Annotated in this window: 104 protein-coding genes and 2 pseudogenes (2 of these 106 cut by a window edge); 57 read left to right on the forward strand and 49 right to left on the reverse strand. The window is 33.5% G+C overall.

The features are described 5' to 3' along the window. Positions 1-649: the 3' portion of a glycoside hydrolase family 95 protein gene (locus IRZ78_RS14820; RefSeq protein WP_194617279.1), read on the forward strand. Its footprint begins 1,760 nt before the window's first position; the window shows 649 of its 2,409 coding nt (coding positions 1,761-2,409); its start codon lies beyond the left edge, outside the window; it ends in the stop codon at positions 647-649. Between the two features lie 555 nt (positions 650-1,204). On the opposite strand, the gene IRZ78_RS14825 is transcribed toward IRZ78_RS14820, so the two are convergent. Then, complete coding sequence (locus tag IRZ78_RS14825) at positions 1,205-1,756, reverse strand: CvpA family protein (protein WP_194617388.1); 552 nt, start codon at positions 1,754-1,756, stop codon at positions 1,205-1,207. Between the two features lie 424 nt (positions 1,757-2,180). Between IRZ78_RS14825 and IRZ78_RS14830 the strand changes: the two genes are divergently transcribed. The 4 genes from IRZ78_RS14830 (at position 2,181) to IRZ78_RS14845 (ending at position 4,778) form a co-directional block, all read left to right on the forward strand. Next, the gene (locus IRZ78_RS14830) at positions 2,181-2,537 is read left to right on the forward strand and encodes a hypothetical protein (RefSeq protein WP_078006785.1); all 357 of its coding nucleotides are present in this window, start codon (positions 2,181-2,183) and stop codon (positions 2,535-2,537) included. 162 nt (positions 2,538-2,699) lie between these two features. After that, complete coding sequence (locus IRZ78_RS14835; RefSeq protein ID WP_194617280.1) at positions 2,700-3,149, forward strand: hypothetical protein; 450 nt, start codon at positions 2,700-2,702, stop codon at positions 3,147-3,149. Between the two features lie 86 nt (positions 3,150-3,235). After that, positions 3,236-4,255: a phenylalanine--tRNA ligase subunit alpha gene (gene pheS / locus IRZ78_RS14840; RefSeq protein ID WP_194617281.1), complete on the forward strand. Its 1,020-nt coding sequence runs from the start codon at positions 3,236-3,238 to the stop codon at positions 4,253-4,255. 115 nt (positions 4,256-4,370) lie between these two features. After that, the gene (locus IRZ78_RS14845; RefSeq protein ID WP_194617282.1) at positions 4,371-4,778 is read left to right on the forward strand and encodes a hypothetical protein; all 408 of its coding nucleotides are present in this window, start codon (positions 4,371-4,373) and stop codon (positions 4,776-4,778) included. A gap of 145 nt (positions 4,779-4,923) precedes the next feature. On the opposite strand, the gene IRZ78_RS14850 is transcribed toward IRZ78_RS14845, so the two are convergent. The 5 genes from IRZ78_RS14850 to IRZ78_RS14870 form a co-directional block, all read right to left on the reverse strand. Further along, entirely contained in the window at positions 4,924-6,063 is a 1,140-nt protein-coding gene (locus IRZ78_RS14850; RefSeq protein ID WP_194617283.1) for a cytochrome c peroxidase, read from the reverse strand. A gap of 2 nt (positions 6,064-6,065) precedes the next feature. Beyond that, a complete protein-coding gene (locus IRZ78_RS14855) occupies positions 6,066-7,667 on the reverse strand; it encodes a DUF6850 family outer membrane beta-barrel protein (protein ID WP_194617284.1) in 1,602 nt (533 codons plus the stop codon). An 11-nt stretch (positions 7,668-7,678) separates the two neighbouring features. Next, the gene (locus tag IRZ78_RS14860) at positions 7,679-8,989 is read right to left on the reverse strand and encodes a DUF4876 domain-containing protein (RefSeq protein WP_194617285.1); all 1,311 of its coding nucleotides are present in this window, start codon (positions 8,987-8,989) and stop codon (positions 7,679-7,681) included. 16 nt (positions 8,990-9,005) lie between these two features. Then, on the reverse strand, positions 9,006-11,678 hold the full coding sequence (locus IRZ78_RS14865; protein WP_194617286.1) for a TonB-dependent receptor: 2,673 nt from the start codon (positions 11,676-11,678) through the stop codon (positions 9,006-9,008). 406 nt (positions 11,679-12,084) lie between these two features. Further along, positions 12,085-13,080, reverse strand: a complete 996-nt coding sequence (locus tag IRZ78_RS14870) for an NAD(P)H-dependent glycerol-3-phosphate dehydrogenase (RefSeq protein ID WP_194617287.1) — start codon at positions 13,078-13,080, stop codon at positions 12,085-12,087. 172 nt (positions 13,081-13,252) lie between these two features. Between IRZ78_RS14870 and IRZ78_RS14875 the strand changes: the two genes are divergently transcribed. Further along, positions 13,253-15,739: a hypothetical protein gene (locus tag IRZ78_RS14875; protein ID WP_194617288.1), complete on the forward strand. Its 2,487-nt coding sequence runs from the start codon at positions 13,253-13,255 to the stop codon at positions 15,737-15,739. A gap of 256 nt (positions 15,740-15,995) precedes the next feature. On the opposite strand, the gene IRZ78_RS14880 is transcribed toward IRZ78_RS14875, so the two are convergent. Both IRZ78_RS14880 and IRZ78_RS14885 read right to left on the reverse strand, forming a co-directional pair. Next, a complete protein-coding gene (locus tag IRZ78_RS14880; protein WP_194617289.1) occupies positions 15,996-17,153 on the reverse strand; it encodes an iron-containing alcohol dehydrogenase in 1,158 nt (385 codons plus the stop codon). Positions 17,154-17,243: 90 nt separating this feature from the next. Continuing rightward, positions 17,244-18,005, reverse strand: a complete 762-nt coding sequence (locus tag IRZ78_RS14885) for a type 1 glutamine amidotransferase domain-containing protein (RefSeq protein ID WP_194617290.1) — start codon at positions 18,003-18,005, stop codon at positions 17,244-17,246. Positions 18,006-18,090: 85 nt separating this feature from the next. Here IRZ78_RS14885 and IRZ78_RS14890 point away from each other — a divergent pair, with 85 nt between their 5' ends. From IRZ78_RS14890 to IRZ78_RS14955, 14 genes and pseudogenes are all read left to right on the forward strand, one after another. Further along, a complete protein-coding gene (locus IRZ78_RS14890) occupies positions 18,091-18,996 on the forward strand; it encodes a LysR family transcriptional regulator (protein ID WP_194617291.1) in 906 nt (301 codons plus the stop codon). Between the two features lie 188 nt (positions 18,997-19,184). Then, entirely contained in the window at positions 19,185-19,877 is a 693-nt protein-coding gene (locus tag IRZ78_RS14895; RefSeq protein ID WP_194617292.1) for an NUDIX domain-containing protein, read from the forward strand. Positions 19,878-19,952: 75 nt separating this feature from the next. Further along, the gene (prs, locus tag IRZ78_RS14900) at positions 19,953-20,780 is read left to right on the forward strand and encodes a ribose-phosphate diphosphokinase (RefSeq protein WP_194617293.1); all 828 of its coding nucleotides are present in this window, start codon (positions 19,953-19,955) and stop codon (positions 20,778-20,780) included. Beyond that, positions 20,777-21,595 carry a TIGR02452 family protein gene (locus IRZ78_RS14905; RefSeq protein WP_194617294.1) on the forward strand — a complete coding sequence of 273 codons (819 nt, stop codon included), beginning with the start codon at positions 20,777-20,779 and terminating at the stop codon, positions 21,593-21,595. Before prs ends, IRZ78_RS14905 begins: the two co-directional genes overlap by 4 nt. Before the next feature lie 167 nt (positions 21,596-21,762). Beyond that, positions 21,763-22,098, forward strand: a complete 336-nt coding sequence (locus IRZ78_RS14910; protein ID WP_194617295.1) for a hypothetical protein — start codon at positions 21,763-21,765, stop codon at positions 22,096-22,098. Between the two features lie 2 nt (positions 22,099-22,100). Next, a complete protein-coding gene (locus IRZ78_RS14915; protein WP_194617296.1) occupies positions 22,101-22,976 on the forward strand; it encodes a hypothetical protein in 876 nt (291 codons plus the stop codon). A gap of 168 nt (positions 22,977-23,144) precedes the next feature. Then, positions 23,145-24,227 (forward strand): adenylosuccinate synthetase, encoded by a 1,083-nt coding sequence (locus IRZ78_RS14920; RefSeq protein WP_194617297.1) that lies wholly within the window; start codon positions 23,145-23,147, stop codon positions 24,225-24,227. Positions 24,228-24,235: 8 nt separating this feature from the next. Next, positions 24,236-24,763, forward strand: coding sequence for an NADAR family protein (locus IRZ78_RS14925; protein WP_194617298.1), 528 nt, complete (start codon positions 24,236-24,238; stop codon positions 24,761-24,763). 7 nt (positions 24,764-24,770) lie between these two features. Then, entirely contained in the window at positions 24,771-26,228 is a 1,458-nt protein-coding gene (locus IRZ78_RS26425) for an O-acetyl-ADP-ribose deacetylase (protein ID WP_194617299.1), read from the forward strand. A gap of 214 nt (positions 26,229-26,442) precedes the next feature. After that, positions 26,443-27,021: pseudogene (locus IRZ78_RS14935) on the forward strand (DUF4291 domain-containing protein). Further along, positions 27,018-27,566 (forward strand): RNA 2'-phosphotransferase, encoded by a 549-nt coding sequence (locus IRZ78_RS14940; protein ID WP_194617300.1) that lies wholly within the window; start codon positions 27,018-27,020, stop codon positions 27,564-27,566. Before IRZ78_RS14935 ends, IRZ78_RS14940 begins: the two are co-directional and overlap by 4 nt. A gap of 52 nt (positions 27,567-27,618) precedes the next feature. After that, a complete protein-coding gene (locus IRZ78_RS14945; protein ID WP_194617301.1) occupies positions 27,619-28,179 on the forward strand; it encodes a 2OG-Fe(II) oxygenase in 561 nt (186 codons plus the stop codon). 3 nt (positions 28,180-28,182) lie between these two features. Further along, positions 28,183-28,914, forward strand: a complete 732-nt coding sequence (locus IRZ78_RS14950; RefSeq protein ID WP_194617302.1) for a metallophosphoesterase family protein — start codon at positions 28,183-28,185, stop codon at positions 28,912-28,914. Positions 28,915-28,938: 24 nt separating this feature from the next. Continuing rightward, positions 28,939-30,408 (forward strand): nicotinate phosphoribosyltransferase, encoded by a 1,470-nt coding sequence (locus IRZ78_RS14955; protein ID WP_194617303.1) that lies wholly within the window; start codon positions 28,939-28,941, stop codon positions 30,406-30,408. Between the two features lie 241 nt (positions 30,409-30,649). Here IRZ78_RS14955 and IRZ78_RS14960 read toward each other — a convergent pair whose 3' ends face one another. From IRZ78_RS14960 to IRZ78_RS14990, 7 genes are all read right to left on the reverse strand, one after another. Next, positions 30,650-31,354: a hypothetical protein gene (locus IRZ78_RS14960; RefSeq protein WP_194617304.1), complete on the reverse strand. Its 705-nt coding sequence runs from the start codon at positions 31,352-31,354 to the stop codon at positions 30,650-30,652. Then, positions 31,355-31,960: a nicotinate (nicotinamide) nucleotide adenylyltransferase gene (gene nadD / locus IRZ78_RS14965; protein WP_065448738.1), complete on the reverse strand. Its 606-nt coding sequence runs from the start codon at positions 31,958-31,960 to the stop codon at positions 31,355-31,357. It abuts the gene before it with no gap. A gap of 68 nt (positions 31,961-32,028) precedes the next feature. After that, a complete protein-coding gene (locus IRZ78_RS14970) occupies positions 32,029-32,451 on the reverse strand; it encodes a DoxX family protein (RefSeq protein ID WP_194617305.1) in 423 nt (140 codons plus the stop codon). A 75-nt stretch (positions 32,452-32,526) separates the two neighbouring features. Beyond that, positions 32,527-33,102: a guanylate kinase gene (gmk, locus tag IRZ78_RS14975; RefSeq protein ID WP_055094037.1), complete on the reverse strand. Its 576-nt coding sequence runs from the start codon at positions 33,100-33,102 to the stop codon at positions 32,527-32,529. A 26-nt stretch (positions 33,103-33,128) separates the two neighbouring features. After that, entirely contained in the window at positions 33,129-33,728 is a 600-nt protein-coding gene (locus IRZ78_RS14980; protein ID WP_194617306.1) for a hypothetical protein, read from the reverse strand. Positions 33,729-33,734: 6 nt separating this feature from the next. After that, positions 33,735-34,595 (reverse strand): YicC/YloC family endoribonuclease, encoded by an 861-nt coding sequence (locus tag IRZ78_RS14985; RefSeq protein ID WP_194617307.1) that lies wholly within the window; start codon positions 34,593-34,595, stop codon positions 33,735-33,737. A gap of 396 nt (positions 34,596-34,991) precedes the next feature. Further along, positions 34,992-35,345: an ArsC/Spx/MgsR family protein gene (locus IRZ78_RS14990; protein WP_194617308.1), complete on the reverse strand. Its 354-nt coding sequence runs from the start codon at positions 35,343-35,345 to the stop codon at positions 34,992-34,994. Between the two features lie 78 nt (positions 35,346-35,423). On the opposite strand from IRZ78_RS14990, the gene IRZ78_RS14995 reads away from it, so the two are divergent. Beyond that, complete coding sequence (locus IRZ78_RS14995; RefSeq protein ID WP_194617309.1) at positions 35,424-35,879, forward strand: DinB family protein; 456 nt, start codon at positions 35,424-35,426, stop codon at positions 35,877-35,879. A gap of 100 nt (positions 35,880-35,979) precedes the next feature. On the opposite strand, the gene IRZ78_RS15000 is transcribed toward IRZ78_RS14995, so the two are convergent. From IRZ78_RS15000 to uvrC, 13 genes are all read right to left on the reverse strand, one after another. Beyond that, a complete protein-coding gene (locus IRZ78_RS15000; RefSeq protein WP_194617310.1) occupies positions 35,980-36,477 on the reverse strand; it encodes a septal ring lytic transglycosylase RlpA family protein in 498 nt (165 codons plus the stop codon). Positions 36,478-36,565: 88 nt separating this feature from the next. Further along, entirely contained in the window at positions 36,566-36,988 is a 423-nt protein-coding gene (locus tag IRZ78_RS15005) for a hypothetical protein (RefSeq protein WP_194617311.1), read from the reverse strand. Positions 36,989-37,093: 105 nt separating this feature from the next. Then, positions 37,094-39,910 (reverse strand): TonB-dependent receptor, encoded by a 2,817-nt coding sequence (locus IRZ78_RS15010; protein ID WP_194617312.1) that lies wholly within the window; start codon positions 39,908-39,910, stop codon positions 37,094-37,096. Positions 39,911-40,228: 318 nt separating this feature from the next. Further along, a complete protein-coding gene (pgi, locus tag IRZ78_RS15015) occupies positions 40,229-41,872 on the reverse strand; it encodes a glucose-6-phosphate isomerase (protein ID WP_194617313.1) in 1,644 nt (547 codons plus the stop codon). 113 nt (positions 41,873-41,985) lie between these two features. Then, positions 41,986-42,321 carry a hypothetical protein gene (locus IRZ78_RS15020; protein ID WP_194617314.1) on the reverse strand — a complete coding sequence of 112 codons (336 nt, stop codon included), beginning with the start codon at positions 42,319-42,321 and terminating at the stop codon, positions 41,986-41,988. 40 nt (positions 42,322-42,361) lie between these two features. Next, the gene (locus IRZ78_RS15025; RefSeq protein WP_194617315.1) at positions 42,362-42,982 is read right to left on the reverse strand and encodes a hypothetical protein; all 621 of its coding nucleotides are present in this window, start codon (positions 42,980-42,982) and stop codon (positions 42,362-42,364) included. A 37-nt stretch (positions 42,983-43,019) separates the two neighbouring features. After that, positions 43,020-44,240 (reverse strand): peptidoglycan DD-metalloendopeptidase family protein, encoded by a 1,221-nt coding sequence (locus IRZ78_RS15030; RefSeq protein ID WP_194617316.1) that lies wholly within the window; start codon positions 44,238-44,240, stop codon positions 43,020-43,022. 21 nt (positions 44,241-44,261) lie between these two features. Next, entirely contained in the window at positions 44,262-45,203 is a 942-nt protein-coding gene (locus IRZ78_RS15035; RefSeq protein ID WP_194617317.1) for a tryptophan 2,3-dioxygenase family protein, read from the reverse strand. Then, positions 45,203-45,973, reverse strand: a complete 771-nt coding sequence (locus tag IRZ78_RS15040; protein ID WP_194617318.1) for a DUF3108 domain-containing protein — start codon at positions 45,971-45,973, stop codon at positions 45,203-45,205. Before IRZ78_RS15040 ends, IRZ78_RS15035 begins: the two co-directional genes overlap by 1 nt. Positions 45,974-46,272: 299 nt before the next feature. Then, positions 46,273-47,433 carry a 4-hydroxyphenylpyruvate dioxygenase gene (gene hppD, locus IRZ78_RS15045; protein WP_194617319.1) on the reverse strand — a complete coding sequence of 387 codons (1,161 nt, stop codon included), beginning with the start codon at positions 47,431-47,433 and terminating at the stop codon, positions 46,273-46,275. A 227-nt stretch (positions 47,434-47,660) separates the two neighbouring features. After that, a complete protein-coding gene (locus IRZ78_RS15050; RefSeq protein WP_194617320.1) occupies positions 47,661-48,818 on the reverse strand; it encodes a homogentisate 1,2-dioxygenase in 1,158 nt (385 codons plus the stop codon). 307 nt (positions 48,819-49,125) lie between these two features. Further along, a complete protein-coding gene (locus tag IRZ78_RS15055) occupies positions 49,126-51,495 on the reverse strand; it encodes a patatin-like phospholipase family protein (RefSeq protein WP_194617321.1) in 2,370 nt (789 codons plus the stop codon). 9 nt (positions 51,496-51,504) lie between these two features. After that, a complete protein-coding gene (uvrC, locus tag IRZ78_RS15060) occupies positions 51,505-53,298 on the reverse strand; it encodes an excinuclease ABC subunit UvrC (protein ID WP_194617322.1) in 1,794 nt (597 codons plus the stop codon). Positions 53,299-53,433: 135 nt separating this feature from the next. Here uvrC and IRZ78_RS15065 point away from each other — a divergent pair, with 135 nt between their 5' ends. Together IRZ78_RS15065 and IRZ78_RS15070 are read left to right on the forward strand one after the other, a co-directional pair. Next, positions 53,434-54,426 (forward strand): succinylglutamate desuccinylase/aspartoacylase family protein, encoded by a 993-nt coding sequence (locus IRZ78_RS15065; protein ID WP_194617323.1) that lies wholly within the window; start codon positions 53,434-53,436, stop codon positions 54,424-54,426. Further along, positions 54,413-54,982 carry a 5-formyltetrahydrofolate cyclo-ligase gene (locus tag IRZ78_RS15070; RefSeq protein WP_194617324.1) on the forward strand — a complete coding sequence of 190 codons (570 nt, stop codon included), beginning with the start codon at positions 54,413-54,415 and terminating at the stop codon, positions 54,980-54,982. Before IRZ78_RS15065 ends, IRZ78_RS15070 begins: the two co-directional genes overlap by 14 nt. Positions 54,983-55,266: 284 nt before the next feature. Here IRZ78_RS15070 and IRZ78_RS15075 read toward each other — a convergent pair whose 3' ends face one another. From IRZ78_RS15075 to IRZ78_RS15110, 8 genes are all read right to left on the reverse strand, one after another. After that, on the reverse strand, positions 55,267-56,013 hold the full coding sequence (locus tag IRZ78_RS15075; protein ID WP_194617325.1) for a tetratricopeptide repeat protein: 747 nt from the start codon (positions 56,011-56,013) through the stop codon (positions 55,267-55,269). A 96-nt stretch (positions 56,014-56,109) separates the two neighbouring features. Then, positions 56,110-57,873, reverse strand: a complete 1,764-nt coding sequence (locus IRZ78_RS15080; protein WP_194617326.1) for a BatD family protein — start codon at positions 57,871-57,873, stop codon at positions 56,110-56,112. A gap of 100 nt (positions 57,874-57,973) precedes the next feature. Further along, positions 57,974-58,750: a tetratricopeptide repeat protein gene (locus IRZ78_RS15085; protein WP_194617327.1), complete on the reverse strand. Its 777-nt coding sequence runs from the start codon at positions 58,748-58,750 to the stop codon at positions 57,974-57,976. Positions 58,751-58,795: 45 nt separating this feature from the next. After that, positions 58,796-59,830 (reverse strand): VWA domain-containing protein, encoded by a 1,035-nt coding sequence (locus IRZ78_RS15090; protein ID WP_194617328.1) that lies wholly within the window; start codon positions 59,828-59,830, stop codon positions 58,796-58,798. Between the two features lie 79 nt (positions 59,831-59,909). After that, positions 59,910-60,911: a VWA domain-containing protein gene (locus IRZ78_RS15095; RefSeq protein WP_194617329.1), complete on the reverse strand. Its 1,002-nt coding sequence runs from the start codon at positions 60,909-60,911 to the stop codon at positions 59,910-59,912. Next, on the reverse strand, positions 60,911-62,545 hold the full coding sequence (locus IRZ78_RS15100) for a hypothetical protein (RefSeq protein WP_194617330.1): 1,635 nt from the start codon (positions 62,543-62,545) through the stop codon (positions 60,911-60,913). The genes IRZ78_RS15095 and IRZ78_RS15100 overlap by 1 nt, the downstream gene beginning before the upstream one ends. 160 nt (positions 62,546-62,705) lie before the next feature. Further along, complete coding sequence (locus IRZ78_RS15105) at positions 62,706-63,569, reverse strand: DUF58 domain-containing protein (RefSeq protein ID WP_194617331.1); 864 nt, start codon at positions 63,567-63,569, stop codon at positions 62,706-62,708. 80 nt (positions 63,570-63,649) lie between these two features. Then, positions 63,650-64,654 carry a MoxR family ATPase gene (locus IRZ78_RS15110; protein WP_056248441.1) on the reverse strand — a complete coding sequence of 335 codons (1,005 nt, stop codon included), beginning with the start codon at positions 64,652-64,654 and terminating at the stop codon, positions 63,650-63,652. Between the two features lie 223 nt (positions 64,655-64,877). Here IRZ78_RS15110 and IRZ78_RS15115 point away from each other — a divergent pair, with 223 nt between their 5' ends. From IRZ78_RS15115 to IRZ78_RS15135, 5 genes are all read left to right on the forward strand, one after another. Next, positions 64,878-65,750 (forward strand): aldo/keto reductase, encoded by an 873-nt coding sequence (locus IRZ78_RS15115; RefSeq protein ID WP_194617332.1) that lies wholly within the window; start codon positions 64,878-64,880, stop codon positions 65,748-65,750. Between the two features lie 15 nt (positions 65,751-65,765). Further along, positions 65,766-66,272 (forward strand): GNAT family protein, encoded by a 507-nt coding sequence (locus IRZ78_RS15120; protein WP_194617333.1) that lies wholly within the window; start codon positions 65,766-65,768, stop codon positions 66,270-66,272. 233 nt (positions 66,273-66,505) lie between these two features. Then, positions 66,506-67,258: an SDR family NAD(P)-dependent oxidoreductase gene (locus IRZ78_RS15125; protein WP_194617334.1), complete on the forward strand. Its 753-nt coding sequence runs from the start codon at positions 66,506-66,508 to the stop codon at positions 67,256-67,258. A 65-nt stretch (positions 67,259-67,323) separates the two neighbouring features. After that, positions 67,324-67,686 (forward strand): four helix bundle protein, encoded by a 363-nt coding sequence (locus IRZ78_RS15130; protein WP_194617335.1) that lies wholly within the window; start codon positions 67,324-67,326, stop codon positions 67,684-67,686. A gap of 46 nt (positions 67,687-67,732) precedes the next feature. Then, positions 67,733-68,884: an ATP-binding protein gene (locus IRZ78_RS15135; protein WP_194617336.1), complete on the forward strand. Its 1,152-nt coding sequence runs from the start codon at positions 67,733-67,735 to the stop codon at positions 68,882-68,884. A 169-nt stretch (positions 68,885-69,053) separates the two neighbouring features. Here the strand turns inward: IRZ78_RS15135 and IRZ78_RS15140 are convergent, their stop codons facing one another. Further along, a complete protein-coding gene (locus tag IRZ78_RS15140) occupies positions 69,054-69,797 on the reverse strand; it encodes a DUF3298 and DUF4163 domain-containing protein (protein WP_194617337.1) in 744 nt (247 codons plus the stop codon). Positions 69,798-69,902: 105 nt separating this feature from the next. Here IRZ78_RS15140 and IRZ78_RS15145 point away from each other — a divergent pair, with 105 nt between their 5' ends. After that, positions 69,903-71,045: a cystathionine gamma-synthase gene (locus tag IRZ78_RS15145; RefSeq protein WP_194617338.1), complete on the forward strand. Its 1,143-nt coding sequence runs from the start codon at positions 69,903-69,905 to the stop codon at positions 71,043-71,045. A gap of 83 nt (positions 71,046-71,128) precedes the next feature. Here IRZ78_RS15145 and IRZ78_RS15150 read toward each other — a convergent pair whose 3' ends face one another. Beyond that, positions 71,129-71,923 (reverse strand): glutamate dehydrogenase, encoded by a 795-nt coding sequence (locus IRZ78_RS15150; RefSeq protein WP_194617339.1) that lies wholly within the window; start codon positions 71,921-71,923, stop codon positions 71,129-71,131. Between the two features lie 327 nt (positions 71,924-72,250). On the opposite strand from IRZ78_RS15150, the gene gdhA reads away from it, so the two are divergent. The 7 genes from gdhA (at position 72,251) to IRZ78_RS15185 (ending at position 84,938) form a co-directional block, all read left to right on the forward strand. Then, on the forward strand, positions 72,251-73,594 hold the full coding sequence (gdhA, locus tag IRZ78_RS15155; RefSeq protein WP_194617340.1) for an NADP-specific glutamate dehydrogenase: 1,344 nt from the start codon (positions 72,251-72,253) through the stop codon (positions 73,592-73,594). 249 nt (positions 73,595-73,843) lie between these two features. Continuing rightward, the gene (locus tag IRZ78_RS15160; protein WP_194617341.1) at positions 73,844-76,126 is read left to right on the forward strand and encodes a two-component regulator propeller domain-containing protein; all 2,283 of its coding nucleotides are present in this window, start codon (positions 73,844-73,846) and stop codon (positions 76,124-76,126) included. 108 nt (positions 76,127-76,234) lie between these two features. Beyond that, the gene (gene recO, locus IRZ78_RS15165) at positions 76,235-76,948 is read left to right on the forward strand and encodes a DNA repair protein RecO (RefSeq protein WP_194617342.1); all 714 of its coding nucleotides are present in this window, start codon (positions 76,235-76,237) and stop codon (positions 76,946-76,948) included. Between the two features lie 130 nt (positions 76,949-77,078). After that, complete coding sequence (locus IRZ78_RS15170) at positions 77,079-78,968, forward strand: PQQ-binding-like beta-propeller repeat protein (protein WP_194617343.1); 1,890 nt, start codon at positions 77,079-77,081, stop codon at positions 78,966-78,968. Positions 78,969-79,025: 57 nt separating this feature from the next. Next, on the forward strand, positions 79,026-80,945 hold the full coding sequence (locus tag IRZ78_RS15175; RefSeq protein WP_194617344.1) for a hypothetical protein: 1,920 nt from the start codon (positions 79,026-79,028) through the stop codon (positions 80,943-80,945). Positions 80,946-81,148: 203 nt separating this feature from the next. Continuing rightward, on the forward strand, positions 81,149-84,550 hold the full coding sequence (ileS, locus tag IRZ78_RS15180; RefSeq protein ID WP_194617345.1) for an isoleucine--tRNA ligase: 3,402 nt from the start codon (positions 81,149-81,151) through the stop codon (positions 84,548-84,550). A 7-nt stretch (positions 84,551-84,557) separates the two neighbouring features. Next, positions 84,558-84,938 (forward strand): TraR/DksA C4-type zinc finger protein, encoded by a 381-nt coding sequence (locus IRZ78_RS15185; protein ID WP_007807070.1) that lies wholly within the window; start codon positions 84,558-84,560, stop codon positions 84,936-84,938. Positions 84,939-85,184: 246 nt separating this feature from the next. Here IRZ78_RS15185 and IRZ78_RS15190 read toward each other — a convergent pair whose 3' ends face one another. Then, positions 85,185-85,565 carry a hypothetical protein gene (locus tag IRZ78_RS15190; RefSeq protein ID WP_194617346.1) on the reverse strand — a complete coding sequence of 127 codons (381 nt, stop codon included), beginning with the start codon at positions 85,563-85,565 and terminating at the stop codon, positions 85,185-85,187. Positions 85,566-85,599: 34 nt separating this feature from the next. Further along, positions 85,600-85,956, reverse strand: a complete 357-nt coding sequence (locus tag IRZ78_RS15195) for a roadblock/LC7 domain-containing protein (protein WP_194617347.1) — start codon at positions 85,954-85,956, stop codon at positions 85,600-85,602. Between the two features lie 178 nt (positions 85,957-86,134). On the opposite strand from IRZ78_RS15195, the gene IRZ78_RS15200 reads away from it, so the two are divergent. From IRZ78_RS15200 to IRZ78_RS15230, 7 genes are all read left to right on the forward strand, one after another. Further along, the gene (locus IRZ78_RS15200) at positions 86,135-86,359 is read left to right on the forward strand and encodes a hypothetical protein (protein ID WP_194617348.1); all 225 of its coding nucleotides are present in this window, start codon (positions 86,135-86,137) and stop codon (positions 86,357-86,359) included. A 124-nt stretch (positions 86,360-86,483) separates the two neighbouring features. Further along, positions 86,484-87,083, forward strand: a complete 600-nt coding sequence (locus IRZ78_RS15205) for a lipoprotein signal peptidase (protein WP_194617349.1) — start codon at positions 86,484-86,486, stop codon at positions 87,081-87,083. 162 nt (positions 87,084-87,245) lie between these two features. Next, a complete protein-coding gene (locus tag IRZ78_RS15210) occupies positions 87,246-90,404 on the forward strand; it encodes a UvrD-helicase domain-containing protein (RefSeq protein WP_194617350.1) in 3,159 nt (1,052 codons plus the stop codon). An 81-nt stretch (positions 90,405-90,485) separates the two neighbouring features. Continuing rightward, positions 90,486-91,679 (forward strand): glycine C-acetyltransferase, encoded by a 1,194-nt coding sequence (gene kbl, locus IRZ78_RS15215; protein WP_121317617.1) that lies wholly within the window; start codon positions 90,486-90,488, stop codon positions 91,677-91,679. Positions 91,680-91,792: 113 nt separating this feature from the next. Further along, positions 91,793-93,256, forward strand: a complete 1,464-nt coding sequence (locus IRZ78_RS15220; protein WP_194617351.1) for an OmpA family protein — start codon at positions 91,793-91,795, stop codon at positions 93,254-93,256. A 63-nt stretch (positions 93,257-93,319) separates the two neighbouring features. Then, positions 93,320-96,085: a PD-(D/E)XK nuclease family protein gene (locus IRZ78_RS15225; RefSeq protein ID WP_194617352.1), complete on the forward strand. Its 2,766-nt coding sequence runs from the start codon at positions 93,320-93,322 to the stop codon at positions 96,083-96,085. A gap of 293 nt (positions 96,086-96,378) precedes the next feature. After that, positions 96,379-97,053, forward strand: a complete 675-nt coding sequence (locus tag IRZ78_RS15230) for an ATP-binding cassette domain-containing protein (protein WP_194617353.1) — start codon at positions 96,379-96,381, stop codon at positions 97,051-97,053. A gap of 7 nt (positions 97,054-97,060) precedes the next feature. Here IRZ78_RS15230 and IRZ78_RS15235 read toward each other — a convergent pair whose 3' ends face one another. Further along, positions 97,061-97,210, reverse strand: coding sequence for a hypothetical protein (locus IRZ78_RS15235; RefSeq protein WP_194617354.1), 150 nt, complete (start codon positions 97,208-97,210; stop codon positions 97,061-97,063). A gap of 282 nt (positions 97,211-97,492) precedes the next feature. Between IRZ78_RS15235 and IRZ78_RS15240 the strand changes: the two genes are divergently transcribed. Together IRZ78_RS15240 and IRZ78_RS15245 are read left to right on the forward strand one after the other, a co-directional pair. Then, positions 97,493-97,813, forward strand: coding sequence for a roadblock/LC7 domain-containing protein (locus IRZ78_RS15240; protein ID WP_194617355.1), 321 nt, complete (start codon positions 97,493-97,495; stop codon positions 97,811-97,813). A gap of 18 nt (positions 97,814-97,831) precedes the next feature. Beyond that, positions 97,832-98,206 (forward strand): hypothetical protein, encoded by a 375-nt coding sequence (locus IRZ78_RS15245; RefSeq protein ID WP_194617356.1) that lies wholly within the window; start codon positions 97,832-97,834, stop codon positions 98,204-98,206. 76 nt (positions 98,207-98,282) lie between these two features. Here the strand turns inward: IRZ78_RS15245 and IRZ78_RS15250 are convergent, their stop codons facing one another. Further along, on the reverse strand, positions 98,283-99,059 hold the full coding sequence (locus tag IRZ78_RS15250; RefSeq protein WP_194617357.1) for an alpha/beta hydrolase: 777 nt from the start codon (positions 99,057-99,059) through the stop codon (positions 98,283-98,285). A gap of 393 nt (positions 99,060-99,452) precedes the next feature. On the opposite strand from IRZ78_RS15250, the gene IRZ78_RS15255 reads away from it, so the two are divergent. Together IRZ78_RS15255 and IRZ78_RS15260 are read left to right on the forward strand one after the other, a co-directional pair. After that, on the forward strand, positions 99,453-99,809 hold the full coding sequence (locus IRZ78_RS15255) for a hypothetical protein (RefSeq protein ID WP_194617358.1): 357 nt from the start codon (positions 99,453-99,455) through the stop codon (positions 99,807-99,809). Between the two features lie 88 nt (positions 99,810-99,897). Then, complete coding sequence (locus tag IRZ78_RS15260) at positions 99,898-100,416, forward strand: ferritin (RefSeq protein WP_194617359.1); 519 nt, start codon at positions 99,898-99,900, stop codon at positions 100,414-100,416. A gap of 66 nt (positions 100,417-100,482) precedes the next feature. Here IRZ78_RS15260 and IRZ78_RS15265 read toward each other — a convergent pair whose 3' ends face one another. The 4 genes and pseudogenes from IRZ78_RS15265 to IRZ78_RS15280 all read right to left on the reverse strand — a co-directional run bounded on the left by IRZ78_RS15265 (position 100,483) and on the right by IRZ78_RS15280 (position 103,831). Further along, positions 100,483-101,775, reverse strand: a complete 1,293-nt coding sequence (locus IRZ78_RS15265) for an aminopeptidase P family protein (RefSeq protein ID WP_194617360.1) — start codon at positions 101,773-101,775, stop codon at positions 100,483-100,485. Positions 101,776-101,871: 96 nt separating this feature from the next. Continuing rightward, entirely contained in the window at positions 101,872-102,273 is a 402-nt protein-coding gene (locus IRZ78_RS15270; RefSeq protein WP_194617361.1) for a hypothetical protein, read from the reverse strand. 6 nt (positions 102,274-102,279) lie between these two features. Continuing rightward, positions 102,280-103,170 (reverse strand): hypothetical protein, encoded by an 891-nt coding sequence (locus IRZ78_RS15275; protein WP_194617362.1) that lies wholly within the window; start codon positions 103,168-103,170, stop codon positions 102,280-102,282. A 253-nt stretch (positions 103,171-103,423) separates the two neighbouring features. Next, positions 103,424-103,831 (reverse strand): annotated as a pseudogene (locus IRZ78_RS15280) (helix-turn-helix transcriptional regulator). Positions 103,832-104,052: 221 nt separating this feature from the next. Between IRZ78_RS15280 and IRZ78_RS15285 the strand changes: the two are divergent. The 4 genes from IRZ78_RS15285 to IRZ78_RS15300 all read left to right on the forward strand — a co-directional run bounded on the left by IRZ78_RS15285 (position 104,053) and on the right by IRZ78_RS15300 (position 107,153). After that, entirely contained in the window at positions 104,053-104,502 is a 450-nt protein-coding gene (locus tag IRZ78_RS15285; RefSeq protein WP_194617363.1) for a GNAT family N-acetyltransferase, read from the forward strand. A gap of 123 nt (positions 104,503-104,625) precedes the next feature. Next, the gene (locus IRZ78_RS15290; RefSeq protein ID WP_194617364.1) at positions 104,626-105,981 is read left to right on the forward strand and encodes a polymer-forming cytoskeletal protein; all 1,356 of its coding nucleotides are present in this window, start codon (positions 104,626-104,628) and stop codon (positions 105,979-105,981) included. A gap of 19 nt (positions 105,982-106,000) precedes the next feature. Then, positions 106,001-106,687: a hypothetical protein gene (locus tag IRZ78_RS15295; protein ID WP_194617365.1), complete on the forward strand. Its 687-nt coding sequence runs from the start codon at positions 106,001-106,003 to the stop codon at positions 106,685-106,687. Positions 106,688-106,715: 28 nt separating this feature from the next. After that, positions 106,716-107,153, forward strand: a complete 438-nt coding sequence (locus IRZ78_RS15300; protein WP_194617366.1) for a GNAT family N-acetyltransferase — start codon at positions 106,716-106,718, stop codon at positions 107,151-107,153. Positions 107,154-107,235: 82 nt separating this feature from the next. Here IRZ78_RS15300 and IRZ78_RS15305 read toward each other — a convergent pair whose 3' ends face one another. Then, entirely contained in the window at positions 107,236-107,406 is a 171-nt protein-coding gene (locus IRZ78_RS15305) for a bacteriocin (RefSeq protein ID WP_194617367.1), read from the reverse strand. A 317-nt stretch (positions 107,407-107,723) separates the two neighbouring features. On the opposite strand from IRZ78_RS15305, the gene IRZ78_RS15310 reads away from it, so the two are divergent. The 3 genes from IRZ78_RS15310 to IRZ78_RS15320 all read left to right on the forward strand — a co-directional run bounded on the left by IRZ78_RS15310 (position 107,724) and on the right by IRZ78_RS15320 (position 109,825). Next, positions 107,724-108,464: a LytTR family DNA-binding domain-containing protein gene (locus IRZ78_RS15310; protein WP_194617368.1), complete on the forward strand. Its 741-nt coding sequence runs from the start codon at positions 107,724-107,726 to the stop codon at positions 108,462-108,464. A 103-nt stretch (positions 108,465-108,567) separates the two neighbouring features. After that, positions 108,568-109,149 carry a hypothetical protein gene (locus IRZ78_RS15315; protein WP_194617369.1) on the forward strand — a complete coding sequence of 194 codons (582 nt, stop codon included), beginning with the start codon at positions 108,568-108,570 and terminating at the stop codon, positions 109,147-109,149. Positions 109,150-109,639: 490 nt separating this feature from the next. Continuing rightward, complete coding sequence (locus IRZ78_RS15320) at positions 109,640-109,825, forward strand: hypothetical protein (protein WP_194617370.1); 186 nt, start codon at positions 109,640-109,642, stop codon at positions 109,823-109,825. A gap of 179 nt (positions 109,826-110,004) precedes the next feature. Here IRZ78_RS15320 and IRZ78_RS15325 read toward each other — a convergent pair whose 3' ends face one another. Continuing rightward, positions 110,005-111,366, reverse strand: coding sequence for a hydroxymethylglutaryl-CoA synthase (locus tag IRZ78_RS15325; RefSeq protein ID WP_194617371.1), 1,362 nt, complete (start codon positions 111,364-111,366; stop codon positions 110,005-110,007). A 356-nt stretch (positions 111,367-111,722) separates the two neighbouring features. Here IRZ78_RS15325 and IRZ78_RS15330 point away from each other — a divergent pair, with 356 nt between their 5' ends. The 3 genes from IRZ78_RS15330 to IRZ78_RS15340 are packed head-to-tail and all read left to right on the forward strand — an operon-like array spanning position 111,723 to position 115,192. Then, positions 111,723-112,388, forward strand: coding sequence for a succinate dehydrogenase cytochrome b subunit (locus IRZ78_RS15330; protein ID WP_056248540.1), 666 nt, complete (start codon positions 111,723-111,725; stop codon positions 112,386-112,388). Between the two features lie 11 nt (positions 112,389-112,399). Further along, positions 112,400-114,400 (forward strand): fumarate reductase/succinate dehydrogenase flavoprotein subunit, encoded by a 2,001-nt coding sequence (locus IRZ78_RS15335; protein ID WP_194617372.1) that lies wholly within the window; start codon positions 112,400-112,402, stop codon positions 114,398-114,400. Positions 114,401-114,445: 45 nt separating this feature from the next. Continuing rightward, positions 114,446-115,192, forward strand: a complete 747-nt coding sequence (locus IRZ78_RS15340; RefSeq protein ID WP_083692564.1) for a succinate dehydrogenase/fumarate reductase iron-sulfur subunit — start codon at positions 114,446-114,448, stop codon at positions 115,190-115,192. Positions 115,193-115,255: 63 nt separating this feature from the next. Here the strand turns inward: IRZ78_RS15340 and IRZ78_RS15345 are convergent, their stop codons facing one another. After that, a protein-coding gene (locus tag IRZ78_RS15345) for a family 20 glycosylhydrolase (RefSeq protein WP_194617373.1) crosses the window boundary here: on the reverse strand, positions 115,256-115,343 show its end. Its footprint extends 2,216 nt past the window's final position; only the last 88 of its 2,304 coding nucleotides appear in the window; its start codon lies beyond the right edge, outside the window; its stop codon occupies positions 115,256-115,258.

Genomic DNA, 115,343 nt, shown 5'->3' on the forward strand with positions numbered 1-115,343 from the left:
ATACCAAATTGGTAAAAAAGGAAACTTGCAGGAATGGTATTTTGATTGGGAAGATAAAGATCCTAAACACCGCCATCAATCGCAATTGTTCGGACTTTTCCCTGGCGATCATATTACGCCCGAGAAAACGCCTGATCTGGCAGCAGCTTCAAAAAAGACTCTGGAAATAAAAGGCGACGAAACCACAGGTTGGTCAAAAGGCTGGAGAATCAATCTTTGGGCAAGACTTTGGGACGGAAATCGTGCGTATAAAATGTTCCGCGAATTATTGCGTTACGTAGATCCTGACGGAAAGAAAACCGACAAACCAAGAAGAGGAGGAGGTACATACCCGAATTTATTCGATGCACATCCACCATTTCAAATCGACGGAAACTTTGGAGGAGCCGCAGCTGTTGCCGAAATGCTGGTTCAGTCAAACGAAAATGAAATCAGGTTATTACCCGCCTTACCAGACGCTTGGGAAACCGGATCAGTAAAAGGAATTTGTGCCCGTGGCGGATTTGAAATCGAAATGAATTGGGAAAATAAAATCCTAAAGAAAGTTACGATTTCTTCAAAAATTGGAGGAAAAACAACTTTGATATCTGGTGATAAAAAACAAAATATCACTTTGAAAAAAGGAGAAAAACTAGAAGTGAACTGGTAAAATAGTTCTAAACGCAATCTTTGTCAAACCCGACAAGTTTTTAAAACCTGTCGGGTTTATTGTTTTTAAGCTCCATCGGAGCGAAGTATTTTATAATTATATTTCACCTCGATGGGTTCTATGGTGATGTGGTTATAAATTTCTATAAATATTTCGTCCCTCTGGGCAATGTCATTAAGTTAAGAGATTTTTGAATTCAGATTAACTATTTCTGTATCAATAACTCTATCAGAATTCGCAATCTTGTCATCTCGACGAAGGAGAGAGCACACAAGAAACTCGACAAAGATTGGCGAATATCTGAACGGAAATACTAGTGTGATCTCTCCTTCGTCGAGATGACAAACTTTGTGGTTAGTTCTCTCTCTCTCTCTCTCTCTCTCTCTCTCTCTCTCTCTCTCTCTCTCTCTCTCTCTCTCTCTATTACTCATTCCTTAACTTAATAGCATTGCCCTCTGGGACTTAAATTTCTTTTGAAAACTAATGTCATCCTGAGCGAAGTCGAAGGCTTGTTTTGTATAAAGGGCTTTGACTTCACTCAGCCTGACAATTCGATTATTCTTTTTCAGTAGCTTCAGTAGACTTCTCTTCAGAATTTTTAGCATGTTCTTCTTTAAAAGTATCATACCATTTTTCGATAGAAGGATAAACGAAAGCCGCTACTTTTTTTACCGGATTATAAAAATAATATTTATCAAGAGTTTCTTTTTTGGCAAACGTTTCATTGAAGTTTATTTTTTCAAAAAGGGCAATAAAAATACTCATAATCAGGATCGTTTTCAAAATTCTGAAAAAACCTCCACCCAATTTATTCGCCCATCCAAGGAAAGCAAAATCAGCAATTCCGGTAAGGATTTTTGCCAGGAAGTAAACACCAATAACCACGAGAATAAACGTCAGGATAAAAGCCGTAACCTGTATCGTGTTCGGATTCCATGAAACGTGTTTCATGATCAGTTCCTTCATAAACGAAGAGAATTTAATCGCAATATAAATTCCCAACAACAAAGAAATAAAAGAAGCCACTTCTACAAAAAGCCCGTTCTTGATTCCTTTATATAAACTAAAAGCCAAAAGAGCGCCAACAATAATATCAAAAAAACTCATGTTTTCTGTTTTCATTTAATTAAGGCGCAAATATAAAAGAATTATCTGCTTCTTTAAGGTTCAGAGGCTCAAAGATGCAAAGGTTCAAAGGCTTTAGCTTTGATGATTGCTATTGTTTGAAAGTGGCTATGTAAGAAAAACTAGTTTTTTTAGTACAGACTTTTTTTATAAAATTTAAATCTATGTTTCTATGTGTTTAATAAGCAGCGCACGACAAAAAAAAATCCGCGTTAATCCGCTTAACCCTTTAAATCCGTGGCCCATTTATTAATAATGTATGAGAAATCTTTAATTTTAGGACTTTGGATTTGAACTTCCTATCTTTGCGATAATAATTTTAGAGTTCAGATTGTAGATTTTAGATTTAAAAAATCTTTAATCATAATTCAATCTAAAATCTAATATCTAAAATCCACAAATAAAAATGTCCAGAGATACACAACTAAAAGAGCGATGGGAAAAGCTCGTCGATATACTATCTAATCAGTTTTCGCAAGGCGAAGACTTAGATTTAGATGCCATAATTTACCTCATTGGAGTTCAGGAACTCGGAAAAGTACACCGCGAATTCAAAAAAGACGAAAAATTAAACCTAATGCACATCGCCATTTGCCGATTATTAGAACCTTACGGGTTTTATGAATTCGATTTTTTTGATGCAGAAGGATGGCCACATTACAAAGTAAAAGAAGAATTACCGGCACTAAAAGCAGGAGAGCAATCGGTTTTGATGAAAGAAGCCATTGTGAATTATTTTTTAGAAAGAGAACTTATTGAATAGTTTTTTAGTTTTCAGTTTACAGTCGCAGTTTTCAGTGCCAAACTGCGACTGCGACTGAAAACTGCGACTGAAAACCAGAAAGAAATGTGTAGATATGCAATGGTTTCTTATAAACCACATTATGCTTGTTTTAATTGCCGAAAGACATTTAAAAGAAGATTGATGAATGACATACAAAGAGGCGAAAAATCAGTTCAGGAAGCAAAGTGTCCGGAATGTGGCGAATTAATGGCGAGTATGGGACTTGATTTTGAATCGCCAAAAAAAGACGATCTCAAAAAATGGGAACATATCAAAAGCCTATATTCAGTTGGTATTGCATTTCATTCCTGTGGTTGCAGCGGGCCGGGTTATATTCCTAATTCTAAAGAAAAGCTAATCGAATATTTTGAAGATTTAAAACAAAAATACTTTAAAAATATGGAGTTTTGGCGTTCCAGAACAGAACCAACGAACAATACCGAGCGGAATAAAGAATGGAATAAAAACTGGGCTCAATTGAGTAATATAGCATCAAAACACCGAAAAGAAATTATTACCAACCAGGAAGGAATGAGTTTTTGGCTTGAAAAAGTGAAACAAATAGAACATAAAATTAGTCTCATAAAATAGATTCTCGAATTTGAAAAGGAAACTTTGAATTTTAGACCTCATACTTAGAACAAAATCCTTAAATTTGCACCTTCAAAGTAAGATCGATGATAGACAAGATAAAACAACATATAGAGGAAGCGAAAGCCTTTAATGATAAAAATAAAGAATCCTTAGAGCAATTCCGTATTAAATATTTAGGTAGTAAAGGGTTGTTGAAAGAACTTTTTTCAGAGTTCAAAAATATTCCAAACGATCAGAAAAAAGATTTCGGACAAGTTATCAATACTTTAAAAGCTGTAGCTGAAGAAAAAGTTCGCGTTATTCAGGAAGAACTAGAAAGCAAACAGGAAGTAAAAGGAATGTTTGGCGATTTAACTCGTGCTGCAGAACCGGTAATTATTGGTTCTCGTCACCCTATTTCGATCGTTAAAAATCAAATTATAGATATTTTTGCCAACATTGGTTTCAACGTTTCCGAAGGTCCGGAAATCGAAGACGACTGGCATAACTTTACCGCTTTGAACTTACCGGAATACCATCCGGCGCGTGATATGCAGGATACATTTTTCATTCAGACAAATCCTGATGTGTTGTTGCGTACGCATACATCATCTGTTCAGGTGCGTTATATGGAAAATCACAAACCGCCAATTCGTACTATTTCTCCGGGACGTGTTTTCCGTAACGAAGCAATTTCGTCACGTTCGCACTGTATCTTCCATCAGGTAGAAGGATTGTATATTGACAAAGACGTTTCTTTTGCCGATTTGAAACAGACTTTACTTTATTTCACTAAAGAAATGTTCGGAAAATCGAAGATTCGTTTACGTCCGTCATACTTTCCGTTTACAGAACCAAGTGCCGAAATTGATATCTATTGGGGTTTAAAAACCGAAACGGATTACCGTATCACAAAAGGAACAGGTTGGTTAGAAATTGGAGGTTGCGGAATGGTAGATCCAAACGTTCTTAAAAATTGCGACATCAATCCGGACGAATTCAACGGTTTTGCTTTCGGAATGGGAGTAGAGCGTATTGCAATGTTGTTGTACCAAATTGGTGATATTCGTATGTTCTACGAAAACGATGTTCGTTTCTTAGAGCAATTCAAAGCCAATATTTAATTTTAGAAATTAGATTGTAGATTTTAGATTAATTTTTGAAAGATATAATTCTCATTAATACAATAAACCTTTGTTGAAGTTTAGACTTTGACAAAGGTTTTAAAATTTAATAAAAATGAAAGCAGATATAACAATCCCAGAAGTAGAAAACGTATTCATTGCCGCTGTTCAGGAATGGAGCGATGATTTTATGGAAAAAGTGTGGTACGCTTATCTAGTAAACGACAGTGACTTTAATCTTGATAGCGTAATGGTAGTTTCAAAAGCATTTGGAACTATCGATGGCGAAATGAAAAAAACATCTGTTCTTCGTCACGCTTTTGTAGAAGTTCCTGCAGTTTCGGTAGTAAAAATCGAAATGGTCGAAAAGAGCTTGTTGGTTTTAAACAACGAATTCATGGTGACTTTCTTCATTGACAATAAACTGTACGACAAGAAATTCATTTTCAAATCAAACATAATCAATGAGAACGATACAGAAGAAGTGCCGATTTTGTTTGTTGAAGGGGTGATAGTGAAGTAGAGAGAATAGAATAAAGAGAATAGACTTTAGAAAAATAGATAAATGAAAAGAGTCAAGACAAAATTTAATTAGTCTTGACTCTTTTTTTATTCTCAAAGTATAGAAATCTATTCTCTATATTCTTTACTCTATCTTCTCAAAAAAACTATTGCGGTAACTCAGGTGGTCTCATTTTATAAGCACCCGTAGACAAACTACCTATAAAAGCTTCCAAGGCATTTAATTCTGATTGATTCAGTTTTAATTTTTGAATCAGTCTGGAAGTTGTAGGGAATAATGTATCGTTTGCTTGGCTTTCCTTTCTTTTAGGTTGAGGCATTCCCGCATTATACATGTTTAGAACGCCGCGTAAATTAGGGAATAAACCATTGTGCATATAAGGGGCATTTTGAGCAACTCCTCTTAAAGATTGCGTTTTAAATTCGCCAACATTTTCTTTTTTTCCAGTCACATTATATCTTCCTAAATCCTCATATTCTCTTCCGTAATACGTTAGACCAATATTATGGAATTTATTATCAGAGAAATTGGCCGTATTATGACAATTTATGCAACGTGCTTTGGTACGGAATAAATGCAAACCTTCGACTTCTTTATTGCTCAGTTGAGTTGAATCACCCGCCACAAATTTGTCGAATCTGCTTTTTGGACTTATTAAGGTTCTTTCGAAAGTAGCAATGGCTTTTAGAATTTCGGTCTGAGTGAGTTTTTCTTTTCCAAAAGCCTTTTGAAAATAAGGTTTGTAGCCTTTTATCTTATTCAGTCTCTTTGTCGCTAAATCGATATGAAAATTCATCTCTTTGGTATCTTTTATAGGAAAGCTTGCCTGGTCTTCGAGCGTTGCTGCTCTGCCATCCCAGAAGAAAACTTTCGCATAAGCGATATTCATCAAACTCGGAGAATTTCTAATGCCTTGCAATCTTCCTTCTCCGTAAGAAACCCTTCTGGCATCGCCCCAATTCAGTTCAGGATCATGGCAATTGGCACAGGAAATTTGTCCCGATTTTGATAATCTCGGATCAAAAAAAAGGACTTTACCTAATGCTGCTTTTTCTTCGGTATATTTATTGTCTTCAGGGAATTCAGGTTGGCCCAGAGTTCCTATATCTTCAAAACCCTGCGCGTAAACAAGCGAATCAACTTCAGGTTTTGGCCATTTTTGATAATCACCACTGCTGTATAATCTCTTTAATTGAGCAATAGAAAGCGTTGTGTTAATCTTAGCATAAGAAACGATAATAAGTGATAGTACCATTACCCCAATGGCAATAAACTTTGTTTTCATTTTTAATAATTTAATTGTACACCACATTGAATCCAATAAGTAGTATTGGTATTAATAATAGTGGCATAATCATTTTGTTTTTTTAGTGCTATTTTTTCTTTAAGATTGGTAAAGAAAACTACAGTTTTGTTGTTTTTTACAGGATAGCTGTATTCTAATCGTATTGCCGGCGCAAAATAATTGGTTGTACTCACGACATAGTCATGAATGATAACCTCGTTGAAAAAAGTGCTATTAGTACCACCTGAAGTATCGTAATAATCAAGTTTAGATGATGGTAATGGAAAATACATATTAAAACTTACTGTTGTATTTAGTTTGCTTTTATCAAATGAAAAATCATGGCTTGCGAATATGCCTGTATTTAGCGAGTTAATTTCGAGATTAGTGGTTGCCATGACATCATGATATTCGTTTTGTTGGTAAAGCACATCAAATCCAAGTAAATAATCTATATGTGAACCTGTTTTTTTTGAAAGTGTAGTTAACCAGCTAATTGCATTTAATTTATTCTTATAGTTGTAGCCATTATTTTTTACATCAAAATTTTTACCATTGCTCATGTCATATTTTAAAGTTGATTTTAACTCTTTTTTACCCCACTGATGCAATGCAAATAATTCGGCGTGATTAGTTGTAGTTTCAATTTTTAGTCTTTGGTTATCTTCATTGTCAAAAACATCGGAATAAAAATTATTATTTAATTTTTGGTTGTAATATAAAGCCGTGAAACGAGTGTTCTTATTGCTAAAGTTATAACCGAAACCAATTTTGTTTTGATTCTCCTTGTAAAGAAATCGTGTACTATTGTAATAATTGGATTTGAAATAATTGATAATCCTGCCATAACCTGTATTGAATCTTAAATAAGTTTCAGGTTTTACTTCAACATTAGAATGATCATCTTTATATAGATATGAAAAATCTTTGTCTGAGCGCGTATAATTGGCCAAAGCAAAAATTTTATGATTTTCTTTTAGGTCGTACCCCACTTGTATTTCACCACCAATTTTTCTCGAAATAATTTGCGGTCTCGGATCTAAATTTCGACTGTATTTTGCTACTTCATAACCTAACTTTGAAGCAAAAGATATTTTACGCGTGAGCTGTTTAGAAAGACCTCCGTTGACTACATATTGCTGGTTGGTCCAGTTTGCTTTTCTCGGAACAAAAAAATAATGAGGCATAATAACTTCCTGTTCTTCTGAACGATCATCAGATAGTACCCATCCTAAATCCTTTTCATCTATTTTTTTTAGAGATAAATTTCCAAATAATTTCCATTTCGAAGTTGTTGTATAATAACCTTGAGCTAAAAACTGATAGGTGTTTATTTCATTTGCAATTTGTTTTCGGGCAAATTCATTTTTTTGATATTCGTATGAGACTTCAGTAAACGTAAAATCTTTAATATACTGTTTGGTGTAATTAACAGGATATTTAAAAATTTGATTTTTAATCTGCGAATCAATAATATGATTGGTTACAATTATACTGTCTTGTGCTTGTAAAGAAGAGATGGGAAAAATAGAAAAAAGAAGTAACGCCCAGTATTTCTGGGCATTACTCATGGTATTGTAAATTTTGATATTTTCGATTTTCATTAATGAAAATTTTAATTGAATCCTCTAGGGTTTGCGGTTATTTCAACAAAGTCATTAGTTGAATTATTAGTATCCTGTAATATGATTCTTCCTGCAATCGTAGTTTTTGTCCTTCTTATTACTGATTTTGAAGAATAGTTTCCAGAAGGCAAATAAGTATTTCCTCCATCAATTTGTGCTGGTAACTTTTTAGGTATTAATCCTGATCCTAAATCTTTTGTAGTATCAACACCATCGATAAGAACCGAGTTAGGAATTTGAAGAAATAAATTTTTGTCTCCTTTAGGATTTTTATATTTTTTCAGCGCTGCAAATTCTGCATCGGTCATTTTAAAAATAGCGTAAGCCTGTCTTCCATTAGTATCTAATATCATATCATTATTACTGTTTCCCCAGTAGGCAATCTCTACATCCGGAACAACTGGATGTTGAATGTCATATTGATATAAGTCGCCTGAAAAAGTACCTAAGAATGATTCAAAATCTGCGTTGCTTAAATCTACAGTCAATTCAGGATTTAAAATACTTACGGCTTTTCCGTTATTGTCAATGTAGTTAGATTTATGGTTAATTGCATTTTGAGCAATAACAATACTTTTACCCGGTTGTACAGGATATTGAGTACCATTTCCAGGAATTTTTATAATATTAATTCCATAAACATAATCAGTATTTGCACTATTACCTTCCGTCATTCCTTCTGCTTTGCTCCAGTCAAACTGCCCATTAGCCAAAGAATAAGCTGCTACTATTGTTGTTGTAGATCCTGTAAGTTGAGCCATGTACAAACCATCTGCATATTGAACGGTATTAGAGTTATTATAAATTTCTATAAATTGATCTCTAAAAGTAGCTCCCTTTTTTGTGTCAGATCCACCGTAGTAAATTTGTTTAAGTACAAAGTCACCTACTTTTGAGGTTTTCATTATTAAAGTTACAGGAGTAGTTTCTGTGTTTACTGTTATATTACTTTGAGAAGCATTAAAATTAATTTCAGTCTCCGATGGCGTATAACCAAAGGTTTCTGTGAATTCTGCCGACTGCATTACTTTTGTCGCTGAAACAGAATAGTTACCTGGTAAAATTTGGTTGAATTGTGCTGTTCCGTTGTCGTCTGATTGTACAGTATATTTGTTTCCTGTTTCGCTATTTACAATAGTTACATCAGATTTTTTTGTTGTAATGTTATTGAATGTTTCATCGTATTTAATAGAAACACTAAAATTTACTGGTTTTAAAGCTTCATTTTCATCGTTATTGCTGCAGGATTGTATTAGTAATCCTAAAAGAAATGTTATAGTAATAAGAAGAGTTTTTTTCATGGTATATATATTTAGTTTAAAATTCATAGTTTAGGCTTGTTCCAAATGAAATAGTGGCAATTTTTGATAAAATTTTATTGTCATAAGCATCATAATAATAGGGTTTAAGATTTAAAAAGTTAGTTGCATATAATGAAGCACTGAAACCATTTAAAAAATCTTTGGAAACTCTTAAATGAAGGTTATGAAGTATGTTTGGTATCTTAGATTGAGTTTCATTTCTTACTTTAATTAAATGCCCATATTTTTGAATATTAGTCCTGTCTTCAACAGGAATTTCGTGATAAACAAGTTCTGAGTCTAAATATCCATTAGGAAAATTACTAGTTTGGGTTTTAGTATTCTGTAATAAAACATGTTCCGTTCTCATCGAAATCAATAATCCAACAGCAGGTATATGATAATTAAAATTAAAGCTAGTTGTGAAGCTATCCATTATGCCATCTTGTGGATTGTAAACTCCGTATCTTTCAGCAGAAGTAATACTTGAAGAAGATTCGTATTCTTTAACATCTGAAAAATCTTTTGTATGCGTGTATGAAGCATTCATGCTTACATCCAAATTAAGAGATTTAATTTTTTTGAAATTTATGGTAGTTTCTACACCAGTATCTTCTGAACTACGGTCATTTGTTAGATTGTTATTCATGTAGTAAAATTTTTCAGTGCCAACAATGTTGTAGTTTGGAATTTCTGTACCGGTTACAATGATTTCGGCTTTTGGAATTACTCTATATACAGGGACTTTTTGACCAGAAAAACCATTATAAAGCTTATTATAATATCCGGTTAAATTAATAGAGGCAAAAGGTAATTTTATATCTAATCCAGCTTCTGTTCGATATGCCTTACTTGGCTTTAGGTTTAAATTGTCGCCGGGAGTTATGATAGTTTGAATCCAGGCTTTTTGATAAACACCCGGATAAGTATAAATACCACTTCCAATTAATTTATCTATATAACGATCTCCGGTGTATAGTTGGTTTAAAGACGGAGCTTTTGATGAAAGGCCTAATCCTGCACGTAATCTAAATGTTTCATTAAGTGTATACGATGAATTTATACGGGGCTGTAATGAAATGTTTCCCATTTGATTATCAAATCGTACTCCTAAATCAAGATTTAATATTCGTTCGTCTTTAAATTTTTTAAATATTCTGTCTTCGAAATAAGTAGAAATTTGATATTCTGTTTTTGAGTTAGTAAAGCTATAGTCTCTAAAACCAATTGTACTGTTTCCTTCTCTCGAAAGAGTATAAAAATTTAACATTTCCTGGGTAGCATTTTTTCGTCCTTCACCTCTGTTTACGCTTGTTCTGTGCGAAACTCCAAGAACCAGACTGTGAATCCAATTCGATTTATTTGTTAGTGTTTTTGTAGTTTCAAGAGTGAAAAATGTTGAAATAGGAATACCTTCTACTGTACTTATACTAGTATATTGTGATGGAACAATAATTGCCTCATGTATTCCTTCTTCTTGAGTATCAGTTGCTGCCGAAGGTGAAGTATTCATCCATTTATCTCTTCTGGAAAATTGTCGGTCATAGCTAAGACTTGCATTTACATTAATTCCGTCAACCCATAAGTTTTTGGGTTTCCACATTAAATTATTTGAAATAGAAAAACCTTTTTTCTCGTTTTTTATGACTTGAGCGCTGATATCATCCGGATCACTTTTAGAGTTATCAAGATTCATTCGAAATGAAGTATTTACCGTGTTTTTTATAGTAGCATCATTATTCTTATATTGCCAGGATATGTTTCCGTTTATTCTTTCATAATTCAAAATATTGTCTCTCGGATCAGCTTTAGAATCGAGATAATTAATTCCAAAATTCATCGAATTATTTAAATTGAATTTTACTCCTTTTGTCAAATTAAGTTCGGATGTAGCATCTCTGATGGACGCAGAAACCCGGTAAGGACTATTTCCTACCTTTGTTGTTATTAAAACAAGACCCGAAGTTAAATCACCATACTTTGCAGAAGGAATTCCCTGGATAACTTTTATTTCTTCAATATTATTAGTAGATATTTCTCTTAAATCAACTCCTCTATTTGTATTCGTAAAAGTGTTTCCTTTTATACCAAAATCATCTGCAAGACCTGAATTTGGATTTAAGGCCTGCATATTCTCGTTGTTAGAAATAGGAATGTCATTCATTACAAATGAAGTTCCAAAAGCCTTATTTGCGTTAGAAGCTGACAATTTTGAGGCAGTACGAAAAACTATATTCTTGAATTCATTTAAATTAAAATCTGTTGTAGTCTGCCCCGGAAGCTGCTTCAAAACATCATCTAACGAAAAAGCCTGCACATTGTTAATAGCATTAGTCCCCAATGTTAATTCAGAATATTGGCGTTGCTTATTAGCAGTAACCACAACTTCTTTAAGACGAAGTGTATTGTCTTCTAAAGAAACTGTAATAAAATTTTCGGTGTTTTTTAAACTAATATTAGACTCCATTTTTCCAAGTAGAGAAAAGTTCAGTGCTATATCTTCAAAATAAGGAATCGTAATCGTAAACTTTCCCTCTTTGTCAGAAATACTCCAGCTATCAGACTTTGTATCCCGAATAAACACTCCAGATAAAGAAGTTGAGGATTCTTTATCTATGACTTTACCCGTAATAACTCTTTGAGAGAAAACAGAACCTGAGAGAAAAAGGAAAAATAAAATAAAACGCATTGTTTTTAATTAGAATCAATAAAAATAATGCACAAATCTATCAATAATTCTTTGTGAAGCAATGAAAAATAAGGGGATTGTAAAATAGTGAAGACTTCAATTTGTCAGAATAAGATATTCAGTATGATTCTAAAATTTTAGTTTATAGTGTTGATAGACAGTTGGATGATGTTTTGGTGGTTTTGTAAGTACAACGGGTTAACTTTTTTTTTGGTAAGATGTAGGTTTGATGTATTCTGAAGCAGAATATTTCTTGTTAATTCATTTGATTTTTTCGCTTCAGCTCAAGATTTTCTAAAGATTGGACATAAAAAAAGAGTCAGGAAATATAAATTTCCTGACTCTTTTTTATTTTTATCATAATAAGATATAAGCTTTAAAACCGCAATTGATACTGCGACTAAACTTAATCCAAAGATTCTGTTAGTTTTTTAAACACTGTTTTAGCATCTTTTCCTTCATATAAAATGGCATAAACCGCATCGATAATTGGTGTTTTTGCTCCGTAGCCCTGATTTAGTTTATAAGCACTTTTTGTAGCATAATAACCTTCGGCAACCATACTCATCTCCATCATGGCACTTTTTACGGTATAGCCTTTTCCAATCATGTTTCCGAACATTCTGTTTCTCGAAAATACAGAATATCCCGTAACCAATAAATCGCCTAAATAAGCCGAATCGTTGATGTTACGTTTCATTTTATGTACTTTTTTGATGAATTTTTTCATCTCACGAATTCCGTTACTCATCATAACCGATTGAAAGTTATCTCCGTAACCCAAACCATGCGCAATTCCGGCTGCGATTGCATAAATATTTTTAAGCATTGCAGCATATTCGGTACCAATAATATCATCAGAAATTTTGGCTTTGATGTAATTTCCGGACAATGTTTTAGCAACAACTTTTGCCTTATCAGGATCGCCACAAGCAATAGTTAAGTACGAAAGCCTTTCTAATGCTACTTCTTCAGCATGGCAAGGACCTGTAATAACCCCAATGTTGTAATATGGAATGTCGTATTGAATATGAAAGTGTTCTCCAACAATTAAACTCGTCTCAGGAACAATTCCTTTAATGGCCGAAAAGATAATTTTATCAGATAAAGAAACTGTTAAATGCTTTAATTCAGCATCTAAGAAAGCAGACGGAATAGCAAAAATTACATAATCTGCATATTCGACCGCTTCGTTTATATTGTTGGTTAATTTAAGTTTTGCGGTATCAAATTCAACCGAACTTAAATAATTTGGATTGTGTTTGTATTTCTGAATGTGCTCGATCGCAGCATCATTGCGCATATACCAGGCAATTTCTGAAAGATTCACGCATAACATTTTTGCAATTGCCGTAGCCCAGCTTCCTCCTCCAATTACTGCAAATTTTAGATTTTCGCTCATTTTTTTAATAATTTAAAACAAAAGTACTTAATAATGCAGTAATATCACAAAATCTGATTTAAGAAATTTAAAAACGGTTTGTGAGAGGAGTTGAATTTTACGCAGTATTTTTTATCTTTAAAAAACTAAATGAATTCAAAAAACCTTACATTCGGTGAAATTTCTCTCAAATATGACGACTAAAATTTTCAATATTATTTTGATTTTGACAACCAGTTTCTCTTTCTCACAAAATTCAGATCGGATTTATTATGATAAAGACTGGAAAGAAACTACCAAAGAAAGTGCTTCTTTTTACAGAATCATGCCATCAAAAAAAGTTGGTAATCTGTTTTTAATGCAGGATTTCTATAGTAATAATACACCGCAGTTTCAAGGTTATGCTTTGCAAAGCGACGAGAATAGTTATGTGGGAGATATCGTTTGGTATGATGAAAATGGTTTTGATACGGCGGTTTATCAATATTATAATAATACAGCAGTTCCTGTTTTGACTTATTATTATCCTAATGGAAAAAAACGAAAAACCATTGAATATAAAAACGGAAGGAAAAACGGATTTTCGATTGTTTATCATCAGGACGGAACTATTTTAATGAAAGGAAAATATCTTAATGGTAAACCGGTCGAAGGAGATTTTGAAGAAGTTAGAAATTGGGATGATTACCGAAACAACAAGTCAGAGGAAGAAGCTTATAAGGAGCGGACCGAAGTTATGGTCGAGACGGCACCGGTAATGGTTGAAGATTATCAGTCTGGAACTACAAAAAAGGTGATAAAGAAAATAGTCAGGAAAAAAATATTCTGGATCAATTCAAAACAATTGGCCCAGGAAATATGGTATGATATTGAATATGACCGAATGCATCCTTTTAAACAGATAAATTATGATGCGACGGGAAAAATACTCCAAACCCTCAATCAAAATGATTTTGAAGAATATGGCAGTGATATTTCAAACGGTACTGTTTATGAATACTACATTCAGAACAAATTTGCTGTTAGCACTAAATCGAAAATTGGTTATAAGCAGGGACAAAAATTTGGCGAACAAATTAAGTATTATCCAAATGGTAAAATTCACGAACTGACTAAATATTTAGATGGTGAAAGAGTAGGCGATGAGATCGTTTATAATAAAGATGAAACCATAATGAAAAAGCGATTATATAAAAATGGTGAACCCTTTGAGGGGAATTTTGAAGAAAATTTTGTCGGAAGATTACTAATTAATCAAAATTATGTGAAAGGTTTAAAAGAAGGAGAAGCAATTGTAAGAACTGAGATTGACAGTATTGTTGCTAAAGGGATTTACAAAAATGGTAAACCTTATAACGGAACATTTATCGTAAAAAACGGAGAAGATCTTCATGAATTAATTCATCTTACTGACTTTAAGAAAAACGGATTGCAAAAAGTTTTTAATTACGATATTAATAATGCTGTCAAAACCTACAATTGCTTAAATGATATTGTCGATGGTGAGACTATTTTTTATGAAGATGGAAAAGTTACCGGAAAACTCGAATATAAAAACGGTTTGCCGTATGAGGGAAAATTAGTAGAAGGCGAAAAAGCCATCATCTATAAAAAAGGAGCAATTGCCGAGGAAATCTTTTATAGAAATAAATATGGAAGGACCGATGAAAATAATATTCTAAGAGCGAAGTATTATACAAACGGAAAACTCTCCAAAATAGACAATCATTCTTTTACGATTGCAGGAAATGTCGAGGATTCTTACGAAGGAATTTATAAAGATGAAAAGCCTTATTCAGGATATTTTGCAACAGATTTTAACGAATTTAATCACGTAGATTATTATGAAAATGGAAAAATAAAATATCAATATTCGAATAATTATTTAGAAAACCTTGAAAAATATCAATACCCAAATTATGATGTAAAATCGACTTATAAAGACGGGAAAATAATAGACGGAGTAGAATATGTAAAGCTGGACCGCCAGTTTATTTCGAAATATTGGAAAAACGGAGTTTTACAAAGTTTTGATTTTGATGTTTTTGCCATGCATTATTTTAATCGTTATCATTTTGAGTTAAAAAATAATGCTATCGAGCTTGAAGAATTTAATAAAAAAGTAAAAGGAAAAATCGTCTTAGAAAAATCAGGCAATAAAAATATCGGAAAATTTAGTATTGATGGCAAGTTGCTTGCTGTAAGTTCTTTATTAGATGTTAATGATGCCGCGCCAGTTGAAACAGGAAGTATTTTGTATTTTGAAAACAACAATAATATTGAGGCAAGGCTTTTTACTATAACAGAAGGAAATGATGATAAAAGACGGGATTCAGAAATGTTTAATACCGTATTTACTTTATACATAGACCATAATAAAACGATCGAAGAAAATTTTAATTTAATAGCTCAAAGAATTTCTTCAGAAAAAGATGTTGAATTATTATTTGGAAATGAACTGAAAGGAAATATGATTGGAGGACTAAGGCTCAATCAGGCAAAAAAACCGGAAATAGGAACTCTGATATTAAAAAACAAAAATAATTCGTATGATTTAAAACTGTTTTTGGATAAAAAGGTTTTAGCAGAAAAAAAGAATATTGATTTTAAAAATCTAAGTAATGAGATTAAAACCCTGAATGATGTTTTAGATAAGAAATTAAATGAAGACTCTAAATAAGCTGTTTTCTGTGACTTTAAATGAGATTAGAAAAAAATAAAAAATTATTTTTAATTATACACAATAAAAATAAAACTGCTACGTTGTAACTACTTGTAAATTAGAATTTAATGAGTTTAGCAAAAATTGAGTTAGTTAGTTTTGTTTTAGTATTGTAAAAAGGCGTTCCTGAAAAATTCAAGGACGCCTTTTTTTTAGTTTTAAGTTTACGGTCACAGTTTTCAGTTTAAACTGAGACTCAATACTGCGACTGCGACTAATAGCTCATCTCAACAATCGACTTCACTTTATCTAAAGTAATCAATTGTTTTTCTCCTAAACCTTTCCAGCCTCTTTTGTCAAAACGATTTACAATAAAATCGGCTGTTTTGCCGTAATCTTCAATGTATTGAGACAGTTTAGTATCCATTCCCATCGTATGGAAAAATTCAACAGTTTTATTGATCGCTTCTTTAGCAACTACATCATCAGAACCTGTTAAGTTGAAAATTCTTCTTCCGTATTGCGCTAATTTTTCTTTTTTGGTATCAAACATCACCTCGTATAAACTTGGGCCTATAATCGCTAAAGTTCTCGCGTGATCAATTCCATACAAAGCTGTTAATTCATGACCAATCATATGCGTTGCCCAGTCTGATGGAACACCTTTTTGAATCAATCCGTTTAGTGCCATTGTACAGCTCCACATAAAGTTCGAAGCCAAAGCATAATTAGTTGGATTTTCGACCACTTTTGGACCAACTTCTATTAATGTTTGAAGAATACCCTCAGCAATTCGGTCTTGCAAATAGCCTTCGTGCGGATACGTCAGATATTGTTCCATTACGTGCGTATAAGCATCGACAACACCATTTTGTAATTGTCTTTTTGGTAAAGAAGCAATAACTGTTGGGTCGCAAATAGAAAATTGAGGAAACATCGCGCTTCCGCCAAAAGCCAGTTTTTCCTGAGTTTCTGTAATCGTAACTACAGCTCCTGAATTCATCTCACTTCCTGTTGCAGGTAAAGTCAAAACAGTTCCAAAAGGCATTGCATTTTCTTTTATCAGCAAACGTTTTTGCAAAATATCAATCGGATTTCCGTCAAAGTTCACAGCAGCCGAAATAAATTTTACACCATCAATAACAGATCCGCCACCAACAGCCAGGATAAAAGTAATTTTCTCCTTTTTGATCACTTCAACGGCTTTCATTAAAGTTTCAAAATGAGGATTCGGCTCAATTCCGCCAAATTCAACAATATCAAAACCTTTCAAATTTTTGATTACCTGTTCGTGAATTCCGTTATTAAAAATACTTCCGCCACCATAAGCCAATAAGATTTTAGCATCTTTTGGAACTAAAGTCGAAAGTTTTTCTACTTGTCCTTTTCCGAAGATTAAATTCGTCGGATTGTATAATTCAAAGTTTAGCATGATTTTTTTTAAGTTTCTGAGATGCTGAGCTACTAAGTGGCTAAGTTTTTAATCTTAGTGACTTAGCCACTTAGTAGCTTAGCATCTTATTTATTTTAATTTTTCCAATAATTTACCAGCTACCAATTTAGATGATGCCGGATTTTGTCCTGTAATCAAAAGTCCGTCTTCTACAACATAAGGAGCCCAGTTTGGTCCTTTTGAGAATTTAGCCCCATTTTGAGTCAATGCATCTTCTAATAAAAACGGAACAACTTTGGTCAAACCAACTGCTTCTTCCTCTTCATTAGTAAAACCGGTTACTTTTTTACCTTTTACTAAAAATTCACCATTTACTTTTACGTTTTTCAAAACTGCAGGAGCGTGGCAAACAAAAGCTACTGGTTTTTTATGCGTATAAAAAGATTCGATTAAAGCAATTGAGTTTTTATCTTCGACTAAATCCCAAAGAGGTCCGTGACCACCAGGATAGAAAACGGCATCGTAATCTTTTTGATTAATAGTCGAAAGTTTATGCGTGTGTTTTAGTTTTTCCTGTAATGTTTTATCAGCATCAAAACGTTTTGTGTCTTCGGTTGCAGATGCCGGATCAGCACTTTTTGGATCAATTGGTGGCTGACCTCCAAGCGGAGTTGCAATCGTAATTTCTACTCCCTGATCTAATAATTCATAATAAGGTGCAGCAAGTTCTTCTGACCAAAATCCTGTTTTTTCTCCTGTATTGCCCAGTTTATCGTTACTGGTCACAACAAATAATACTTTTTTCATACTTTTTTTATTTGTTTTTTGAGCTATAGCTGTTGAGCTAAAAGCTGTTAAGGTTATAATCGCGAGTAATGCTATTTTTTTCATAAGTTTAATTTTTTGTCAAATTTACTGCTTAAGTGATATTTGTAAAAATAAAATAAACTATGTTTGTTATAAATAAATTTATGTCATGGTAAATCTCGAATGGTACAGAACATTTAAAGCGGTTTATAAAAACGGAAATTTTTCTATCGCTGCAAAAGAGTTGTTTATGAGCCAGCCTGCAGTGAGCCAGCAAATCTCTATGCTGGAAGCTCATGTTGGAAACAAATTGTTTAACCGAAAGTCAAAGGGCGTAGAACCAACGGAATACGCTAAGTTACTGAATAATTTGATCATTGATGCGCTCGATCGTCTTGAAAATGTAGAGAATACTTTTAGGGCAAAGGCAGAGGACGCAAACAGATTAATTTCGGTGGGTATTTCGAAAGATCTTTTTAATTGTATTGGGAATCTGTTGATCTCTAAATTTGATTTGATCGATTTTACCTTTGCAGACAACGATGCACTTTTTGCGCTTGTCGATGCCAAAAAACTTGATTTCGCCATCACCACAAAAGGTTTTGATACGTTTGACACCATTTATGAAATCGTCGGAAAAATTAAACTGATTATGGTGGCGCCGATAGGTTTGGATGCTACGGAATTTCGTCAGAAATTAAAAGCAGACAATTTTACTGAATTAGAACTATGGCTCAACGAACAAAAATGGTACAGTCACGATGCCAGAATTCCGCATATAAAATTGTTCTGGCTGCATGCTTTTAATAAAAAACGACCATCTATGGTGCCTAATTATATTATTCCGTCAGAATCTGAAATGCTTAGAATGTTGTCAGATAATGAAGGAGTAGCCATCACCTGGAATTGTAATGCGAGAAAATATATTAAAGAGAATAAATTGCAATTATTATGGAATAGTTTTCATGTACCGGAAGAATACGTTTATTTATTAACTGCTAAAAATAACAATCTGAATTCTTTCTTTGATATTATTTCTAAAGAATTAAAGTTGTTTTTTGGTAATAGATTATAATTTTTTAGCCACAAAATCTTTTTTTGGGCCACGAATTCCATGAATTAGCACTAATTCTTTGTGGTTAAAAAGTTAGCCACAGATTAAAAGATTCTCACAGATTCGAAATCATTTTAATCTTTTAATCTGTGGCAAAATATTAATTCGATAAAATTAGTGCAATTCGTCGTAAACTCTTTTTTTAAGTTATGGAAAATTTACAAAATATTAGAATCGCCGTTGATGCCATTGTTTTTGGATATAAAAACAACGGTTTATATGTTCTTTTAATCGAACAAAAATTTGGCTCTGCCGATAAATATTGGGCTTTACCAGGCGGATTAGTAAAAAATGATGAATCGCTGAGCGATGCGGTGATACGCGAATTGCACGAAGAAACAAATGTGCAGCTTACTTTTATGGAGCAGTTGTACACTTTTGGAGATGATATTTGCAGGGATTCCAGAAACCGTGTTATATCTGTTGCTTATTATGCTTTGGTAGACGCTTCGAATCTGGAAATCAAAGCCGATACGGATGCTGAAAAAGTACAATGGTTTAAAATAGATGAAATCCCGTCTTTGGCATTTGATCATAATTTAATTCTTGAAACAGCCATTAAAAGATTAAAAGCAAAACTAACCTATGAGCCAATTGGTTTCGATTTACTTCCGGAGGAATTTTTGTTTTCCGACCTTGAAAACCTTTATTGTACCATTTTAGAAAAAGAAATTGACCGACGAAACTTTAGAAAAAAAATCCTTAGTTATGGCTTTTTAGATCAAACAGAACATTTTTCTCCTATAAAAAGCGGTCGTCCAGCAAAACTTTTTAAGTTTAATAATTTGAAATACAATGAATTAATTAAAAAAGGTTTTCACTTCGAAATAAAGTTTGCGTAATTTTTACACAAAATAAATTGTTTATTTAAAATTTAACTCTACATTTGCGTATAATTAACGCAAACTATAAAAGCTATGATACTTAACCTAGACCCAAAATTCACTCCGATACTTAATCAGGAAGAAATCAAATTTCAAAGTTTTACATTTTCTGGAGGAGAACCTCACATTAAAATCAATCCTGATTTTGATCATAATGAAAAAGTAACCATCACACACCGTTTAAATTCATTCAACGATTTAGGATTGTTGTGTATCACGGTAGATGCGCTACGCAGAATGGATGTTAAAGTAATCGACTTGTTTATTCCGTATTTCCCGGCTGCAAGACAGGATCGTGTGATGATCAAAGGAGAATCTCTATCTGTAAAAGTATATGCGGATATCATCAACGGACTTCAATTGAATAAAGTTTTTGTTTTTGATGCGCATTCTGAAGTTACTCCGGCATTGGTTAACAACTGCGAAGTGATTCCGAATCATACTTTTATTCAACAAGTTCTAAAAGTTACAGGCGAAAACGTAAAACTAATTTCTCCGGATGGTGGTGCTTTGAAAAAAATCTATAAAGTTTCTGAATTTTTAGGCGGAGTCGATGTAGTAGAATGCAGCAAAAGTCGTGATGTAAAAACCGGAAAATTATCTGGATTTAAAGTATACGAAGACGATCTAAACGGCATAGATTGTTTAATTGTGGATGACATTTGCGATGGCGGCGGAACTTTTGTTGGCTTAGCCGAAGAATTAAAAAAGAAAAATGCCGGAAAATTATACTTAGCCGTAAGCCACGGAATCTTCAATAAAGGATTTGAAGTTTTAGATTGTTTTGACAAGATATTCACCACCAATTCTTTTAAAGATTTCGAAAATGAAAAGGTTGAGGTTGTAAAATTAGAATTATGAGTAAAAATTATAGGGTAGAAATAGCCAATAAAACTTTAGAAATCATAAAGAATGGTTTTTATGATTATAAAGGAAAAAAGATTGACATAGAAAAAGAACTTAAAGAGTCCGTAGAAAATACGTTTACAATTGCGCCAAACGATTGGGACACAATTTTGAAAAACCCAATTGAAAATAAATTTGAAACAGAAATTGTTATAAAAAACTGTTCTACAATTAAGGCAATCGTTCAGGAGAAAAACGGCAAAATTTGCGTTCTGAATTTCGCTTCTGCAAAAAATCCGGGCGGTGGGTTTTTAGGAGGTGCATCCGCTCAGGAAGAAAGTTTAGCGAGATCTTCAAATCTTTATGAAACGCAAATCAAAGACAAAGCGATGTATGATTTTAACAAAAAGCAGTCTTCGTTTTTATATTCAGATTATATGATATATAGTCCTGATGTCTTGTTTTGGAACGATGATAATGGAGAATATTTTCAGCAACCATTAGTTGCAGACGTGATTACAGCAGCAGCACCAAACAAAGGCGCGATGCTGCAACATAACAGGAAAGAAGAAATTGCCGAAATAGAAGATATCTTAAAAAAAAGAATGGATAAAGTGTTGGCAATTGCTTTAAAGCAAAAAAGTGATACCATTATTTTAGGAGCCTGGGGTTGTGGAGTTTTTAGAAATGAACCCAAAGATGTAGCACAATTATTCAAAGAAATTATTGCAGAAAAATATACAGGAGCTTTCAAAAAAATAGTTTTTGCAGTATTTGACAATTCTGAAAAAAAATCAAATTTTAAACAATTTGAAGAGAAATTCAATTAGTTTAAAAAGTTTCAAGTTGTTGTAGAGAACATGAAACCTAAAACAGAGAAAACCTGAACAAAAAAGAAAAGCTATTAACCGTTTTAAGTTTGATATTCCAAGTTTTAAGTCTCGTGTAAAACCTGAAACCTGAAACAAAGAAAACTTGAAACTAAACCACAAAAACAATGAGTGATGATTTAAAACCAAGATTCATTGAATCTTTAAAAAGAAACAATGATCAGATTAGAGAAGACAGAGCCAAAACAATTGGTGAGGATTCTGAATTAATTTACAGACGCCGTGTTGAAGATATTGAACTAAAAATAAAAAGATTAGAAAGAGAACAAGAAGGACTTATAGATATTAGTCCGCTGGATAAAAACAGTTTGACTTTTGCTGATTTTCAACCCGAAGCATTTGTGCAGAGAGATATGGAATTGTCATTGACAATTAGGAATTTAAACATTCAGTTTGAAGTGACAAAAAAGAGATTCGAATATTTATTTGGTAAAACATTTTAGTTATGGGAGGTACAAGATATGACTTAGGCGCTCGTTTGAGCAGAGCAACAGCAGCAGGTTACGGATCTAAATCTGCGGGAGAGATTTTTACGCAAAATTCTTTACGAATGGCGCACGAATCTATGAATCCAAACGGTATTACGTTTAGAGAAGCAAGAGATTCAGAAGTGCATCCTAATACAGTTCCAATTATTTTAGGACTGGATGTTACGGGAAGTATGGGACACATCCCGCACGAATTAATCAAAGATGGTCTTCCTAAATTAATGGGAGGAATTATTCAGGGCGGTGTTCCGGATCCGGCACTTTTGTTTGTAGGAATTGGAGATCATGAATGCGACAGATATCCGCTTCAGGTAGGACAATTCGAATCTGGAGATGAAGAACTGGATATGTGGCTGACCAGAACTTATATTGAAGGCGGAGGAGGAGGAAATGCAGGAGAAAGCTATTTATTAGCCTGGTATTTTGCCGCTTTTCATACTAAAACCGATGCTTTCGAAAAAAGAGGTCAAAAAGGATTGTTGTTTACCGTGGGTGATGAACCTAATTTAGAAACACTTCCGGCATCTGCCATAAAAGAAATTATGGGTCAGGGACAGCAAACCTATACGCATCTTGAATTATTAAAAGAAGCGCAAAAACGTTACGAAGTATATCACATTAGTGTATTGCATTCTGATCAGGCTGTAAGAGCGAATGTAGCGTGGAAAGAGTTACTGGGACAAAATTGTTTGTCTATCGAAGATCACAAAGAAATCCCGAATGTGATCAAGAAAATCATTTGCGATAAACATAAAAGTTCAGGATTAGGTTTAGGAACAATACCAGTTTCTGATACAAATGATACAGGTTTAGATAATATACAAATGCTTTAAATTAAACACATAGAAACATAGGTTTTTGTTTGTGAATAAAAGAAAACAAAAAGAAACTAGTTTCTAACACATAGTGACTATGTGAATTTAAACTAGTGAAACGCCTTTTTTAAGCTTTGAAAGTCTATGATTCTATGTGTTTAAAATAATTGCGTAACAGTTAAAAAAATGAAAACAGCACAGATAGTTATAGGTTTAGGATTTGGTGATGAAGGAAAAGGAATTACAACAGATTTTCTGGCGAAGCAAAATCCTGAATCTATAGTTATTCGGTTTTCAGGAGGACAGCAAGCGGCACATACGGTTATGATTGGCGATAAAAAACACGTTCATTCAAGTTTTGCCAGCGGCGCACTTCGCGGTTTACCTTCTTATTATAGTGAACATTGCACTATTCATCCGGTTTTTTTATTCAATGAAAAAAAGGAACTCGAAGAATTAGGCGGAAACACGGAACTACACATTCATCCATTAGCCAAAATCACAACGCCATTTGATGTTTGGCAAAACCGAACTAACGTCAGGAATCTGGATAACGGAACTTGTGGCAAAGGAGTTGGAGCCACAATGAAACGGAATGAAGGCCAGTACAAATTATTCGCCATAGACCTCATTGCTCCCCGCCAAATGCTTTTAGCAAAACTGGAAAAGATAGCCTATTTCTACGGTTTTCTGAATGAAAGTGAAATCGACGAAGAAGTCAGTCATTTCCTTGAAGTGATTGATGAAATAAAATGGAACATTAGCGATTACAGCTTTTTAGAAAACTACCAGAATCTTATTTTCGAAGGAAGTCAGGGGATTTTACTCGACATGGATCATGGTGTTTTCCCAAATGTAACGTACGCCAATACAACATCTAAAAATGCATTTGAGATCTGTCAAAAATTACAAATTGAAAATATCGAAATGTATTATGTAACCAGAAGTTATGCAACCCGACACGGAAGTGGCTGGATGAGTAACGAAAGGGAATTAAAATTAAAAAATAACGAAGAAGAAACCTGCGTTTACAATGACTTTCAGAAAGAATTGCGAACCGGCGATTTAGATTATGATCTTTTAAATTATAGTTTAAAGCTCGATGCAGCTTATAGTCCAAAAGCCAGAAGAAATTTGATTGTAACCTGTATGGATCAGATCGAAATGGATTATGAATTTGAAAAGTTAACGACGGAGTTTACTGAAATCCACGGATCATTTTCACCCGATTCTAAAGATTTTAAGCAGTTGACTTCTTTGTTTCAATAAAGAGAAAAATGAAATATACTATAGAAAATATACCTGCGGAAAATAAATTTTTATTTTTCTGGGGACACCAACCCAATAAAGACGGAAGCATTTCTAAAACCTGTTTTAGTCAATGGTGGTTAAGCTCTTTTGAAGTCGACAACGTGACTTACAAAACTGCAGAACACTGGATGATGGCTAAAAAAGCCGAATTGTTTAAAGATGATAAAATTTTGGAGAAAATCCTTCTGGCTAAATCTCCTGCGGAAGCCAAAAAATTTGGTAGAGAAGTAAAGAATTATAATGAAACCTTGTGGTTAGCAGCGAGATTTAATATTGTGAAAGAAGGCAATTTTCATAAATTCAGTCAAAATCCGGAATTAAAAACTTTTTTACTCAATACTAATGACAGAGTCATAGTAGAAGCAAGTCCGGTCGACGCCATTTGGGGAATAGGAATGGCGGGTGATCACAAAGATGTTTTGAATCCTGCCAAATGGAAAGGCTTGAATTTGTTAGGTTTTGCTTTGATGGAAGTTAGGGATGAATTGAAATAAATTAATAATGAAAATAGAAATCCTTAAAGCCGATATAACAGAAATTGAAGTGGATGCAATTGTAAACGCAGCGAATACGTCTTTGCTTGGCGGAGGAGGAGTTGATGGTGCAATTCATAGAAAAGGAGGAAAAGCTATTTTAGACGATTGCGTTAAAATTCGAAATAAGCAAGGAGGCTGTAAAGTTGGAGATGCCGTGATTACAACAGCTGGAAATTTACCGGCAAAATATGTGATTCATACCGTTGGTCCGGTTTGGAATAATGGTAAAAGTCTTGAAGAAGAATTGTTGGAAAGCTGTTATTTACGTGTGTTGGAATTAGCGGTTGATAATAATATCAAAACTATTGCTTTCCCTAATATAAGTACGGGTATATATAAATTCCCAAAAGAATTAGCCGCAGAAATTGCAATTAATACGATCTCTGTTTTTGAACCCGGAGAACAATTCGAAAAAATCATTTTTGTTTGTTATGATGATGAAAATTTCAAAATTTATAATCACATAATAGAAAGCGATTTTGAGTACAAGATTAAATCTGGTTTGTTTGGAGTCGCAGTTGGTGATGCTCTAGGTGTTCCGGTTGAATTCAAAACAAGAGATACTTTAAGAGAAAATCCTGCTTTGGATATGATGGGTTATATGTGCTGGAACCAGCCTCCGGGAACCTGGAGCGATGATAGCTCATTAACTTTTTGTACCGCAGAAAGTTTGTCTAAAGGTTATGACATAGAAAATATGGCGCTGCTTTTTGTTAAATGGATGCAGGAAGGATATTGGGGAGCGCATCATAAAGTATTTGATATAGGTGGTTCTACAAGATATTCTTTAGCAAGAGTGGTGCAGGGAGAATCTGCCAGGTTTTCAGGTAATTTCTTTGCAGAAGATAACGGAAATGGTTCCCTGATGAGAATTTTACCTTTAGCTTTTTATCTTCAAAAGCAGACTGAGATCGAAATTATTTACAAAAAAGTAAAAGAAGTATCTTCTATCACTCATGCCCATTTCAGATCCGGATTTGCCTGTTTTATCTATGTGGTGTATTGTTTAGAAATTTTAAAAGGCACTGATAAAGTAGAAGCGTATAAAAATATGCAAAAGATTGTTTCTGATTTTTTAAGTGATAAGCAATTTAATTTTTCTGAAATTCAGTTGTTTGATAGGATTTTAAAAAATAATATAACGGACTATCCTGAAAATGAAATTGAATCATCGGGTTATGTTCTTCATAGTTTGGAAGCGAGTTTCTGGTGTTTTCTAAATTGGAATTCTTATGAAGACACTGTTTTAAAAGCAGTGAATTTAGGCGGAGATACAGATACAACTGCAGCAATTACAGGAGGTTTGGCAGGAATGTATTACGGAATTGAAAATATTCCCCAAAAGTGGATTTTGGCATTAGCAAGAAAAAACGATATTGATGATTTGTGCGAGCGATTGTCTTTAAAGTTGAAAAAAATGTAAACACGCGTTTTTGCTGTTCCATAGGAACATCTCATCGGTAGAAAAAAAATAATTATGGGGTTGTATTTACGTTCCGTAGGAACGTTTGATCAGTTCAAATTATAATTAAAAAATAAAAACACACAATGAAGATATTGTGTGTAAAATAATGAAAATAGAATTAAAAAAATATGATGAGCAAATAATAGAATGGCCAAAATCAGGCTATCACATTATGGCTCAATATGACGAGGAAGAAATAATAGTGTATCAATCCTATAGAAAAGAAATAGGTGAATTTGCTGTAAAAAATCAGTTTTTTGCAGGAGAATTTAGCCTTACCAGAATGACCTGGATTAAACCCAATTTTCTTTGGATGATGTACAGAAACGGATGGGGAACTAAAGAAGGGCAATAAGTTGTTTTGGCGATTCATCTTAAAATAGCAGCATTCAATAAATACCTAAAAAATGCAGTTTACTCGTATTATGATCCGTCACTCGCTATAAGTCGTGAAGAATGGCAAGATGAGGTGAAAACATCGTCAGTAAGATTACAATGGGATTCCGAACAGGATCTGTTTGGAAATAAGTTAGAACGAAGAGCCATTCTGATTGGTTTAAGAGACGATTTTATAAAGTCTTTTGCAAAAGAAGATATTGTACTAATCGAAGATATTTCGGAATTTGTGAAAGAACAATATCATTTTGTTCAAGATGGTCAATTAGAAAAATTAGTAGTTCCTGCTGAAAAGCCATTAGTATTTAAGGATGAAGAACTCAATAAAAAAATAAAAATTTCAGAGAAATCATGAATGAAAAAATAGCAAAAACAGTGAGCAAATTTCTAAGTTTAGTACTTAGACATTCTCCGGAAAAAATTGGATTAAAACTAGACGAAAATGGCTGGGCAGATGTAGAAGAACTAATTGTGAAATGTTCTCAAAAAGGAAACAAATTAGATGCTGTTCTTTTAGATTACGTAGTAGAAAATAACGATAAAAAACGTTTCGCCTTTAATGAAGATAAAACAAAAATCAGAGCAAGTCAGGGACATTCGATTTCGGTTGAATTGAATTTACCAGAAACAGAACCTTCAGAATATTTGTATCACGGAACGATTGGAAAGTTTATGGACAACATTCAGAAAGAAGGTTTGAAAAAAATGAGCCGCCAGCACGTACATCTTTCAAAAGATAAAGAAACGGCCATAAGAGTAGGAAGCAGACGTGGTGCTCCTCAGATTCTAACGGTAAGAAGCGGTGCTATGCACAGAGACGGATTTAAATTTTATTTGTCTGAAAATAATGTTTGGTTAACAGATGAGGTTCCGGCGAAGTATATCGAATTTAAATCGTGATAAAGCGCTGCTTTAGATTTTATAAAAGACTATTAATCATGAATGTATAATTATGGTAACCATTATTAATGAAGCAACAGAAATTTATACAATCAATAATTTTCTTACGATTGATGAGTGTAATAAGTTGATAGAAAAAAGCGAACAAGTCGGTTTTCAGGAAGCAGAAATAAATATTGATGGAGCACAAAAAATGATAAAAATGGTACGCAATAACGAACGTATCATGTATCAAGATGAAGAGTATGCATCTTTTTTATGGCAAAAATTGCAGCCTTATATTAAGTCTGAAGTAGGAAACAGTTTCGCTACGGGATTAAATGAAATGTTCAGGTTTTATAAGTATAATCCGGGTCAACGTTTTAAAATGCATCGTGACGGAAGTTATAAGCGCAGTGAATCTGAATTTAGTTATTATACATTTCTCATTTATTTGAATGATAGATATGAAGGCGGAGAAACAAAATTTGCTTCGGGTGAAATTATTACGCCCAAAACCGGAACAGCGCTTATTTTTGAACACAGTCAACGTCATGAAGGATCGGCCTTGATTTCTGGAATAAAGTATGTTTTAAGAAGTGATGTTATGTATAAACTTAAAAACAACATCTAACTGATGAAAAGAACTTTAGTTTTTGGAGATATTCATGGTGGATTAAAAGCATTAATTCAGTTATTAGACAGAATTGATTATTCAGAAAATGACCGATTTATTTTTCTGGGAGATTATGTCGATGGCTGGAGTGAATCGGCACAAGTGCTTGACTTTCTGATTGATTTATCCCAAAAACAGGAATGCATTTTTATAAGAGGTAATCATGATGTTTGGTGTCACGAATGGCTGAAGAACGATATTATAAACGATATTTGGTTTTTGCACGGAGGAAAATCAACTATAGAAAGTTATCAGGACGTTGATCTTTTGGCAAGAAAAAAACATTGTGATTTTTTTGAAAACATGAAAGATTATTTTGTGGATGAAAATAATAATTTGTTTATTCACGCAGGATTTTCGTCTATGCATGGTCCGGACAAGGAACATTACAAAACAAATTATTCCTGGGACAGGACCCTTTGGGAAATGGCTCTGACAATGGATAAGCGAATACAAAAAGATTCACTTTCTTATCCTAAAAGATTATTGCTTTATAATGAGATTTACATTGGCCACACACCAACGCTTCATTATAATATAGAGATTCCAATGCAAGGTTGCAATGTCTGGAATATTGATACCGGAGCAGGTTTTTATGGTAAATTAACCGGTCTTGATGTCGAAACAAAAGCATTTTGGCAAAGTGATGCAGTAGAATCCTTTTATCCAAAAGAAAAAGGAAGAAATAAATAATTTAAAAATTAACGAAGAACTTATATGAACCCATTACTATTAACAGACGGTTACAAAGTTGACCACAGAAGACAATACCCGGACAAAACCACATTAGTATATTCTAACTGGACGCCTAGAAAATCAAGAATTGAAGGACTTGATGAGGTCGTGTTTTTTGGATTGCAATATTTTATCAAGAAATATATTATTCATGATTTTGATACATATTTCTTCAAACAGCCAAAAGAAGAAGTGGTTAAAAAATACGCACGCCGAATCAATAATTATTTGGGTGAAAACCAGGTTGGGACAAAACATATCGAAGATTTACACGATTTAGGATATATTCCGATGGTTTTTAAAGCTTTGCCGGAAGGAGTAAGCGTACCTTTGAGAGTGCCAATGTTTACGATGTACAATACGATTCCGGAATTTTTCTGGTTGACGAATTATTTCGAAACTCTACTTTCAGCAGTAGTTTGGTTGCCTTGTAACTCTGCTACAATTGCGAAAGAATATAGAAAAGTATTAGACAAATATGCTGATGAAACGTCCTCTGTTCCTGAATTTGTAGACTGGCAGGCACATGATTTCTCAATGAGAGGAATGGGTGGAATAGAAGCGGCAATAACTTCTGCAGCAGGACATTTGTTAAGCTTTACAGGTTCTGATACAATTCCGGTAATTGATTTCTTCGAAGAATATTACAATGCCAATTCAGATACTGAATTAATCGCAGGTTCAGTTGCCGCAACAGAGCATTCTGTAATGTGCATGGGAACTACCGAAGGCGAATGCGAAACGTTCAAAAGATTAGTGACAGAAGTTTATCCAAAAGGAATCGTTTCTATCGTTTCTGATACCTGGGATTTATGGAAAGTGCTAACGGACTATTTGCCAAGATTAAAAGAAGATATTGTTGCCAGAGAAGGTAAAGTTGTGATTCGTCCTGATAGCGGTGATCCGGTTGATATTATCTGCGGAAATCCAAACGGAAAAACCGAACAAGAGAAGAAAGGTGTAATTGAGCTGCTTTGGGATGTTTTTGGAGGTACAACTAATGCAAAAGGATACAAAGAGCTTATTCCTCAAATTGGAGCTATTTACGGGGATAGTATTACGGTAGCAAGAGCGATTCAAATTTGCGAGAGATTAAAAGAAAAAGGTTTCGCTTCGACCAATGTTGTTTTAGGAATTGGATCATTTACCTATCAATACAATACCAGAGATACTTTTGGTTTTGCGATGAAAGCCACTTACGGAGAAGTGGATGGAGAAGGAAGAGCCATCTTCAAAGATCCAATCACAGATGACGGAACTAAAAAATCTGCCAAAGGATTAATGAAAATCGACTTAATTGACGGTGTATATCATTTAACCGATAATGTTTCATGGGAAGAAGAAAAACAAGGGGAATTGAAAGAAGTTTTCAGAGACGGAAAACTTTTAGTAGATCAGTCTTTAAGTGATATTAGATCACGTGTTAAAAGTGATGTTAATATTGAAGCATAACAATTCAACTATCTGTTGAATTGATAGAAGTCCCAGAGGGACGATATATTTATAGCATTGAAGTGTTCTATTTCAAAAAGACCCATCGGGGTGATATATGTCGCTCCGCTGGAGCTTTAAAATGTTTGTGAATTATTTTTTCTATAAATATTTAGCTTCTCTGGAGCTGTTTATGAAGTAAATTATATTAAAAACGAAAGCCTGAATTTTGAAATTCAGGCTTTTTTCTTTTTGTACTTATCTAACAGCAATATTTTGCTCTCAATTCTTGTGCTTCTTCATCAGAATCGTATCCTATCAAAAGCAATCCTTCTGTACATTCCATCCTTTTTTCTCTAATCAATTTTGCAATAAAAAGTTCAAATTTCATGAATGAACGATATTCAGAATTTATTAAATTTAGATATCTTCTTTGATATGGGATTTTTTCATCGGTAATGATATTCAATAAAGCTGATTGTAATTCATCAATATGTCTTTCGGAATCTAATTTAAAATTTAGGGAAATTTTTTGATCATCATAAACGAAAGAAATTGAGTTATGTACTCCGTTACTGTACATCGGGCCAGATCGTGTGTTTTCATTTCTTTGACCAGAGTACGAATTTCCAAATACAATTAAATCTTCAATTTTATTGTATAAATATTCCTTTGATTCAATAAGTAAAAAGTCATCTTCAAAAGACATACTTCCTATAAAATGACCATTTAAATTTTCATATTCATTTAACCGAATTGCGCCCCCAATAATATAAGTTATAAAAGGAATTATAAGTAAACAATATGTATATTCTGAAATATCGTATCCAAATGATTTTTCAATAAAAACAAGCAATAACGAATATGAAATAATTGCAGTTAAAGAATACCAAGTTAGCTTTTCAGACAAAGTAAAGTCGAATTGTCTGGATTTCTTCGGATAAAAAATCGAAGCGGAGAAAGACATTTATTTCTTGTAAAAATTATTATGATCAATATATTCCCAAACTTTCGGAGGCAATAACGGTTGAATATTTTTCCCTTCTTTAATACTTTTTCGAATAAAAGTAGCCGAAATCTCTACAATAGGCGCATCAATAATATGAATATTAGGATGCGATTTTAAAGTGTTTGGTTCTTCCTCTAAAGTTTCACCAGTTTGTGTTTTGTCTTCGAGTCTTGGATAAACATAAATTTCGTAGTGCTCTAAAAGTACCTCATAGTTTTTCCATTTATGAAGCGTTTTCAGATTGTCTTCGCCCATGATTAAGGAGAAATCATGCGTAGGATACTTTTCATGCAAATGAACCAAAGTATTTACCGTATAATTGGGTTGAGGTAATTTGAATTCAATATCAGACGGCTTTATTTTAGGATAATCTTCTGTTGCCAGATGCACCATTTCTAAACGTTGATGATCGTCTAATAAGGTAGATTTCTTTTTTAACGGATTATGAGGCGTAACCACCATCCAAATCTGATCTAAATCGGCAAACTCAGCCATATGATTGGCAATAATTAAGTGGCCAACATGAATGGGATTATACGTTCCGAAATAAAGGCCTATCTTCATAAAAGAGTTTTTTTCATAATTCAAATAGTAAGTATTACATTCAAATTAATCTGTGGTATTAAAATAGCTTAGTAACGATTCTTTTTTGAAATCAAACAATCAATAGAGAATTTACCACTTCCGGTTACCAAAAGAAGTAGATAAAACAGCAAATATAAAATTCCCATTTCCTTTACATCGATTGGATCAGCGCCATGAATAACAAATACAGCAACCAGCATTGTAATAATTAATGGCAAAGTAGCCAATCTTGTGGCTAAACCAATAAAAATAAAAAAAGAACAAATTACTTCTGCAAAAACAGCAAGAGTCAACGAAGCTGTTTTTCCTACTCCAAGCGGATCAGGAAACTGAATTTCACCTCCGGCCAAAAGCATATTGAGTTTAGATAATCCGTGAGAAATCATCAATGTCGCAATGGCTATTCTAATGACAAGAATAATGATGCTTAGATAATTCTCGTTTCTTTTTATTTCAAATAAATTAATCATAATACAGATATTAATAGCGGTTAGATCAAAAGCTAACGGCTGTTTCTCTAAAAAAGTATTGATTTTATGAAGTTTCTAATCTTTATTTACAAAAGCTTTTACCAATTGATACGCTTCTTCTTTAGCCGTATCTAAATCGTAATTTTTTATAATAGTATCAAACTGAGGGGCAGTAGCCAACTCAACAGAAGCTTTTGCAATACGCATATTGATCTTGTCATCACTTTCGGTAGAACGCTCTTTCAATCTGCGTTTTAGTTCATCTACACTTGGTGGTTTTACAAAAACAGCCAAAGTCTGATCCGGAAATTTGTGTTTGATACGCAATCCGCCGGCAACATCAATATCAAAAATTACATTTTTACCCAAAGCCCAGATACGTTCTATTTCGGCTTTCAAAGTACCGTAAAAATTGTCACGATATACTTCTTCCCATTCCAGGAAATTCTCGGCTTTAATGTGTTTTTTGAATTCTTCCAGCGAAATAAAATAATAATCTTTTCCGTGTTCCTCTTCTCCGCGTGGGTCGCGTGAAGCCGCTGAGATCGAAAATTCTAAATTTAAATCTTCTTTCCCAAGTAAGTGTCTTACTATAGTTGTTTTTCCTGATCCCGAAGGTGCTGAGAAAACAATTAATTTTCCTTTGTTCATTCTTTATTTATATGTGATCAATCATTTCAGAGATTAAACTCTTTCTTTAGGATTGATAATATTTCATTATATGCGATTAGTTCATCAACTTTTGGATAGTATTTTAAATAGGTTTCCGGATTATAAAAAGAAAAGTTATTCTCAATCTTTCCATTTTTAATATAAACCTGATATCCCACTCCATCTGTAACAACAACTTTTTTTCTGTTAAGTACCTTTTCTCCCTTTTGTAAATCTATAAATGGAGTGCTTAATTTGTATTCTACTCTTTCTATATCTGGAAGAAATTCCACATTCGTTAACAGTAAATGAAGCCAGATTAAGTTCGCATCTTTTGGCTTCAATTTTCCAATAGATTCTTTAGGGAAAATTAATCCATCAATTTTTGTTACTTGATTTAGGTTTTTGGAGTATGAATACTTATAAACTTTCCAATTGTCTTTCCCTTCATCATACATTCTCAATATTTGCATTGTGTTGGTAATGGAATAATCTTTATAAATGCGAATTTCTTTTTCAAATCCTAACATATCCGATATTTCTAAAACCTTATTGATTTCTGAAATTTCCTGAGCTTTAACATGAAAGCTAAACAAAAGGATAATGAGAAAAAGAAAAACTTTCATCAGGATTTAAAGTACATTTAATACCTGTTCCTTGATCTTCTCCAGTTCATCCTTCATCATCACCACCAACTTTTGCATTTGCGCATGATTCGATTTAGAGCCCATAGTATTGATCTCGCGACCCATTTCCTGAGTTATAAAACCTAATTTACGACCATTCGCTTCAGTACCTTTTATAGTTTCTAAGAAATAATCTAAATGATTTGTCAAACGCACTTTTTCCTCCGTAATATCCAGTTTTTCCAGATAATAAATCAATTCCTGTTCGAAACGATTTTCATCAACATTCACTTTCAATTCAGCTATTGCAGTTTGCAAACGATCTTTGATAGCCTGAACACGTTCCGGATCAAGAGCCAAAGCGTCGTTCATATACTGGCGGATATTTCCAATTCTTAAGTTGAATTCTTTTTCAAGAGATTCGCCTTCGTCTTTTCTAAAAGTTAAGATATTTTGCAGCGCTTCGTCAATAATCACCTGAATTTGTTCCCAATCGTTTTCATCGATTTCCTCACGTTCCGTTTTTAGCGTATCAGGCATACGAACCGCCATTTTCATCAATTCAGTTTCGTCAGCATCAGGATAAACTTCTCTAAGCTGAGCAATGTAGTTTTTTACAACAGGTACATTTACTTTAGTCGAAGTTTGTTCAGAAGTACTTTCAATGTAAATCCCGAAATCAATCTTTCCTCTTTCTAGTTTTGTAGAGATCAAAGTCCTTAAACCTAATTCCATTTCGCGATAAAGCGACGGCATTCTTACGTTTAAATCTAAACCTTTACTATTTAAGGATTTTACTTCAACGGTAATTTTTTTTGTAGGCAATTGCAAAGAAGCTTTGCCAAACCCTGTCATAGATTGTATCATATAATTGAGTATAAAGGCGCAAAGATAAATAAAACTTTGCAGTCTTGGGTTGTAAATAACTAATCTGTTAAAACCGTTATTAGATTAAGATTTTTTCGCCACGAATTTCACGAATTTGAACCAATTATTTGTTGAGCTTAAAAGTTGCCACAGATTAAAAAGATTCTCAAAGATTGGTAAAATCTATAAAATCATTTTAATCTGTGGCAAAAGAAAAACACTGAATTCACAATAATTAAATTCGTGGCTAACTTTTTTATAACCAGAATTTTAATTTGGGCGTTTCCTCCGGCCGGGCTATCCGCTTGAATCTTTTTTTGAGCAGAAAAAGCTCAAAAAAAGGATTTCCGCTTCTATCCCTAACCCAAACTAGTATTCATTACAGCTTTAAAGTTATTATTGTTCTAAAGCTTTTTGAACCTGCAATGTTACAGGTTGTGTATTACCAATATAAATCTTTTCATCAATAATAAAAACCGGACGACTTAAAAAAGTATAATGTTCTAAAATGTATTTTTTATAATCATCCTCAGTCAACGATTTATTCTTTAAATCCATCGATTTGTACAATTGGGCTTTCTTGCTAAACAAAGCCTCGTAGCTTCCGGCAAGCTTGTACATTTCTTCCAGTTCTGCCTCTGTAATTGGGTTTTGTTTGATATCATGAAAAACCAGATTATTGTCCTTTGGTAAGCTTTTGATGATTTTGCGACACGTATCGCAAGAAGCCAAATAATATATTTTATTCATGTTTTTTAAATTTAAGAGACTACAAAGAAAATTCATTTAAAACTGAAAAATGCCTAATTTTAGAAAAAAAATAAAATTATGAACTCAGTTTTTGAAGTACAGAAAACCATTAGGGAAATTCTTCTAAAGGTTTTAGATCATCATTCATTAGAACAATTAAATAAAATTCCGCAAGGATTTAGCAATAACCTGATCTGGAATATTGCCCATTGCATTTCCTCGCAACAGGTTTTAATCTATAAATTGTCAGGTTTGCCAACCATGGCTTCAGATGAATTTATTGCAAAATATAAAAAAGGAACCAAACCAGAAGGTGATGTTTCACAAGCTGAAGTTGATGAAATCAGAATCTTACTTTCTACAACTTTGCATCAAACCGAACAGGATTTTGCAAATAACCTGTTTGCAAATTACAATGAATACACCACAAGCTTAGGCTTTACGCTCAAAAATATCGATGGAGCTTTAGATTTTAATAATTATCATGAAGGAATCCATAGCGGAATTATCATGAGTATTAGAAAGTTTGTTTAAGCTTTAGATGCACTTCTATTATTATTATTATTATTATTATTTAAAATAGAAAACCCGACAGGATTTTAAAACCTGTCGGGTTTGAATATCGAATATTTCATTATTCCACTATAGTTTCTATTGTTACTTTCATTGCGCCACTTCCTTTGCTCTTGGTGATTTCCATAAAAGCCCTTTTAGATAAATCAAGCTCTCTTGTTCTCACAAACGGTCCGCGATCTGTTACTTTAACGATGACAAATTTTCCGTTAGCTTCATTTGTTACTTTTATTCTGGTGCCAAATGGCAGTTTTTTATGCGCTGCAGTATATTTACTATTACTAAATCGGGCTCCGCTTGCTGTTTTTTTTCCGTTAAAACGGTCAGCGTAGTAAGAGGCGTGAGCATTTTTTTTATAAGGTTTTAGCTTTAAACCTTTATCAGTAAAAACAGAATCAGTTGGGATGGCAAGTATATCGGGTTTTACCATTTTTACCGTATCCTGCGAGGTTTTCGGTTTAGGTTCTGTTGCTGGTTTTGTTTGACTTATGACATAAGTAAAACAGCTTAAAAAAGTTATTGTAAGGCTGGTAAGTATAATGTTTTTTTTACTTCTCATGGGTTATTTTTTTTCAGACTTGGGGAGTTTGTACAAATAATATGCCGAGATAAAAAAAGCCCTATTATTTTAGGGCTTTAATTGGTTTTTAGAACCAAAGGTTCCATGGGATTCTACTTAATATAAGCAATAATCCTAATCCGTAATAAATAGCAAAAGTTTTAAATTTAGCTTCGCTATTAATTAATTTTTTATGTTTCGACCATCCAATAGTGATCAAAATGATAGCAATAAGATTGATTAATGGATGTTCTAGTGAAGTTAATCTTAGTTCTGCATTAGACATTTGCCCGAAAGCTGCTTTTCCTAAAGGAGAAACAAAATAAAGTATTATTCCAATCAATAATTGAGTGTGAGTTCCGATTAAGGCAAACAATGCAATTTTACGATCCTTAGCTGTAAAATCTTTCTTTGAAGTTACTCCAATAATGGCATTTACAACTGCAATTAATAAAAGCAAAAGTGCTAAATAAGCCCAGCCAGAATGGAATTTTTGTAGAAAATGGTACATAAATTAATTTTTTTGTTAAAACAAATATAGCAAAAAAGGCATAAAAAAAACGGCATTAGACTAAAAGTCAACGCCGTTTTTTGGTATTTATTTAGATTCTAAATATTAGAAATCGTAACGTAGTGTAAAGTTCCATGTTCTTCCAAATCCGAAGTAAACTTGGTTAGCGTCAGCTAAACCTTTGTAAAGTCTGTTGTTAGAAGCATAAGTTCCTAAAGCAGCATTTGTCGTACTTACGTTGTCATCAGAAAAAATGTTAGTTCTTGATTCAGCAATGTAAACTTTATCAAAAAGGTTGTTTACGTTTAATCTGAAGTTTACAGATTTGTCTTTGTTTTTACCAGTTAACATTTTGTATGAGAAACCAGCATCTACTAATCCGTAAGAAGGCAGCTCTAATGCTCCTTTGTTGTCAGGAGATGAAAAGTTAATTGGGCTTAATCCAGCGTATAACTTATCGTTAAAGTTGTAGTTAGCGTCAATAGTTACTCTTGTTAAGATTTCGTAAGCAGCGCCTAACGAAGCTGTCATTTGAGCAGCATCACCAACTTTTACTTTGTCCATGTATACTGGAATTCCAGAGAATCCTGGTACTGCTGTGTTGTCTACTTGGTAGTAAGCATTAACAGTAGCGTTTCCTTTGTATTCCCAAATTCCGTAAGAGAACATAGCATTAAGTTTCAATCTTTCTGTTATGTTAGAACTTGCTTCTAACTCAAATCCAGAGTGTACTTCGTTAAGACCTACGTATTCTGTGTAAGTATTATTGTCACTTGGAAGAGCGTTACCTTTCAAGTATCTGTCGTTCCATGTAGTATTGTAAAGATTTACTGTAGCAGTAAATGTTCTTGTACGGAAACCATATCCAGCTTCAAAACCAAGGATTTTCTCGTTAGTTAGGTTAGGGTTTACAGTTGATCTGTTGTTAGGATAAACTGAGTTAAAGAACGGTTGTCTTGAGTAGTAACCTGCGTTTACATAAACATTGTTTTTCTCATCAAGGTTGTAGTTTGCTCCAGCTTTTACGTTTCCACCTAAGATGTTTTTGTAATCAGTAGATGATAATGGATTTGTTGGTAAGTAAACAAAATTATCTTCTCTTTTGAATCCTTGCTCTGAAATTGCTCCCTGAACAAATGCAGTTAAGTTATCTTTAGAGTATTCTAATTGTGTAAACAGACCATACCATTTAACTTTTCCAGTACTGTTAAAAGATATTTTGTCGTAGTTTTTTTTATCAAAAACGTTCCATTGAACATCTGTACCGTAAGTTGATGTAAGATTTCTTCCTGTTGGTTTTAAACTTGCAATGTTGTTGTCATAAAATGCATCTGCACCCAATAAATCATTTACTACTGTAAAGTGATATCCTGTGTAAGTTCTTGCATCGATACCAAAATCTAAAGTTAAGGTATTGCTTAATTTTTTATTTAAGTTGATAACAGCTCCAAACCAGTCATGAGAGTTGATAGAAGAAGTTTGTGAGATACCTGAAGTGGTATTGTAAACATAAGGAGAAGCAGGTGTTCCTTGTCCTGTTCTTCCTGTTGAAGAACTGTTTTGAAAACCAACACCCGCAACTGGAGTTCTTGTTCTGTTTGCTCCGTTAAAGAAAACTTGTCCAGTACCGTTGTTCCATGCTTGGATTTTGTCGTAATTAACAGATCCGTCTGCATTTAAGAAAACTGATCCGTTGTATGTTGATCCACCAACACCACCACCAGCACTTGCTCCGGCTCCACGACCCATAGACGCATAAAGAACAGTAGAAAGTTTTGTAGTTTCGTTGATTTTATAATCCCAGTTAACAGATGCAACCGGTTTGTGGTAGTAGTTTTTTCTGATGTTGTATTGTTCACCATTCAAATATCCTGCATCAGCATTATATCTTGTATTTGGATCGCCATTTGTACCATATTTTAGGTAAGTAGCAATCGTAGGAGTAGTAGATCTTTGGTTGTGCCATTGTGGTGCTCCAGTTACTGTAAGTTGAAAGTCATGCTTGTTATTTTTTGTAGCATATCCTAAAGCTACATAATAGTTAGAACCTTCAAATTGAGTTCCCTGAATGTATCCATCTCCCATTGTTTGAGATAATAAGATCGAAGCAGAAAGACCATTATCTAATTTTCCAGTACTGTATGAACCTTGAATTTTAAAGTTTCTTGCGTTTCCGAAACCTGAAGAGAAAGATCCACCTTCTTTTCTGTCTGAAGCTTTAGTTACAATGTTAATTGTTCCTCCAACTGAAGGAGTTGCAAGTTTAGAAGCTCCTAAACCTCTTTGTACCTGAATAGCAGAAGCAACTTCTGATAATCCAGCCCAGTTACTCCAGTAAACAGAACCATTTTCCATGTCGTTAACTGGCATACCGTTGATCATTACAGCGATGTTGTTTTGGTTGAATCCACGAATGTTGATTCTTGCATCTCCAAAACCACCACCTGATTTAGTAACATATACTGAAGGAGTGTTTCTTAAGATCTCCGGAAATTCCTGAGTTCCTAATTTTTCCTGAATTTCAGCAGCTTTAATTGTAGAAACTGCTACAGGAGTTTTTCTGTCCTTTGCAATATCGACAACTGTACTTTTTACAACAATTTCGCTTAATTCGTTTGAGTTAGAAGTTAAAACGATTGTTCCTAAGTTTGTAGAACCGCCAGAAACTGAAAATTTTACAGTTTTGTTTTCGTAACCTAAAAAAGAAATAACGATTTCTCCTGTACTTGTTGTTGCATTCAAAGTAAATTTACCGTCAAAATCTGTAGAAGTTGCAGTCGTAGATCCTTTGATCACTACGTTTGCTCCTGGTAATGATCCAACTCCGTCGGTAATCATACCTGTAATTTTTCCTTGAGAAAATGCGGTTGAAACTATCATGAACAATAGTCCAGTGAGTAACCAATTTTTCATTGTCTTCATTTGTTATTAGTTTATTGTTTTTGGCAAAATTATAACAATTAAATCAGATAGTGTTATCAAAATGTTAAGAAAAATAAGTTTTATCTAATCTGTTGCGCATTAAAATGATTTTTTCTTTTTTTCTTAAATAAAATAACGTTTTTTTGATTTTTTAGGATAGTATTTTGTTAAAATCGTAATGATTCTCATGGTCTTGTAGTGCTAAACTTGCAAGAATCAGTGTTTTAGGGGTATTTTGGGTGGTATTTATACGAAAAAACGCCTTAATTTTTCTTAAATTAAGGCGTTTCAGTTTGTTGTGAATTTTTTATTCGGGTTCTATTTGTTCTTCAAAAAGTGATTTAACAAAAATGAAGTTGAACTATCGTGATTTTTTACGGTTTTAGTGTTAATTTCATCTAAAATAGAGTTTGCTAATTGCTTTCCTAATTCTACTCCCCACTGATCAAAACTAAAAATATTCCAAATAACACCCTGAACAAAAATCTTGTGCTCGTATAAAGCAATTAACGAACCTAAAGATTTAGGAGTTAATTTTTGAATTAAGATTGTATTGGTCGGTTTGTTTCCTGAAAAAACTTTGAATGGTAATAAATACGATGCTTTTTCTGCAGAAAGTCCTTGCTTGTCAAATTCAGCCTGAACTTGTGCTGCCGTTTTTCCGTTTAATAAAGCTTCTGTCTGAGCAAAAAAGTTCGACATCAGTTTATCATGATGATCTTCGTTTCTGTATAATGGTTTTACGAATCCAATAAAATCAGTTGGGATTAATTTTGTTCCCTGGTGAATTAATTGAAAAAAGGCATGTTGAGAATTTGTTCCCGGTTCTCCCCAGATAATAGTTCCGGTTTGATAGTTTACAGGTTTTCCGTCACGGCCAACACTTTTTCCGTTGCTTTCCATAGTGGCCTGTTGCAAATATGGGGCTAATTTTTGTAAATATTGAGTATAAGGAATCAAAGCTTCGCTTTCTGCTCCAAAGAAATTATTATACCAAACACTTAACAAAGCCAGAATTACAGGAATGTTTTCGTCAAATTCAGCCGATTTAAAATGCTCGTCCATTTTGTTGGCGCCTTTCAATAAATCATTATAATTATCAAAACCAATTGCCAAACTAATGCTTAATCCAACAGCGCTCCATAAAGAGAATCTTCCTCCAACCCAGTCCCACATTGGGAAAACATTGTCAGGATCGATTCCAAATTCAGTTACTTTTTGAATATTAGTTGAAACAGCAACGAAATGTTTTGCAATATCTTCCTGAGAAGCCGATTTCAAAAACCATTCTTTGATCGTTTCAGAATTTGATAAAGTTTCCTGAGTAGTAAAAGTTTTAGAAACAATTAAAAATAATGTTGTTTCAGGATTTAATTTTTTGATGACTTCGTTTACGTGATCCCCATCAACATTTGAAACAAAGTGAAGGTTTAAATGATTTTTGTAAAATTGCAATGCTTCAACTGCCATAACCGGACCAAGGTCAGAACCTCCAATACCAATATTTACAACATCAGTAAAAGCTTTTCCGGTATATCCTTTTCTTTCTCCGGATATTACTTCGTGGCTGAATTGTTTGATTTTATTTTTTACTTCGTAAACTTCAGGAATTACATTTTCTCCGTCAACTTTTATAACTGCCGATTCCGGAGCACGTAATGCTGTATGTAAAACAGCACGATTTTCTGTTTGATTGATGATTTCTCCTCCAAAATATTGTGCGATCGCTTCTTTTAATCCAATTGAGTTGGCCAATTCTAATAAAAGAGAAACAGTTTCCTGGCTGATATTGTTTTTAGAATAATCAACTAAAAAGTCATTCCATTGTATATTGAATTTTTCAACACGGGCATTATCCTGTTGAAATAATTCTTGTATCGTAGTTTCGTGAATTGCGTTATAGTGGTTTTGCAGATTTTTCCACGCTTCAGTCCCGGTTGGGTTTGTTGTGTTTAAAGCCATTTTTTTTGTTTAATTGAGAATGTGGTTATAAAAAACAAAAATACTGAAATTACTTTTAATAGCTTTAAGGTTCACAATTATATAACAAATAGTTACGAAAACGATTTATGAAGTTATTTGTTTTTTATTCTTGTCATTATTATAATCGCGCCATCATTTTCTTTTTCATTATAAATGATACGACTACTGTTTTTGTTTAAAAAGTCTAAAGTTAAAATATCTGATTTTTTGAGAGGTAGTAATATAGTATCTTGTTTTTTGTCGTATTTGAAAGGAATTCCGTTTATTACAATTAAAGGCGATTTGTCAATTTGATTTTCTTCAAAGGCTTGGTTGACTAATTCTAAGAGGAAATATTTATTTTTCGTTGTGTCATTCAATATAAAAGCGTGTGGATTAGAGCATCCTAAAAGTATTGTTGAAGAGAGTATTAATAAAGTTCGTTTCATTAATTAATAAATTTAGTAAAATGTTGTTTTTAGTTAACCTTTACCAAATCTTCCACCATGGCTTTTTATTGACTTCAATTGTTTTTCGGGCAATATCAATTTCTATTCTTTTTATTTCTTCTGTTTTAATTTTAGAATCATCAAAAAATAGTTGGCCATTTTCATCTATTCCAATGGGGGATTTAGTTCTTTCTTTCCAGTTTTCGGTTTGTAGTTCCGGAACTAAAGGTAAATTGATTTTGTCTGAAAATTTTTTTTGCGCTTTTTCTATAATTTCTTCCTCTAAGTTTGAAGTTGAATTTTTAAGAAGCGTTAAGGAATTGTCCGGAATGTTTAAAAGAAAAACCTGTGTTTTGTTTTCGATTTTATAAATGTCCAATACTTTAAAATAAGCAATAGAGTCTAAAAGAAAGTGACCATTTTTTACTGAATCTGGATTGAATTTCGATAAATCCTTAGGATGAGCGCTCGCTATTAAATATCTTAAATTTCCGGAAAGTCCACCGCCCAAAGAACTCATGTCAGTAAATCCTTTTTCCTGAATGATTTGTCCAACTTTGTAATTCGAAATTAGGGTGTCAGATAAAGTGGTGTCTCTGTAAAAAAGTTTTAAACCTGAAAAAGTTTCATTGTAAATTGCTTTAAGACGAGCGTTTTTCATGTTTTCGATATTTTTAAAATTGAGATTTTGATAAAACTTACAAATTACCAATACTATCCAATTCTCTTTTCAAAGGTTCGATTTGTTTCATGAAACGTGTTCTGTCATTTCCTGTCAAAGATTCGCCGGTTGGTAAATTCAGTCGAAGAGCATCAACCTGAACTCCGTTTTTCCAGAAGCGATAACAAACGTGAGGTCCGGTCGCCAATCCTGTGCTTCCTACTAATCCTATGGTTTGTCCTTGCGTAACTCTTTGTCCTCGTTTTACTAAAATTCTGGACATGTGTAAATACTGAGTCGAGTAGGTTCCGTTGTGTTTTACTTTTACAAAGTTCCCGTTTCCTGCTGTATATCCCGTGGCTTCTACAACTCCTGCTGCTGTTGTCGAAATTGGCGTTCCTGTTGGAGCAGCATAATCTGTTCCTTTGTGCGCTTTCCAGGTGTGTTGTACAGGGTGGAATCTGTTTGCGGTAAACCTTGAAGTGATTCGGCTAAATTTGATTGGTGTTTTCAGGAAAAAGTTTTTCAACGTTCTACCCTGATCGTCATAATATTCTACTTTTCCTGAAAGGGTATCTTTCTCAAAAGGGAATGCATAAATGATTTTACCTTTATATTCAAAAAATGCCGCTTCAAGATCTTCAACTCCGTCGTAGGTTTTGCCGTTTATAAAGCGTTCGGTAAAAATTAATCCGTAACGATCTCCTTTTTTTAGTTTAAAGAAGTCAATAGACCAGGAGAATACTTTTGTAATTCTGCTGGCTAGCGCTGTTTCTACACTTTCGTTGCCTAAAGTTTCAGATAGCGAACTTTTTAAAACGCCACCAATAATTTTACGTTTAAGTGTAACGGGTTTTACTTTTTTGTAAGCTTTTGGAATGCTATCACGAAAATCAATTACATAATAGGATAGTGCGTCCGGCTGATATATAAAAAGCTCAAGTTTGTTGGTTTTATTTTTTGATCGAAGAATAGTGTAAGGTTTATTGTATCGAATCGTTCTTACATTAAAAGAATCTTTTATTTGCTCTACGACATCGTAGACTTTTTTGTCGCCAATATTTTGACGTTGAATGATAGATCCAAAAGAATCTCCTTTTTTTATAGTGTCTTGAAGAACATTAAAATCGGCGTAATTAAAACCAAATTCGACTTTCTTAGTTTTTGGTTTTGTAATTTTAATTTCAACTTTTTCAGCGGTTTTATTACATGAAATTATTGAAAATAATAGGATTATAATTACGAATACTTTTTTCAAACTTATTTATTTTTTTGGAAATTAAACTGTGGTTTCAGTTCCCCAATTAGACAATTCTTCTTCGGTCCACAATTTAGGAAAAAAGATGCGTCTTTGGTATTTTGGATGCATATATTTTTGCCAGTCACTTCCTCCTGTGGCTTCACCATTGCCTTTTCCGCTTTCTAAAATATATTTTCTTGCTGTGTTTAAATGCTGCATAACCCAGGTGATATTCACTGTTTTATCATAATGACGCATTGCATCAATTAATTCTTGATTTTGCTGATCTTCTAGTGGAAGTTGTGTGAATTTCTGCCAAATATTTTTGTTTTTAAACGTAGCTATTTGTTTTAGAAATTGATCCTTATATTTTTTTTCAAACTCGTTAAGTAAGTATGATTTTTCTCCTGTATGATAATCTTTTCCCGCAGCTTGCCAGTAGAGATGTTCAAAGCTGGTTTCTAAATCTGTATTTTCATCAAAGTTTGCTTTGTACCTGCGATCGGTTAAATTGATAACGTCAGTCGAAGCAAATTCAATCAATCTGTATTGTGCGCTTTGAAAACCACTTGCCGGAGTTAGCGTATTTCTGAATTTCATATATTGGTCAACGTCCATTCCGTTTTCCATGATGCTGAAAGAATTGGTCAGCATATCGAAATAACGCGTAATTCTGGACAATCTTTCGCTAAAAAAATCAACCTGAATATTTTGTGTGTCGGCAATTTGATCGATTTCCCACAAAATCATTTTAAAAATTAATTCATTTACCTGATGATACATGATAAAAACCATTTCGTCAGGAAGTGTGGTGCGTTGTATTTGTAAATTCAGCAGCGCATCAGTCTGAATGTAATCCCAATAAGTAATTGGTTTTGACCAAAGCAATCCTTCTAACTGAACTTCAGTTTTTTGGTTTATAGCCTGGAATTTTAAGTCAATTTCTTTTAGAATTGATTCAGCATTATCTGTGGTATTCATTATTTTTTTACTTTAAATGGATTTTTTAATCCCTTATATTCGTCGAGATCTGCTTTTAGTGATCCAACGGCAAGTTCTGCTTTTATTCTAATTGGAACTTTATTGTCGTCATCTGTTATCCAGAGCGTTACGCTTTCTTTTTCCTTAAAAACCCTTCCTGTTTGCACCAAAGGTTTAAACATCATTGTAGAAACGGTTCCAAATTTAGTTGTAATATCTTGACGACCTACATATTTTAACTTAAATTTTGTGATTTCATCATCAAAAAACATGTCAATTGTAATTGATTCACCTGATTTAAGTTTATCAATATTGGGATGATTTCTTAAGTAGTAAAAAGAGGAGATGATGTCCTGAACATTATCGGTTATAACAATTGTTTTTTCGGTTTTGCGTTTGTAGTCTTTAACTAAAATCCTGTTTTCGTTTTGATTAAAAAAGCCTTCCTGATCTTTTGTGTAACCGCCTTCGTTGATTTTTCGAACATAACGATAAGGGCTTCCGGTTTGTTTATCGAAGTAACTTTCGTATAAATCTTCGACTTTAAAGAAAAATTTCGACATTCCGGTTGTAAAGCCTTTACCCACAGCATGAAACACTTTTTTGTTGTTTATCGTGGCATCTTTTACTTCGAGGGTAGCATAGCCGGCATTTACAATTCCGTAATGAATTCGGAATTTAAAGTATTCTCCAGTATCGAAAGCATCTTCCCTTGCAGAATCGAAACTTAGTGTAGTGAGAATTAATATGAGTAGGATTATTTTTTTCATAGTACAATTTTTACATTTCATTATAAAGATAAAGAAATGCAAATTCTATTCCAAATGTACCAAAACAAAAAAACTCAGTCAAGGAATGACTGAGTTTTTATGCTATTAACTAACCAAAAAACTATAAATTATGAAATTTATATCAATTCAGAAGGAAACCACCCCTTCTTGATTTGCGAGTGCAAAGATATGTAGAAAATTCAAAAAATAAATAGCAAAAGGTGAGTTTAACATAACATTTGCATAAAAAGCATCACTTTGCAGAGAATTATGCTGTTTAATGCAAAAATATTACGATTTTATAATGTTCCTCTCAATTCTTGTTCTCTTTCAATCGACTCAAAAAGGGCTTTAAAGTTCCCTGCGCCAAATCCTTTTGCTCCCATTCGTTGAATAATTTCGAAAAAAAGCGTCGGTCTGTCCTGAACTGGCTTCGTAAATATTTGTAATAAGTAACCATCTTCATCGGCATCGACCATAATGGCTAATTTTTCAATTTCGTTAATATCTTCTTTCATCATATCCATATGAACTCCTAATCTTTCAGGAATTGCCTGGTAATAGGTATGAGGAGGAGCAGATAAAAATTCAACTCCGCGTGCTCTTAATTGTGATACGGTTTTAATAATATCATCGGTTGCAATGGCGATATGCTGAATTCCTGGACCTCCATAGAAATCCAAATATTCTTCGATTTGTGATTTTTTCTTTCCTTCGGCCGGTTCATTAATAGGGAATTTAATTCTTCCGTTTCCGTTAGACATTACCTTACTCATTAATGCTGAATATTCTGTGGTGATTTGCTTGTCATCAAATGATAAGAAATTTACAAACCCCATTACTTCTTCGTAGAATTTTACCCAGGTATTCATTTCGTTCCATCCCACATTACCAACCATATGATCAATATATTTTAAACCTGTTGGTTCGGGGTTGTAATCAGATTTCCATTCTTTGTAGCCCGGAAGAAAAACACCGTTGTAGTTTTTTCTCTCTACGAAAATATGAACGGTTTCTCCGTAAGTGTAGATTCCTGAACGAACCACTTCTCCAAATTCATCTGATTCTACTATTGGTTCCATAAAAGAACGAGCGCCGCGTTTCATGGTTTCTTCGTACGCACTTCTGGCATCTTCAACCCAAAGAGCAGCAACTTTTACACCGTCGCCATGTTTTTTTAGGTGTTCGTGAATTGGAGAATCTTGTGTTAAAGGTGTTGTTAAAACAATTCTGATTTTATCTTGTTTCAAAACATAAGAGGCTTTGTCTCTTACTCCGGTTTCTAATCCGGCATAAGCCAAAGACTGATATCCGAAAGCGGTTTTGTAATAATGTGCAGATTGTTTTGCATTTCCTACATAGAATTCTACATAATCGGTTCCTAATAATGGAAGGAAGTCTTGTGCTCCTTCGAAGATTTTTTCTAATCCGTATTCTACTGATTTTACTTCTTTACTCATTGTGTTTATTTGTTTAATCGGTAAATCGTTTATTTGATGTGCCGAAATGTTTTTTAAGATTTGTTTTTTTTACCGCAAAGTTTGCTAAGAATTTTATCAGTAATATTTTTTGAAATCGTAAAGAACGCAAAGCTTTGCGAACTTGTTTTGATAAAACTTAGCTAGGAAATCTTTGTGAACTTTGCGTAAAATCCTTTGCGGACTTTGCGGTTAAATCGATTCGCTAACTATTCAGTCCAGGATTTATAGTATTGCCCATCATCTAATCCCATCGCTTCTTCAGTTACCATAAGTGGTCTGAAAGTATCAACCATAACGGCTAATTCGTGGGTTTCTTTATGGCCAATGCTACGCTCCATTGCGCCTGGTGCGGGACCATGCGGAATTCCTTTTGGGTGTAAAGTGATATGACCCTGCTCAATATTATTACGGCTCATAAAATCACCATCTACATAATACAGTACTTCGTCAGAATCTATATTGCTGTGATTGTATGGCGCCGGAATTGCTTTTGGGTGATAATCGTAAAGTCTCGGGCAGAAGGAACAAACGACAAAAGTGGCCGTTTCAAAAGTTTGGTGTACCGGAGGCGGTTGGTGAACACGTCCGGTTATAGGTTCGAAATTATGAATCGAGAATCCGTATGGGAAATTGTAACCGTCCCAACCCACAACGTCAAAAGGATGTGTGGCGTAAACTACTTCGTGAATCATTCCTTCTTTTTTGATTTTAATTAAAAAATCACCTTTTTCGTCATGCGTTTCTAATTCATTAGGCAAAATAAAATCGCGTTCGCAAAATGGCGAATGCTCTAAATGTTGACCTGATTGGTTTTTATAACGTTTTGGGGTGTAAAAAGGAGAATAAGATTCTACGTAAAAAAGTCTATTTTCTGTAGTTTCGAAATCGATTTGGTAAATAATGCCTCTTGGAATAATAAGATAATCGCCATATTCAAAAGGAATATTTCCTAACATGGTTCTTAGTTTTCCTTTTCCCTTATGGATGAAAAGCATTTCATCGGCATCGGCATTTTTATAGAAATAGTTTCGAAGCGATTCTTTTGGAGCAGCCAAACCAATGATGCAGTCCTTGTTGACTAACATGGCTTTGCGGCTATCTAGAAAATCGTTCTCTGGTTTCAATTCGAAACCTTTAAAAAGTAATGATTTTATATTTTTTCCAATGGCAATTTTGGGCTCAACCGAATAGGAGTTTAAAATTTCTTTGACCTGAGTTGGTCTGTGAACATGATATGATAATGACGAATGTCCGTGAAAACCTTCGGTACCAAATAATTGTTCGTAGTATAAACCTCCGTTGGGTTTTTCGAATTGGGTGTGTCTTTTTTGAGGAAAGTTTCCGAGTTTGTGATATAATGGCATGGCTTTTCTATTAGATAATTGTAAATTAGATAATTCGAAAAATTTGAATTGTGTGAACAGATAATTAGCTCAATGCTGCCATTGACTAATTATCTCAATTCGGTAGTTTTACTCAGGATTTCTCTTGATAAGGAATTGAAGATACTCTAATAAACCTGTCCATTTTGTTTTCATTATAACAAATGTCGTAATTTTTATTGATTTAAATTATATATTGTGTCAATTATTAACGCTAAAAAAACATTAAAAATATTTTTAAGTATAAAATATCAATCTTTATTGGGTTAATGTTTTTGAGTAAAATGGATTAGAATTGAAATCCGATACTAAACCATGTAAAACTTTTTGACATTTGGGGAGACCATGATTGTTTGATTTCGATAGGGCCAATAATTGTTTCCAATCCATAACCTACAGCATATCCTGAATATTTAGGCATAGAAACCCAGTCGACACTAGTAAAAATGTCATCTCCTAAGTTGGCGAAATTGGCTGTAAAGTTAATATGATTCTTTTTTAGAATTTCGTAATCTAAATTAATGTCTGCCTTTATAAAACTATTTCCGGCAATACTTAGAAAGTCGTATCCGTAAAAATAATTGAAGTTGTTGATTTTGCTGTATCCAAAACCTCCTAGTATAAAATCGAAAAACGGAACGCTGTCACTGCCAATATTAAATCCTGCATCGGCTCCAATTTTAATGGTGGCTTTCCTGAATAAAGTTCTCGCGATAGCGATCTCGGCTTTTGCAATCGAGAAAGGCTTGAATTGTTTGGTATAATCTGATGATGCTAAATAGGTTTGTAGCTCTCCGGAAAAATATAAACCCGTATGAGGGAAATATTTATTATCGAATGAATCGTATTTTAAATATCCAAAGAGACTGAAATAATTACTTTTCTCGATAGTATTTTCTGTGTTAGAAAGAGTTGGTGAGTCTATTTTTAGGTATTTATATTCCAGACCGCCACCCATTAAAAACTTTTGTACAAAGATGGTCTGAAAATAAGCCTGATTGGTAATGTCTAAAAAATCGACATTAATCAAATTTACATTTGAATTTTGAGCAAACAAATTACTAATGCTTGTAGTTACATTTCGATTAAACTGATTCATTCTTGAGCGAAATCCAAAGCTGATATTGAAACCATTTTCGACATAATAGTTTAAATCATACCTGAAATTGTCGCCAAGGATAATGTCCAGCGATGTTACATCATTTTTTAGAAATGTTTTTTTATGAGTAAGATTTAATAGAATAGCACTTTTGTACAATCCGTCATAATGCAGCCCAAGTTTAAGGTAGGTTTGTGTTGGATTTTCTTTTAAAACCAAATCAAGATCATCTTTTGTGCCGTCTGGTTGCAGGCAATAAGAGATCGCGCTAAAGTTTTGAGTAGCATTTAAGTTGTTGATTCCTGTTTTAAGGTCATCGTATGTAATGGTACTTCCAGGTTTGAAACGAAGTTTTCCGCGAATGTACTCTCTGGTATAATTGTCTAGTTTATCACTGTTTATTTTTTCTATTTGGATGGTATCGGTAGCAATTTTTAGTTTTGGTTTTTTATAAAAATTGTCTTCGTTTACCAGTGTTTTGATTTTTTCGTAAACGGCAAAAGCGGCTTCTTCACCTTTTCTGATGATTTGTTCGCCTTTGTCAAATGAAATAACGCCATAATCACGAATGTCCGGTTTGATATAAACATCAGTGTCTTTTATTTTGTTTTTCATTTTGTCAATCGACTGCAGATTGGTAATCTGAACTAATATTCGGGTAGCGTTTTTCAGGTTTTTTCGTTTCATTAAATCGTCCTGAACATCGACACCAATGATAATATCAGCACCAAGATTGCGAACTTCCTGAATAGGATAATTGTTTACTACACCGCCATCGACCAATAAATTGCCGTCGATTTCTACGGGAGTAAATAAGGATGGAAAAGCGGCACTCGCCATCATGGCCTGAACCAGATTTCCTTTGTTTAATAAAACCTCTTCGCCGGTTTCGATATTGGTACCAATACATAAAAACGGGGTTGGGAGTTTATTGAAGTCACGTACATGACGCACGTTTCGGGTAAGACTGCTTAGTAAATTATAATTGTACATTCCCTTTGAAAGTGCTTCCGGAATGCCGACTCTAAAATTGCTGAATGGTAAAACGATGGCATATAATTCGTCATTTTTTTTACCGTAAAAGTTTTTTGATGAACGCGGAATATAGTCGTTAATCAATTCGTCGAAATTAGTTCTTTTAAAAATAGAATCAATTTGAGTGGCGTTGTAACCGGAAGCATAAAGTCCTCCGATAATAGATCCCATGCTGGTTCCGCCAATATAATCGATTTTGATTCCGGCTTCTTCCAGGACTTTTAAAACTCCGATGTGTGCAAATCCTTTCGCGCCTCCGCCACTTAAAACCAAACCTATTTTTGGTCTTTTGGCTTCGTCTTGTTTGGCTTTTTCGCTGTTTTCTTGTGAAAAAGAGTTTTGTGTATTGAAGAATAAAAGCGTGAAAAATAACAACTGTCCGCCCCAGATGGAAATGGAAAACTGCGAGAGGCAAAACGATATTTTTTCCTGTAAAAAAAGAGCGACTTTAGAAACTCCTTTTTTTGCAATAGAAAAAAATCGTTTTGACCGAGTATTTGAAATGGACAGCTGGATTGGGCGCATAAAAAATAACTAGTTGGTTTTGTAAAAGTCGACAATTTTTTTGGCTTTTGATACTCCTACGACATCAGATATTTCTTTTTCGGTGGCCAGTTTCAATCTTTTAACACTTTTGAAATGTTGTATTAACGTTAGCATGGTTTTTTCGCCAATGCCCGGAATGCTTTCTACAGAGGAATTCAGGGCTGCTTTACTTCGTTTATCACGGTGAAAGGTGATCCCGAATCGATGCGCTTCGTTTCGTAATTGCTGAATTACTTTTAAGGTTTCTGATTTTTTATCCAGATATAATGGGATAGAATCTCCGGGATAAAATAATTCTTCGAGACGTTTTGCGATTCCGATAATGGCAATTTTTCCGCGTAATTCTAAAGCATCAATACTTTTTAAGGCAGCAGAAAGTTGTCCTTTTCCACCGTCGATAATGATTAATTGCGGTAAAGGTTGGTTTTCGTCTAATAATCTTTTGTAACGACGATAGACAATTTCGGTCATCGAAGCAAAATCGTCAGGCCCTTCGACAGTTTTTACATTAAAATGGCGATAATCTTTTTTGCTGGCTTTTCCGTCTTTAAAAACTACGCAGGCCGCAACGGGATTTGTTCCCTGAATGTTCGAGTTATCGAAACATTCTATATGTCGGGGTTCCACCGGCAATCGCAAATCTTTTTGCATTTGCGCCATGATACGATTGGTGTGTCGGTCAGGATCTACAATTTGCAATTGTTTGAGCTGTTCGATTCTGTAAAACTTGGCGTTACGAATCGATAAATCCAGGATTTGTTTTTTATCGCCAAGTTGCGGAACGGTTGTTTTGATGTTCTCGCCCAGATTCATCTCAAACGGCACAATGATTTCTTTTGAAAGTAACTGAAAACGTTCGCGAAGTTCGATAATCGCGAGTTCTAACAACTCTTCATCGGTTTCGTCCAGTTTTTTCTTGATCTCTAAAGTATGCGAGCGAATGATCGATCCGTGCGAAATTTGAAGAAAGTTGACATAAGCCGCACTTTCGTCAGACACAATCGAAAAGACATCGATATTGGTAATCTTCGGGTTTACAATCGTAGATCGCGATTGGTAATTCTCGAGGACTTCTATTTTTTCTTTGATTTTCTGAGCTTCCTCAAAACGTAAATCCTGAGCGTATTGGTTCATCAATCGCTTGAAATCTTTCATACTTTCTTTGAAATTCCCTTTCAGGATTTCGCGAATGGCATCGACTTGTCTTTGATATTCTTCAAGAGGTTCTAAACCTTCGCAAGGACCTTTGCAATTGCCAATATGATACTCGAGGCAAACTTTGAATTTGCCGGAATCGATGTTGGATTTGCTTAAATCATAATTACAAGTTCTAAGCGGATATAATTCTTTGATTAATTCCAGAATGGTATGTACGGTTTTGAAACTGGTATAAGGACCAAAATATTCTGACCCGTCTTTGACCATTCGTCTGGTCGAAAATATTCTCGAAAACGGTTCTCTTTTAATACAAATCCAAGGGTAACTTTTGTCATCACGAAGCAATACATTGTAACGAGGCTGCAGAGTTTTGATTAAATTGTTTTCCAGCAAAAGAGCATCGGTTTCGGTAGGAACAACGATGTGTTTTATAGTTACAATTTTTCGAACCAATACATTTGTTTTGGCCGTGTCATGAATTTTATTGAAATAGGAGGAAACCCTTTTTTTTAAATTTTTGGCTTTTCCAACATATAAGATCTTTCCCTCTTTATCATAATATTGATACACACCAGGATTGTCCGGCAGAGTTTGGATTTGAAGATCTAAAGACGGTTTTTGCATTCTGTTTTGTTTCTGAAGTAGCTGTAAAGCATTTTCGAAAGTTGTTTTGATTCCGGAAAAAAGCTTAACACTGATTTAGTTTCAAATTTACGAAATCAAAAGAATAATTTCTATATTTAGATTTTATAATTCTACATGAAAAATAGTACACCCCTGGTTATTTTTGGCGAATCGGTTTTGCCTGGAGAAAATAAAACAATAAATGTTGAAATTGCGAGGTTGCATACGACGACAAAGCTTAATATTCCCGTTATTGTGCGCCGATCAAAAATTGAAGGCCCGGTAGTTTTATTCTCGGCCGGAATTCATGGCGACGAAATTAACGGCGTTGAAATCGTACGCCAGATCATCAGCAAGAAGATTAATCGTCCGGCAAAAGGAACTATTATTTGTATCCCGATTATCAATATGTATGGTTTTGTAAATAAATCCCGCGAGTTTCCTGACGGGCGTGATTTGAACCGTGTTTTCCCGGGAAGTAAAAAAGGTTCGCTGGCGAGTCGTTTTGCCTATCATATCGTGGCCGAGGTTTTGCCCATTATAGATTATGCAGTCGATTTTCATGCCGGGGGAGCAAGTAGATTTAATGCGCCACAAATTAGAGTTACCGAAAACAATCCCGAATTGAAAATTCTGGCTGATGTTTTTAATGCGCCGTTTACTTTATATTCTAAAAATATCAACGGTTCTTTCAGGAATACCTGCGAGAGAGCCAATATAAAAATGTTGCTTTTTGAAGGTGGAAAATCATTAGATATAAATAATGTAATTGCTAATGAAGGTGTAATGGGGGTGAAGCGCTTGTTGCATTATCTGAATATGCTTGATCCCAAACAAGTCGTTGAATATGCGAAGGAACAATCTATTTACATTAAAAATTCGGTTTGGCTTCGCGCGAAATGTTCCGGTTTGCTGCACGATTATAATTTGATTGGAAAATTTGTGACCAAAGGAACTATTTTGGCCATCATTACGGATCCGTTTGGTAAATTTGAACAGAAAGTAAAAGCGCCACATGATGGTTTTGTCATCAACGCCAATCATTCGCCCATAGTTTATGAAGGCGATGCGATTTATCATATGTCTAAAAACAGCCCCGATAATAATCCTGAAAATGCAGAAGAATAAAAAGGAATTACGCTTACACTATAAAAATCTCCGAAAAGAAATTTCACTTGATGAACTTGAAGAGAAAAGTTTGGCTGTAGCCAATAATCTAATTCAATTACCCATTTGGGATAAAACGTATTATCATGTTTTTCTCCCGATCGAAGAACAAAAAGAAGTTAATACAGAATATATTTTGCATTTACTTTCCGGAAAAGATAAAGAAATTGTGGTTTCAAAAAGTGATTTTGAAACTCGTGAAATGTCACATTTTTTATTAACAGATAATACTAAAATCAAAAAAAAACAATATAATATTCCGGAACCTGTAAATGGTTTGCCAGTTCCGTCAAAAACTATCGATGTGGTTTTTATACCGCTTTTGGGTTTTGATGTTTTTGGAAACAGAGTTGGTTACGGAAAAGGTTTCTATGATAAATTTCTAGCGGAATGTAAACCGGAAACCATCAAAATCGGTCTTTCCTTTTTTGAAGCGGAAAACCAGATCGAAGATGTTTTTGAATCGGATGTAAAGTTGGATTATTGTGTTACGCCTGAAAAGGTTTATACTTTTTAGAAATTTTTTCAATACAATATTTGAACAGTCAAAATGGTAGAGACGCGCAGCAGTGCGCCTGCACAACGTTTGTCTACATGCAAGACGTAGACGCAGTGCGGTGCATCTCTACAATATGTTGGGGTGGAAACTTTTTGTTATAAATAAAAGATTTACCTAATTGTAATCAAGCTTAAATTTACTTATATCACTTATGTGGTTTAAAGCCGTAAATTGATATAAAAAATCACAAATTCCAGTTTGTTGCTAAGTTGGAATTTGGGATTTTTTTATTTTTTAGAATTTTACTTCACTTCCTTAATAGTCGAAGCATCAATCCAGCCTTCGGTTCCGTCTGTTAATTCTATTTTTTTCCATTGACCGACAGTTTCGGTAACGTAGACTTTTGCTCCTTCATGCAATAATATAATGGCTGCGCCTGCTTTTTGTGGTTCACTGCGAACTTCGCTTAGTTCGGCAAAAACAATTGCCGGGCGATCATTTGTAAAATGGTCTTTTTCTGTTATTGCTGCAGAAACACTCAGTAACAAAGCGATCAAAAGAACAAACATTCCTATAAAATAAAGTCTTTTTGAAAGCGTAAGCTGAGAGAAATAATAGCCAATAAAACTCAATAAAAATACAAATGAAATTGCAACAGAAATCTTTGCCCAGGTATTATAATTGAAAATTCCTGTAAAGCTTTGAATCAGTTTTGCAAAGCCTACTTTAGGGATTTCTTTGATCTCGTCGATAGTGAGTTTTTTGGCGAATCTTAAATTGTTTAAAGTCTCCGGATCGTGAGGTTTTAAAACCAATGCTTTCTCGTAATTGTAGATTGAAGGCGCTACTTTGTTGAGTTTGTAATAGGCATTTCCTAAGTTAAAATATAACTCTGCAGAGTGCTGCTTGTCATCTCGAACAATGCTTTCGTACACATCAACAGCTTGTTGGTATTGTCCCTTTTGGTACAAGGCATTTCCTTTTTCAAAGCTGCTTTGAGCAAAGAAAACCTGCGTGATTAATAAAAAAAGATATACTATGTTTTTCATTTTCCTGATTTGTAATAACATTTTCAACTTTGCGAACTTTAACTCAACGAAAGCTAAATCAATTTTCTTAGCGCGCTTTGCGGTTAAAAAATTAAACTAAACAATTTGTTTTTCTAATTCTGAAATGATCAAAACCGCTTTGTCATAATCCTGCTGGATCGAAGCGCTTGATGCCGGAGCATAACGGGCAAACTCACAGTTTTCTGTCAGATTAATAAAATTCTGAACCGATTCAGGATTTGCATTTCTCGACAATAAAAGCTCCTGAATATTATTCTTGCTCATTTCTGAGGTTTCGATATGCAGTTTTGCTTTAAGGAAATTATGCATTGCTTTTTCTAAAGCAATATAAAATGCCTCTTTATTGTTGAGTTGTTTTTTAGCCTGAGATAAATATTTCTTCGCTAATTTGTTGTTCATTCTAATACGGTTTCCTGTTATGTCACCGTCAATGGCTTCTTTTCGTTTCTTAGCCAAAACAATAATTGGCAAGATAACGAAAGGTGCGAACAACAGAAGATAATACAAATTCGAACCGTAAAAATCATTTTTAGCTATTGCAACTAATGTTGTTTTTGGTTTGATGTATTTGAATTGTTCTGTTTTAGAAATTACGTTTTTAGACGCGTTTGCAGTTGCATTTGCTTCTGCCTGCATTGGTCCGTCTAATACATCAACCATAATTTCCTGAGAAGTAATCGTTTTATATGAACCTGTACTCAAATCAAAATAAGAAAACTGCATTGGTTTTATCGCATATTTTCCTTTGTATTGCGGTACAATAGAATACTTATCTGTAATTTTTCCTGACATTCCTGAAAGTGAAGTCGTCACCTGCTCATCATGAACCGGATCATACATTTCTAATGCATTAGGAACAACAGGTTTTGGTAAAGTAAACAATTTCATGTTTCCGTTTCCTGAAGCACTCACGATTAAATCCAGACTTTCTCCACTTTTAAGTGTTGTTTTAGACGGAGTAACAGTAAAATTAAATTTACCAACAGCTCCGCTAAAGCCTTCCGGTTTGGTTGCTTCCGGTAATGCTTTTACATTAATAGTTTTGGCTCCGGCCGAAACTACTCTGTTATCAACTGTCAGAATCATTTGTCCGTACATATCACGACGATTTGAAGGCAATTCTACACCAATGTCCAGAGAAAGCGGTTCGATTGTTAATCTTCCTGATTTTTGAGGGTATAAAATGGTCTTTTTCAGAATTACGTAATAACATCTTTGTCCCTGAAAGGTTCCTTCTGCGATAGACAGTTGTTTGATGTCTATATTCTGGTTCCAGAAATCGTTATACTTAGGTTTAGCCAATTCTTTAAAACCAGTAACATTAATGTTGTTAAAGTATAATTTATAAACCACAGTAATGGGTTCATTCAGGTACGGATTTGTTTTAGAGATTTCGGCTACAAGATTTATGGTTTCATTTGGAATTCCTTGTTGACCTTGTGGTCGGCTGTTATCGTAAGGGTCTCTTTCCTGAGCAACGGCATTTGTTACTACGATTTTTATAGGCTGTGTTTTGTAAATCTGCCCATTATATTCGATAGCTGCTTGTTTGATAGAAAATGTTCCTTTTTGATTAGGCTGTAAAATATAAGAATATATTTTCTGAAAAGAGCTTCTACCGTTTACCCAAGACTGACTTACCTGCTGACTTGGTCCGCCTACAACTCTAAATCCGTCAAATGAAGGCTGATCGAAGTTGTCTCCATCAACATTCATGATGAAGTCAATACGGAATCTTTCGTTCAGTCCGAGCGTGTTTTTGCTTACTCTGGCTTCAAATTGAACTTGAGCCATAAGCCCTTGAAAAGTGAATAGTAATAGAATTAAATATCTTTTCATTAATTGTTTTTCAGTGTTTTTATATTAACTGTTTAATCGCTAATTTATTTAATCAGGTTTACAATTAAACAAATTAACGATTAAACAAATCAACTAAGTTTTACCAGTCTTTTTCTGTTTTTCTAGGGGTTCCTTTTGCTTTTTGAGCGTTTACTTTATCCTGAATTTTCTTTTCTTCGTTGTTTACGGCATCTAATAAATTCTGAACGCGGTCTTTAGAAATTCCTCCAGGCTGTGGTTTTGGTTCTCCTTTATTGTCAGACTTGTCATCTTTATTAGGATCGTCTTTACCATCTTTTTTATCCTTGTCTTTATCGCCTTTGTCGTCCTTTTTATCTTTGTCCTTATCCTTGTCTTTATTTTTATCCTTGTCCTTGTCTTTATCTTTGTTTTTATCCTTGTCTTTGTCCTTATCCTTATTCTTGTCCTTGTTTTTATCGTTTTTAGGAGGATTTTCTTTTAGCTTTTGTTTGGCTAAGGCATAATTATAACGCGTTTCATCATCAGTAGGATCGTTACGTAAAGCTTCTTTATATGCTTCAACGGCTTGCGTATAATCTTTCTCTTTCATTAAGACATTTCCTAAATTGTGAAAAGCTTTATGTTTTTCAGGTCTTGTTTTTGCGTTCTTTATGGCTTTCGCGTAGGCGAATTTAGCTTCAGAAACCTGATTTTGTCTGTAAATAGTATTTCCTAGGTTATAGGGAGCAGTAGCACGTTTTGGAAATTTTGATTCTGAAATTCTGTAATTAGCTTCAGCGTCAATAAATTTATTCTGCTTATATTCTTCATTGGCATCAGGCAATGTCTTATCTTTCTCCTGAGCTGAAACCGCCAAAGAGAACGTTAGTAAAATATAAAGAAGTAAATTTTTCATTCTAATGTTTTTATTTTTTTTGTTCCGAATTTCTAATGGGAACAATTATTTCTTTTCGTTAAATAAATTCAACTCTTTTATCCAATTTGTTTTTCTTTCTAAAAGGAAGATATCAATAAACAATAATAAGAAGGCAAAGCCAATGAACCACTGAAATTGCGATTGAAAATCGGCCATTTGAGTAGCTTCGAATTCGGTTTTCTGAATATTGTTTAAAGCATTTTTGATGTATTCTAAAACTTCTTTCGTATTTCCGCCATATACATAACCGCCTTTTGTCGCTTTTGCAATGGTTTTTAATCCTTCCTGATTTAGTTTTGTAATAACAGTTTGCCCGTTTTGATCTTTTTGATAGTTTTTGACTACGCCATTTTCTTTCAACGGAATTGTGCCTCCTTTTTCTGTTCCAACACCAATGGTAATGATTTTCATTCCCATTTTATTGGCTTCTTCAGCTGCTGCCGAGGCTCCTTCAGAATGGTCTTCTCCATCAGAAATCAAAATCAATAACTTGCTTGTTTTGCTTTTTTCATCAAAATAAGTCGATGATAGTCTAATTGCTTCATCAAGAGAAGTTCCTTGCGATGAAACCATATCCGGAGTCATACTTTGCAGGAACATTTTGGCAACACTATAATCTGATGTAATCGGTAAAACGGGGAAAGCACTTCCTGCGTAAGCTACAATTCCTATTCTGTCGCTTCCCAGATTATTGATGATTTGCGAAACCAATTGTTTACTTTTCTCCAAACGGCTTGGTGCGACATCTTCGGCAAGCATACTTTTAGAAACGTCGACAGCAAAAACAATATCAATTCCTTCGCGTTTTACGGTTTCCATTTTTGTTCCAATCTTCGGATTCACTAATCCGATAATCAAACACGCAAGCGCCAAAAGTATTACTGATAATTTTAATACCGGTTTAAAAACAGATCTTTCCGGGCTTAGTCTTTTCACCATTTCGAGATCACCAAATTCGCGCTGTTTTTTTCTTTTCCAATACATATTGAAAAGGAAAATACACACCACAATTGGGAGTAATAATAAAAGGTATAAATATTTTTTTTCGTCTAATTCCATTTTTAGTTCTAGTTTTCAGTCGCAGTTTTCAGTCGCAGTTTTCAGCTGTAAACTGTAAACCGTGACTGCGACTAAAATATTATATAAAGCTTCTGTAAACTGTATTTCTTAAACCAACTTCTAACAATAATAAAAAGGCTGCCAGTAAAACAAAACCTCTGTATTTTTCGTCGTAATCATAGAATTTTAATTCCTGGATTTCGGTTGTTTCTAATTTATTAATCGCGTTGTATATTTCGGCTAATCGATCATTACTTGTTGCTCTAAAGTAAGTTCCATCGGTTTTACGGGCAATGTTTTTCATCAATTGCTCGTCGATTTCAACTTTTTGCATTTTATATAAAAAGCCTCCGTTTGGTGCATAAGCATAAGGAGATTCCGCCATTCCGTTGGTACCAATACCAATAGTGTATACTTTTATTCCGTATTGTTTTGCAATGTCTGATGCTGTTTCAGGTTCGATAAAACCGGCATTGTTAACACCATCTGTCATTAAAATAATCACACGGCTTTTGGCTTTACTATCTTTTAAACGGTTTACGGCAGTTGCTAATCCCATTCCAATTCCGGTTCCGTCTTGTAAAACGGTATCGTATTTAATGCTTTTTATGGCTTCAAGAATAATCGCTTTATCACTTGTAACCGGTGTTTTGGTATACGCTTCAGATGCGTATAAAACCAGTCCAACTCTGTCATTAGGTCTTTCGCCAACAAAATCTGCGGCGACTCTTTTTAAAGCTTCCATACGGTTTGGCTTTAAATCTTTTGCCAGCATACTTCCGGAAACGTCAATCGCCAAAACAATATCAATTCCTTTAGTTGTTTTAGTCTGACTGCTAATGTCAACCGTTCTTGGTCTTGCCAAAGCTATAATTAAAGAGCTTAATCCTAAAATTCTAAAAACGTATAAAGCAGGTTTTAATTTGGTTAACAACGATTCGCTGTTTTTAAAACCCTGAGTCGAACTCATTTTTAAAGTAGCCGTTTGCTGGTTGCGTTTCCAGAAAAACCAAGCTATTGCAATTGGGATTAATAGAAACAACCAAAAGAATTCCGGATTTAAAAAAGTTATTTTTCCCATTAGTTGCTCGCTTTTCTAAGTTCAACAGAATTTAAAATTCTAGTCGTAATATCGTTGGCGTATGTATCACCTTCTTCGTGTAAAATCATAATTTGTTGTAATCCCTGATCTTGTTTAAAGAGTAAAAGTTCATAATAAGCCTTTGTGCTGGTTTTGTCAGCTGGGTTAAAAACGGTCATTGTTCCGTATCCTTTTACACCCTGAATACCTGCACTGGTCTGAAAATCTTCTTGTTTTACAATAATATTTTGTCCGCCCTGAGCTTCGATAACTTTTAGGGATCCTTCTAATGCTTTTGCTAAATCTATATCTGTTGGGTTTTTAAACTTACTGGTTGAAACAGTTACGTAGAAATTACCAACCATACTACCATACGTGAAAAGCTGCATCTCTTTGATCAAAGCCATTGTTTCTTTAGGAAGTACTTTTTGAGTGTCCATACGTTTTAAAACCTTTGGAGTTTCAATTACCACACCAGGATTTCCGTACTCACTTTTTACCCATTCACCTTCCAGTAATTCTTTAGACGGATGTCCAATAAGATTATCTTTTACATAGCTAAAACCTTTTGTAACAATAAAGAATGCCGTAGTAGCAATTAATAAAAACAAAACCGTTCCTGCTGCAATAGCAATACGTTTGTTACGCTTCTTTAATAACTGAAGCTTGATTTGTTTTTGTTTCTGCGCTTCATTCAGTAATTGATCTTCTTCTTCGGCCGGAACTTCAGTTGGAATCGCATTGTCAAGGGTTAAAATAACTCTTTGAATTTTATTTCTATCTTCGGTAATTTCAAAATCCAGCGGTTTAGATTTTGCAAATTTCACTAAATCGGCCTGACGTAAAACGCGTTCCAGATTCTCGACAGTTTCAGGAGTTAACGTCATCTTCTTTTTGGTCGATGCTGTTCTAATCGCCTGAATCAATTCAGAAGTGGTACTTTCCATTGCCGGAATATGAATGGCTTCTTCAATATAATTACGAGCAATATCTGTAAGTTCACTATAGTATTCTTTGATTTCGCCTTTTTGAACCAATTCTTTTTGCTCCAGATTGTTTAGTAAGCTTGTTGCTTTTTCTATAGGAGTTTTATAAACTTCTTCTTCAATCTTTTTCTGTTGACGTTTTTTAACAAACCAATAGACAAATGCTCCAATACCAAGAATAATTATTACACCTAAAACATATTTCCACCAATCACCAATTCCGTTATCGACCGGGGTAATGTCTTTGATGTCGTACATTTTTTGCTGTAAAGTATCGACCTTTACATTTGCAACTTCAACACGGATAGAATCAGTTAAAAAAGGTTTTTTATCTATTAAAATCTGAATACTCGGAATTACATACTTTCCGGAATCAAATTGTGTTAAACCATATTTTTTGATTAATTCGTAAGTGTCATTTTTCTTCACTGTATCAATTGGGTACGATTGAATTACTTCAAGTGCCCCAATTTTTTTTAGTTTAGGAAAAACAACCTTAGATTTTGAGCTGACTACCGTTTTAAGCGTTAACTTAAATTCAGCCCCAATTTTATTTTTTGTAGTATCAATGCTCGTCTCTACTTGTTTTTGCTGGGCAAAAATAGCTGAGGAAAGTAAAAATAAAAATATGTAAAACTTTAATTTCATTTGATTTTTGATTTCAGATCTTATTCTAAAATGAATGTTTTAATTATGGCACGCGGATGATGTGGATGGCACAGATTTAAACGGTTTTTTATATTTAATTTTTGGCAGGAAATATAATTTATAAATTTTCAAAAAATCTAAATCTGCACTCTAAAATTATTTACCTTGATTTGAAATAACCTAATAGTTTTGTCACGTAATTTTCATCAACTCTTGTGTTTACAACGCCTGCTCCTGATTTACTAAATATATCTTTGAAATAATTGACTCTTTCCTGATAATGTTTTTCGTAATTCAGTCGTACTGTTTTTGAGCCTGTATCTACCAATTGAATTTTTCCGGTTTCAGCATCCAGCATCGTTACCATTCCTAAGTTTGGGATTTTTTCTTCACGGATATCATAAACCCTAACGCCTGTAATATCGTGTTTTTTAGAAGCAATCTTCAAAGTCTGCTCGTAATTTTCGGACATGAAATCAGAAATAACAAAAACAATCGCTTTCTTTTTCTGGGTTCCTGATAAAAATTTTAAAGCAGCTCCAACATCTGTTTTCTGACTTTTCGGTTCAAATTCGATCAATTCACGAATGATTCTCAAAACATGCGAACGGCCTTTTTTTGGCGGAATATACAATTCTACATTGTCAGAAAATAGTATTAAACCAATTTTGTCATTATTTTGTGTAGCCGAAAAAGCCATCGTTGCCGCAATTTCGGTGACGATGTCTTTTTTGAATTGACTTTTTGAACCAAAACCTTCTGAACCTGATATATCAACCATTAAAACCATGGTCAATTCGCGTTCTTCTTCAAAAACTTTTACGTGGGCTTCGTTATAGCGTGCAGTTACATTCCAATCGATGTTACGAATGTCATCGCCATATTGGTATTGACGTACTTCACTAAAAGTCATCCCTCGTCCTTTAAATGAAGAGTGGTATTCTCCCGAAAAGATATGATTGCTCAGTCTTTTGGTTTTGATTTCTATTTTCCGTACTTTTTTTAAAAGCTCTTTTGTATCCATTTTATTTGTTTAAAGTTTAAAAGTTTCAAGTTTCAAGTTTGCTTTACAACAACCTGAAACTTGAAACATTAAACAAATTTTTAAGGTACTTCAATCTCGTTTACGATTTTGTTGATAATGTCTACAGAAGTAATGTTTTCGGCTTCAGCCTCATATGTTATTCCAACTCTGTGACGTAAAACATCATGTACAACTGCACGAACATCTTCAGGGATTACATATCCGCGACGTTTGATGAAAGCGTAACATTTTGCTGCATTAGCTAAATTGATACTTCCACGTGGTGATGCCCCAAAACTAATAAGAGGTTTTAAGTCTGCAAGTTTGTACTTCTCTGGATAACGAGTAGCAAATATGATATCTAAAATATATTTTTCGATTTTTTCGTCCATGTAAACTTCACGAACTGCTTCCTGCGCGCGTAAAATTTGCTCTACAGAAACTACGGCATTTACTTTTTCGTAAGTTCCTTTCAGGTTTTGACGAATTACAAAACGCTCTTCATCAATTTTTGGGTAGTCGATTACAGTTTTAAGCATAAAACGATCGACTTGCGCTTCCGGAAGTTGGTATGTTCCTTCCTGCTCAACCGGGTTTTGAGTTGCCAATACTAAAAACGGACGATCTAGTTTGAAAGTGGTATCGCCAATAGTAACTTGTTTTTCCTGCATCGCCTCCAAAAGTGCTGACTGAACCTTTGCCGGAGCACGGTTAATCTCATCGGCAAGGACGAAATTGGCGAAGATTGGTCCTTTTTTGATAGAAAATTCGTTTGCCTTGATGTTATAAATCATCGTTCCAACGACATCGGCAGGTAATAAGTCAGGTGTAAACTGAATACGACTGAACGAACCTTGTACTGCTTGCGACAAAGTATTGATGGCTAAAGTTTTTGCCAATCCGGGAACACCTTCAAGCAAAATATGCCCTTGTCCCAAAAGTCCAATTAGTAAACGCTCGACCATATGTTTCTGGCCCACAATAACTTTGTTCATTTCCATTGTAAGAAGGTCTATAAAAGCACTTTCTCTTTCAATTTTTTCATTTATCGCTCTAATGTCTAAAGTCGTTGTATTTTCTTCCATATAAATATTTTTAAAACCTTTTTAAAACCTTGATTTCTATGCGTAGCTTTTGAGAGTGCAAATTGAATATTTTTTGATAAGTAAGATGTTAAAGAATGGTTAAAACTTCGACCAATGACCTAATTTTAAGGACTAATTGTGAATCTATTTTTATATTTTTAAGAACTTTGATGATTATGCTTCAGAAAAGCATTTTTATTACCAAAAATAACGCAATGAAATCATGAGTAAAACAGCATTATCGCCTATAATTTCGGGCACTATGAATTGGGGAGTTTGGGATAAAAACCTTACAACTAAAGAAATGGAAAACCTGATACAGCTATGTATCGAAAACAAAATTACAACTTTTGATCACGCAGATATTTACGGATCGTATACCACAGAAGCTGATTTTGGAAAAGCATTTCACAACAGCAAAATCTCGAGAGAGAAATTACAATTAATTACCAAATGCGGAATTCAGATGATCGCCGAAAGCCGCCCAAACAAAATCAAACATTATGATTACTCCAGGGATTATATAGTTTGGTCAGTTGAAGAATCATTAAAAAAACTGAAAACAGATTATGTAGATGTTTTTTTATTGCACAGACCAAGTCCATTAATGCAAGCCGACGAAATTGCAGAGGCGGTTGAAAAGTTAAAAGCAGAAGGAAAAATTATCGATTTCGGACTTTCGAATTTCACGAGTTCTCAATCCGAATTAATCCGTCAAAAAACTGAAGTGAGCTATAATCAGGTACAATTTTCGGCAACGAATTTCGAACCAATGGTGGATGGAAGTTTTGATTATATGCAAATACACGGAATTCGTCCGTTATCATGGAATCCGCTTGGGACTGTATTTAGAGAAGACACTAAAAAAACACGTCGTTTGAAAAAACTGCTTGCTGATTTGGTTCAAAAATATGGTTTTGGGTCAGATACACTTTTGCTTGCCTGGATTTTAAAACATCCGTCAGCAGTTATTCCGATCGCAGGAACAGTAAATATTGCCAGAATTCAGTCATTGATGAAAGCTGTTGAACTAGAAATGGATAAAGAAGACTGGTTTGCCATCTGGACAGAAAGCAGAGGCGAAGAAGTTGCTTAAACCTTTCAACATATAATGATACGATTAGAAAAATTCGATATAGCGTTTTATCCACAATTGATCAATAGCATAAAAAATGCCCGAGAATTAATGCAATTTGCAGGACCGGAATTTATCTTTCCTTTAACGGAAGAACAGATAGAGAAATCACTTTCGGATAAAAACAGGATTGCCTTTAGGGTTGTAAATATTGCTAATGATTCGACTTTCGGGCATTGTGAAATTTGTTTTAAAGACGAGTTTGCAAATCTGGGAAGAATTCTGATTATGGATGAAACGCTTCGCGGAAAAGGAATTGGGAAACAAATAGTGACTTTGCTTCTGGAATTTATTCTTGAAAATAGTAAGCAAAGAAATATTGAGCTAAATGTTTTTGATTTTAATAAAAGCGCCATAAAATGCTATGAAAAGATTGGTTTTGTTATTCATCCTGATAAAAAATTTGTTCGGGAAATGGATAACGAAACCTGGACAGCTCTAAATATGAAATTGGATTTAGATCATTGGATCAGGAAAGATTGAAAAAAAAAATTTGCCACAGATTAAAATGATTCACACAGATTATAAAATCATTAAAAAATTTTAGTCTGTGGCTATATTAAACACATAGAATCATAGATTTTTATTGTTTTGAATAAGGGAAAAATAAATGACAAATCATTTTTATATAGCGATGTGAATTCATGCAAAGTGAAACGCCTTTTTTAAGCTTTAAACTATGTATCTATGTGTTAAAAATAAAAACAAAGTAAAGAATGAAAAAAACAGTTTTAATTACTGGAGCCACAAGCGGAATTGGTAAAGCAACCGCTCAAATCATGGCTAAAAATAACTATAAAGTAGTGCTTTGCGGAAGACGTGAAGACCGCTTAGCAGAACTTGAAAAAGAACTTTCGGCTTTTACAGAAGTACATTCGTTGTCTTTTGATGTTCGCGATAAAAATGATGTTTTGGAAAGTATTAATTCTTTGCCAGCAGCATTTTCAGATATTGATGTTTTGATCAATAACGCAGGAAATGCACATGGTTTAGATCCCATTCAAACCGGAGATTTAGACGATTGGGATGCGATGGTCGATATCAATGTAAAAGGACTTTTGTATGTTTCGAAAGCAGTAATCCCAAAAATGACAGCCAAAAATTCCGGACATATTATTAATATTGGTTCAACAGCTGCCAAAGAAGTGTACCCAAACGGAAATGTATATTGCGGAACAAAACATGCAGTGGATGCCATTACTGCCGGAATGCGAATCGATTTGAATCCGTTTAGTATTAGAGTAGGAGCAATTCACCCGGGAATGGTAGCGACTGAATTTAGTGAAGTCCGTTTTAAAGGTGATGTCGAAAGAGCTTCGAATGTTTACAAAGGTTTCGATCCGTTGCAGGCAGAAGATATTGCTGATATTATTCATTTTGTGGTTTCAAGACCGTATCATGTAAACATTGCCGATTTGGTTGTGATGAGCACTGCTCAGGCATCGTCAACCATTGTTAAGAGAGGTTAATTATTTTTTATTATTATTTCTATTTTTTATTTTTAAGAATGGCGAATTATAGTTGTTTTTAAGAGATGGTTATTTATCAACTAGCTCGTGAACAGTGTAATCAAGTTTGGAATTTAATTATAACTACATCATTAGGTCAGGATTATAAATTAAGAGAACAAATAAATGGATCCTCAGGATCAGGTATAGATAACATAGCTGAAGGATTTGGTAGAGGTGGTAATAAAGAATTTATCACATTTTTAGTTTATTCAAGAGGATCTTGTTGTGAGACTAAAGCTCAACTTCAAAGATGTTTTGATAGAAAACACATTAGAGAAGAAGTGTTTTTAGAACTAAATTTAAAAGCGCAAAATACAATTGATCAGATTTCAAAATTTATGAATTACTTAAAAACTTCTGATAGGAAAGGTTCAAAGTATGATTAAGTAATCAGAGAATAAAAAATAGAAATAAAAAATAAAAAATATTCACATGATCAATAAACGCCTTTTAATAAAAAATCTACTTGCTCATAACGACGAGAGCAGTTTTTATGATAAAAAAAGGCAATTGAATTTGCATTCCAGAGAAGGTAAAGGAAAGTTTCTCAAGCATATTTGCGCGTTATCAAATTCAAACCCAACCAATAATTCTTATATCGTGGTGGGTGTCGAAGATCATGATAATGAAATTGTAGGTGATGATTTCTTTGATGATAGCCGAATTCAGAATTTGGTGAATGCTTTTCTGGAAAATCCACCTAAGATTCAATATGAAAATGTACCGTTTCCGAATCTTCCAAAAGATAAAGTTATTGGCCTGGTTACTATTAAACCCAAAAGTAAAATCTCCTATTTCAAAAAAGGAATTCATACCATTCCCGCTAATAGTGTATTTATAAGACGAGGCAGTAATTCAGTTCCGGTTGAAGGTGAAATAGAAAAGAATTATCAAAATACCGAAACGGTAATCGGAATCGAAAATAGCTCCCGAAATAGTATACAATATACACTTGACGGTGTTTTTGATTTTATGAATTTCAGGCACAAAGACATGTCGCCTAAATATCATGTTTTTAAAGAATTGTTTGTGATTTGCTGGGCGGGAGTTCCTCATAAATCACGAGATAAAACTTTTTTATCCCGTGTTGATATCGAATTAATTAATGAACAAATTAAACTTTTTTATTCGGCACAGGATGTGGTTACAATTGTTTTTGATGATGATAGTTTTACCATAACCGAATATGTTCCGTTAGGTTTAAATGACAAAACGAGTTATTATCCTTTAGAAAAACAAACCATTCACTTTTTTGATAACGGTTATTATAAGATCGATCGTGAAATGCTTTTTCAGCCACCGGAATTCAACAGAAAAATGTTGTATCATATTTACAATGCAAATACAGCATTGCTTCAGAAACTGCAAAAAGGAATTGCTTTGTCAGATCGCGAATTAAAAGATCTGGAGAATCTTCCATCGACTTTTATGATTTGTTATCTGAATGGTTTTGATGATGCCAAACAAAAACTTATTGATGCCAAATTGCTTTTGAAACCTTTCGGGAATATTTATTTGTCTTTTAAGGAAGCGTTGAGAATTCTTCGAAAAATGAAATATGATTTTCAGGAAGGAGCTAAGTAAGGTTCAGAGGTTTAGAGTAACAAAGGTTCAAAGGTTTTTTGTAGAGACGCAAAGTAGTGCGTCTAACTCAAAGGCTTTTTTGAATAGCCTCCAGCTTTAGCTGGAGACATTTTTTAGAATTTGTTCATTGGCTTTAGCCGAATTATTCCAATTCATATTTTGAAAATGCTTACTGATATTTCAAATACTGACTAACTTTTGCATACGGAAACAAAAGCTCTTTTGGTCCATCGGCATACGAAGCAGCTTCATAAGAGTTGTAATATAAAAGCAAACCTTCTTTGGTATAAAAGATATTCTGAGGCAGCTGAAATTTATCATTTTCGAACATTAAACCTGTTGCGTTAATATTCAGTTTTTCAGGGATTTTGTATTTAGCTCTGAATTCTTTTTCGGCGAAAGCCTTAAACTCTTTTTCGTTTTTAAAGATTTCATCGGTAAAAATGGTTTTTCCGGTTTTAGGATGAAATAATAAGGATCGAAAGCCTTGATAACCATGAGCTCCGCCGGTAAAAGTATAATGATCGATTTTTATGTTAATGATCTGATAAGACTCAAACTCAATATTACCTTTTATTTTTCCTTCCCAGCCAAAAGTTTCAGTGGGGAATTTTTTATGCATTTCTTCATAAGAAGTAATAAAAGAGGCTGCCAAAGATTTGTAATCATTCGCTTTTGAGGGATCTTGCTCAAAATAGACAATTTCTTTTACCACCGAGAAAACCTTTTTGTTGATGCTGTCTGCTACAATAGGGATATTTTTAGCAACTGGTACATCAATCGTAATTTTTGGACAATCTTTTTTGCAAGGAATAGTAGATTCTTTTTCAAATGTCTCATTCTCAAATGAAAGCTCTTTGTTGCAACTTGCAAGTGTCAGGAACAAAAAGGCTAAAAAAGTGTAATGTTTCATATCAAAAAGTGTTAATTATATACAAAGGTAAGAAGTTGTGTCAGGATTAAAATAAATTTAACGGTAAATTTGTACCACGTTTAAGTATCTAAAATTTGTAACTATATGAAATTCAATACAAAAGTAATACATGGTGGTCAGCATCATGATCCAAGTACAGGAGCTGTTATGCCTCCGGTGTATCAAACTTCAACTTTTATACAAACTAGTCCAGGGAAACCTCTGGCTGATTATGAATATAGCAGGGCGTCGAACCCAACCCGTACGGCATTAGAGAACGCTTTGGCAAGTATCGAAAATGGTACTCGTGGATTGGCATTTTCATCTGGATTAGCTGCAACAGATTGTGTTTTAAGATCTTTTAAAGCTGGTGATGAAATCATTGCAATGGATGATTTATACGGAGGAACTTATAGGATGTTCTCTCGAATTTATAAAGATTCAGGAATTAAATTTCACTTTGTTGATATGACAGATATCGAGAAATTGAAATCATTGATCAACGAAAACACCAAACTGATTTGGGTTGAAACACCAACAAATCCGTTAATGAAATTGGCTGACATTGCCGAAGTAGCAAAAATTACCAAAGCCAATAATATTTTATTTGCTGTAGATAATACTTTTGCAACACCATATTTGCAAAAACCTCTTGACTTAGGAGCTGATATCGTAATGCACTCTGCTACAAAATATTTAGGCGGACATTCTGATGTTATTGCAGGAGCTTTGATTGTAAAAGACGAAGCTTTAGGAGAACAATTGCATTTTCAGCAATTTGCTACCGGTGCAACACTGGGGCCAATGGATAGTTTTTTGGTTTTAAGAGGAATCAAAACACTTTCGTTAAGAGTGCAAAGACATTGCGAAAACGGAGAAAAAGTAGTAGAATATTTAAGCAATCACCCAAAGATTAATACGGTTTATTATCCGGGATTAAAAAGTCATCCTTTTCACGAAATTGCTAAAAAGCAAATGAAAGCTTTTGGAGGAATGGTTTCGTTTACTTTTAAATCAGGTAAAAAAGAAGATTCTATTGCATTTTTAGAAAAACTAAAAGTTTTTACTCTTGCAGAATCTTTAGGTGGAGTGGAATCATTGGCCAACCATCCGGCTTTGATGACGCACGCTTCGATTCCGGCAAATAAAAGAGCCGAAGTTGGTATTACCGATGATTTGGTTCGATTGAGTGTGGGTATCGAAGATGCTGAAGACTTAATTACAGATATCGAACAAGCTTTGGCATAAACGATTAAATTTCAAAATAAAAAAATCCCAAATTCCAATCTTATCATTTTGGAATTTGGGATTTTTTATATGTTGGGATTTCTTTAAAATTCTAAATAATAAATATATCCTGCGTTGAACCAAACTTGTGAATCGTTTGATTTGTTTTCTTTGTAAATATCTTTATTCGGATTTAAACCATCAACCCAATCAGAAGCATAACCCTGATAACGGATTTCAAACATTAAATCGCTCATTGTAGTTAGTTTGTAGTGTACCCCAGCACCTACTGTTCCTGATATAACCAGGCCATTTTCGTTAGAGAAACCAAACTGACGTCCATCAGAAGGAGGTAGGTATTTTGGATAAGTGGTTAGAGGAAGTCCTAATGCACCTAGTCTTGATTCAACTTTGGTTCTGTAATAACTCACCTGAAAACCTAAACTTATATAAGGGCTAAAACTGCCAATTGTATTTTCGAAATCGTGAATTTTCATAAAAGGAGAAAATTCTAATTGAGCTCCAAGATTTACTAAGGTCGAGGTGCCATGCATTCCTCTAAGATGTTGTACAAGATTTTTCTTTTTTTCGATGTCAACCCATTCGCCAAAGTGTTCCAGCTTGGTTTGATTAAAAGAAAGTTCAGATCTTACTTTAAAATGTTCTGTAAAAAAACTTTCTCGATTGTTATTGGCAGAAAAGTTTATAAAATGAACAATCCCAATTCCGAATCCTGTGTTTCCAATATTGGTATCAAAATTATTTCTTTGACCAAAATCAGATTGAAAAGTTGAAGGTCCGAATATTATTCCTACTTCTTGGGCGAGACTAGATTGTGCGTTTGCTATTGTAGGTATTCCAAAAAAGGCGAATAGCGTGATTATTATAGGTTTGAGCATGTTTTTGGGCTTTCAAATCTTGGCAAATATATAAAAAACCCTGTCTAATCAAAATATATAAATACTTGTATTAAAAATTTAATAACAAAAAGCTTAAATGTCTAACTTTAAGTGCTGTAATTTCATGCAAATTCAACAGTGTAAAATCGTATTTTTAGTATTGTTTAGAAATAACACAATTTTGCTCCAAAAACGAAAAATATTAACAAACCATGATCGTTTTGCATTATCTTTGCGCGTCATTACGAAAACGTTTTCTTAAAGCATGTTTTTTTAATTGAATTGACTTAAAATTTATCAACTATTTATTGAATAATTTATTTAAAAATGGAACAAAAAATAAATGAATTTATGGCTCTTGTTGAGTCTAAAAATCCAAACGAGCCAGAATTTCTTCAGGCAGTTAGAGAATTTGCAGAAACGGTAATTCCGTTTATTGCAGAGCGAAAAAAATATGATGGAAAAAATTTACTTCTAAGAATTGCTGAGCCGGAAAGATCTATAATTTTTAGAGTTCCCTGGGTTGACGATAAAGGAGAAATAATTGTAAACAGAGGATTCAGAATTCAGATGAACTCTGCCATTGGACCTTATAAAGGCGGAATCAGATTTCATCATACAGTAAATTTATCTGTTTTAAAATTCCTTGCTTTCGAACAAGTATTTAAAAACAGTTTGACAACATTACCAATGGGTGGTGGAAAAGGAGGATCTGATTTTGATCCTGAAGGAAAATCTGATGGCGAAATTATGCGTTTCTGTCAATCATTTATGACCGAATTATGCCGTCATATTGGTCCGGATCTTGACGTTCCTGCAGGAGATATTGGTGTTGGAGCCAGAGAAATTGGTTACTTATTTGGTCAGTACAAAAGAATCAGAAATGAGTTTACCGGAGTTCTTACAGGAAAAGGGCTTGCTTACGGTGGTTCATTAATACGTCCTGAAGCTACAGGATACGGAGTTGTTTATTTTACAGATCAAATGCTTCGTACTATAGGGCATGAGATAAAAGGTAAAAGGGTTGCTATTTCAGGATTTGGAAACGTAGCTTGGGGAGTGGCGCTAAAAATAAATGAATTAGGTGGTAAAGTAGTTACTATTTCAGGACCTGATGGATATATTTATGATGAAGAAGGAATCTCTGGAGAAAAAATCGAGCATATGGTCGAAATGAGGGCAACCGGAGACAACAGAGCTGAACTTTACACAAAGAAATATCCAAATGCTGTTTTCCATAAAGGAAAAAGCCCTTGGGAGGTAAAAGTTGATATTGCTATTCCTTGTGCTACTCAAAATGAATTAACAGGAGAAGATGCTAAAAAACTAATTGATAATGGTGTCTTATGTGTTACTGAAGCTGCAAATATGCCTTCGACATTAGATGCTATTAAATTGTTTTTAGATAATAAAGTACTTTTTGCTCCTGGTAAAGCTGCAAATGCCGGAGGAGTTGCTGCATCTGGGTTAGAAATGACGCAAAATTCTATTCGTTTAAACTGGACTAGTGAAGAAGTTGATTTGAGATTAAAAGATATCATGGTTGGAATTCATAACCAATGTAAAAAATACGGTATGGGAGAAGATGGTTATGTGAACTACGTAAAAGGAGCTAACATTGCCGGATTTGTTAAAGTGGCCGATGCTATGCTTGCTCAGGGTGTAGTGTAAAGTTTAATTACAATTGTAAGATGCCTTCATTTGTCTTTTTAAAAGATAACTGGAGGCATTTTTTTATTTTTCGCCACGAATTCACAAAATGTTTTGATTTTAAATCACCTTTTAAGTTAGATTTTTTTCATATTTAAAGCTTAATTTTTCTTAATCTCTTAATGGTTCAAAAAAGAGCTTTATTTAAAGCAGAACAAAAATCAAATACTTTCGTTTGTAGTATATTTGTCTATCCGAATATATTAAGTAATGAAGAGAATTTTTCTGTATGTTTTGTTATTGCTGTTGTTTCAATTTAGTTTCGCTCAGAATAAATTGTCATGGCAGAGTTATTTTTCATTTAATGAAATAAAAGATATTTCAGAAGCTCCAACAGCGGTTTTTGCAGCTTCAGAAAATGCATTGTTTTCTAAAAACACCACTACAAACAACATCAAAACAACCACTACGGTTGATGGACTTTCGGGTCAGACCATTTCGGCTTTATACCACAGCGAAGGATTCAAAAAAACGATCATTGGTTACGAAAATGGTTTGATGATTGTAATCAATGAAAAAGATGGCAGCATATTAAAAGTTGTAGATATTATCAACAAGCAATTGCCGGCAAACCTCAAGAAAATTAATCATTTTATGGAGCATGATGGTTTGGTTTATGTTTCTTGTGATTTTGGAATTGTGCAGTTTAATTTAACCACATCCCAGTTTGGAGATACTTATTTTATTGGTGATAACGGAGCAGAAATCAATATAAGACAAACCGCTTATTTCGACGGATTTATTTATGCGGCAACTTCAAACGGAATCAGAAAAGCCAATAGTACCAATGCCAACCTGATCGATTTTAATCAGTGGACTTTGGTAAATTCAGGAGATTGGTCGAGTGTAGAAACGTTAGATACAACACTTATCTCGATTAATTCAGGAGGATATATCCATCGTTATAATTCGAATATATTTGTTGGATTTTTGCAGCTTCCACAACCTGCTATAGATATGCGAGCGGTAAATAATAAATTATTTGTGACAACGCCAAATACGGTTTTTGTCTATTCAAATCAAATGGTTTTAAACCGTCAGATTGCCAATACTCAGGTTTTAGATAATACATTGAGTTTTACTTGTGCGTCAGCTATTGGCGATCTGCTATACATTGGAACAAAAGAAAAAGGATTGTTTGCATCAACGCTTTCAAATGTTTCGGCTTTCGAAAACAATACACCGCCCGGGCCAACAAAAAATAATATATTTTCGCTCGATGTAGCGCCAAATGTGCTTTGGACAGTGTATGGAGATTATACTTCATCTTATAATCCTTATCCGCTAGATAGTTATGGCATTAGCAAGTATGATACTTCCGGATGGCTAAATTTACCCCATGAAGATGTTCTTGGAGCAAAATCTATGACCCGTATTATCGTAAATCCCAACAATGATAAACAGGTTTATGCAAGCTCATTTTTTTCAGGTTTATTAAAGATTGAACAGGATGTACCTACGTTTTTATATAATGAAAAAAACAGCGGTTTAGAAAGTATTACAACCGAAGGACCCAATTATATAGATGTTCGTATTAATGGGACTGCTTTTGATAAATCAGGAAATCTCTGGATTACCAATAGCAGGATCAAAAATGGTTTAAAGGTTTTAAAAACAAACGGACAATGGCAAAGTTATTCCACGGCGATAATTCTTGACAATTCCGAACTTGCCAGTTATGCCAATATTGTTATTGATAAAAATAATACAAAATGGATATCGACAAATAGAGAAGGAGTGATTGGTTTTAACGAAAGGACCAATACGTTCAAAAAAATAACTTTTGGGGCAGATGTAGGAAATTTGCCAACTGCAGATGTTCGATCTGTTGCTGTCGATACTAAAGGGCAATTATGGATTGGGACAATAAAAGGATTGAGGGTTTTGTCAAACGTTGGGAGTTTTCAAACGGAGAGTCAACTTAAAGCAAATCCTATTATTATAATGGATGATAATCTGGCGCAGGAATTATTATACGAGCAATTTATAAATGTAATTGTGGTAGACGGAGCCAATAATAAATGGATTGGTACCGGAGATTCTGGGGTTTTTATGGTATCGCCAAACGGTCAGGAAACCAAATATCATTTTACAATTAATAATTCTCCTTTGCCAAGTAATGTTATTAATGATATTAAAATTAATAGTGCAACAGGCGAGGTTTTTATTGCTACAGATAAAGGTATGGTTTCTTTTAAAGGAATTGCAACCGAGGCCAATGAAGATTTAAATAATGCTTACGTTTATCCTAATCCCGTTCGTCCCAATTATTCAGGAACAGTAAAAGTAGCAGGATTAATTGATAAGGCCAATATAAAGATTACCGATATCGAAGGCAATTTAGTATACGAAACCACTTCGACAGGAGGCACGATAGAATGGGATACGACAGCTTTCGGGCGATATAAAGTAGCCTCGGGAGTTTATATGATTTTTATTTCTGCTCAGGATGGTGGAGAAACGAAAGTTAAAAAAGTAATGATAATTAGATAATGTGGCAATTGAGATAATTAGATAATTGTTTAAAATCTAACAATCTAAAAAGTCTAATAATCTAATGATCTAATGATCTAAAAAGTCTAACAATCTAACAATCTAATTTTGCTAGTCAAAACCAAAGCCATAGTAATCTCTTCACTAAAATTTCAGGAAAAAAGTCTGATCGTAAAATGCTTTACACTTTCAAGCGGCCTGAAGTCTTATTTTGTGCGCGATGCTTTTTCAAGTCGAAAAGCCAGTCAAAAGATTGCTTACTTTCAGCCTTTGTCGATTCTTGAGATTGAAGCTGTGCATAAAAACAAAGGAACGCTGGAGAATTTTAAAGAAATAAAAACTGCAGTTCCTTTTCAAAGCATTCATACAGATATTATAAAAAGCACCATGGTCATGTTTTTGTCTGAGATGCTGCATTATTCTATTCAGGAAGAAGAGAAAAACGAATCGCTTTTTGTGTTTTTAGAAACCGCCTTAACCTGGCTGGATCATCATGACGAAATTTCTAATTTTCATTTGATTTTACTTTTAGAAATTACAAAGTATTTGGGCTTTTATCCGGATGTGTCAGAGATCGATTTGCCTTACTTCGAAATAAACGATGGTGTTTTTACCCTTTTTCATGGTTTGACTGCGCTTACAGAACATGAAACCAACCTCTTTAAAAAATTAATTGATTTGAAATTTGACAATACTGAAAAAGTTTTTCATGTCATCGAAAGACAGATTTTGTTGAAGATTCTGATCGATTATTATAGCTTTCATTTAGACGGTTTTAAGAAGCCGAAATCACTTGATATTCTGAAAGAAATTTTTTCTTAAACTGAATCCTATTTTTATATATTTGCGCAGTGAATTTTTATTAAAATTTTCATAATTATTATTTTAATAAGTGAATTCATTACTAAAAACCCCAGCGTAAATTATTAACTTGTTTAAAGAAAAAACTACTATGAAGAGAATTACTTCTTCGATTATTTTGGTTTTCTTAATTGCTTTTTCAGCAACTGCCCAAAGAAAATACGACGAAATAATCACTACAGAGAACAGTGTCAAAGACATGGTTCAAAACGAAATAACAGGAATTGTTGTTTTTAAAGAAGGCGGAACTGTAAAAGGTTTAGATCCTGAAACAAAAAAAATTGTTTGGACATTAACAAAAGATGATTTTGGATCAACTTCAGCGGGCGATATCCTGACTGATCCTGATTTTGGAAAACTTTTTAAAGAAAAAAGTGATTTATCAAGTGTTCCCGGAAGTCCTTATGTAGAGGCTTACATCAATAGTAAATATATTATCATTAATACAGATAGTGGTAAAGTGGTTTACAATTCGTCTAAAGAATCTTTCTGGGTAATGCAGTCAGATTTTATTCCTGAAACAGATGAGTATTTGCTTACTTTGAAAAAAGACGGAGATATGGCAATTGCTTTATTAGATATGAAAACAGGAGAGTTAAAATGGAATACCACTGTAGACAAAGCAAAATCATTATTTAGTTTCTCATTAAAAGAGTCTGCAAATGCCAATAAAGCGACAGTGCACGGATCAGTAATTTATTATTTATTGTACGGAAAACTATATTCATTTGACAGAACTTCAGGAAAATTAAACTGGAAAGCTGAAGAAGATTATTCAAGATTCTTTTTGACTCAAAATGATAAAAATATTGTAGTTGTAAACAGTAAAGGTTTATTTGCAGCCAAAGAATATTTGAATGTTTTGAATACAGAAAACGGAAAAAGTATCTGGAAAGAATCTATCAAAACAAAACGTGTTGTTTATTTAGAAGATTGGGGTACAAAATTGTTAATTGCTCATTATGGAGGTTTTAACTTTTTTGACTTGACTACAGGAGAAAAAATCTGGAAAAAAGATGCTCGTGGAGATGGTTTGAAAAGAGTAATTCCAATCGATCAGGATTTCTTATATGTTGCAGAAAATGAAATGATGCTGATAAACAAAGACGGAGAAAAGCTTTGGAAAAAATTCATTGAAATTTCAGATGACAAAGAAGATCCAATTTATTACTTAGGAAAAGTAGGTGAAAAAGTAATGTACCTTACAGGGACTTATGGAAACATGGTTGATTATAAAACAGGAGTTAAACTTTGGAAACGTAATATTAAGTTTGAAAAAGATCGTCCGGTTTTACCAACTTACGACGAAGCTGCAAACTCTTACTTGGTATATAATGACGAGAAATTGTACAAATTTGATCCAAGCATTAGCGATAAGCCAGAACCATTTGCTAAAGTAAATATCAAAAAAGAGAAAGAATTAAATAGTATTGAATTATTTCCTTGGGGAGTTGTGCTTTCAGGACCGCTTGAAGTAATGGGGGTTAATATGGATGGAACTATAAAATACCACCTTACTTATACACAACCAGGTGAAGGAACAAGACGTTTGCTAAAAAGCGCTGCAATTGCTGGAAGTATTGGTTTAGGTGTTGGTTCTGCAGTAAGTTCAGTTAAAGGTGCTGATATAACTATGACATATCGTGATTCCGACGGTAACATGAGAACCGCAGTTGCAAAAGGAGATCAGACAAATAAGGATCAGGCAAAAGCTTATGCAGCTGGGTCAGCAGCTCTTGGCATAGTAGCAGCTAAATTTAACTCTCGTTTTAATGCAATGAAACAAAATAGAGACTTCTCTTATATTTTTGCAAAAGCAGATTCTGGAGAAAAAATTCTTGTAAAAGTGAGTAAAGTTGATGGAGTTGAGGTTGATAAAATTATTTTTAATAACAATAAACCAGTTTATGAAGTAGATCCTGCGACACAAAATATTTTTTATGTGTCTGATAAATCTATTCAAATTTTCAATAAAAAATAAGAAAATTAAAAACCCAAAGCCATCAGAATTTATTTCTGGTGGCTTTTTTTTTTGCCTATGAAAAAAACATTACTCTTAATTGCTTTGCTTGTAATTAGTTCAATTCAGGCACAAGAAAAAATAAGTTCGAAGAAAAAGAAATTTTATATTCCGGTTATTCAATATTCAGAATTTCCTGTTCTGGACAATGTGCTTACACAGACCACTTTTTATCAAATGGATAAATCTTTGCAGGAAGAAGAAGCGAATTTAAAAAAGCACTTTTTTGATATTAAAGGATATATAAAAGATCCGGAAAACGGGAAGCTTAAAATTTACGTGACTTTTGCCTTGCCTAGATATACAGATACACAAGTAGATAGTGCTTTTAATAAGAAAGAAAATAAATGGACTTATGGTACACATTCTAATTATATCACCAATGTAAAACTAGATGTCAAGTATGGAGATAAAATAATACTGACTAAGGATTTTGGAGGTTCAGAATCCTATTCAATAACTGTAGGGAATAGTCTAGGAGCGATGAAACTTGCAGCCTCAGATCAGGATAAAAAGGTAAAAGCAGCAGTAAAAGATTCAGATTACAGCGATGTGGGACTTGGGTTTGATAATGTTATTTTCAAGACAGCTATCAGAATCCAGGAGTTTTTAAATTATAAATTTGGATATTCAACTGGCGAATCAAAAGAAAGGTTTGAATTTGTAACCTCAAAAGGACATTCAGAATACAATCAAATGTTGGCTTTTGAAAAAGAAATTACTGCTCAAATGGAGAAAGTAACCCTTGAAAAAGGTTTAGACGAGAAGTTGCTGGCTCCCCATTTGCAATATCTGGAAAGTTTGTTGGTTAAATATCCGCTTTCACCAGCTAACGAATATATCCGATTTATTGTTACAAATAATTTAGCCGAAACATATTTACTGCTCGAAAATAAAGAAAAAGCCTTGCTATATGCTAATTTGCTTATCGAAAACGATAAACTGGATTCTCGAGGGACATCTATTATTGATAGGGTAAATAGAGGGAATTTTGCTGAGAAAAAAATAAGAAGCCATACCAATCGTTTTGCTGATCTTAAAAAGTTAGGTCTTAAAATTGCCGAAGAAAAAGAAGAAAAGAGATTAGCTTTTTTTGAAAAAATACAACAACAAGATGCTGAGTGGGAAATTGAGAAATCAAATCGTGAAGCATATTTAGAAAAATCAAAAATGCAGCGATACAATATGCTTGATTCTATACCTTATCAGCTTAATGCAAATTTGCTTGCTAAAGTAATAGGTAATTTAGGCGGAAGCCAGGCTTTGAAGAAAGTCGAAAAAACACATTTGTTTTCTAAACTTTCTATAGAAGGAAATAAGATACCTCAAACAGAAGAAAAATGGGCCACAAACACCAATTATCTTCTTAGAAAAAAAATGCCGGAAAGCTATTATGAAATCGTGAACGGAGCAGAAGCCTGGAGTCATGACGATCGCGAAAGTGGTGTAAATGCGAAATGGGCAAAACTCACTTCGTACGATTATAGCAATTTGTCTAAAAATGTCGACTTAATCAATTTTCTAACCGATTTAAGACTTGATTTATGGAATAATTTTGAGCTTTTGCCAGATGAAATGTACGAAGGTAGATTGTGTTATCACTTAAATTATTTTGAAAAAACGTTAAGTTCAGGTAACAGAACAATTCCTAAAACAGATTATCATGTTTTTATTGATAAAGAAAATTTCAATATAGTTTCGACGGAGAAAACAGAATTTGATAACGGAAATAAAAGCTTTTTCGAAAGAAAACTTTTTGGAGATTACCGACCAGTTGCGGCATTAAATTCAGGAAAAATTCCGCATAAGATTAATTATGAAATAGAAGATTTTAACGGAGAAACCCTTTATCAGGAAACCCGCGAAAAAGTTGAAGTAAATCCTGTTTTTGGAAATAGAATTTTCATGAAAGAAGTTTATTTCGGAGGATTTAAATAGACTTTTAGTTTTATAAAAAAGAATTATTAGAATTGATTGGTTTTTGGTTTAATGGCTCAATTTTTTGAGTTTAGTACCGGAAAGTAATCAATTCTTTTGTTTTTGTATCTATTATCTCAACAAAAGTTTGTGAAATTTCAAGAAATTGATGGTCAATAATCCAAAATTCCTTACTTTCGCACCTCGATTAAGAAAAGGATAAAATGAGCACAAAATTTACTGAATACAAAGGACTTGACTTGCCAACAGTAGCGTCAGAAGTACTTGATTTTTGGAAGAAAGAAAATATATTTGAAAAGAGCGTAACAACTCGCGAAGGTGCTGAGCCTTACGTGTTTTTTGAAGGTCCGCCTTCAGCAAATGGTTTACCGGGAATTCACCACGTGATGGCACGTGCGATTAAAGATATTTTTTGCAGGTATAAAACTCAAAAAGGTTTTCAGGTAAAAAGAAAAGCCGGATGGGATACACACGGATTACCTGTAGAATTGGGTACCGAAAAAGAACTTGGAATTACAAAAGAAGATATTGGTAAAACAATTTCTATAGAAGAATATAACGAAGCGTGTAAAAAAACCGTAATGCGTTATACCGACGTATGGAATGATTTGACCGAGAAAATGGGATATTGGGTAGATATGGAAGATCCGTATGTTACTTATAAACCAAAATATATGGAGTCTGTTTGGTGGCTTTTGAAACAAATCTATGATAAAGGTTTGTTGTATAAAGGATATACAATTCAGCCTTATTCTCCAAAAGCAGGAACAGGATTGTCTTCTCACGAAGTAAATCAGCCTGGAGCGTATCGTGATGTTACTGATACTACGATTGTAGCACAGTTTAAAACATTGCCGGAAACTTTACCTGGTTTTCTTCAAGGTTTTGGAGATATCCACATTTTGGCATGGACGACAACTCCGTGGACATTACCATCGAATACTGCTTTAACAGTTGGGCCAAAAATAGATTATGTTTTAGTAAAAACATTCAATCAGTATACTTTTGAACCAATCAATGTTGTTTTGGCTAAGAGTTTAGTTGGAAAACAATTTGGAAAAGGATTTTTCTTAAGTGAAGACGATGCTGACTTTGATAATGTAAAAGAAGGGGATAAAAAACTTCCGTACAAAATTTTAGCAGAAGCAAAAGGAGCTGATTTAGTAGAGATTCGTTACGAACAATTATTGCCCTACGTATTGCCATATCAAAATGCCGAAAATGCATTTAGAGTAATTGCCGGAGATTTCGTTACTACAGAGGATGGAACAGGAGTTGTACATACCGCTCCAACTTTTGGTGCAGATGATGCTAAAGTAGCAAAAGAAGCAAAACCGGAAGTGCCACCAATGTTGGTTCTTGACGAAACCGGAACAGCAGTGCCGCTGGTAGATTTACAAGGGAAATTCACATCTCATTTAGGTGAATTGGCCGGTAAATATGTAAAAAACGAATATTACGATGCGGGACAAGCTCCAGAACGTTCTGTAGATGTTGAGATCGCTATTCGCTTAAAAGAAGAAAATAAAGCCTTTAAGGTTGAGAAATATGTACACAGTTATCCACACAGCTGGAGAACTGATGAGCCGTTATTATATTATCCACTAGACTCCTGGTTCATAAAAGTAACCGATGTAAAAGATAGAATGTTCGACCTGAACGAAACTATCAATTGGAAGCCTAAGTCTACTGGTGAAGGACGTTTTGGAAATTGGTTGAAAAATGCCAACGACTGGAACTTATCTCGTTCTAGATATTGGGGTATTCCGTTGCCAATTTGGAGAACTGAAGACAAAAAAGAAGAAGTTCTTATTGGTTCTGTTGAAGAATTATACAACGCGATCGAAAAATCTATCGAAGCAGGTTTTCAAAAAGAAAATCCGTTTAAAGGTTTTGAAATCGGAAATATGGCTGAGTCTAACTATGATTTAATCGATTTACATAAAAATGTAGTTGATCAGATCACTTTGGTTTCGGCTTCAGGACAACCAATGAAACGCGAAAGCGATTTAATTGATGTTTGGTTCGATTCAGGAGCTATGCCTTACGCGCAATGGCATTATCCTTTTGAGAACAGAGATAAAATTGATGAGAATAAAGATTTTCCTGCCAACTTTATTGCCGAAGGTGTCGATCAGACACGTGGATGGTTTTATACCTTGCACGCGATCGGAACTTTGGTTTTTGATAAAGTAGCCTATAAAAATGTGGTTTCGAATGGTTTGGTTTTAGATAAAGACGGAATAAAAATGTCTAAGAGTAAAGGGAATACAATAGATCCTTTTAAAACTATCGAAGAATATGGTCCAGATGCAACTCGTTGGTACATGATTATGAATGCCAATCCTTGGGACAACTTAAAGTTTGACCTTGATGGAATTGCTGAGGTTCGTCGTAAATTCTTCGGGACATTATACAACACTTATTCATTCTTCTCATTATATGCGAATATCGATGGGTTTAAATATGAAGAAGCTGAAATTCCGTTAAACGAAAGACCTGAAATCGATCAGTGGATCATCTCTGAATTGCATTCTTTAATAAAATTTGTTGATGAATGTTACGAGGACTATGAGCCTACAAAAGCAGCGAGAGCAATTTCTGACTTCGTTCAGGAAAACTTAAGTAACTGGTATGTTCGTTTATGCCGTCGTCGTTTCTGGAAAGGAGAATATGCACACGATAAAATCGCGGCTTATCAAACGCTTTACACTTGTCTATTAACGATCAGTAAATTAAGCGCTCCAATCGCTCCTTTTTTCATGGATAAATTGTACAAAGATTTGACAAGTTCGACAGGATCTGAGCAATATAGCAGTGTTCACTTGGCTCAGTTTCCAAAATTTGTCGAAAACTTTGTTAATAAAACGTTAGAAAGCAAAATGCAGAAGGCGCAAACCATCTCATCTTTGGTTTTATCGCTTCGTAAAAAGGAAATGATTAAAGTACGTCAACCTCTGCAAAAGGTAATGATTCCGGTACTTGACGAAAATCAGAGAGCTGAAATTCTGGCTATTTCCGAGCTTGTAAAAGCAGAGGTAAACGTGAAAGAAATTATACTTTTAGAGGATGATTCAGATATATTGGTAAAACAAATTAAGCCAAATTTTAAAGCCTTAGGTCCACGTTTCGGTAAGGATATGGGGCTGATTTCCAAAGAAATACAATCTTTTTCAGCAGATCAGATTAACCAGTTAGACAAGCAAGGCACATTAGATATTGTTATTGCTGGAAATAATGTAACTTTATCACTAGAAGACGTCGAAATAACATCTCAGGATATCGAAGGTTGGCTAGTTGCAAATTCAAACGGAATAACAGTTGCGCTTGATATTACAATCTCTGAAGAATTGAAAAACGAAGGTGTCGCAAGAGAGTTGGTAAACAGAATTCAAAATATCCGTAAAGATTCAGGATTTGAAGTTACCGATAAGATTAAAGTTAAAATAAAACGAAATGGTATTTTAGAAGAAGCAATTCTAAAAAATATAGACTATATTAAGTCTGAGACATTAACGGATGAATTGGTTTTTGTGGATAGTTTAGAAAACGGCACAGAAATTGAATTTGATGATATAAAAACAATGATATTAATTTCAAAATAAATATAAAATGATAGATGAAATTACAAGATACTCTGACGCTGATTTGGCAGAGTTCAAAGAAATAATCCAAAATAAAATACAAAAAGCACAAGCCGATCTGGATTTAATAAAAAGTGCTTACATGAATGATTTGAATAACGGAACAGATGATACTTCTCCGACTTTTAAAGCATTTGAAGAAGGAAGCGAAACAATGTCTAAAGAAGCAAACTCACAGTTAGCTATCAGACAGGAAAAGTTTATACGCGACCTAAAAAACGCCTTATTCCGTGTAGAAAATAAAACTTACGGCATTTGTAAAGTAACAGGTAAATTAATTGGCAAAGAAAGGCTAAAAATCGTTCCTCATGCAACAATGAGTATCGAAGCGAAGAACTTGCAACGATAATAAATACTTAATGAAATAAGCGCTCCTTTTAGGGGCGTTTTTTTTGTTTAATGTTTTGCTGTAATGTGTTTAAGGTAAGTTGTAAATCTTTTGAAAGAATTTGATTATAATTAAAGAAGAAGTGCTAAAATTATAATTCAATTTTTTGTAAGAAGACGGAGCTATGCGATTTGGCGCAATGAAAAGTTTTTTTAATTAGAACTATCCTGATTGGAGATAGTTCTAATTAAAAAATAAAACAAAAAACTAAGCTAAGTTTTTCTCTAATTCTAATTTGTGTTTTTTTAATACAGCTCTTGTCATTCCTAAATTTGCTTTAGTTGAATCTGCCGCAAGGTAAATCATGAATTTTTTGTTTGGAGAAATATCGATAATGTGAATTTGATTCGACAGTGTGATCAAAATATCTTCGATGTCCTGGTTTAAATTTAAGGCTTTTACTGCGCTTAATTTGGCTTTTACAACTTCAAGATTATAGGCCGCTGCAAGTTCAGGATCGAACGCTGGGTCAATTGTGAGGTTTCCAAAGCTTAATCCTGATTCAATTTCGGTTACAGCTACCGCTATAAAGCCGTTTACGTTAGTTTTCATTTCATTTAAAAAAACGTTTAAAAAGTCGTTACTCATAGTTTAGGGTTGTTTTTGGGTTAATAGATTTATGTTATTTTAATAGGGAATTCTTACTTAATTCTGTGGCGACTTCATCAGTTGAGCGCATTAATAAACCCAGATTACTTCCGTCTTTCGAAAATGCAATTATAAAGTTTGTGCCGCTTATTTTATTTCCAATTACAACGCCTTCTGAAGTTTTTAGAAATAGTTGTTTTAATACGCCTTTATCTAAATCAATTAAGAATTTTTCGCTCATTGATAAGATTGCAGCACTCATTGCCGCAACACTATCTGCATAATCGATGTGTAATGATGTGATTAATTTTCCTTTTCCGTTTATTATTAATGCAGCAGAAGATTTTGTGGTAACCAGAAAGTCGTTTAGGGTAGATGTTATTTCAGTCATATTTGTAGGATTTAGGAAAACTGTTAAAATTAATTTATTTTGATGCTTATTGATGAGGAATATTGCTTATTGATCTAAACAAGTGTTAATTTTTACTAACAAATATAAATTAAATTATGTATCATTGTAATATCAAATCATTAATAATTTTATTTATTTAACATAAAAAACTTACACAATGGCTAAAGTATTGAAATTCAAAGATGTAAACTCTGACGTAGAGCACAGAATGAAGGAATTTGAAAAAATTCGAATTAAATTTAAAGCTGATGTAAAAAAGGCTGAAGCCAAAAAGGCAACCGCTGGAAAAGAGAGTAAAGGCCTGTTTAAGTCTATTTCTGAATTTTTTGCCGATACGCCAAAGACTCCAAAGGTACCAGTCCAGCCAAATATTAAAAAATAGACCTTATATAAGAAGAAATAAATTATCTGAGACGCCTTAGTTTGTGGCAGAAAAGAATTAACGCTCCATTGGGAGCGTTTTTTTTGATTAAATTGTTACTTTTGCCCCATCAAAATTTAATAAAATGTCATTACCAAAAGCGTATTTCCTTATATTCTTAGTTTTAATTGTTGATCAGCTTTCAAAAATATACGTAAAAACAAACTTTTTTTTAGGTGAAGAAGTTGTCGTTTTTGATTGGTTTAGAATTCATTTTATAGAAAATGAAGGAATGGCCTGGGGAACAAAAATACCGGGACAATACGGAAAGTTGATTTTGACTGTTTTTAGGATCTTTGCTGTATTTGGGATTGCATATTGGTTGTCAGATTCAATTAAGAAACGTCATTCTAATTATCTGATCGTTGCAATTGCCTTAATTTTTGCGGGAGCTGCCGGAAATATTATTGATTCTGTTTTTTACGGGATTATTTTTGACGACAGTCACGGTAATCTGGCCACATTATTCTCGTCGGAACCTTACGGAACATGGTTTCATGGTTTGGTAGTAGATATGTTTTATTTTCCTCTTTGGAGAGGTACTTTGCCGGCCTGGTTCCCTGTTTGGGGAGGCGAAGAAGTTTCTTTTTTTAATGCTATTTTTAATGTTGCCGATATGGCGATTTCTACAGGTGTTGGGATTTTGTTGTTTTTTAATAAAAGAGCCTTTCCTAAAACTGCATAATATTTCAAGAATTTTCAAACGAGTAATTCCAGATTCCAATATTCTATGCGATAAAAAGCATCAACATTGGAATTTGGAATTTTTATTTTTTGGAATTTGAAAATCTTACATTATTGGGGTTTAATATTTATTGTGCTATTTTTACATTATAAAACTAAAGTTATGCAAAGTCCGTCCTTTTCCCTTTATGATGCCTCTGCAGGTTCAGGAAAGACCTATACTTTGGTGAAAGAATATCTTAAAATTATTCTTTCTTCTCCTAAAAATGATGCTTATCGAAATATCCTTGCCATAACTTTTACCAATAAAGCGGTTCATGAAATGAAAAGCCGTATTGTGGGAAGTTTGTCTGAATTTACAAAAGAAGAACCTTCTGGAAAAGCATTGGATTTAATGGAAGACTTGTCTCGGGACACGGGACTTTCTGTTATTAAAATCAAAACAAAATCGCAAAATATCATCAAGCATCTTATTCATAACTATGCTGCCTTTGATATTTCTACAATCGATAAGTTTACGCACAAGGTAATTCGTGCTTTTGCTCATGATCTTAATTTGCCCATGACTTTTGAGGTTACTTTAGATACTGAAAATTTATTGACAGAAGCGGTTGATGCTATTATTGCGCAAGCCGGACAGGACGAAACACTGACCAAATTGCTGATCGATTTTACGATGGAAAAAACCGACGACGATAAGAGTTGGGATATATCGCGTGAAATTTTAGATACAGGAAGATTGGTCTTGAATGAAAATAATAGAAATGAAATTTCTCATTTTCAGGATAAGTCCATCGAAGAATTTGTAGTGATAAAGAAGAAAATGCTGGCTCTTTGTAAAGATCTGGAATCTGCAAATGAAGTTTTTGCAACAGAAGCTCTTGCTTTGATCGATAAAAACGGAATTGATTTAAAATCATTTTCCCGCGGAACTTTTCCGAATCATTTAGAAAGTATTCGGGATAGAAAATTTAATCCGCGAAATAAAACGTTTCATGAATTTGATGATATCGCGATTAATAAAACGGCCAAAGACAAAGCGTTAATCGAAAATATTATTCCGGAGCTGCTTCAGATTCTGGAAAAAATTTATAAGAATTTTGAAAAAAGAGATTTTTATAAAGCATTTCTAAAAAATATAACACCGCTTTCTCTTTTAAATACCGTTAGTAATGAGTTGGCGAAAATCCAGGCCGAACAAAATGTTTTATCAATTTCTGAATTTAATGCTATAATTCATCGTGAAATTCAGAACCAGCCCGCGCCATTTATTTATGAACGTATAGGCGAGCGCTATCGTCATTTTTTTATTGATGAATTTCAGGATACCTCAGAGATGCAATGGCAAAATCTGATTCCGCTGATAGATAATTCGCTTTCGGGATTAGATGATTTAGGTAATAAAGGAACTTTGATGATTGTGGGAGATCCCAAACAATCTATTTATCGCTGGCGAGGTGGTAAAGCAGAACAATTTATAGAGTTGAGTAAAGGCCTGAATCCTTTTAATAATCCTGAAAAAGTAATAAAACATTTAGATACCAATTATAGAAGTTATAGTGAAGTAATCGATTTTAATAATTCCTTTTTTAAATTGATTTCGACTGAATTTTCAAATGAAGACTATAAAAATTTATACGAAAATCATAGTTTTCAAAACTCAAATTCAAAAAAAGGAGGTTATGTCAATATTTCATTTCTGCCAATAATTGAAAAATCAGATTTTGCAGATGAAGAAGATGTGGTTGAAAAATCAGATTTATATGTTTTAGTGACATTAAATACAATTCAGAAAGTAGTTCATGAAGGTTTTGAATATAATGATATCGTTATTCTGACTCGAAAAAGAGATCAGGGAATTGCGATTGCCAACTATCTGACAGAGCAAAATATTCCGCTTTTGTCTTCAGAAACCCTGATGATTCAAAATGCTACAGAAGTTCGATTAATTGTTCATTTGCTGAAATATCTGCACAATAGTGCTGATCTTGAGTCAAAAGCTAATTTTCTGCATTTTTTAGCTTCAAACAAAGAAATTCAAATGCCTATTCATGACTTTATTGCTCAGGGAATGGCGCATAAATTAGAAGTTGATTTTGAAAAATGGCTTCTGAGTTTTGATGTTGCTTTATCTTTTGAAAATATTCGAAAAAAGTCACTTTACGAAGCAGTAGAAATTATCATTTCGAAATTTGTGCCTCTCGCAGAAGGAAATGCTTACGTACAATTTTTTCTGGATATCGTTTTAGAAAGAGATATTAGAAACCAGGCCGGAATTTCAGATTTTCTGGGGTATTGGGATGAAAATGCGGGAAGATTTAGTATTCCTTCCCCGGAAGGGATAAATGCAGTTAGAATCATGACCATTCATAAATCGAAAGGTTTAGAGTTTCCTGTGGTAATTATGCCTTTTGCCGAAGAAGATTATAATCGAAAACCAAAAGATAAATTATGGCTCGATACTGAAGATGTTGATTTGGATGTGCCAAGAGCTTTAATTGATAATAGCAGTGCTGTTGAAGGTTTTGGTGAAAGTGCTTCGAATATTTTTAATTTAAAGAAGCAAGAAGAATTGCTCGATAATATTAATGTTTTGTACGTGGCACTGACTCGTGCAGAAGAGCAGTTGTATGTTATTTCTCAGTCTTTAAAAGAAAGAAAAGATGGTGAGTTTCCTAGTAATATGGCCTCTTTTTTTATTAAATATTTAATTAGTAAAGGGGTTTACGATCCGGATAAATTAGAATATGAATTTGGAAATAAAACCAGGCTTTCAAAAGCGACGGAATTGATCGATTTGGTGAAAACGATTCCTGTGGTTTTAGATGTTTTAAATCCTAAAAACATCAAAATAGCGCAACGAGAATCCTTAATGTGGGGAACGCATCAGCAAGAAGCGATAGCGTACGGAAATATAGTTCACGAGATTTTAGCCTTTGTTAAGGATAAGTCAGATGTGGATTTGGCCATTACGAAAGCGATCGAAAATGGTTTGATTACAATTGATCAGGTAGATATGGTTTTGAAATCGCTTCGGGAAATTGTAAATCATCCTGAATTAGCTATTTGTTTTGATGGAAATTATAGTATTCTGAATGAGCAAACAATCGTTCAGAAAGAGGGCAGGATATTAAAGCCGGATAGAATTGTTTTAACTTCTAATAAAGAGGCTTATCTTTTAGATTATAAGACAGGAGCAATAAACTCAAAATACACACAGCAAATTCAAGAATATCAGGATGCTATTGAAGATTTAGGATACAAAGTGTTAAAAAAGGCTTTGGTGTATATAGGAACAGAAATCGATGTAGTAAATTTGTGAAGAAATTAATCAGATGTTAAAGAGGTATTTGAATCTTAACAGGTTTAAGTTGTTAATTTTTAACGTTTTAAATAAATAAAAATGTACGGTAAAATAAAAGAACATTTGCAAAGTGAGTTGCAAACTATTGAAGAAAACGGAATTTTTAAAAAAGAACGAATTATAACTTCTGCTCAAGATGCAGAAATTACTATTTCGACAGGAGAAAAGGTGTTGAATTTTTGTGCTAACAATTATTTGGGACTTTCGTCGCATCCTGAAGTGGTTCAGGCAGCAAAAGATGCTATGGATACTCATGGTTTCGGAATGTCGTCAGTACGTTTTATTTGCGGAACTCAGGATATTCATAAAACATTGGAAAAAAAGATTGCTGATTTTTATGGTACAGAAGACACTATTCTTTACGCAGCAGCTTTTGATGCTAATGGTGGTGTTTTTGAGCCTTTGCTAGGAGAAAACGATGCGATTATTTCGGATAGTTTGAATCATGCTTCTATTATTGATGGAGTTCGTTTGTGTAAAGCAGCACGTTACCGTTATGAAAACAGCAATATGGAAGATTTAGAACAGCAGTTGATTAAAGCTAATGAAGCTGGGGCTCGTTTTAAATTAATAGTTACTGATGGAGTTTTCTCCATGGATGGTCTTGTGGCACCTTTAGATAAAATTTGTGACCTGGCAGATAAGTACGATGCGATGGTTATGGTTGATGAATGTCACGCAGCAGGATTTATCGGTGCAACTGGTAAAGGTACGCTTGAGGCAAAAGGTGTAATGGGAAGAGTTGATATTATAACCGGAACTCTTGGAAAAGCCCTTGGAGGTGCAATGGGAGGTTATACAACTGCTAAAAAAGAAATAATTGAACTGCTACGTCAGCGTTCGCGCCCGTATTTATTTTCAAATTCATTAGCGCCTGCTATTGTTGGGGCTTCTATAAAAGTTTTTGAACTGCTAGAAAAAGATACTTCTTTACGTGATAAATTAGAGTGGAATACAAACTACTTTAAAGATGGAATGAAAAAAGCCGGTTTTGATATCATTGATGGAGATTCTGCAATAGTTCCTGTGATGTTATATGATGCAAAACTATCACAAACGATGGCCAATGAACTTTTGAAAGAAGGTATTTATGTAATAGGATTCTTCTTTCCGGTTGTGCCTAAGGAAAAAGCCAGAATTAGGGTTCAATTATCTGCTGCACATACTAAAGACCACTTAGATAGAGCTATAGCGGCCTTTACAGTTGTCGGAAAAATGTTAAAAGTTATATAATTTCCACATACGGAAATTTTTGTAGGTTTTTTTTAACATTTCATTTTGTATTTAAAAAATTTGGTGTTACTTTTGCTTGTAATTAACTAAATTGTAATTAAAAAAAATTAAGTATGAAACATCTTAACAAACTTTTAGTTGCTGTGATGATGGTGATGGGTTTAAGTTCTCACGCACAAGACAGTAACAATCCATGGGCTATCTCTTTTGGAGTTAATGCCGTTGACACTAGAACCAGTTCTGGTGCAGGAAGTGGTTTCTTTGATCAACACTTTTCTCAGCCATTCGCTGTAAAAGACAACTGGAATATTCTTCCTTCTCTATCTTACATTGGTGTGTCTAGATATGTAGGTAGTGGTTTCTCTGTTGGTTTACAAGGATCTGTAAACAAAATTGATAAATACGTTACTTTCAATCCATCTGCTCCAGGACATGATTCAAGAGGTAATGTTGTGACTAATCCTGGTGATTTAATGTACTACGGAATTGATGCTACTATTAAATATAGCTTCCAGGAATTAATCAAATCTAAAGTAGTTGATCCTTCGTTATCTGTTGGTGGAGGTTATACTTTCTTAGGTGATAGTAGCTACGGAACAGTTAATCCAGGTGCTGGAGTAACTTTCTGGTTTACAGATGCAATTGGTCTTGAGCTTGCTACAAGATACAAATGGTCAGTTAGCGGTGATAGAGAAGATGCTTCTGGAACTCCAGACGCTCCATCTCACTTTCAACACACTGCTGGTTTAGTTTTCAAATTCGGAGGTAAAGATACTGACGGAGACGGAATCTACGATAAAGATGATGCTTGTCCAGACGTTGCTGGTTTAAAACAATTCAACGGATGTCCTGATACTGACGGAGACGGAATCGTTGACGCTAGTGATGCTTGTCCAACTGAATTTGGTTTAGCTGCATTAAACGGATGTCCTGATAGAGACGGAGACGGAGTTGCTGATAAAGATGATGCTTGTCCAGATGTTGCTGGTTTAGCTGCTTTAAAAGGTTGTCCTGATACTGACGGAGACGGAATTGCTGATAAAGATGACAAATGTCCTACAGTTGCTGGTCCTAAAGAAAATGGTGGTTGTCCTTTCTTAGACGCTGATAAAGATGGTGTTTTAGATAAAGATGATGATTGTCCTACAGTTGCAGGTCCTGCTTCTAACAGAGGTTGTCCTGAAGTTACTACTGAAGCTTTAGAAGATCTTAAAGTTCAAGCAAGAGCTATCTACTTTAACTCAGGAAAAGCTACTTTCAAAACTGGTGACAAAGAAACTCCAGCTAGATTAGATGCTATTAAAGAAATCCTTAAAAACTATCCAAACGCGAAATTCTCTATTGAAGGTCACACAGATAGCGATGGTTCTGACAAATTGAACCAAAAACTTTCTGAAGAAAGAGCTACTGCTGTTATGAACGCTTTGATCGAAAGAGGAGTAAATGTTGATAACTTAGTTTCTAAAGGTTTTGGAGAGTCTCAACCAGTTGCAAGTAACAAAACTGCTGCAGGTAAAGCACAAAACAGAAGAACAGAAATTAGACACATTGGTTCTAAATACCAAGGTAAAATCTAATTTACTTTCTAAATAAATACTAAAAGCCATTCTTAATTGAATGGCTTTTTTTATTTTTATACAATGATAAATACTTCTTTTCTCGGAAAAATAGCAACTGTTATAATTCAGGATTATTCTGATAAGCTTACTGAAACTACTATTGTTTTGCCAAATAAAAGAGCAAAGGTTTTCTTGATTGAAGCTTTAAAAAATGAAACGAAAAATACTATTCTTTCTCCGGAGATTATTAGTATTGAAGACTTTGTGCAAGATGTAGCTTCAATACGATCTATAGATTCAATTGAGCTTTTGTTTGAGTTTTATGAAGTTTATCTTTCTGTAACAGAAAAACAAAATCAGCAATCATTCGAGTTATTTGCCAATTGGGCTAAAACGCTTTTGCAGGATTTTAATGAAATCGATCGCTACTTATTAGATCCGGTTCATGTTTTGTCGTATTTGAAAGATATAGAAGATATCAAAAAATGGGGAATTGAAGTCGAAAATAAAACCAGACTTTTAGAAAATTATATCGATTTTTGGAAACTTCTGCCTTTGTACTATGATTCACTTTACCATCATTTACTGAATAAATCACTAGGTTACCAAGGTTTGATTTATAAGGAAGCAGTAAATAATCTAAATCACTTTTCGAATACTATTGCAAACAGAAATTTTATTTTCGCAGGTTTTAATGCTTTAAATGCTTCTGAAGAAAAAATTGTACAGCATTTATTGGCATTAGATCAGGCTAAAATTTATTGGGATGTAGATCAAACTTTTCTTAATGATCCGTATCATGATGCCGGACTTTTTGTTCGTCGTTTTAAAGAAAATTGGAAACATTATAAAACAAATATTTTTGAATGGATTGTAGATGATTTTTCTCAGTCTAAAAATATTCAGGTAATAGGAACTCCAAAAACAATAGGGCAGGCCAAATTAGCCGGAAGTATTGTCGAAAATATAATTAATGAAAACCCTGCAACATCGCTCGATAAAGTGGCTATTGTACTTGGTGAGGAAAATTTATTAATGCCTGTTTTGTATTCATTACCTTCTTCTGTTGGAAGTTTGAATATTACAATGGGATATTCCGGGAAGAATAATCCCTCTCAGATATTGATTGCAAAATTATTTAAAATGCATACCAATGCACTTTCCAGAAAAGGCGAAAGTTATGTGTTTTATTATAAAGATGTACTTGATATTTTGACCCATCCTTTAGTGGAGCCTTATGCAAATTCAGGCAATTTAGTTCGAATCATCAAAGAAAACAATTATACGTTTATTACTCATAACCGAATTATTGAACTTAATTCCTATCCGTCGCAATTGTTTCAATTGTTGTTTCAGAAATGGGAAAACGGATCGATTGGAGTTCTTGAAAATGTATCGGCACTTTTGCTATTAATCAAAGAGAATTTTAGCAATGACAATGAAGAAGAAAAGATTGCAAAAGCATTTGTTTTTGCTGTTTTTAAAGTCATTAATAAATTGATTAATTATTATTCGCAACATCACCATATTGATAATATTGATACTTTGCACGCTATTTATAAACAAATTATTGATGTGGCCGAAGTTTCATTTGAAGGTGAGCCTTTGCATGGATTACAAATCATGGGGGTTCTTGAAAGCCGTGTTCTTGATTTTGATACCGTGATTGTTACGTCTATGAATGAAGGAAAGTTTCCCGCCGGAAAATCTCAGAATTCATTTATTCCGTACGATGTTAAAAGAGAATTGGGTTTGCCGACTTTTAAAGAAAAAGATGCTATTTATACCTATCACTTCTATCACTTGTTGCAAAGGGCAAAAAATATTTATCTGATTTATAATACCGAAAATGACGGTTTGGATGCCGGAGAACGAAGCCGTTTTATAACGCAGCTTGAGGTAGAGAAACAGTCTAAGCATAATCTAACATTTGATATTTACAATCCTGTTTTGCCAACATCAGCCTATCAGCCTATGGTAGTTCCAAAATCTGATGCGGTTATGGAACGTTTAAAAGAAATTGCAACTGCTGGTTTTTCACCATCGGCATTGACTAGTTATATTCGAAATCCGATTGAGTTTTATTTTCAAAAAGTACTTCGTATTAGGGAGGTAGAGGAGGTTGAAGAAAATATAGCGTTAAACACACTGGGAACAATAATTCATGAAACGTTAAAAGCATTATATGATCCTTTTGTTGGCAGATTCATTGCGGAAGCTGATATAGAAAATTGTTATAAATTGTTAGACGATGAAGTTTTACGACAATTTAAAGTAGTTTATAAAGAAGGTGAGATTAAAAAAGGACGAAATCTTCTGGCTTTTGAAGTTGCAAAGAGAAACGTTTCTAACTTCCTACGAATGGAATTAGAAGCTATTAAAAATGGAGATGCAGTTAAAATTATAGCTTTAGAACAAACATACGCTCGCAGATTAAATCATCCAAATTTGCCTTTTCCAGTTTTAATTAAGGGAAATGTCGATAGAATTGAACTGCGTAACGGAAAAATAAGGATTATCGATTATAAGACCGGTAAAGTAGAAAAAAACAATGTGATACTAAAGTCATGGAACGGATTGACACAAGAGCTTAAAAACGATAAAATCATTCAGGTTTTGGCTTATGCGTTTATGTTCGAGAACGAAGCTGCCGGTGTGCCAATCGAGGTTGGGATTATTTCGTTTAAAAATCTAAAATCAGGATTTCTTCCTTTTGGTTTTAAAGAAGAGAAAGAATTGGATATGGTAGTTTCAAATGAGATTTTGAGAAATTATTTGGAGGAAATCGTCATCTTGCTCACCGAAATTTTTAATATTAATATTCCTTTTGAGGAAAAAATAATGTAAAGCATCAGAAAGCTAAACAACATTTTCGAATTTTTTAAAACCACTTTAGTGATTAACTTAACTGTTTGCGCTATTGCTGTTTTGCTGGGCGGTTTTGATTATTTTTTTATAATGTTTCTGAGTTTTGGATTTTTGATGAGTATTGGTTTTAAAGAGCTGTGTAAAAAAAATGATTATTTATTTTATTCGAATAACGGAATTTCAAAACTTTGGCTTTTGCTTTCTAGTTATGTGATGACTTTTGTTGCTACAATTTTAATAGGTCTCATTGTGTTTTTAATAAAGAAAATATTTTGAAAAAGCATATTTTAGAAGTTGACGGGATTCAAAAAAAATACAACGAAAGAGTGATTCTTTCAGATGTTTATCTCAAATGTGAAACCTCACAAATCATTGGTTTGTTAGGACGAAATGGTTCGGGGAAATCTACTTTGTTGAAAATAATCTTCGGATTAATACAGGCTCCAAATAAATGTATCCGTATCGATTCTGTTTCAAAAAATAATGATAACAATGTGTTCAATGAGATTAGTTATTTGTCGCAGGAACAATTTATTCCTAATCATTTTTCTGTAAAAAAGGCAGTGTCATTATCAATCGGTAAACAAAAAATTAGTTTTTTTAACAATGATCCATTTATTGTGCCCATTTTAGGTAAACAAATAAGTCAATTGTCAAGTGGGGAATTGCGGTATTTAGAAATTAAAATTGTTCTTTCGAATCCTTCAAAATTCGTTTTGTTAGATGAGCCTTATAATGGATTGTCTCCTTTGATGGTAGATGTTGTCAATGAAATGATCGAGGCAAATTCAGAGAAAAAGGGAATTGTGATTACAGATCACAATTATAGAAATGTAATCAAAGTTTCAACTCAGTTGGTTTTGATCAAAGAGGGTAAAACGCATTACATCAGGAATAATACAGAACTTGTAGAGAAAGGTTATTTGGTAGATTTGGAGCTTTTGTAGGGGGCTTTTAGCTAAAAATCTTTTTAAAAAAACCTTTTTTTGCGCGTTCTTCCAAATTAGGATTGTTTATGCTTCCGTTTTCAAAACGAAATCTTCTAAATTTCATCAATTTTACATTTAAGTCAAAACGTAGTTCGTCAACAGTCTTTGTTTCCATAATTTTTTTTGCAAATTTATGAAAAACTTGATGTAAAAGTAATTTCTTGTAAATGTTAAAATAATATTTAAGATATCTCAAACAGATTGATATATTTTTAGATAAATCTGCTTTTTTTGTTAGCGTTTTTTAAAAAGTTTATTTTAAAAATAAAGAAACACTATCGTATAAATAAAAGTGTTTCAAATGGTTACGTGTGTCTTTTTTTTAACAAGTGTTTATCGGACAATTCTGTTTATTAAAATATCTTTGGCTTTTCTTAAAAAATGATATAACAACGATATGATTGATTTAAACACACTCGTAGAAGAAACCGGAGCCGAGTCAGGATTAACTTTTAACATCGATGGCATTTTGCTTGAATCGGTTAATTTAGAGTATGACGGCAATGTAGCAGCAATGATAGGAATGATACTGAAGATGTGTTTAGAAATGTCTGAAGATGTAAATAACGGAGATCTTAAACAAGTCATGATTAAGAACAAAAAAGGTATTGTGGTGGCCAACAAAGACGAATACGATAACTGTGTTGCGCTGCTTTCTAAAGATATAAGTAAAATGGGACTTTTGCTGCGCAAAATGGATACCGTTTTCAATAATTAATTTAAATACAATTAAAACATGTCAGATTTTTTACAGAATTTCCAAAACGATTTAAAAGAAAATATCAACGGATTTATTGCTGTTTCAGTAACCGAAGTTGAAACAGGAATGTCTTACTCTTCACTTTCTTTAAATCCTAATTTTGACCCGGAATTAGCATCTGCTTATAATTTAGAAGTGGTAAAAGCAAAGTTAAATGCTATTAAAGCTTTGGGATTAGATCAAAAAATCAATGATATCTTAATAACACTTACAGATCAAATACATATTATAGATGTTTCTGAAGATGGTAAGTATTTTATTTATTTAGCGGTTGACTCAACAAAAGCGAATCTTGGATTAACAAGAGCAACTTTGTCTAAATTTAAAAAAGACATTATATCAAAATTATAAGTTTGCCCCTAATAATGAGAAAAAGGCTGCTCAGAATTTTTGAGCAGCCTTTTTTGGTTTTATAAAGTGGATTAATTTATTCGAAAAAATCCAATAAAGTAGTTTTCAATTCTTCTTTATTTTCAATCTGGCTCATGTGGCCATCTTCAAAAGAAACCAATTTTGCGTTTGTATTTTCGATTTGAGTAATACTTTCTTCGTAGTTTAAAACCGGATCTTTTTTGCCCAAAATCAGTAAAACCGGAAATAAATTCTTTTGTAAAAGTGATGCTCTGTCTTTTCGAATTTTCATTCCTTCGAGCGAAGCTACAATTCCTTGTAACGGAGTTTTTAAAGCTTCAACTTTTGCTTTTTCTATTTCGTCAGCCAGTCGTGTTCGGTTGTTTTCGTTGAATAAATTACCAATCGCCAAACTTACAAAGTTTACATAATTTTGTTTTACTGCTTTTATAGCACGATTTCGGTTTATTTTTTTTTCGTGACTGTCTGCTTTTGATGTAGAATTGAGCAGAACCAATTTATTGATATTCTTTGGGAATAATTCGGCGAGAGCCAAACCAACATAACCTCCCATAGAGTGGCCCACAATTGTGGCTTTTTCAATTTTCAAATGTTTTAAAATTTCCTGCACAACATTTGCATTCTCCTCCATAGAATGAACATATCCCAACGAATCAGACTCACCATGACCTAATAAGTCGATAGTAATAACCTGATATTTTTCAGAGAAAAGTGCAACATAATCGTCCCACATTTTTTTGTTTTCAAGAAAGCCGTGAAGCAAAACAATTGCAGTTCCCTGACCTGAATCAGAATAAGAAATCCTGGTATTTTTATATAATAGAGTTTTCAAAATGATGAATTAAGTTTAAAGTACAAAGATAAGAAAGCCTAAACTATATGAGTTATATAACTTCATTTGAGTTAAAAATAGTAGTTATCGCGTTCAACTTTACGCTAAATGTTTAAACCATGTAAGTAATGTAAGTTCATTTTAGTTAAAAAAAAAGTTATTCGGTTCACTTTTATGATAAATATTCAAAGCATATAAGCTTATGTGAGTTTTAAAAAAAACATAAAGATTATTATTTAAATGAACTTACATTACTTACATGGTTCAAAAAAATACGGTCACTTAAACTGTTTTTAAGAACATTAAACGATTTTGTTATTTTAAATTAGTCTTAATTATGTTTTTTATTGCTTTAAATTCTATATTTTTGCATCGTTATTATATTTTATCAGAATGGCATTAGTTAGTGATTTGACCACGAAAGTATTATTTGAAACCGAAAAAGGATACAGTTATCAATGTGATTTGACCAATAGTGTAATCATCAATTTTGTTGATACGGTGTCAAGTTATAAAATTCATGATTTTTTGATTTTTCAAAGAAAGGTTAATAGCGTTGACATTCTCAATATGCTTTATGACTTATCTGATCAGTCAGATGCACAGTTGATTGAAACTACTAAAAGAAATTTTTCCAGAAATCTTACCATCTGCGAAATAGTTCAGTTAAGAGATTTATTAAACGGAACAAAATTTACCCTCACTCTACATTCTTTGCTTTGCAATACTGTCAATGTAGAGCTTATTTAGATTCTTACTTAGATTAAATCCAAATTTTAAGGCATTTAGAGCTGCCTTCTATAATTTTTGTAATTTTACATAGATAAAAACAAAGATTATGAAAGATTTACTAAGAACAAGTACTTCATTAGTTGAAGGAATAGAAAATATATTGAACTTACAGGCAAAAATAGAAAGTGACGCTTCTAATAAATATCTAGCTATGGCTGCATGGTTAGATAGAAATGGTTTTGCAAATACAGCATCTTATTTGTACAAGCAAGCCGAAGAAGAAAGAGAGCATTTTCTAAAAATTTTCAAATATATTACAGATATGGGAGGGATTGCAGTTACGCCATCTGTTCCGGAAGTGCAGCAGGAATTTGCTTCTTTTAGAGAAGTATTTGAAATTGCTTTGCAAAACGAAATTGCAGTTACTCAGGCAATTAATAAAGTAATTGCAAAATGTAGAGCTGAGAATGATTACGCTACAGAAGATTTTATGATGTGGTATGTAGCTGAGCAAAGAGAAGAAGAGAAAAATGCAAGAAGAGCTTTAGAGCTTTTTGAACTAATCAACGGAAATGAAGCTGACGGCAAATTTCAATTGGATGTTCAGATTTCAAAAATCGGATAAATATCGATTTATTATATAAAAGCAAAGCCCTTAATATTTATTAAGGGCTTTGTTTTTTATCATGATTTAAGAATTCATCAAACTTTCGATTTCATCAACCTCGATCGGAATATTGCGCATTAGGTTAAAAGGTGCTCCTTTTTCCTGAACCACAACGTTATCTTCTAGACGAATCCCGAAACCTTCTGCCGGGATATAAATTCCAGGTTCAACCGTAAAAACCATATTAGCTTTCATAGGTTCGTGAAGCAATCCGTAATCGTGCGTGTCAAGTCCCATGTGGTGAGAAGTTCCGTGCATAAAATATTTTTTGTAAGCTGGCCATTCCGGATTTTCGTTCTGAACATCAGCTTTATCAATTAATCCTAAACCAAGCAATTCTGATGTCATGATTTTACCCACTTCAATATGATATTGTTTCCAAAGCGTTCCTGGAGTCAACATTTGTGTAGCTTCGTTTTTCACATTCAAAACAGCGTTATAAACTGCTTTTTGTCTCTCAGAGTATTTTCCTGAAACCGGAATTGTTCTTGTCATATCGCTTGAATAATTGGCATATTCGGCAGCAACATCCAATAAAATCAAATCTCCTGCTTTACATTGCTGATTGTTCTCGATATAGTGCAAAACATTCGCATTATTTCCCGAAGCAATAATTGGCGTATAAGCAAAACCTTTAGAACGGTTACGAACAAATTCGTGAATTAATTCGGCCTCGATTTCATATTCAGTAACATTTGGTTTTACAAACGGCAATAATCTACGGAAACCTTTCTCAGTAATATCACAAGCTTTTTGGATCAAATCGATTTCTTCGCTTTCTTTTACAGAACGAATGCGCTGCAAAATAGGGTTGCTTTTCGCTACATTATGTGCAGGATAATGCTCTTTCCACCATTTTATAAAGCGAGCTTCGCGAGTTTCAGTTTCAACCGATGCGCGGTAATGTTCGTTTGTATTAATGTACATCGTATCTGCATACGTCATCATTTCGTTCAAAACTTTATGAAAATCCTGCAACCAATAAACCGTTCTGATTCCCGACACCTGAAAAGCGCGTTCTTTACTTAATTTTTCACCTTCCCAAACCGCGATATGATCGTTGGTTTCTTTCAAAAAAAGAATCTCTTTTTGGTTCTCATAAGGCGCATCCGGAAACAAAAGCAAAATACTTTCTTCCTGATCAACACCGCTTAGATAAAAAATATCCCTGTGTTGAGCAAACGGCAAAGTACTATCAGCACTAACCGGGTAAATGTCATTTGAATTGAAAACGGCAACCGAATTAGGTTTCATTTCTGCCGTGAATTTTTTGCGATTTTTTACAAAAAGAGCGCTGTTTATTTGATGATATTTCATAATAATGTAAGTTTTGAACTTCGAATTTCAAAATTACTAATTTTTGAAGAAGTAGAACAAAATAGGTTTATTAAAGTTTTCTTATTTGTTTTCATTTTATTCGATAGACAATATTCCGGCAATTATCATATTAATCGTAAACAATACCAAGACAGGAATGCTGATTTCCTGCCAATATTCCAGAAACGAAAACTGCTGAAAACTATCGACCACCGGTATATCATTTATGTTGCAAATCACGATCGAAGCTACACAGCAAAACGAAAAAGGAACGGCAAAACGATAAAGGAAACTAGGTGCAATAACCTCCACGCGTTCAAAAAACATGATTGTTAAACAATAGAGCATTGTACAAATAAAAGTAATTGGAATACCTATCAATATACCCATTGTTTGATTGAAAGAATCATTTCCTTGAGTGCTAAAAACGATAAAAAAAAGTAACGTAATTATTATGGCGCAAGAAAAACTTTTCATCATCGGCTGTTTTGTTTTCATATTGCTTTAATTTATTGGTCTGATAATAAAGTAAGGAGAGTATTTTAAGATAAAAAAAGCTGGATTTATTGGGTGGCTCTCATAAACCAAATCTACCCGATCACTCCATACTTCAGTTTTTATTTTTAAGGTGTCATTTTTCACTACAATATCATAAAAGGCATTTACTTTCCATATATCATTACCAAGCTTGCTTAGCTTGTGAGTGTAAACAGGAGAAAGTGTTTTTGCTATGGGGTCAGAAACAGTTTCTTTAAACAAACTTTCCCCATACAATGCATACCATTTTTTGTCTATCAAAAAAATGGCTTTGTCAAAATATTGGCCTACATCATAGCTATTGTAATTATGTTTTTGAGCCTTAAAACAATAAACCGAACTGGCTTTTTTGCTTAATTTATTATACTCTTCCTCCGTACGTTCAAAAGTCCAGTCGGCTTTTGGGTTAAGTTCGATATAATTATGGCGAATAGTATCATTGTCAATAATCCACGAGATATAATCTTCTTTTGAGAGTATATAAGATTCATGAATTTTATACGAATCATATCTGCGCGTTTTTAAACTGTCAATCAGTTTTCCTTTGTTGTCAAATTTATAATACAATTTAAACTCATCGTTATCATTACCAAAACCTTCTTTTCCCGATTCAAAAACAACAGTTTCTGTTATTGGAGAAAAGTAAGTTGTATTCAGATTAAGAGAATTGTCTCCTAATTTTACAATCTCATAATGCGCAGATTTTACAGTATCTTGTACACTTTTGTAAGCTAAATATTTAACAGGTAAATCAGGTTGCGTAATAGAATTTCTAAAAAAATAACCATACAAAATGTAACTCACGGCTATAAATAATGAAATGCATACAAAGTATAAGTTTTTCTTATATAGGTTCATAGGTCGAAAATAGTGGTATTGGTTTAGGCTCAAATCTAAAACCTTTTTTTGTGTCTGCAACTATTTTTGTACAATAAAAATTACAAATTGTAAAAAAAGCTTTTGTCTTGTTTGGGCGTGCTCCTCCGGATCGGGGAATCATGAGTGTTTAAAATCTGTTGCTCTGAAAGAGCCTTAGCAATAGCATAGTGTGAAGCGCTATGAGCGAAAAACGATTGTAATTTTTAAGCCCTGTAAGGGCGGAAGTCTAATTTCAAAAAACACGTTTATCATATTTTACTAAAAAAGCCACTTTTTCTTTTTCAGCTTCAACCAATCTTTCGTAAAGCTTTTTATTCTCTTCAAAAGCTTCAATAAGTTTATCAAGTGGATTAAAAGTGCAATTATTATTTTTTATAGAAGAAGAATCGTTATGATAAGTATTTCCAATAATATTAAAAACAGCTTCTTCAGAAAAATTCTTTATAACTTCAGCAGGAACTCCCAAAGCTTCATCAATTGCTTTTAGTTTTTCATCGTCAACACTTTCGCTTCCTTCAATGCTAGAAATAGTTTGTTGACTTACACCAATTGCAATAGCAAGTGCTTCTTATTTCATGTCTCTATGCCCTCTAATTCGGCTTATGTTTCGGCCTATGTGTTTTGGTTTTACTGTGCTCATAGTTCAAAGATATTTAAAATTCTTTTACATTTTTGGTTTTGGTAGAAAACAAGCTCTCGTTTGTGAGATACATTTTGTAAATTGTTTCCGTGATTGTAAAAATACAATTTTTCTGACTATTTTGATTTCGAAGAGAATATTCTTATTTGCATCATTTTTTATCATTTCTGTCAATGACAAGATTTTGTAATATTGTTGTATCAAAGAAACAACCAAAGGTTATGACCATACAAAAAGCAATTCCAGGCGATCATGAAATCTTAACCCAAATAACCAAAAAGTCAAAAGCATATTGGGGATATTCTAATGAACAAATAGAAATTTGGTCTGCATTTTTGACGGTTTCAGAAGAATATATCGAGACGAATCCAGTTTACAATTTAGTTTTTGACGACCAAATTGTTGGCTATTATTCATACTTTCACGAAAGTGAAAATAGTATAGAACTCGATAATTTGTTTGTTTTGCCTGATTTTATCGGAAAAGGATTCGGGAAAATATTAATGAATGATTTTTTTATGCGTGTAAAGAGCTTAAGTATTCAAAAAGTAGTGCTGAATTCAGAACCAAATGCGGAGAGTTTTTATAGTAAATTCGGATTTGTAAAAATTGGTCAAATAGAAACCTCGATTAAAGATCGATATATGCCAATAATGGAGTTGAATCTTTAAATCATTAACAACGTCCTCGCGAGGAACGAAGCAATCTCACTAACAAAAGAAACTAATGTTATATACACGATACGATTGCTTCGTTCCTCGCAAATACAAATTCAGTTCAATAAAAAAATAAAAATGCAGAATTCAAACTTTAAACTAATCACAATAAAAGAAGTAAAATCGCAATTTCCATTTCTAATCGATCATGAAGGATTTGATTATTTTGACGAATGGGACGATCAGGATTTCTTTCTTGTTGCAAATGAAGATGTTAATTTAAAAGGCAACTTCTATCTGGATCTTTATGAAGATAAAGAGAAAAAATGGCTTTCGAAACTATTAAATTTTTCAGTAAAAGAAATCGATGAAATAAGAATTGAAGGAATTTTAATAAATGGAAATTTCTCTACATCCGGAACCATTATAAATGCCGAAGGCGATTACGGACCTTATATTTTTATAAACGGTAATGTCGATTGCCAGAGTTTATTATTAGGCGGTTCTTATGTAGAAATAATAGGAAATCTAAAGGCAAAAGAAGTGGTAATGAATTCGTATAATCACGGAAATTTTAAATGCTCCGGCGTTATTGAAGCGCCCGTTTTTATAGTCGAAGATCATAATACAGTTTTTGCAGATCGAAAAAATAATTTGTTTTATTATAATGACAGAGCAAATGATTTCGGCCCAAAAAATGATTGCGAATACGACGATGATACCGATGAAGAGATTATTTCGGCAGAATTGCGCAAACTTCTCGATAATCCATTAATAGAAACTTTTGAAGAATTAAAACGTGAGTTAGAAAATGGTAAATTGGTTTTAAAACAAAATAATCCGCCAGCGAAAAATTATGAATATTGGCAAAAGAGAGTATTGTCTAATTATCGCGATTTAAAATTGGTTCCCGCTGAGTATAAAACCAAGGCATTATGCGAGCTAGCTTTAGATATTACATTTCACGCATTGCCATTTGTTTCTCAGGAATTTATTACGCCCGAACTTTGCGAAAAACTGGTAACTAAAGATGGATTTGCTATTCAGAAAATACCGCATGAATTTATAACAAAAGAACTTTGTCTAAAAGCATCTCAAAGCGGGACATTGATTTCGATTATTCCGAGTGAGTTTTATTCTGAAGAATTGATTTTAACGACATTTAAAAATGGTAAACATGAACCCGACATCAATGACGTTCCCTCTGAATTTATTACCGATAGTTTACTTGAAGAATATGTAAAAATTGGCAAAGGATTATGGCTCGATAAGGTTTGTAAAGAGAACGGAAAAGATAAATTATCGATCTTAAAACGGGTAATAGATTCGGGAATTGAGAATCTTGATGCTGTTTTCGGAAGTCATTTTAGTAAAGAAGTTGTCGATTATGCAGCCGCAATTTATAATAATGAAAATCATAAACAAGAATGGAATAATTACGTTCAGAAATACAAGGTTAAATTTGAGCGTCTTGAGTTGAATGAGTATTTGTAGATTAAATATTGTGATTATTATGAAATTTAAAGCAGCAGTGTTATTCTTAATCGTTTTACTTCTTGCAGTAAGCTGTAAAGAAGTTCCTGCATCAATAAGATTAAGAATTGAATTTGAAAATAAGTTAAATCAAGATCTTTCTAAGATTTATGGCATTCAGGTATATAAAGATGGAAAAATTTTTAAAAAATTTAGCTCGTTTGAAAAACCATATATTAGAAAAGAAATTACTTTGGACAGTTTGACAAAAGGAATATATAAGTTCGTGTATGAAAACTTAGTTAATCAGACTTTACAGAAAACAATCGAAGTAAAAGATAATAAGGTTTATAATATTTCTATATACCCGGATTATTCTAATTATAAAGATTTAATAAGTAAATCATTTGTTAGGAATTTGGAAGAAAATGAAAAAGTAGAATTTTATTTTGAAAGTATTGGCTGTTTTCACTCGACAAAAGAGAGTTTGATTATCACTAAAAAAGGAAAAGTATATTACGCTGAGAGTAAAGGACAATCTAAAGAGCTAAGTAAAGAACAATTAGATGCAATAATAAAGATGGAATGTGAATTAGAACTTATAAAATATGGAAGCTGTACTACATCAGATCATTATGTTGTCAAAGCCGGGAAGCAAGAAAAAGAATTTTATGATGAGAGCTGTAAATGGAATGGGTGGATAAATATGTCTAAAAAGTTAAATTAATTTAAGATATATATGAAACAATAAAGCGATGAATTCAAAAGTAGAAATTAGAAAAGTTGAGAAGCAAGATTTAAAATTTGTTTACAAAGCAATATGCGAACTCGAAAATGAAGTTTTGGATTTTAAAGTTTTTGAAGCAATTTTCAATGAAAACATTTCAAATCCTAAAAATGTATATTTAATAGCGGAGAATGAAATTGAAGGTTTAGGCTTTATTAGTTTTCATACACAAAACCTCCTTCACCATTGCGGATTGGTAGGTGAAATTCAGGAATTTTTTATTCATGAAAAGTATCGTGGTCAAGGCATTGGTCGTTTGCTGATAAATGAAATTGAAGATTTTGCAGATCTTAATAATTTAAAAAGTATTGAAGTTACAACAAATAAAAAACGTGTAGAAAATGTCGCAAAATACGAAAGCCTCGGTTTTACTTTGAGTCATAATAAGTTTACGATTTATAAGTAGCTTTCCGGTGATAAAAAGAGTGGACATAAAAAAACTGCTATTTTGTGGTAGCAGTTTTAATGAATTAATGATTATGTCATTATCATACTAAATATTCCATACAGATACTATCTGATGCTGTTTTGTATAAATACCAACCGCAGATGTTTCTTCCAATATAAGAAACTTCGTTACCGGCACATATCGGATATGGTACGCATTTTACAGCTCCACCGTTGATTGATTTCAATTCTTCTTTTGATAATTTTTGCAAGTTTGATAAATTTTGTAAATTTTTCATAGGTAATTTATTTTTTGGATTTTCCTACTCTATAAGTTTTTCGGATACGACTGTGATAAAAATACAAATTATTTTTAAATAAATACTTACAAAAAAAAACTAGTGATCTAAATTTATTTTTTAAATAGTATGTAAAATCTTCGTTTTAAAAATTGGTTTGTGGTAATTTACTTCTTTTATATTTTTTGGTAATTGTTGATCTTGAAAATAATTGGAAAACTGATGAATCTTGCTTGAAATAAGTTGAATTAAAGTTTAATATTGTAGAGTAATAATCCCTTTAAGAAAAAATGAAACAACTCAATATATCCATAAAACACAATCTGATAGTAGGTTTGCTTATCGCTTTATGGCTTTTTGTTTTTGCATTCATTATAAAACCTTTCGACGATGGAACTATCAATTTTAGAGCTTGGTTTTTAATCAGTTTTGGTTTTAGTGTGATGGCTTTTTTATGTTATTGTCTTTTGACTATTCTTCAAAGAAATCTTTATAAAAGAATATCAAGATGGAATATCAGTTTAGAAATTGCAAGTATACTTTTGTTTTATTTGATTTATTTCATTGGAGTTTACACTTTTTACAAAAGCTCAATTTTAAAAGGTGGATATAATTTTTCAGAATTCTTTTCTATAATCTTTATCAAAGTCGCTTTAATTTTGACTCCCGTAATTATTCTGGCAAGAAGATATTTAATTAAACTAATTCCTTTACCAGAAGATGTTATAACTTTTAGAGGAGAAAATAGATTAGATGTTTTAAAAATTAAAAAAGAAGATTTGGTTTGTGTTTCAAATGCTCAAAATTATGTTGAGATTTTTTATATCGAAAATGGTAAACTTGTTTCAAAATTGATACGTTCTTCGCTTAAAAAAGTTCAGGAAGATTTTGATTTTTTAATGCAGATACATCGTTCACATTTAATAAATCCTGTGCATTTTAAGTCCTGGAGAAATCAAAATACAATTATTCTAACCCAAATAGAACTTCCTGTTTCTAAGAATTATAAAGAAACTTTATTGGCATTATAATTCCGTACCTAAAACCGATAGTTTTGTACCAAAGTCAATAAAACAGGCTGTTAAGAAAGATCTCGATATTAGTTTTGTTTCATCAATTTAAAAAAAAATAATTATGACAACAAAACAGCTTTGCCTTCTCGGATTATTATTTTTCCTGATCAGTTATCTATTCTTTTCAAAAGTTTTACCTGACTTTCAAGTACCAATCGATTTTGCGCATTGGTTTAATTTAATTGGTGCTTGGTTGTTATTATCTTTTAATGATGTATTTCCTAAAAACAAATTAAATATTGTTGCTTCGATTATCACAGCTTTAGGAGTTATTGCGCATATCGGGCTTTGTACAATCGATTTTATAATGTGGAGTTTTGGTAATAATGAAGTTGCTAAAGAAGCATTAAGTAATCAAATAAGTAATGCGCCTTCAATTTTATATCCGTTTATTATAGTTGGTCCGTCTTTACTTTTTATTGGTTTGGCCATTCATGCCTTGAATTTTTTGAAAACATATACCATAATTGCTACGATGGTTATTGTTGGCGCTGTATCGATAGGTTTTTCTTTTTTTATTTTAAAAAACGGAATTTATATGTTGTTGAGTTGTGTAGTTTTTGTTGTAGGATTGGGATTGTTGCTTTGTAGAAAGGAAACCGAAAGAGGAGATACTAAACAAAAAGAGTTTGGAAAATTGTAGGTTTTATTTTATTTTGTACTTTCGTTCAGCTTGAAAAACAATAATTACACACAAATCGATTGAATAAACATCTAAAATATCTTATCTCACTCTTTCTGGTTTTTGCCATGATTTCGAGTGATGGGGCTTTAGATTCTCAATCAAAGTCGGCAGATTATTATCAATCGTCATTTGTTGTTTTAAGAAGCGAATTAGATTTTGCAAATTCTCGGTTTTATAAATTCGGACAAGCTGTTTCTTCTGAAAAAACAAGATTTTCAATTGTTTTAAATTTTTTAAAAGTTGAAAATGTCTTTACTTTTCAAATTAAGAAATTGCTGAAATTGCAAAATTTGCTTCATCAAAAACTAAGCTCATTTATAAATCAATCTGTTTTTATAAATGAAATAATCACTTCAAAACACTTCGCTAAAAGTTTGTACAGAGCTTAAGAAAATTTATTTCTAAGCACAGATGAAATAATAATGTCTAATCATTTATCATTTTCAAAATGTATAAACAAAATAAAAAATCTCGCTTGCAGCAGTCTAAGCGACCGCTTTTTCATTGGATAAAAAGAAAATTTATAATTGTAATTACAGCCTTTATGTTAGGAATGGCAAACGGAATGAATGCTGAAGATCGTTCAATTAATGGAAGTTTTGTTCAGACAGAACAACAAGATAAAAAGGATTGATTTGATTATTTTCACGAGCAACGTTTTTCAAAGTTTTAAATTTTGATAAAGGTTGTTTAACCCAATCTTGTCATTCTTCGTTCCTCAGAATGACAAACTCTGTGAAAATAAAAACCCGACAGATTGATCTGTCGGGTTTTTTACTTGGAATTTGGAATTTCTTTATTGATATTTAAAATTTAGTCAATCCATTTATAATATCTCGCTCCAATCAAATTAGGGATTTCTTTTTCGATTCGATCTAAAAACCATTCGTTTTTAGGAGTTCTGATGCTTTGTTTTTGTTCTTTTTTATGAAGGCTTTCGTAAGTATTGAAATCAATTTCCGTGCTTTCTGCCAGATTCTCAAAAAGTTTAACTTTAGCTAAAGCCGATTGCCATTCCGCTTGAATTGTTCCTTCAAAAACTTTTGATTTCGATCCGCTTCCGTAAGCCAGGAAACCAAATTTAGTTCCGGCAACTTCCTGTTTGGTATCATAATAATGAGCCAAAGTTGATAACAATCCCATAAAAATAGATCCTGTATAAAGATTTCCTATTAAAGAAGAAGCCAATTCAGCAGGTTGCAATTTCTCGGTTACAAACTTTCTGTACTCATCAGATTTTCCAATTTCTTTAATTTTAGTTTGATAATCTGCCGGATCAATGTTTTCTGTAATAATTTTATCAGCGTGATCTAAAGCATAAATCTCAGATAACATTCTGCGTCCCTGAAAAGAATACGGAAGATGCATGATAATGCTGTTCCAGGTATTGTATAAAGTTTCGGTTTTGTTTTTTAATTTCTTAAACGAAAAGTAAGCAGATCTCGTACGATCCATATAACACTGATTCGAATATTGACCATCAAAAACCGGTTGATCTTTATGAATTTCGATTTCGGCTTCTAAATTATCAAACCATGGATCGTTATTTTCATTTTGAGTAATCGCTTCTTTTGCGATAGTTCTGTAAGGTTTAAAAAAGTCAAAAACCCCTTTTGTGCTTGTTGCCCAATTGTCATCAAAAGCAATAATTTTAGGGTTCGAAGTTACAAGCATTGCCAAAGCTCCCGCGCCTTGTGTATATTCTCCGGTAGACTTTAAATCATATTTGGCAAAATCTGTTGTAACTACAATTGCTTTTTTATTTGGATTTAATTTTACAAAGTCAATACAGTTTTGCAAAGCATCAACACCGCCAATACAAGCAAACGTAAAATCGACAACATCGCATTCTGCCAGAGAATTTTCTCCAAATTTTTGTTCCATTAAGCTAATTAAAAAAGAACTAATAGGTTTAGAACTGTCGATTCCGCTTTCGGTACCAACGTAAATCCGGCTAATTTCGTTTAAGTTTATTTCGTTTTCCATAATAAGTTTTGTCAAAGCGTTTGCTCCAAAAACCACCGCGTCCTGATGAATGTCCGGTAAAGTCATTTTTATTAATCCAAGACCTTTTTCTAATTTTTCGGGTTCAATATTTCTGGCAACAGCCAAAGTTTTTATGGGTAAATGTATGTTGGCTACATCAAAAGAGATAGCGTCAATTCCTGTTTTCATTATTAAATTTTAAGCCGATAAAGGTAAAATTATGTTGTGGAATGACAATTTTTTTAACCTTATAAAATTTAGGTAAGACGTAACTTTTGAAGAAAACAAATTAAAAGTTTACTTAAAATAATAATATGATAAACTTTTATGTATCGATAAGCTCGTTATTATGCTGAAAATTCGGTTAAATGACACTTTTGTTAGTTTTATAATGAAATAATTTGGGATACAGCAATATTCATACGTAAAAATACGTATTACGTAGTCTATTTTAAAATCATTATAAATAACAGCGAAATGGTTGTAGTTCTTTGTTAATTGAGTTATTTTTGTGTAATTTTTTAAAACAAACTACTTAAACAATTATGGCACAATCTGCACTATTGAATGCTTCCATCTTAAAGAAAGTGGCTATGGCCCTTTCGGGAATATTCTTAATCACGTTTTTAGCGCTGCATGTTTCCTTAAATTTTATTTCTATTATTAGTGAAAATGTTTTTAACGAAGCATCTCACTTTATGGGATACAATCCGCTGATTCAATATGTAATGCAACCAGTTTTGGCAATCGGAGTAATCTTCCATTTCGTTATGGGATTCGTATTGACTGCTCAAAATACTGCTGCAAGACCAATTGCGTATGCAAAATACAACGGAGCTGCAAATGCTTCCTGGAGTTCTAGAAATATGATTATTTCTGGATTGGTTATTTTGGCTTTCTTAGGATTGCATTTTTATGATTTCTGGTTTCCGGAGGTTAACTACAAATATATTGCAGGTGCTACGCCAGATGCTACAAGGTATTATGGAGAGTTAGTGCATAAATTTCATGATCCAATTCGTACAGGATTGTATTGTATATCTTTTGTGTTATTAGGTTTTCACCTTTGGCACGGATTCGGTTCATCTCTTCAGTCAATGGGGATGCACAATAAGTATTCAAGATTTTTAAGTAAAGTAGGTTACGGTTTTGCAGTTGTAGTACCGGCACTTTTCGTAATTATCGCATTATTTCATCATTTCAATAATTAATATAAATTATAATGGCATTAGATTCAAAAATTCCACACGGCCCAATATCGGACAAATGGACAGATTATAAAGATCATATTAATTTAGTAAACCCTGCAAACAAACGTAATTTAGATATTATCATTGTTGGTACAGGTTTGGCTGGAGGTTCAGCTGCGGCAACTTTGGCTGAGCAGGGATATAACGTAAAAGCATTTTGTTTTCAGGATTCACCAAGACGTGCGCACTCTATTGCAGCACAAGGTGGTATCAATGCAGCAAAAAATTATAAAGGTGACGGTGACTCAGTTTACAGATTATTTTATGATACTGTAAAAGGAGGTGACTACCGTGCACGTGAGGCAAACGTTCACCGTTTGGCTGAAGTTTCTGCTAATATTATCGACCAGTGTGTGGCTCAAGGGGTGCCATTGGCTCGTGAATATGGTGGATTATTAGATAACCGTTCTTTTGGAGGAACTTTGGTTTCTCGTACTTTTTACGCACAAGGACAAACGGGTCAACAATTATTGTTAGGAGCTTATTCTGCAATGAACCGTCAGATTGGTCGTGGTAAAGTAAAAATGTACAACCGTCACGAAATGCTTGACATTGTAATCGTGAACGGAAAAGCGAGAGGTATTATCGCTCGTAACTTAATCACTGGAGAAATAGAAAGACATTCTGCTCACGCGGTAGTAATTGGTTCTGGAGGATACGGAAACGTATTTTTCTTGTCAACAAATGCTATGGGAAGTAACGCAACAGCAGCTTGGAAAATTCATAAAAAAGGAGCGTTTTTCGCAAATCCTTGTTACACACAAATTCACCCAACTTGTATTCCGGTTTCAGGAGATCACCAGTCAAAACTGACTTTGATGTCTGAGTCGTTACGTAATGACGGGCGTATTTGGGTTCCTGCAAAACAAGAAGATGCTAAAGCGATCCGTGAAGGAAAGAAAAAAGCAACTGATTTAACTGAAGCTGAAAGAGATTATTTCTTAGAAAGAAGATATCCTGCTTTTGGTAACTTAGTACCTCGTGACGTTGCGTCTCGTGCTGCAAAAGAAAGATGTGATGCTGGTTTTGGTGTTAACAAAACAGGAGAAGCTGTTTACTTAGATTTTGCTGCTGCAATTAAACGTTACGGAACAGAAGAAGCTTTCGTAAAAGGTTTAGATGCAAACGATGCGGCTTTGGTAACTAAATTAGGAGCTGAAATCGTGAAAAGTAAATACGGAAACTTATTCCAGATGTATTACAAAATCGTTGACGAAGATCCTTATACAACACCAATGATGATTTACCCTGCGGTTCACTACACAATGGGTGGAACATGGGTTGATTATAACTTAATGACTACAATTCCTGGATGTTTCTCTATTGGAGAATCTAACTTCTCTGATCACGGAGCAAACAGACTTGGAGCTTCTGCCTTGATGCAAGGTTTAGCTGATGGATATTTCGTATTACCTTATACTATTGGAGATTATTTAGCTCCGGACATTAAAATGGGAGAAATTTCTACAGATTTGCCAGAATTCTTAGCAGCAGAAAAAGAAGTAAAAGATCAAATCGACAGATTTATCAATAATAAAGGAACTCATTCTGTAGATTATTTTCATAAGAAATTAGGAAAAATCATGTGGGATAAAGTAGGTATGGCTCGTAATGCTAAAGGTTTGACTGAAGCTATCGAAGAAATTGCTGCTTTACGTGAAGAGTTTTATAAAGATGTAAAAGTTCCTGGAAGCGCTAACGAATTTAATCAGGAATTAGAGAAAGCGACACGTGTTGCCGATTTCTTAGAGTTAGGAGAATTGTTCGCGAAAGATGCATTACACCGTAATGAATCTTGTGGAGGTCACTTCCGTGAAGAATACCAAACAGAAGAAGGAGAAGCACTTCGTGATGACGAAAACTTTGCATACGTTGCAGCTTGGGAATACAAAGGAAAACCAAGCGATGCAGTATTACACAAAGAACCTCTGGTTTACGAAAACATTAAATTAGTTCAAAGAAGCTACAAATAGTATTTAAAAGTTGATATACTTTTTGATACTTAAAACTTATACAAAATGAAACTTACATTAAAAATATGGCGTCAAAAAAACGCCCAAGATAAAGGGGGAATTGTTGATTACCCAATCGACGGAATCGAACCAGATATGTCTTTCCTTGAAATGCTTGATGTTCTTAACGAACAATTGATCAACAAAGGAGAAGAGCCAGTAGCATTTGACCACGATTGTCGTGAAGGAATCTGCGGAATGTGTTCATTATTCATCAACGGAGAAGCGCACGGACCAGACAGAGGAGTAACTACTTGTCAGTTACACATGCGTATGTTTAAAGATGGTGACACGATTTTTATCGAGCCATTTAGAGCAAAAGCTTTCCCGGTAATTAAAGATTTAGTTGTTGACAGAAGTTCTTTTGACAGAATTCAACATGCAGGAGGATTTATCTCGGTAAATACTTCAGGTAATACAATTGATGCAAATACAATTCCGATTAACAAACACGATGCAGATAAATCATTTGATGCTGCAGCTTGTATTGGTTGTGGAGCTTGTGTTGCAACTTGTAAAAACGGATCAGCAATGTTGTTCGTTGGAGCAAAAGTGTCTCAATATGCATTATTACCTCAAGGTAAAGTTGAAGCAGTTGATCGTGTTTTAAACATGGTACACCAAATGGATTTAGAAGGTTTTGGTAACTGTACAAATACAGGTGCTTGTGAAATCGAATGTCCAAAAGGAATTTCACTTGAAAATATCGCGCGTATGAACCGTGAGTATTTATCTGCAAGTTTGAAAGGATAATTTGAATTACTTTTAGTTTTAAATAAAAAAAAGGTTCCGATCGTCGGAACCTTTTTTTATGTCTTATTCGTAATACAATTGCGAAGCACTTATTTCTTGTTTTTCTTTTCCTTCTTGCTGAATGAAACACGTTAAAGTAGTTCCGCCAATC

It is taken from the genome of Flavobacterium sp. CSZ, from assembly GCF_015350725.1.
In the GTDB taxonomy this organism is placed as follows: Bacteria; Bacteroidota; Bacteroidia; order Flavobacteriales; family Flavobacteriaceae; genus Flavobacterium.

Bases quoted from the DNA above. Each gene is read 5' to 3' on its own strand.
- IRZ78_RS14940 (WP_194617300.1), top strand. From the start codon at position 27,018: ATGAATGAAAAAATAGCAAAAACAGTGAGCAAATTTCTAAGTTTAGTA.
- IRZ78_RS14830 (WP_078006785.1), top strand. From the start codon at position 2,181: ATGTCCAGAGATACACAACTAAAAGAGCGATGGGAAAAGCTCGTCGAT.
- IRZ78_RS15065 (WP_194617323.1), top strand. From the start codon at position 53,434: ATGAAAAATAGTACACCCCTGGTTATTTTTGGCGAATCGGTTTTGCCT.
- IRZ78_RS15120 (WP_194617333.1), top strand. From the start codon at position 65,766: ATGATACGATTAGAAAAATTCGATATAGCGTTTTATCCACAATTGATC.
- IRZ78_RS15330 (WP_056248540.1), top strand. From the start codon at position 111,723: ATGGCACAATCTGCACTATTGAATGCTTCCATCTTAAAGAAAGTGGCT.
- IRZ78_RS14970 (WP_194617305.1), bottom strand. From the start codon at position 32,451: ATGATTAATTTATTTGAAATAAAAAGAAACGAGAATTATCTAAGCATC.
- IRZ78_RS14925 (WP_194617298.1), top strand. From the start codon at position 24,236: ATGAAATATACTATAGAAAATATACCTGCGGAAAATAAATTTTTATTT.
- IRZ78_RS15195 (WP_194617347.1), bottom strand. From the start codon at position 85,956: ATGACTGAAATAACATCTACCCTAAACGACTTTCTGGTTACCACAAAA.
- IRZ78_RS15100 (WP_194617330.1), bottom strand. From the start codon at position 62,545: ATGAAATTAAAGTTTTACATATTTTTATTTTTACTTTCCTCAGCTATT.
- IRZ78_RS15075 (WP_194617325.1), bottom strand. From the start codon at position 56,013: ATGAAAAACATAGTATATCTTTTTTTATTAATCACGCAGGTTTTCTTT.
- IRZ78_RS15055 (WP_194617321.1), bottom strand. From the start codon at position 51,495: ATGCGCCCAATCCAGCTGTCCATTTCAAATACTCGGTCAAAACGATTT.
- IRZ78_RS15200 (WP_194617348.1), top strand. From the start codon at position 86,135: ATGGCTAAAGTATTGAAATTCAAAGATGTAAACTCTGACGTAGAGCAC.
- IRZ78_RS14950 (WP_194617302.1), top strand. From the start codon at position 28,183: ATGAAAAGAACTTTAGTTTTTGGAGATATTCATGGTGGATTAAAAGCA.
- kbl (WP_121317617.1), top strand. From the start codon at position 90,486: ATGTACGGTAAAATAAAAGAACATTTGCAAAGTGAGTTGCAAACTATT.
- IRZ78_RS14895 (WP_194617292.1), top strand. From the start codon at position 19,185: ATGGAAAATTTACAAAATATTAGAATCGCCGTTGATGCCATTGTTTTT.
- IRZ78_RS15095 (WP_194617329.1), bottom strand. From the start codon at position 60,911: ATGGGAAAAATAACTTTTTTAAATCCGGAATTCTTTTGGTTGTTTCTA.
- IRZ78_RS15115 (WP_194617332.1), top strand. From the start codon at position 64,878: ATGAGTAAAACAGCATTATCGCCTATAATTTCGGGCACTATGAATTGG.
- IRZ78_RS15025 (WP_194617315.1), bottom strand. From the start codon at position 42,982: ATGAAAAACGCTCGTCTTAAAGCAATTTACAATGAAACTTTTTCAGGT.
- IRZ78_RS14910 (WP_194617295.1), top strand. From the start codon at position 21,763: ATGAGTGATGATTTAAAACCAAGATTCATTGAATCTTTAAAAAGAAAC.
- IRZ78_RS15130 (WP_194617335.1), top strand. From the start codon at position 67,324: ATGGTTATTTATCAACTAGCTCGTGAACAGTGTAATCAAGTTTGGAAT.
- IRZ78_RS15335 (WP_194617372.1), top strand. From the start codon at position 112,400: ATGGCATTAGATTCAAAAATTCCACACGGCCCAATATCGGACAAATGG.
- IRZ78_RS15170 (WP_194617343.1), top strand. From the start codon at position 77,079: ATGAAGAGAATTACTTCTTCGATTATTTTGGTTTTCTTAATTGCTTTT.
- IRZ78_RS15320 (WP_194617370.1), top strand. From the start codon at position 109,640: ATGTATAAACAAAATAAAAAATCTCGCTTGCAGCAGTCTAAGCGACCG.
- IRZ78_RS15005 (WP_194617311.1), bottom strand. From the start codon at position 36,988: ATGTACCATTTTCTACAAAAATTCCATTCTGGCTGGGCTTATTTAGCA.
- IRZ78_RS15245 (WP_194617356.1), top strand. From the start codon at position 97,832: ATGTCAGATTTTTTACAGAATTTCCAAAACGATTTAAAAGAAAATATC.
- IRZ78_RS14890 (WP_194617291.1), top strand. From the start codon at position 18,091: ATGGTAAATCTCGAATGGTACAGAACATTTAAAGCGGTTTATAAAAAC.
- IRZ78_RS14945 (WP_194617301.1), top strand. From the start codon at position 27,619: ATGGTAACCATTATTAATGAAGCAACAGAAATTTATACAATCAATAAT.
- IRZ78_RS14850 (WP_194617283.1), bottom strand. From the start codon at position 6,063: ATGAAAACAAAGTTTATTGCCATTGGGGTAATGGTACTATCACTTATT.
- IRZ78_RS15150 (WP_194617339.1), bottom strand. From the start codon at position 71,923: ATGCTCAAACCTATAATAATCACGCTATTCGCCTTTTTTGGAATACCT.
- nadD (WP_065448738.1), bottom strand. From the start codon at position 31,960: ATGAAGATAGGCCTTTATTTCGGAACGTATAATCCCATTCATGTTGGC.
- pgi (WP_194617313.1), bottom strand. From the start codon at position 41,872: ATGGCTTTAAACACAACAAACCCAACCGGGACTGAAGCGTGGAAAAAT.
- IRZ78_RS14985 (WP_194617307.1), bottom strand. From the start codon at position 34,595: ATGATACAATCTATGACAGGGTTTGGCAAAGCTTCTTTGCAATTGCCT.
- IRZ78_RS14865 (WP_194617286.1), bottom strand. From the start codon at position 11,678: ATGCGTTTTATTTTATTTTTCCTTTTTCTCTCAGGTTCTGTTTTCTCT.
- IRZ78_RS14845 (WP_194617282.1), top strand. From the start codon at position 4,371: ATGAAAGCAGATATAACAATCCCAGAAGTAGAAAACGTATTCATTGCC.
- IRZ78_RS14915 (WP_194617296.1), top strand. From the start codon at position 22,101: ATGGGAGGTACAAGATATGACTTAGGCGCTCGTTTGAGCAGAGCAACA.
- IRZ78_RS15205 (WP_194617349.1), top strand. From the start codon at position 86,484: ATGTCATTACCAAAAGCGTATTTCCTTATATTCTTAGTTTTAATTGTT.
- prs (WP_194617293.1), top strand. From the start codon at position 19,953: ATGATACTTAACCTAGACCCAAAATTCACTCCGATACTTAATCAGGAA.
- IRZ78_RS15290 (WP_194617364.1), top strand. From the start codon at position 104,626: ATGCAGAATTCAAACTTTAAACTAATCACAATAAAAGAAGTAAAATCG.
- IRZ78_RS14835 (WP_194617280.1), top strand. From the start codon at position 2,700: ATGAATGACATACAAAGAGGCGAAAAATCAGTTCAGGAAGCAAAGTGT.
- IRZ78_RS15010 (WP_194617312.1), bottom strand. From the start codon at position 39,910: ATGAAGACAATGAAAAATTGGTTACTCACTGGACTATTGTTCATGATA.
- IRZ78_RS15145 (WP_194617338.1), top strand. From the start codon at position 69,903: ATGAAATTCAATACAAAAGTAATACATGGTGGTCAGCATCATGATCCA.
- IRZ78_RS15210 (WP_194617350.1), top strand. From the start codon at position 87,246: ATGCAAAGTCCGTCCTTTTCCCTTTATGATGCCTCTGCAGGTTCAGGA.
- IRZ78_RS14955 (WP_194617303.1), top strand. From the start codon at position 28,939: ATGAACCCATTACTATTAACAGACGGTTACAAAGTTGACCACAGAAGA.
- IRZ78_RS26425 (WP_194617299.1), top strand. From the start codon at position 24,771: ATGAAAATAGAAATCCTTAAAGCCGATATAACAGAAATTGAAGTGGAT.
- IRZ78_RS15035 (WP_194617317.1), bottom strand. From the start codon at position 45,203: ATGAATACCACAGATAATGCTGAATCAATTCTAAAAGAAATTGACTTA.
- IRZ78_RS15090 (WP_194617328.1), bottom strand. From the start codon at position 59,830: ATGGAATTAGACGAAAAAAAATATTTATACCTTTTATTATTACTCCCA.
- uvrC (WP_194617322.1), bottom strand. From the start codon at position 53,298: ATGCAAAAACCGTCTTTAGATCTTCAAATCCAAACTCTGCCGGACAAT.
- IRZ78_RS15085 (WP_194617327.1), bottom strand. From the start codon at position 58,750: ATGAAAAATTTACTTCTTTATATTTTACTAACGTTCTCTTTGGCGGTT.
- IRZ78_RS15340 (WP_083692564.1), top strand. From the start codon at position 114,446: ATGAAACTTACATTAAAAATATGGCGTCAAAAAAACGCCCAAGATAAA.
- IRZ78_RS15070 (WP_194617324.1), top strand. From the start codon at position 54,413: ATGCAGAAGAATAAAAAGGAATTACGCTTACACTATAAAAATCTCCGA.
- IRZ78_RS14885 (WP_194617290.1), bottom strand. From the start codon at position 18,005: ATGAAAAAAATAGCATTACTCGCGATTATAACCTTAACAGCTTTTAGC.
- IRZ78_RS14880 (WP_194617289.1), bottom strand. From the start codon at position 17,153: ATGCTAAACTTTGAATTATACAATCCGACGAATTTAATCTTCGGAAAA.
- IRZ78_RS15265 (WP_194617360.1), bottom strand. From the start codon at position 101,775: ATGAAATATCATCAAATAAACAGCGCTCTTTTTGTAAAAAATCGCAAA.
- IRZ78_RS15140 (WP_194617337.1), bottom strand. From the start codon at position 69,797: ATGAAACATTACACTTTTTTAGCCTTTTTGTTCCTGACACTTGCAAGT.
- IRZ78_RS14995 (WP_194617309.1), top strand. From the start codon at position 35,424: ATGAACTCAGTTTTTGAAGTACAGAAAACCATTAGGGAAATTCTTCTA.
- IRZ78_RS15310 (WP_194617368.1), top strand. From the start codon at position 107,724: ATGAAACAACTCAATATATCCATAAAACACAATCTGATAGTAGGTTTG.
- IRZ78_RS14980 (WP_194617306.1), bottom strand. From the start codon at position 33,728: ATGAAAGTTTTTCTTTTTCTCATTATCCTTTTGTTTAGCTTTCATGTT.
- IRZ78_RS15185 (WP_007807070.1), top strand. From the start codon at position 84,558: ATGATAGATGAAATTACAAGATACTCTGACGCTGATTTGGCAGAGTTC.
- IRZ78_RS14960 (WP_194617304.1), bottom strand. From the start codon at position 31,354: ATGTCTTTCTCCGCTTCGATTTTTTATCCGAAGAAATCCAGACAATTC.
- IRZ78_RS15135 (WP_194617336.1), top strand. From the start codon at position 67,733: ATGATCAATAAACGCCTTTTAATAAAAAATCTACTTGCTCATAACGAC.
- IRZ78_RS14920 (WP_194617297.1), top strand. From the start codon at position 23,145: ATGAAAACAGCACAGATAGTTATAGGTTTAGGATTTGGTGATGAAGGA.
- IRZ78_RS14870 (WP_194617287.1), bottom strand. From the start codon at position 13,080: ATGAGCGAAAATCTAAAATTTGCAGTAATTGGAGGAGGAAGCTGGGCT.
- pheS (WP_194617281.1), top strand. From the start codon at position 3,236: ATGATAGACAAGATAAAACAACATATAGAGGAAGCGAAAGCCTTTAAT.
- IRZ78_RS15050 (WP_194617320.1), bottom strand. From the start codon at position 48,818: ATGCCATTATATCACAAACTCGGAAACTTTCCTCAAAAAAGACACACC.
- IRZ78_RS14825 (WP_194617388.1), bottom strand. From the start codon at position 1,756: ATGAGTTTTTTTGATATTATTGTTGGCGCTCTTTTGGCTTTTAGTTTA.
- IRZ78_RS15220 (WP_194617351.1), top strand. From the start codon at position 91,793: ATGAAACATCTTAACAAACTTTTAGTTGCTGTGATGATGGTGATGGGT.
- IRZ78_RS15295 (WP_194617365.1), top strand. From the start codon at position 106,001: ATGAAATTTAAAGCAGCAGTGTTATTCTTAATCGTTTTACTTCTTGCA.
- IRZ78_RS14855 (WP_194617284.1), bottom strand. From the start codon at position 7,667: ATGAAAATCGAAAATATCAAAATTTACAATACCATGAGTAATGCCCAG.
- IRZ78_RS15020 (WP_194617314.1), bottom strand. From the start codon at position 42,321: ATGAAACGAACTTTATTAATACTCTCTTCAACAATACTTTTAGGATGC.
- IRZ78_RS15105 (WP_194617331.1), bottom strand. From the start codon at position 63,569: ATGGATACAAAAGAGCTTTTAAAAAAAGTACGGAAAATAGAAATCAAA.
- hppD (WP_194617319.1), bottom strand. From the start codon at position 47,433: ATGAGTAAAGAAGTAAAATCAGTAGAATACGGATTAGAAAAAATCTTC.
- IRZ78_RS15040 (WP_194617318.1), bottom strand. From the start codon at position 45,973: ATGAAAAAAATAATCCTACTCATATTAATTCTCACTACACTAAGTTTC.
- IRZ78_RS15110 (WP_056248441.1), bottom strand. From the start codon at position 64,654: ATGGAAGAAAATACAACGACTTTAGACATTAGAGCGATAAATGAAAAA.
- IRZ78_RS15325 (WP_194617371.1), bottom strand. From the start codon at position 111,366: ATGAAAACAGGAATTGACGCTATCTCTTTTGATGTAGCCAACATACAT.
- IRZ78_RS15315 (WP_194617369.1), top strand. From the start codon at position 108,568: ATGACAACAAAACAGCTTTGCCTTCTCGGATTATTATTTTTCCTGATC.
- gdhA (WP_194617340.1), top strand. From the start codon at position 72,251: ATGGAACAAAAAATAAATGAATTTATGGCTCTTGTTGAGTCTAAAAAT.
- IRZ78_RS15300 (WP_194617366.1), top strand. From the start codon at position 106,716: ATGAATTCAAAAGTAGAAATTAGAAAAGTTGAGAAGCAAGATTTAAAA.
- IRZ78_RS15190 (WP_194617346.1), bottom strand. From the start codon at position 85,565: ATGAGTAACGACTTTTTAAACGTTTTTTTAAATGAAATGAAAACTAAC.
- IRZ78_RS15235 (WP_194617354.1), bottom strand. From the start codon at position 97,210: ATGGAAACAAAGACTGTTGACGAACTACGTTTTGACTTAAATGTAAAA.
- IRZ78_RS14860 (WP_194617285.1), bottom strand. From the start codon at position 8,989: ATGAAAAAAACTCTTCTTATTACTATAACATTTCTTTTAGGATTACTA.
- IRZ78_RS15285 (WP_194617363.1), top strand. From the start codon at position 104,053: ATGACCATACAAAAAGCAATTCCAGGCGATCATGAAATCTTAACCCAA.
- IRZ78_RS15080 (WP_194617326.1), bottom strand. From the start codon at position 57,873: ATGAAAAGATATTTAATTCTATTACTATTCACTTTTCAAGGGCTTATG.
- IRZ78_RS15275 (WP_194617362.1), bottom strand. From the start codon at position 103,170: ATGAACCTATATAAGAAAAACTTATACTTTGTATGCATTTCATTATTT.
- IRZ78_RS15240 (WP_194617355.1), top strand. From the start codon at position 97,493: ATGATTGATTTAAACACACTCGTAGAAGAAACCGGAGCCGAGTCAGGA.
- IRZ78_RS15225 (WP_194617352.1), top strand. From the start codon at position 93,320: ATGATAAATACTTCTTTTCTCGGAAAAATAGCAACTGTTATAATTCAG.
- IRZ78_RS14990 (WP_194617308.1), bottom strand. From the start codon at position 35,345: ATGAATAAAATATATTATTTGGCTTCTTGCGATACGTGTCGCAAAATC.
- IRZ78_RS14875 (WP_194617288.1), top strand. From the start codon at position 13,253: ATGACGACTAAAATTTTCAATATTATTTTGATTTTGACAACCAGTTTC.
- IRZ78_RS15000 (WP_194617310.1), bottom strand. From the start codon at position 36,477: ATGAGAAGTAAAAAAAACATTATACTTACCAGCCTTACAATAACTTTT.
- IRZ78_RS15175 (WP_194617344.1), top strand. From the start codon at position 79,026: ATGAAAAAAACATTACTCTTAATTGCTTTGCTTGTAATTAGTTCAATT.
- IRZ78_RS15260 (WP_194617359.1), top strand. From the start codon at position 99,898: ATGAAAGATTTACTAAGAACAAGTACTTCATTAGTTGAAGGAATAGAA.
- IRZ78_RS15125 (WP_194617334.1), top strand. From the start codon at position 66,506: ATGAAAAAAACAGTTTTAATTACTGGAGCCACAAGCGGAATTGGTAAA.
- ileS (WP_194617345.1), top strand. From the start codon at position 81,149: ATGAGCACAAAATTTACTGAATACAAAGGACTTGACTTGCCAACAGTA.
- IRZ78_RS15255 (WP_194617358.1), top strand. From the start codon at position 99,453: ATGGCATTAGTTAGTGATTTGACCACGAAAGTATTATTTGAAACCGAA.
- IRZ78_RS15270 (WP_194617361.1), bottom strand. From the start codon at position 102,273: ATGAAAACAAAACAGCCGATGATGAAAAGTTTTTCTTGCGCCATAATA.
- IRZ78_RS14905 (WP_194617294.1), top strand. From the start codon at position 20,777: ATGAGTAAAAATTATAGGGTAGAAATAGCCAATAAAACTTTAGAAATC.
- gmk (WP_055094037.1), bottom strand. From the start codon at position 33,102: ATGAACAAAGGAAAATTAATTGTTTTCTCAGCACCTTCGGGATCAGGA.
- IRZ78_RS15160 (WP_194617341.1), top strand. From the start codon at position 73,844: ATGAAGAGAATTTTTCTGTATGTTTTGTTATTGCTGTTGTTTCAATTT.